The sequence below is a fragment of the Amycolatopsis antarctica genome, assembly GCF_002262875.1.
Lineage (GTDB): Bacteria > Actinomycetota > Actinomycetes > Mycobacteriales > Pseudonocardiaceae > Amycolatopsis > Amycolatopsis antarctica.
The window spans coordinates 333,313-442,441 of the sequence record NZ_NKYE01000003.1 but is presented as its reverse complement, the minus strand read 5'-3'; the positions used below and the strand labels follow the sequence as shown (position 1 = coordinate 442,441).

Sequence of the window (109,129 nt, the reverse complement as noted above, 5' to 3'; positions counted from 1 at the left end):
CGCACCAAACCCCACACCGCACCACCACCCACATCAACCCCAGAACCCACCACCGGACCCACCGCACCCCGAGTCACCAACACCAAACACGAACCCGCAAAACGCCCATCCCCCAACCACTCCCGCAGCACTGCCAGCACCCGCGAGGCCTCTCCGGCGGAGTCCGCGGGATCAGCACCACCCACCGGCAGGCACACGAAGTCCGGAACCTCGCCTGCGGGCAGCGACGCGCCCGGTTCCAGCAGCACCGAGGAGCCGACCGGCGTCTCGGGGCGCGAGGTGGTCTGTACCACCGGCCAGTCCACCGTGAGCAGCGTGTCGCGCACGTCCTGGCCGGTGGAACCCGGCGACTGGGTGGGGGCGCGCAGCGCGAGGGACTCCACCGAGATCACCGGGTCACCGGCCGGGTCCACCGCCCGCAGCCGCAGGCCGGTCGGGTGCTGGCTCCACCGCACCCGCAGTACCGAGGCGCCGCCCGCGTGCAGGCTGACCCCGCGCCAGGAGAACGGCATCAGGTTGCGGCCCTCGTTGGCCGGAACGAACGCGCTCGCCTGGAGCGCGGCGTCCAGGAGCGCGGGGTGCAGGCCGAATTCGCCGGCTTCGGGGCTGCGGCCGTCCAGCCGCTCGGGGAGCGCCACCTCCGCGCAGATGTCCTCGCCGACCCGCCAGACCGTGCGCAGACCGCGGAACACCGGGCCGTAGACGAGCCCACTGTCCGCCAGGGAGTCGTAGTGCCCGGCCACGTCCAGCTCGACAGCCCCGGCCGGCGGCCACTGCTCGGTGTCCATTTCGGACACTCGCTCGCCGACTCGGATCGTACCGTCCGCGTGCCGGGTCCAGCCGTCCTCGGGACGGCGGACGGAGCGGGAATGCACGCGGACCTCGCGCACTCCGGCGTCGTCCGGCTCACCGATCCAGACCTGGACGGCGACGCCGTCCCGCGCGTCCAGCACCAGCGGCGCGGACAGGGTCAGCTCCTCCACCCGGTCGCAACCGACCTGGTCGGCGGCGCGCAGGACCAGCTCCAGGAAACCCGTGCCGGGGAAGACCGCCACGTCGCCGAGCACGTGGTCGGCCAGCCACGGCTGGGCGGCCACGGACAGACGACCGGCCACGATCGTCGCGCCACGTTCGGCCGGTTCGGCCGCCGCGCCCAGCAGCGGGTGGTCCAGCGGAACCAGCCCGAGTCCGGCGGCATCGCCGGAGCCGCCGGCGCCGGCCACCGGCCAGAACCGCTCCCGCTGGAACGGATAGGTCGGCAGGTCCACCGGCGCCGAGGCGGTCCCGGCGAAGAACGCCGTCCAGTCCACCGGCACCCCGGCCGCGTGCAGTTCGGCGATCGCGCGGACCAGCGCCGCCCGCTCGTCCCGGCCGCCGCGCAGGGTCGGGACAACCACCGGGTCCGGCCCGGATTCGGGGGTGGAGGCGGGGTCGGCCAGTGCGCCGGGAACCATCGCGGCCAGCGAGCCGCCGGGACCGATCTCCACGAACCTGGTCACCCCGGCCGCGGCAAGTGCCCGCACCCCGTCGGCGAAGCGGACCGGGGCGCGGACGTGCTCGACCCAGTGCTCCACGTCGGTCAGCTTCGCGTCGACCGGGGCCCCGACGCGACAGGACACCACGGGGATCTGCTGGCCGTCGGACTCCAGTTCGCCCAGCGCGGCACGGAACTCGTCGAGCATCGGCTCCATCAGCGGCGAGTGGAATGCGTGGCTGACCACCAGTCGCCGGACCCGCCGGCCACGGCCGGCCAGGTCGTCCAGCAGCGCGGCCACCTGGTCGGTCGCGCCGGAGACGACCACCGACTCCGGCCCGTTGACCGCGGCGATCGCCACGTCGGGACCGAGCAGCGGAACGATCTCGGCCTCACCGGCGGCGACCGCGGCCATCGCTCCGCCGGTGGGCAGGGCGCCCATCAGCCGAGCCCGGATGGCCACCACCGCGCACGCCGACCGCAGCGACAGCGCACCGCTGACGTGCGCGGCGGCCAGCTCGCCGACCGAGTGCCCGAGCACGTGGTCCGGCCGCACCCCCCAGGACTCCAGCAGCCGGAACAGGGCCACCTCCACCGCGAACAAGGCAGGCTGGGTCCACCGGGTCTCGTCCAGCGGCCCAGGCTCCATACCCCACATCACTTCCCGCAGCGGAAAGTCGAGGTGGCGGTTCAGTTCGGCCTCGACGGCATCGAACGCCTCGGCGAAGATCGGATACCCGGCGTGCAGCGCGCGGCCCATGCCCAGTCGCTGGGCGCCCTGGCCGGAGAACAGGAACGCGGTCCGCCCGGCGGGTGCCTCGGCGGCGGCGCCGACCACACCTCGGATCACCTCGGCGGGTCGCTCGCCCGCGGCGAGCGCGGCCAGTGCTCGGCGCGCGGTTTCCCGGTCGCCGGCCACCACGGCCGCGCGGTGATCGAACGCCGTGCGCGTGGTCGCCAGCGCCCGGCCGACCACGGCCGGTTCGGGGCACGAGTCGGAGTCCAGGGCGGCCGCCAGGTCCGCGGCGCGCTCACGCAGCGCCGCCGGTGTGTGGGCGGAGAGCACCCATGGCACGAACTGCGCGGGCATCCGGCTGGGTTCGCCGGGCCCGGCAGGCTCGGGGTCGGCGTCCTGCTCGACGATCACGTGGGTGTTGGTTCCGCTGGCCCCGAAGGAGGACACCGCCGCCCGGCGGGCTCGCTCGACGGCCGGCCAGTCGGTGGGCTCGGTCAGCAGCGACACCCGCCCGGACGACCAGTCCACGTGCGTGGACGGAGTCTCCGCGTGCAGCGTTCGGGGCAACACGCCGTTGCGCATGGCCTGCACGACCTTGATCACCCCGGCCACGCCGGCGGCGGACTGGGTGTGTCCGATGTTGGACTTGACCGAGCCGAGCAGCAGGGGCTCGTCCCGATCCTGGCCGTAGGTCGCCAGCAGGGACCGGGCCTCGATCGGATCGCCGAGCGCGGTGCCGGTGCCGTGCGCCTCGACCACGTCGACGTCGGCGGGGCGGAGCCGGGCGTCGGCCAGCGCGGCTCGGATGACCCGCTGCTGGGCCGGGCCGCTCGGCGCGGTCAGACCGTTGGAGGCGCCGTCGGAGTTGACCGCGCTACCACGGATCAGCGCCAGCACCGGGTGTCCGTGCCGACGCGCGTCGGACAGCCGTTCCAGCACCAGCAGCCCGGCGCCCTCGGCCCAACCGGTGCCGTCGGCGGAGTCGGCGAACGCCCGGCATCGCCCGTCCCGGGACAGCGCGCCTTGCAGGGCGAACTCCAGGAAACCGGCCGGGGAGGACATCACGGTCACGCCGCCGGCCAGGGCGAGGCCGCACTCCCCCGCGCGCAGCGCCCGCACGGCCAGGTGCAGGGCCACCAGCGAGGACGAGCAGCCGGTGTCCACCGACAAGGTGGGCCCCTGGAGGCCGAAGGTGTAGGCGAGCCGGCCGGACAGCAGACTGCCCGACTGCGCGGACCGCCAGTCCACGCCCAGCAGCGGAACCCGGTAGTCGCCGGTGCCGCCGCCGACGAACACGCCGGTGTCCGTGCCGCGAAGCGACGTCGGGTCGAACCCGGACCGCTCCAGCCCCTCCCAGGCGACCTCCAGCAGCAGCCGCTGCTGGGGGTCCATCACCAGCGCGTCGCGCGGCGCGATCCGGAAGAAGGCCGGGTCGAACCCGGCGACGTCGTCGAGGAAGCCGCCGTGGCGAGGCACGGTCTGGGCGAAGGCGTCCAACGCGGCGAAGTCCCAGCCGCGATCGTCCGGCATGTCACCGATCGCGTCCACACCCCCGTCCACCAGCCGCCACAGGTCCTCCGGTGAGCGAACGCCGCCGGGATAGCGGCAGGCCATACCCACGATCGCCACCGGTTCGGTGGCCGCGGCCACCAGTCGCTGGTTCTGCCGGCGCAAGGTGTCGGCCTGCTTCACCGCGGAGCGCAGCGCGTCGAGCACCTTTTCTGGGGAGGAGGTCATGGTCGAACCCTTCAGTCGGTCGACTGGTCGGCGTCGCCGTCGAACGCGGTCCGGATCAGATCGTCGAGGTCCATCTCGTCGATCGGATCCGCGGCGCCCGCCTCGGCCGCCCCGGCTCCGCCGCGGCCGACCAGCTCCAGCAGCGGGTCCAGCACGCCGATGGAGCGCAGGGTGGTCAACGGCACGGTGGCCAGCAGTGCGCGCAACTCCGCGTCCTGCCCGGTCTGCTCCGCCTGTTCGGGCACCAACCGGCCGAGCAGATGGCCGACCAGTGCGGCGGGGGTGGGATGGTCGAACACGAGAGTGGTCGGCAGCTCCAGCCCGGTCACGTCGCCGAGTTGGTTGCGCAGTTCCACCGCGGCCAGCGAATCGAACCCGAGATCCTTGAACGCGAGGTCGGCGGCGAGCTCGGCGGAGCCATCGTGTCCGAGCACCGTGGCCACCCGGTCCAACACGATCGCCAGCATCCGTTCGGCGCGGTCGGCCGGGGGCAGCGCGGCCAGGCCCTCGCGCAGCTCCGCAACGGCGTCCCGGCGGTCGCGCTCGGCGGCCTCTGCAGCCTCGGCCGCGGCACGGGCCTCGGCAACCCCGGACAACAGCGGGCTGGGCCGGTCCGCCGTGAACGCCGGGACAAACCGGTCCCATGCCACATTGGCGACGACCGTGCCGGCCTGGCCTGCGGCCAACCGGCCCAGCACGGCGAGCGCCAGGTCGGGGTCCATCCCGGGAAGGCCGGACAGTCGCAGATGGTTGGCCTGCGCTTCGCCGTCCCAGGCGCCCCAGGCCACCGCGCTGGCCTGCCGGCCCCTGGCTCGCCTAGCCGATGCCAGCGCCTCCAGCCGGGCGCCGGCACACGCCTCGTCGGCACGGCCAACGGCGCCCCAGACCCCGGCGATGGAGCCGCTGACCACGAAAGCGTCCAGATCCCGGTCAGCGAGCAGGGCCTCCAGCCGGGTCGCGGTGGCGGTCGGGTCGGTCGGGTCGGCGTCCGGTGCGACCACCACGGCGGTCAGCTCCGGGTCGGCCGCGGCGGCGACCAGCTGGTCCTCGTCGGGCTCGGCGAGCACCAGCGGCCGGGCACCGGTGGCGGCGACCCATCGGGTCAGCGGCTCGAGCGCCGGGCCGAGCGCCCCGGCGAGCAGCACCGTTCCGGCAGGTGTCCACGTCCCGGCATCCGGGTCCGCCTCGGTCCGGATCAGTCGACGGGTCCACAGTCCGGCGGGCCGGACCGCGAGCTGGTCCTCGCCGGACCGGGTCAGCGCGGCGGTCAGGTCGACGGCGGGGTCGAACGAGCCCGGGTCCGCCGGCAGGTCCACCAGACCGCCCCAGCGGTCCGGGAGCTCCCGCGCGCGGACGATACCGACGCCCCAGACGCCGGCCTGGTCGAGGTCCGGAGCCGCCTGGGCCGGTTGACCGTCGCGCCGGTCGGCCGGGACGGAGACCGCACCGCGAGTCCCCCACCACAGCGGAGCGTCCACCCCGGTGGCGGCCAGCGCAGCCAGAACCGCGTCCGGATCCGCCGCGGGCAGGAGCGTCAGCACGCCTGCCAACCGCGGCACGCGGTCGGCGGGCAGGTCCAGCTCCGGCGTCGCCTGGTCGGCCAGCTCGACGGTCACCACGTCCCCGCGCAGGCCGTTGGCCGCGGCGCGGGCCCATTCGGCATCGGGTGATCCGCCGGGCACCAGGACCAGCCAGGTCCCGGCCAGCTCGGTGGGCTCGGGCGGGCCGGTCAGCGCGACCCAGGTCGTTCGGTAACACCAGGTGTCGGCGACCGCGCGCTCCCGTCGGCTCCGCCGCCAGGCCGACAACGCCGGCAGCACGCCGGCCAGCGTCGAGCCCTCGACGTCCAGCTCCGCCGACAGGGCGGCCAGGTCGCCCTCCTCGACGGCGGACCAGAACTCGATGTCGGTGCCGCCGTCGGCCGACGCGCGGGTCGCCACGGTGGGCACGTCCGGCCAGTGCCGGACGCGCTGGAAGGCGTAGGTGGGCAGACCGGTGGCCGGGGTGACACCGGCGAAGTACGCGTGCCAGTCCACCGCGACTCCCCGGGTGTGCAGCTCACCGAGTGCCGTGACCAGGGTGGTCTCCTCGTCGCGGCCGGCCCGCATGGTCGGCACGACGCCGGTACCGGCGGGCAGGTTGTGCCGGGCCATTCCGCACAGCACGGCGTCCGGGCCGATCTCGACGAACTCGTGCACACCGGCCTCGGTCAGGCCGACGACGCCGTCGGCGAACCGGACGGTCTCCCTGGCCTGGGCGGCCCAGTAGTCCGGCGAGCCCAGCTGCTCGGTCGTGGCGGGCGCACCGGTGACGTCGGAGATGACCGGGATCGTCGGTGTCCGGTAGGTCAGGCCGGCCGCGACCGCGCGCAACTCGTCGAGCACAGGGTCCACCAGCGGGGAATGGAAGGCATGGCTGACTCGCAGCCGGGTGGTGCGCCGGCCGAGGGCGGCGAACCGGTCGGCGACCGGTCGCACCGCCGCCTCGGGGCCGGCGAGCACGACCGAGTCCGGCCCGTTCACCGCCGCGATCGAGACGCGCTCGTCGAGCAGCGGTAGCACCTCCGGCTCGCTCGCCCGGACAGCGACCATCACCCCACCGGAGGGCAGCGACTGCATCAGCCGTGCCCTGGCCGAGACGAGCGTGCAGGCGTCGGTGGCCGAGAACACCCCGGCGACATGCGCCGCGGCCAGCTCGCCGACCGAGTGGCCGAGCACCGCGTCCGGCCGGACACCCCAGGACTCCAGCAGCCGGAACAGGGCCACCTCCACCGCGAACAACGCCTGCTGAGCGACGCCGGTCCGCTCCAGCGCGGCCGGGTCCTCGCCCCACATCACCTCTCGCAGACCGGGATCCAGCAAGGTCAACAGCTCGTCCAGGGCTTCGGCGAACACCGGATAGCGGCGGTGCAGGTCGCGTCCCATGCCCAGCCGCTGGGAACCCTGGCCGGAGAACAGGAAGGCGCACTCCACGTCCGCCCTGGCCACGCCGCGGGCGACCATGGCAGGCCCGTCCTGGCCGGGCAGCAGCACGGCGCGGCAGCGCAGCGCGGCGCGGCCGGTGGCCAACGCGGCTCCGATCCCGGCGGAATCGTCCGCGGGGTTCGCGGCGGCGTGCGCGGCGAGTCGGTCGAGCTGGGCGTCCAGGGCAGTTTCGCCCCGGCCGGAGACCAGCCAGGGCACCACCGCCAGGTCGGCCCGCCGCGGTCGTTCGGCGGCCGGGGGCGCCTGCTCCAGGATGACGTGGGCATTGGTGCCGCTGATCCCGAACGCCGAGATCCCGGCCCGGCTGGGTCGGTCTCGCTCGGGCCAGCCGGTCGGCTCGGTGAGCAGCCGGACCGCGCCGGCCGACCAGTCCACTTCGCCGGAGGGGGTAGCCACGTGCAGGGTGGCCGGCAGGGTCCTGTGCCGCAGAGCGAGCACTGTCTTGATCAGTCCGGCGACGCCGGCAGCGGCCTGCGTATGCCCCAGATTCGACTTCACCGACCCCAACAACAACGGCACATCCCGACCCTGCCCATACGTCGCCAACAACGCCTGCACCTCAGTCGGATCACCCAACGCCGTCCCCGTCCCATGCCCCTCCACCGCATCCACCTCAACCGAAGACACACCAGCATCAGCCAACGCCGCCCGAATCACCCGCTGCTGCGACCGACCACTCGGCGCCGTCAACCCATTCGACGCACCATCCGAATTCACCGCCGAACCCCGCACCACCGCCAACACCTCATGCCCATTGGCCACCGCATCCGACAACCGCTCCACCACCACCACACCCACACCCTCAGACCACGCAGTGCCATCCGCACCCTCCGCATACGCCTTACACCGACCATCAGGCGCAAGCCCGCCCTGCCGGGAGAACTCGACGAAGGCGTCCGGGGTGGACATCACCGACACTCCGCCGACCAGTGCCAGCGAGCACTCGCCGGCACGCAGTGACCTGGCCGCCCAGTGCAGGGCCACCAGTGAGGCCGAGCAGGCGGTGTCCACGGTGACCGCGGGGCCCTCCAGGCCCAGGGCATAGGCGACCCGCCCGGACATCACGCTGGCCGTGGTGCCGGTCGCCACGTAGCCACCGACTCCCTCGGCGTCGGGGTCGGCCACCGCCGCCGCGGCGGCGCGCAGCACGGTGGCGTAGTCCTGTCCGTTGGTGCCGACGAACACGCCGGTGTCACTGCCGCGCAGCGCGACGGCGTCCAAGCCGGCCCGCTCCAAGGCCTCCCATGAGGTCTCCAGCAGCAGCCGCTGCTGGGGATCCATGGCCAGCGCCTCGCGCGGGGAGATGCCGAAGAACTCGGCGTCGAACTCGGCGACGTCGGCAAGGAACCCACCCCGGCCGGTGGCAGAGCGCCGGGCCAGCGCCGCGAGGTCCCAGCCGCGATCGGCGGGGAACCCGGTGATCCCTTCCCCACCTCCGGCCAGCAGCTCCCACAACTGCTCGGGCGAGGACACCCCGCCGGGCAGGCGGCAGCCCATCCCGACGATCGCGATCGGCTCCGCAGGATCGACCGCCGCGCCGGCGGCAGGCGGTGCTGTGGACAGCGAGCCGAACAGCTCGGCAACGAGGAAGTCGGCCAGCGCGCGCGGTGTGGGATGGTCGAACACCAGTGAAACGGGCAGCCGCAGGCCGGTGGTGACGCCCAGGCTGTTGCGCAGCTCCACGGTGGTCAATGAGTCGAAGCCCAGGTCGCGGAAGGGCAGATCGGCATCCACGGTGGCCGGGTCGGTGTGCCCGAGCACGGCGGCCACCTGGGCGCGCAGCAGGTCGAGCACGTGCCGCTCCCGCCGCTGCGGGGCCAGATCGGCGAGCTGTTCGCGCAGGCCGTCGCCGTCGGTCGCCGAACCGGCCGGGACCGCGGTGACGCCGGGCAGCTCGGCCAGCAGCGGGGCGGGCCGGGACGCTGCCAGCGCCGGGGCGAACGTGGCCCAGTCCACGTCGGCCACCACGATCTCGGCGTCGCCGTACTCGATCGCGTCCAGCATGGCGGCCAGCGCCCGCTCCGCCGGCAGCGGGGTGAGCCCGCCCCGACGCATCCGGTCGGCGACCTCGTCGACGTCGGCGGCCATCCCGGCGCCGGCCCACGGTCCCCAGGCCACCGAGGTGGCCGGCAGGCCCCGGGCGCGACGCACCCGAGCCAGGGCGTCCAGGCTGGCGTTGGCCGCAGCGTAGCCACCCTGCCCGGCCGAGCCGAGGACTCCGGCGACGGAGGAGAACAGCACGAACGCGGCCAGGTCGACGTCCGCGGTCAGCTCGTGCAGCACCCGCGCCGAGTCCACCTTGGACCGCAGCACGCGGTCCACTGCCTCCGGTGTGACGCCGGTCAGCACGCCGTCCTCGACCACGCCGGCGGCGTGGAACACGGCGGTCAGCGGCTCGTCGGCCGGCAGGTCGGCCACCGCGGCGGCCAGCGCGGCGCGGTCGGCGACGTCGCAGGCGAGCACCGTGACCCGAGCGCCCAGCTCGGCCAGCTCGGCGGCCAGCTCGGCGGAACCGGGCGCCTCGGTGCCCCGGCGGCTGACCAGCAGCAGGTGCTTGGCGCCGTGCCGGGCGAGCCAACGCGCGACCTGCCCGCCCAGCGCACCGGTCCCCCCGGTGACCAGGACCGAGCCGGCGGGATGGTAGCTCCGGCGGGACCGGGTGGCGCCGAGCGGATCGGCGGTCAGGCGGCGGCCGAAGACCCCCGTCGCGCGCAGTGCGACCTGGTCCTCTCCGTCTCGCGCGGTGAGCACGGCGGCCAACCGGGCCAGCGCGAGGTCGTCGAGATCGTGGTCGTCCAACTCGTTGATACCGCCGGTCCCGGCGGGGAGGTCGACCAGTCCGCCCCAGGTGCCGGGCAGCTCCAGGGCCGCGGTGCGGCCCAGGCCCCACACCGCGGCCTGTGCCGGTTCGGGCACCTCGTCGGAACTCACGGCGACCGCGCCGCGGGTCAGGCACCACAGCGGGACCAGGTTCCCCACGTCGTCCATGGCCTGCGCGGCGGCCAGAAGCCCGGCCAGCGCCGAGCGCTCGTCCCGCGCGCCCAGCGCCACCGTGCACAGCACGCCGGCCAGACGCTCTCCGGAGGCCGCGGCGTGCTCGGCGAGCCGGTCGGCGAGCCCTGCTCGGTCCGGCTCGGCGACCACCAGCCGGTCCGCCTCGACGGCCATCGCGTCGAGCAGGCCGGGGAGCCAGCGCGGCTCGGGTCCGGCACCCAGCAGGACCAGCCACCGGCCGGTCGGAGTGTCCGGCCGGGACGGGGCCAGCGGCCGCCAGCCGACCCGGTAACGCAGGTCCCGGGCGTCCGCGGCGGACTCCCGGCCCGCCGCCGGAGCGGTGACCGTCGGCCAGAACCGGGATCGCTGGAACGGGTAGGTGGGCAGCTCGACCGGGCGAGCTCCGCTGCCGGTGAACAACGCCGACCAGTTCACCTCGACCCCATGGGTGTGCAGATCGGTCAGCGCGCCGAGCAGGGTCGCCTGCTCCGGACGCTCCCTGCGCAGCGCCGGGACCGCCAGCGGCCGATCCGCGTCGTCGGCGTCGGCCTGCTGATCGAGGGTCTCCCTGGCCGACGCGGTCAGCGCGCCGTCCGGCCCGATCTCCAGGAAGTCGGTCACCCCACGATCGGCCAGCCAGGCGATGCCGTCGGCGAACCGGACCGGCTCACGCACCTGGGCTACCCAGTGCTCCGGGGAGCACAGCGACTCGGCGCCGGCCAACTCGCCGGTCACCGTGGACACCACCGCGAGCGCGGGCGGATGGTAGGTCAGGCCACGGGCGACGGTGGCGAACTCGTCGAGCATCGCGTCCATGTGCGCGGAGTGGAAGGCGTGGCTGACCCGCAGCCGTCGGGTCTCGTAGCCGGCGTGGCCCAGCTGCTCGGCCAGGTCGGCCAGCAGGTTCTCGTCGCCGGAGAGCACCACCGAGGACGGGCCGTTGAGCGAGGCCAGCGAGACACGGTGGCGCTGGTCGCCGAGGTGACGGTCGAGCAGTTCGGCGGCCCGGGAGGCGGAGGCACGCAGCGCGACCATCGCTCCCCCGGCGGGAAGATCCTGCATCAACCCGGCCCTCGCGGCGACCAGGGTCGCCGCGTCGGGTAGGTCGAGCACCCCGGCGACATGCGCGGCGGCCAACTCGCCGATCGAGTGCCCGATCAGGTAGTCGGGTTCCACTCCCCAGGATTCGACCAGCCGGTACAACGCCACCTCCACCGCGAACAGCGCGGGCTGGGTGTGGCCGGTGCGATCCAGCAGGTCGGCGTCCGAACCCCACATCACCTCGCGCAGCGGGCGCTCCAGCAGGGGGTCCAGACAGGCTGACGTCTCGTCCAGGGCGGTGGCGAAGACCGGGAACCGCTCGGCCAGCTCCCGGCCCATGCCGAGCCGCTGACTGCCCTGGCCGCTGAACAGGAACGCGGTCCGGCCGCGCCGGGCACGGACGACGGGAGCGGTGCCGCCGCTCAGTTCGGCCAGCCAGCGGAGCAGCTCGGCGCGGTCGGCGGCGACCAGCCCTGCGCGCCGCTCGAAGGTGGAGCGGGTGGTGGCCAGGGCAGCGGCCAGGTCGACCAGGCCGGCCTCCGGGTGATCCTGGGCGAAGGCCGACAGCCGACCGGCGCCGGCCCGCACGGCGGCCTCGTCGCGGGCGGAGAACAGGACCGGGACCGGGCCGAGATCGGTGGGCGGCTCGGCCGCCGGAAGGGCCGGCGGGGCCTGCTCCAGGATGACGTGGGCGTTGGTACCGCTCAGACCGAACGAGGACACACCGGCCCGGCGCGGCCGCCCTCGCGCGGGCCAGTCGGCGCGCTCGGTGAGCAGTTCGACCGAGCCCGAGTCCCAGTCCACGTGCGAGGTGGGCGTCCCCGCGTGCAAGGTGGGCGGCAGCACGCCGTGCCGCAGCGCCTGCACCATCTTGATCACCCCGGCCACGCCGGCGGCCATCTGGGTGTGCCCGATGTTGGACTTGACCGAACCGAGTAACAAGGGCTCGGTCCGGTCCCGGCCGTAGGTCGCCAGCAGCGCCTGTGCCTCGATCGGGTCACCCAGCGCGGTCCCGGTTCCGTGCCCCTCCACCGCGTCCACGTCGGCCGCGCCGAGCCCGCAGGCGGCCAGCGCGTCAGTGATGACCCGCTGCTGGGACGGTCCGTTGGGGGCAGTCAGCCCGTTGGACGCACCGTCGGAGTTGATCGCCGAGCCGCGCAGCACGGCCAGCACCTGGTGACCGTTGGCCAGCGCGTCGGACATCCGCTCCAGCAGCACCACTCCCACGCCCTCGGCGAGACTCATCCCGTCCGCACCCTCGGCGTAGGCCTTGCACCGGCCGTCGGCGGCCAGTGCGCGCTGACGGCTGAAGCCGACGAACGCGTTCGGGGTGGCCATCACGCTCACCCCGCCGGCCAGTGCCAGGTCGCTTTCCCCGGTCGCCAGCGACCTTGCCGCGAGGTGCATCGCCACCAGCGACGACGAACAGGCGGTGTCCAGAGTGAGCGCGGGACCCTCCAGGCCGAAAAGATAGGCCAGCCGTCCGGACAGCACGCTGGGCAGGGATCCGGTGATCTGGTGGCCCTCGGAGTTCTCCGCCGCCGCGGCAACGATGCCGTAGTCCTGGTAGCTCGCCCCGATGAAGGCGCCGGTGCGGCTGCCACGCAGGGTGTGCGGGTCGATGCCGGCCCGTTCGAACGTCTCCCAGGAGGTCTCCAGGAGCAACCGCTGCTGGGGATCCATGGCCAGTGCCTCGCGCGGGGAGATGCCGAAGAAGCCGGGGTCGAAGTCGGCGGCGTCGTGCAGGAAGCCGCCGCGCACCGAGTAGGTCCTGCCGGCGCTGTCCGGGTCGGGGTCGTAGAGCGCCTCGGCCGGCCAGGCACGGTCTGGGGGAAACCCGGAGGTGGCGTCCACACCGTCGTGGACCAGTTGCCACAGCTGCTCCGGGGTGTGCACACCGCCGGGGTACCGGCAGCTCATGCCGACGATCGCGATCGGCTCGTCGGTGGTCAGCAGCCCGGCGGGCCGGACACTCGCCGGGGCCCTTCCACCGGCCAGCTCGGCGAGCAGGAAGGCGGCCAGCGCGGCCGGGGTGGGGTGGTCGAACACCATCGTGGCCGGCAGGGTGAGGCCGGTCCCGTGGGCGATCCGGTTGCGTAGGTCCACCGCGGTCACCGAGTCGAACCCGACCTCGCGGAACGCGCGGTGCTCGACGAGCACGTCGGGCGAATCGTGGCCGAGCACAGCGGCGGCCTCGGCGCGGACCAGCTCCAGCAGCTCGCGTTCCCGCTCGGGGCCGGGCAGCGCCAGCAGCCTGCCGGCGAACTCGCCCTGAGGCCGATCGGGAACCCGTTCGACGGAGTCGAGCAGCCGGACCGCCGGCACGTCGTCGAACAGCCGGGTGGGCCGGGCGGCGGTGTAGACCGCGTGGTAAGTCGACCAGTCCACGTCGGCCAGCGCGACTGTGGTCTCACCGGCGTCGAGCACCCGGCCGAGACCGGCCAGCGCACGGGCAGGGTCCATGAACCGCAGGCCACTGCGGCGGATGTGGCCGGGGTCCACCCGGCCCAGCTCCAGATCGTCGGCCCAGATGCCCCAGCACAGCGCCGTGGCCGGTAACCCGTTGGCGGCCCGGTGCTCGGCCAGCGCGGTGAGGTATGCGTTGCCGGCGACGTATGCCGCGTGTTGCCCGGTGCCCCACATGCCGGCCACCGAGGCGAACAACAGGAAGACGTCCAGGTCGTCCTCGCCCGGCCACACCTCGTGCAGAGCACGCGCACCGGCGACCTTGGCGTCGAGCACTCTGGCCAGGTCGTCCGGTCCGGTATCGGCGAGCGCGGCCAGCTCGATCACGGCGGCGGCGTGGACGACCGCGCGTACCGGCCTGCCTTCGGCGCGAAGCCGATCGCGCACCGCGGCCAGTGCGGTGGAGTCCGTCACGTCGCAAGCCAGTGCCTCGGCCGTGGACCCCAGCTCAGTGAGTTCGGTGACCAGATCGACGGCCCGCGGCGCGTCCGGGCCGCGGCGACTGAGCAGAACGAGGTGCTCGGCTCCGCGGCCGGCCAGCCAGCGGGCAACGTGCGGACCGAGCGTGCCGGTACCGCCGGTGATCAAGGTGGTCCCGCGCGGCGTCCAACGGCGCCCCAGTGCGGGCGCGGGAGCCGGGACCACCCGCCGGGCCAGCAACGCACCGGGGCGCACCGCGAACTGGTCCTCACCTGTGGTCCCGGCCAGCGCCGTGACCAGCCGGTGTGCCGCGGCTTCGTCGAGAGTGGCGGGCAGGTCCACCACGCCGCCCCAGCGACGTGGGTGCTCCAGCGCGGCGGTCCAGCCGAGGCCGTGCGTCATCGCCTGGGCCGGATCGGTCACCCGGTCGGTCCGCTCGGCGGACACCGCGCCCCGGGTCAGCGACCACAGCGGCGCCTCGACTCCGGCATCACCCAGCGCCTGGACCAAGCCGACACCCAGCGCCATACCCAGCGGCAGGGCCGGACGCGCCGGGTCGGGCCGGTCGTCCGCGGCAAGCAGCGACACCACGCCGCACAGCTGTCCGAGGTCGGACCCGGACAGCCGGGCGGACAGCGTGGCACGGTCCTCCGACCCGTCGAGGGTGAACCGCCGCGGAGTGGCCCCGTGCGCGGACAGCGCGTCGGCCACCTCGTCGGCCCAGTGGTCCGCCGCGGCGGACGGGCCGGCCACGAGCAGCCAATCGCCGGCCAGCGCGGCCGTGCCGGCGGCCGCGACCGGGCTCCACCGGACCCGGTACCGCCACGACTCCACCGCGGACTCGTGTGCCCGGTTCCGCCGCCAGGCCGACAGCGCGGGCAGCACCGCGCTCAACGCGTCCTGATCCACTCGCAGGTCCGCCGCGAGCGTGGCCGGGTCGGCGTCCTCGAGCGCGGCCCAGACCTCGCTGTCCCCGTCGTCGGCGGTCTCCGGACGAGGCAGCGGCACCCAGTAGGACTCGTGCTGGAAGGCGTAGGTGGGCAGGTCGACCCGGCGTCCGCCGGCCAGCTCCGGCCACTCGACGGACACCCCGCGGACGGCGGCCTCGGCCACCGAGGTGAGGACCCGGTCCAGCCCACCATGATCGCGGCGCAGGGTGCCGGTGGCGACGACCCGCTCACCGGCGGCCTCGGCGGTCTCCTGCACCGCGAAGGTCAGCACCGGATGCGGACTGATCTCGACGAACGCCCGGTGACCGGCGGCCAGCGCGGTGCGCAGGGCCGACTCGAACCGGACCGTCTCGCGCAGGTTGCGGTACCAGTAGCCGGCATCCAACCCGGTGGTGTCCAGCCAGTCGCCGGTCAGCGTCGAGCAGAACGGAATCCGCGCCGCCGTCGGCCGGACCGGGGCGAGATCCTCGGCCAGACCCGCGACCAGGTCCTCGACCTGGATCGAGTGCGACGCGTAGTCCACCGGTATCCGGCGCACCCGAACCTCGCGGGCGGACAGCTCGGCGTGCAGGGCGTCCAAGCCGGTGAGCGCGCCGGAGACCACGACCGAGCGAGGACCGTTGACCGCGGCGACCGACACCCCGTCGGGCAGCTCCAGTTCGTCGGCCGGCAGCGCGACCGACAACATCCCGCCGGAGCCGGCCAACCGCCGCGCGATCGCCCGGCTGCGCAGGGCGACCACACGCGCGCCGTCGGCCAGGGTCAGCGCGCCGGCAACCACCGCGGCGGCGATCTCGCCCTGGGAGTGGCCGACCACGGCGTCGGCGACGACGCCACGGGAGCGCCACAGGGCGGCCAACGACACCATCATCGCCCAGGACGCCGGTTGCACCACGTCCACCCGGTCCAGGCTCGGTGCGTCGGCGGCACCGGCCAGCACGTCGACCAGGGACCAGTCCACGAACGGTTCCAGCGCGGCGGCGCACTCCGCGACCCGCTCGGCGAACACCGGCGACTCGGCCAGCAGCGCCGCGCCCATCCCGAGCCACTGCGCGCCCTGGCCGGGGAAGACGAACACCACGCCACCGTCCGGCCCGGCCGTTCCCTCGACCACCTCGGGCGCGGGCCGGCCCGACGCAAGCGCGTCCAGACCGGCGAGCAGCTCGGCCCGGTCCCGGCCGAGCACGACGGCCCGGTGCTCGAACGCGGCGCGGGTGGTGACCAGCGAGTGCCCGACGTCCACCGGATCGGCCGTCGCGGCCGGCGAGCGCAGCCGGGCGGCCTGGGCGCGCAGCGCCGCCGGGGTCCGCCCGGACAGCGGCCAGGGCGTCATCGCGGGGGCGACCGGGGACGGTCCGGTCGGCTCGGTTCGCTCGGCGACGGGCGCTTCCTCCAGGACGATATGGGCGTTGGTGCCGCTGATCCCGAACGAGGACACCGCGCACCGGCGCGGTACCGAGCCGGCCGGCCACTCCACGGCGCGAGTCAGCGGAGCGACCGTGGTGGCCGCCCAGTCCACGTGGCTGGACGGCTGGTCGGCGTGCAGGGTGGCCGGCAACAGGCCGGCCCGCAGCGCCTGGACCATCTTGATCACGCTGGCCACACCGGCCGCGGACTGGGTGTGGCCGATGTTGGACTTCACCGAGCCCAGCCACAGCGGGCGCTCCCGGTCGGGACCGTAGGTCGCCTGGAGTGCGCGGACCTCGATCGGGTCGCCCAGCGCGGTGCCGGTGCCGTGCGCCTCCACGGCGTCGATGTCGCCCGGGTCCAGCTGGGCGTTGGCCAGCGCCTGACGGATGACCCTCTGCTGGGCCAGGCCGTTGGGCGCGGTCAGTCCGTTGGACGCCCCGTCGGAGTTGGTCGCCGAGCCGCGCACGACGGCCAGCACGGGGTGGCCGTGGGCACGCGCGTCGGACAACCGCTCCAGCAGCACCATGCCGACACCCTCGGCCAGCGCCATCCCGTCGGCGCCCTCGCCGAACGCCTTGGAACGACCGTCCGCCGCCAGCGCGCGCTGCCGGCTGAACGCCACGAAAGGGGACGGGGTGGTCATCACGGTGACGCCGCCCGCCAGGGCGAGCGAGGTCTCGTTCTCGCGCAGCGACCGGGCCGCGAGGTCCAGCGCCACCAGCGAGGACGAGCAGGCGGTGTCCACGGTGACCGCAGGGCCTTCCAGACCGAACACGTAGGCGAGCCGGCCGGAGAGCACGCTGGGGATGGTTCCGGTGACGACATGCCCCTCGATGTCGTCGCCGGCCCCGCCGTACTGGGCGTAGCTGGAGCCGATGTAGGTCCCGGTACGGCTGCCGCGCAGGGAGGTGGGGTCGATCCCGGCCCGCTCGACGCACTCCCAGGTGGTCTCCAGCAGCAACCTCTGCTGGGGGTCCATGCCCAGCGCCTCACGCGGCGAGATGCCGAAGAACCCGGGATCGAACCGGTCGGCCTCGTGCAGGAACCCGCCCTGGTCGGCGTAGCTGGCGCCGGGTGTGTCCGGGTCGGGATCGTGGACGATCGCGCCCTCCCAGCCGCGGCCGCCCGGAAAACCGGTGATGGCGTCTCCGCCGGCGGCCAGCAGATCCCAGAACTGCTCGGGGTCGCCGACTTCGCCGGGGAGGCGGCAGCTCATGGCGACGATGACGATCGGGTCGTCGGCCACGAAGGTGGCGGCCGCCGGCCCGGTCGGGATCCGCGCCGAACCGAGCAGCTCAGCGCTCAGGTGACGGGCCAGTGCCAGCGGGCTCGGGTGGTCGAAGACCAGCGTGCTCGGCAGCGCGCGGCCGATCCTGGCGCTGAGCCGGGAACGCAGCTCGACCGCGGTCAGCGAGTCGAACCCGATCTCCCGGAAGGCGCGTCGCTCGGGAACGCCGTCCGGATGGTCGTGACCCAGGACGGCGGCGGCCTCGGCGCGGATCAGCCCCACCAGCAGTCGTACCTGCTCCGGCTCGGTCAGGCCGGTCAGTCTCGCGGTCAGCTCGGCGTCCGCCGCGCCGCCGCCGGGCTCGTCGGCCGCAGCCGCCTCGGACAGCTCGGACAGCAGTGGGCTGGGCCGCGCGGCGGTGAACACCGGTACGTAGCGCGCCCAGTCCACGTCGGCGACGGTGACTGTGGCCGCACCGGTGGCGACGGCGTCACGCAGGGCGGCCAACGCCGGCGCGGCGGGCAAAGCGACGAGCCCGCGCCGGGTGAACTGGTCGGCGACGTCGCCGCGGGCGGCCAGACCGGACTCGGCCCACGGCCCCCAGGCCACCGAGGTGGCGGCCAGTCCCCGGGCGCGACGACGCTCGGCGAGAGCGTCCAGGTAGGCGTTGGCGGCGCAGTAACCGGCTTGGGCGCCGCTACCCAGCACCCCGGCGATCGAACCGAACAGCACGAACAGGTCCAGGTCGCGGTCACCGAGCAGGGCGTCCAGGTTGGCCGCGCCGACGGCCTTGGCCGCCATGGCCTCCGCCAGGTCGCCCGGCGTGGTCTCGGCCAGCGGCCGAACCTCGCTGGTCCCGGCGGTGTGCACCACACCGGTCAACTCCGTCTCCGGGATGCCGTCGAGGACGGCGGCCAGCGCGGACCGATCCGCGACGTCACAGGCGACCACCTCCACTGCCGCGCCGAGCGCGACCAGCTCGGCGAGCAACTCGGACGCGCCGGGCGCGTCCTGGCCGCGCCGGCTGGTCAGCACCAGCCGGGTCGTCCCGGCCGCGGCCAGCCAGCGGGCCGTCTCGGCCCCCAGCTCACCCGTGCCACCGGTGACCAGCACGGTTCCACGAGGAGTCGGCTCCGGCCCGGTGGCCGCCGGACGACGGGCCAACCGGCGGCCCAGCGTTCCGCCGGCGCGGAGTGCGACTTGATCCTCACCGGTGCGGCCGGCCAACACGGCGACGAGTACGCCGGCGGCAGCGGGGTCGAGCCTCGGTGGCAGGTCGACCAAACCACCCCACCACCGCGGATGCTCCAGCGCGGCGGCTCGGCCGAGACCCCAGACCGCAGCCTGCTCCGGGCTGGGCGGCAGGTCGTCGGTCCCGGTGAACACCGCACCCCGAGTCGCCGTCCACACCGGAGGTCCGTCGGCGGCGGCCACGGCGCGCACCAGCGCCAGGGTGGCCGCCAGGCCGGCGGTCAGTCCAGGTTGGCCGGGGACGGGCCGCTCGTCCGCGGCGGCCACGGAAAGCACACCGGAGAGCGCGTCCCATGGCTGCTCGCCGAGCAGTTGGTGGTCGGAATCGGCCCCGGTGAGCACGACCCGACGTACCTCGGCGCCGTGTTCGGTCAGCACCGCGGCAAGGTGGTCGGTGTCGATTCCGGCCTCGACGTCGCGGTCGGTGTCGGCCAGCAGCCAGACCCCGCTCAACCGGGCCGGGGTGACACTCAGCGGGCGCCAACTCACCTGGTAGCGCCACGAGTCCACGCGGACGCGCTCGTGCCGGCCGCGCCGCCACGAGGACAACGCCGGCAGCAGGGCCCCCAGCTCCGCCTCCCCGACGCCGAGCACCGCGGCCAGTTCGGCCGGATCGTCCCGGTCGACCGCCGCCCACAGCCGATCGTCGGCCGGGTCGTCGGCGGGGCGCGCGACCGGGGCCGACGGCCAGTAGTGCTCACGTTGGAAGGCGTAGGTGGGCAACGGGGCCGGGCGGGCTCCGCGACCGGCGAAGAAGGCTTCCCAGTCCACCGCGACGCCGCGCAGGTGCAGCCTGGCCAGCGCGCCGATCAGGGCAGCCTCCTCGTCGACGTCGGCACGCTGGGCGGCGACCACGACGGAGGAGTCGGCCGTGCCCTCGGCGGAGCCGGCCAGACTCTCGGCGACCATCGCGGACAGCGCCCCGTCCGGACCCACCTCCAGGAAGGTGTCCGCACCGAGGCCGGCGAGCGTGCCGATCGCGTCGGCGAACCGCACGGTACGGCGAGTGTGCTCGACCCAGTGGTCCGCCGAGCACAGCTCCTCGGCGGTCAGTTCGCCGGTCAGCGTGGACACGATCGGGATGCGTGGCGGAGAGTAGGCCAGACCGGCCGCGACCGTGCGGAACTCGGCCAGCATGGGGTCCATCCGCGCGGAGTGGAAGGCGTGGCTGACCGCGAGCCGGCGGGTCCGTACGCCCCGGCCTGCGAACCGCTCGGCGAGAGCCAGTACCGGGTCCTCGTCACCGGAGACCACGAGCGCGCCGGGGCCGTTCACCGCGGCCACCTCGACACCCTCGGTCAGCTCGGCGCGGACCTGTTCCTCGGTGGCGGCCACAGCCACCATCGCGCCTCCTGCGGGCAGCGCGCGCATGAGCCGTGCCCGGGCTGCCACCAGCGCCGCCGCGTCGGGCAGAGTCAGCACCCCGGCGACGTGGGCGGCGGCCAGTTCGCCCACCGAGTGGCCTGCCAAGTGGTCCGGCGTCACGCCCCAGGCCGTGAGCTGCCGGAACAGCGCGACCTCCAGCGCGAACAACGCGGGCTGGGTCCAGCCGGTGTCCGCCAGCCGGTCGTCCTCGGCGAACATGACCTCCAGCACCGAGCCGTCCAGGTGTTCGTCCAGCGCGGCGGCCACGGCCTCCAGCTCCGCGCGAAACACCGGCAGCCGGGCGTGCAGCTCGCGGCCCATGCCCAGCCGCTGACTGCCCTGTCCGGCGAACAGCACCGCCAGCCGTCCGCCCGGGGCGGCACGGTCGGTGGCCAGCGCCGGGTCGGGGCGGTCGGTGGCCAGCGCATCCAGCGCGCGGCTCAGCTCGGCCGGATCGGTGGTGGTCACCGCGGCCCGGTACTCGAACGCGCTGCGCCGGGTCAGCAGGGACAACGCCAGGTCGGCCGGAGCGACGTCGGCGGCGACCGGCAACAGGCGAACAGCCTGCTCGCGCAGCGCCGCGCGGGTCCGGCCGGACAACACCACCGGTACGACGCCGGGCGCGGCGCTCGGTCCGGTGTCCGGCTCGACCTCCGGCCCGACGTGCGGCGGCTGCTCCAGGACGACGTGCGCGTTGGCCCCGCTGAACCCGAACGAGGACACCCCGGCCCGGCGCGGCCGGCCACGGTCGGGCCACGCGGTGTGCTCGGCGACCAGGTCCACCGCGCCCGCCGTCCAGTCGACCTGGTCGGAGGGCGCGGCGGCGTGCAGCGAGGGCGGCACGAGGCCGTGGCGCATCGCCAGCACCATCTTGATCACCCCGGCCACCCCGGCGGCGGCCTGGGTGTGCCCGAGGTTGGACTTCACCGACCCCAGCAACAACGGCTCGTCCCGGTCCTGGCCGTAGGTGGCCAACAGCGCCTGTGCCTCGATCGGGTCGCCCAGGGTGGTTCCCGTGCCGTGGCCCTCGACCACGTCCACCTCGTCCGGCGCCAGACCCGCCGACGCCAGCGCGGCGCGGATCACCCGTTGCTGGGCCAGTCCGTTGGGGGCGGTCAGACCGTTGGACGCGCCGTCGGAGTTCACCGCCGAACCCCGCATCACGGCCAGCACCTCGTGCCCGTTGGCGACCGCGTCGGACAACCGCTCCAACACCAGCACTCCGACGCCCTCGGACCAGCCGACCCCGTCGGCCCCGGTGGCGTAGGACTTGCACCGGCCGTCCGCCGAGAGCCCACCCTGGCTGGAGAACTCGACGAACGCACTGGGGGTGGACATCACGGTGACGCCGCCGACCAGGGCCAGCGAACACTCCCCTGCGCGCAGCGACTGCGCCGCCCAGTGCATGGCCACCAGCGACGACGAGCACGCGGTGTCCACGGTGACCGTCGGCCCCTCCAGACCGAACACGTAGGACACCCGGCCGGACACGACACTGGACGAGCTGCCGGTACCGATGTGGCCGTCGAAATCGCCACCGGTCAGCACCGCGCCGTAGTCGCCGTACATCACCCCGGCGAACACACCGGCGCGACTGCCGCGCAGGCTCCTCGGGTCCATCCCTGCGCTTTCCACGGCCTCCCAGGCCGCCTCCAGCAGCAGCCGCTGCTGGGCGTCGGTGGCCACCGCCTCCCGCGGGCTCATCCCGAAGAACTCGGCGTCGAACTCCCCCGCGTCGTGCAGGAACCCGCCGGAACGGGTGTAGGAGGTGCCGGAATGCTCGGGATCGGGGTGATAGAGCTTGTCAAGGTCCCAGCCGCGATTGGTCGGGAACCCGGAGATCGCGTCCCTGCCCTCGTCGACCAGCCGCCACAGGTCCTCCGGGCCGCGCACCCCGCCGGGGTAGCGGCAGCTCATCCCCACCACCACGATCGGGTCCGTCGCGTCCACCGCGGGCCCGGCGTCGGCCGGACCGCCGCCGGCAGGCGCGCCGAACAGTTCGTCGTGCACGTGCGCGGCGAGCGCGACCACGGACGGGTGGTCGTAGACCAGGGTGACCGGCAGGCGCAGGCCGGTGCTGGCGGTCAGCCTGTTGCGCAGTTCGACCGCGGTCAGCGAGTCGAACCCCAGCTCGACCATCGGACGTCCCGGGTCGATGGCGCCCGGGTCCTGGTGCCCGAGCACGGCCGCGACCAGCTCGGCGACCAGCTCGACGACCGCCTCGCGGCGCCGGGCGCCGGTCAGCCGCCCCAGCCGGGCAGTCAGGCCGGCCGCGGCGGGCGCTGCCGAACCGGCGGCGCGGCGGGTGGCCCCGGGGAGCAGCCCACGCAACACCGGCGGCGGTGTGCCCGACGCGCGCAGCGCGGCCAGATCCAGCCGCACCGGCGCGAGCACCGGGTCACCGGCGCGCAGTGCCGCGTCGAAGAGAGCGACACCGACGGCGGCGGGCAGCGCGGGCAGGCCGAGCGAGCGCAGCCGGCGCTCCTCACGTCCGCCCAGCTCACCGGTCATGCCGGCCGAGGACTCCCACGGACCCCAGGCCAGGGATACCGCGGGCAGGCCCCGTGCCCGGCGGAACCCGGCCAGCGCGTCGAGGAAGGCGTTGCCGGCCGCGTAGTTGGCCTGGCCGGCGGAGCCGGTCAGGCCGGCGATCGACGAGAACAGCACGAAGGCCGCCAGGTCGGTCCCGGCGGTCAGTTCGTGCAGGTTCCAGGCCCCGTCCACCTTGGCCGCCAACACGGTGTCCAGCGCCTGTGGGGTGAGCGAGGTGACCACGCCGTCGGCGAGCACTCCCGCGGCGTGTATCACGGCGGTCACCGGGTGCCGCGCAGGTACGTCGGCCAGCACTCGCGCCAGCGCGGTCCGGTCGGCGGCGTCACAGGCCACGACCGTGGCCAGGGCACCGAGGCCCGTCAGGTCGTCGATCAGCGCGGCGGCGGCCGGGTCGGTCGCACCGCGGCGGCTGAGCAGCAGCAGTCGACGGACGCCGTGGTCGGCGACCAGGTGGTGAGCCAGCGTCGCGCCGAGGCCGCCGACGCCGCCGGTGATCACCACCGTGCCTTCGGGATCCCAGCCGAGCGGACTGTCGGGCGCTGCCGAGGGCGCGACCCGCGCGAGCCGGGCGGCCAGCGCGGCACCGTCACGCACCGCGAGTTGGGGTTCGTCCGAACCGGACACCGCGAGCAGCGCCGGATCCATTCCGTCCGCGTCGTCCAGATCCAGCAGGACGAACCGGCCGGGATGCTCGGCCTGAGCGGAGCGGAGCAGGCCGCCCACCGCGGCGGCGGCCGGGTCGCCCGGCTCGGCCGCGACAGTCGCCCCGCCCCGGGTCAACACCACCAGGCGGGTGTCGGCGAACCGGCCGTCGGCCAGCCAGGTCTGAACCAGTTCCAGCGCCTCGCCGGTGAGCCGGCGGGCGGCAGTGGCCGGGTCGAGGCCCGGCTCCGGCACCAACGGTCGCAGTGCCAGTGCCGGTGCCGGGCCGGCGGCCAGTTCGTCGAGATCGGCGTGGCGCGGGATGTCGGCCAACGCGGCGGTCAGCCCGGCCGGGTCCGGTCCCAGGACGGCTACCGGCTGGGGCCGGGCGTCCGACACCGCCACGGGCACCCACTCCAGGCGGAACAGCGAGCGGTCGGCCGTGGGGCCGACGTTGTCCCCACCGGTCTCGGCCGCCCGGAACAGTAGTGACTCGACCGTGGCGACCGGCACGCCATCCGGTCCGGACAACTCGACCGACACCGCGTCGCCGGTGCGCGCCAGCCTGGCCCGCACCATCCCGGCGCCTGAGGCGTGCAGCCGAACCCCGGTCCAGGAGAACGGCAGCTCGCCTCCGGCGCCGCCGGAGAAGCCGGTCAACGTGGCGGCGTGCAGTGCGGCGTCGAGCAGCGCGGGGTGCAGGCCGAACGCCTCGGCACCCTCGGCCACGGCGGCGGTCGGCTCGATCTCGGCGAACACCTCGTCGTCGCGGCGCCAGGCAGCGTTCAGACCACGGAACGCGGCCCCGTACTCCAGGCCCTGCTCGGCCAGGCTGTCGTAGAACCCGTCCAGGTCGACCGGCTCCGCACCGGCCGGCGGCCACTCGTCGTCGGCCGGATCAGCAGGTGTCGGCCGGTCGGCGGGACCGAGAACGCCGGTGGCGTTGCGGGTCCACGGATGCTCGTCCGGGTCGTCCGCGTGGTCAGGGCGGGAGTAGACGTCCAGCGTTCGCTCACCCGCGGCGTCCGCCCCGCCGATCCACAGCTGTACCTGCGTTCCACCATGCGCGGACAGCGGGAGCGGGGCGGTCACGGTCAGCTCGGCCACCCGGTCGCAGCCGACCTCGTCACCGGCCCGGATCGCCAGCTCGACCAGTGCCGCGCCGGGCAGCAGCGTCGTGCCGGCCACCACGTGGTCGGCCAGCCACGGTTGGGCGGCGATCGAGAGCCGGCCGGTGAGCAGGGTCCCGTCCGCGCCGGCCAGCGACACCGTGGCCGACAGCAGCGGGTGGCCGGCCGCGCCGAGACCGGCCGCCGGAAGGTCCGTCGCGCCGGAGAACCCCTCTCTCGGCCAGAACCGCCTGCGCTGGAACGGATAGGTCGGAAGGTCCACTGTGGACGAGCCAGAGCCCGCGAAGTAGTCCGTCCAACGGACCGGGACTCCGCCGACGTGCAGCGTGGCGACCGCGGCCGCGACGCTTTCCAACTCGTCACGGTCACCGCGCAACGTCGGAACGACCACGGCGGCGGGACGCGAGGCGAGCACGTCGTCGTCCAGGCAGGCACGGGTCGCGCCGGACAGAGCGGCGTCCGGCCCCAACTCGAGAAAGGCACCGACCCTGTGGTCACGCAACCAGCCGACCGCGTCGGCGAACCGGACCGTGCCCCGGACGTGCTGCACCCAGTGGTCGACGGAGGCCAACTCCGCCGCCGATGCCACCCGGCCGGTGTAGGTGGAGACGACCGGGATCAGCGGCTCGCCAGTGGTGAGCCCGGCCGCCACCGCGCGGAACTCGTCGAGCACCGGGTCCATCAGTGGTGAGTGGAAGGCGTGCGAGACCCGCAGCCGGCGGGTCCGGCGGCCCTGCTCGGCCAACCGCCCGGCCAGGTCGGCGACCACATCCTCGGTGCCGGAGAGCACCACCGAGCGGGGGCCGTTGACCGCGGCCAGCGACACGTGATCCTGGTGTCCGGCCAGCAGTGCGGCCACCTCGTCCTCGGCCGCCTCGACCGCGACCATCGCGCCGCCCGCCGGCAGCGCCTGCATCAGCCGGCCGCGGGCGGCGACCAGCTCGGCGGCGTCAGCGAGGGTGAACACGCCGGCGGCGTGCGCGGCGGCGATCTCGCCGACCGAGTGGCCGACCAGGAACTCCGGGATGATGCCCCACGACTCGACGAGCCGGTACAACGCGGTCGACACGGCGAACAGCGCCGGCTGGGCGAACTCGGTGCGGGCGAGCACGTCGGCGTCCGAGCCCCACAGAATCGGCCGCAGCGGACGGGTCAGGTGCCGGTCGAGCTCGTCGACCGCGGCGTTCAGCGCCTCGGCGAACACCGGGAAACGCCGGTGCAGCGCGCGGCCGAGACCGACGCGCTGACTGCCCTGCCCGGCGAACATCACGGCCAGCGGGGGCCGGCCACGGACCAGGCCCTCGACCAGCTCGGCGGCGGGGTGGCCCTCGGCCAACGCGGTCAGCCCGGCCTTGGCCCCTTCCAGGTCGGCCGCGACGACCGCGGCGCGGTGGTCGAGCCGGGCGCGGGAGGTGGCGAGCGAGCCGGCCACGTCCAGCGGGGACAGCTCCGGACTCCGCGTCCAGGCGGAGAGCAGCCGTGCTGCCTGCTCGCGCAGCGCGGTCTGGTCGCGGGCCGAGAGCAGCAGCGGAACCGGCCCAGCGACCGGTTCGGGACGCTCGGTCGGCTCGTCGTCCGCCGGAGCCTGCTCGACGATGACGTGGGCGTTGGTTCCGCTGAGCCCGAACGAGGACACCCCGGCCCGGCGAGGCTCGCCGGTCTCCGGCCAGCTCCGGCTCTCGGTCAGCAGTTGGACCGAGCCGGCGCTCCAGTCCACATGGGTGGTCGGCCGGTCCACGTGCAGGGTGGCCGGCAGCAGGTCATGCCGCATCGCCATGACCATCTTGATCACCCCGGCCACCCCGGCCGCGGCCTGGGTGTGCCCGAGGTTGGACTTCACCGACCCCAGCAACAACGGCCGGTCGGGGGCGCGGCCACGACCGTAGGTCGCCAGTAGCGCCTCGGCCTCGACCGGGTCGCCCAGCGTCGTGCCGGTGCCGTGTGCGTCCACGGCGTCCACCTGTTCGGTGGAGAGCCGGGCGTCGGCAAGGGCACGTTCGATCACTCGTTCCTGGGAAGGTCCGTTGGGTGCGGTCAGTCCGTTGGACGCGCCGTCGGAGTTCACCGCCGACCCGCGCAACACGGCCAGCACCTGGTGGCCGTGCCGGCGCGCCTGGGACAGTCGTTCCAGCACCAGCACACCGACGCCCTCGGCCCAGCCGGTGCCGTTGGCCGAGTCGGCGAACGAGCGGCAGTGCCCGTCGGCGGCGAGCCCGCCCTGCTTGCTGAACTCCACGAAGGTCAACGGGGTCGGCAGCACCGTGACCCCACCGGCCAGCGCCAGCGAACACTCCCCGGCGCGCAGCGCGCGCATCGCCAGGTGGATCGCCACCAGCGACGAGGAGCACGCGGTGTCCACGGTCAACGCCGGGCCGACCAGACCGAGAACGTAGGCCAACCGTCCGGAAAGGACACTGCTGGTGGTTCCGGTCAGGCCGAAGCCCTCGACGTTGTCCGGGGGGCCGACCCGGTAGTCCTGCGGGATCGCGCCGACGAACACACCCGTCCGGCTTCCCTTGAGCGACAACGGATCGATCCGCGCCCGTTCCACCGCTTCCCAGCTCGACTCCAGCAGCACACGCTGCTGGGGATCCATCGCGAGCGCCTCCCTCGGGGAGATGCCGAAGAAGTCCGCGTCGAAGGTCGTGGCGTCGTGCAGGAAGCCACCGGACAGAGTGGCCGAGCCGGTCAGCGCGTCCAGCGTCCAGCCGCGATCGTCGGGCAGGCCGGTGATGCCGTGCCCGCCGGCCGCCACCATCCGCCACAGGTCCTCGGGGTTGGCGTTGCCGCCGGGATAACGACAGCTCATCCCGACGATCGCCACCGGCTCGTGCGCCGCGGCCTCCAGCTCGTTCAACCGCGAGCGGGTACGCCGCAGGTCGGCGCTGGCCCGTTTGAGGTAGTCCCGGAGCCGCTGCTCGTTGTCCAGGTCAGTCATCGCCCGCTACCAGGTGACCGGAAGCCAGGCCAGTGACGAGGACAGGCGTTCCTTGAGCTTCTCCGGGTCGCCGAGCTGGTCGGGCGACACCGCCAGGGACAGGGTCGGCATTCGGCTCAACAGCGCGGAATACACCGTCGCCAGCTCCATCCGGGCCAGGGGTGCGCCGACGCAGTGCCAGGCACCGTGGGCGAAGGCGAGGTGTTGGTTGGGCGAGCGGTGGAAGTCCACCACCCGCGGATCGGCGAACTGCCGCGGATCGTGGTTGGCCATCGCGAAGTCCAGCAGCACCAGCTCGCCGGTACGAATGTGCTCGCCGCCGACCTCGAGGTCCTCGAACGCGTAGTGCGGCTGCCAGGCCCCGCCGACGGTGGCCGTGCGCAACAACTCCTCGACCGCGCCGGGCAGCAGGCCGGGATCGTCGACCAGCGCCGAACGCAGGTCCGGCCGGGTCAGCAGCCGGGCGATTCCCGTCCCGATGTGCGAGGAGACGCTCTCGTGCCCAGCGACGAACAGCATGTACATCACCGTTGCCACCATTACGTCCTCGTCGGCCACGGCAGCCACCGTCGAGATCACGTCGTCGGCGGGGTTCTGGCGTTTCCACGCGGCCAGGTCGATCAGGTGCCCGAACAGCTCGGTCTGCCCACTGGACTGCTCGTCGTCCCGGTAAGCCCGGCTGAGCAGTTCACCCAGCGATTCCCGTTCCTCCTCCGGTACCCCCATCACCTCGCACAGCGCCCGCAGCGGTACCGGCAGCACGAACGTCGGCAGCAGATCCACCGGCTGCGGTTGGCCGAGCACGTGGTCGATCGCGTCGTGCACGATCGACTCGATCCGGGGACGCAGCGCCGTCATGCGCTTCTGGGTGAAGAACGGGATCAGCAGCGAACGCATCTGCGTGTGCACGGTGTGCGGGTCGTCCCCGCCCATGCTGGCGACCATCTCGAAAACCGGGTTGTCGGTGAGCCTGCTCGCGTCCGTGGGACTCGGGTGCGAACGGACCAGCCGACGGTCGAGCATCAGCTCCCGGATCTCGGCCGCCCCGAGGACCAGCCAGCTCTCCTCGCCGGTGTGGGTCCGCACTCGCCAGATCGGCTTCTCGGCCAGCATCGCCCGCAGGGTGGGATTATCCCCGAGCACGGGTGACCACAACGTCTCCAGGGCCGGCAACTCCTTCGGCACGGTCATGCCCGTCCTTTCGTCTCGCTCGCGTCGAGTCTGGACGCGCAGATCTCGGCAAACCCCCAGACGTGCAAGGAAATCCGCGCTCAGTGCGGCTTCTCGGCGACCGCGACCACGTAGTCCAGCAGGCTCAGCTCACGGCGGATCAGTTCGGTGTCCGCCCACTCCCGCTCGACGGTGCGCGCGATCTCCGGGGCCACGGCGGCGCGCGCCCGGTCGTCGTTGGCCAGCGTGCTCCAGTACCGGTACCAGGGTTCCCAGGTGTGCTCGCGGATCGAGGTGACCACCCCGTCGACGAAACCGGCTTCGGCCAGCCGCCGGGCGTAGCTCTCCCGGTCGTACCAGTTCTCGTCCGGGACACCGACTCGGTAAAGGCTGAACCGCGGGCTGCGAAAGACCTTGCGGGGGGTGGACTCGTCCAGCGGAATGGTGTCCACGGTGGCCAGCACGCCGCCGGGGCGCAGCACCCGCAGTGCCTCGCGGAAGAAGTCCGCCCGGGTGTTGAAGTGCAGCGCGGCGTCCAGTGCGACGACCCGGTCGAACGAGTCGTCGGGGAAACGCAGCTCGGTCGCCGTACCGACGGTGAAGCGCAGCCGCTCGGCCACGCCCTCGGCGGCCGCCCTCGCCTTGGCCGCCTCGATCTGGTGCGGGGTCACGTCGAGCGCGTGGATGACCTCAGGCTCCTTCTCCTGCAGCCACAGGAAGTCCTGGTCGCCGTAGCCGCAGCCGACGTCCAGGACTCGCTGTCCCGGCTCGAATCGGGCCGAGTCGGCGAGCAGCCCGGCGATCGCGTTCCCCGCCTCGTCCACTGTGGTCCGATCGGAGGCCCAGTAGCCGATGTTGATGTACCGCGTGGCCCGGTCGGCGAACTGACTGCGCGGGTCGGGCAGCTCGTAGAACCGCCGCACCCGCTGATCGGGGTTCCTGGTGGTAACCGCACGGACGATCTTGCCGATATTCCTCACCCTGGTCAGCATGTTCACCGACGTTAGGTTCTGCGAACTAGGTGTTCACCGAGTGCCATGGGGTTCTACTGGTTCCAGGCGGGCTCGCGCCGTTCCACGACCACTCGGAGAGCCGATGACCCGGACCGAGCAGACCAACACTGTTCGAGACCAAGTACCCGCTTCGCTGCCACCGTTCGCCCGGTGGCCGGTGTTCGGCCTCGCCGGCGGGCTGGCCGTGCTGCTTCTGATCACCGCGTCCCGGTACGGCTACATCGGCGACGAGCTGTACTTCCGGGTGATCGGCGGGCATCTGGACTGGAGTTTCCCGGATCAGCCACCGCTGGTTCCGCTGCTGGCCGGCGCGATGGACAGCGCTTTCCCCGGCTCGATCCTGGCGCTGCGGCTGCCGGCGATCCTGTGCACCGCCGCCGGAGTGGTGGTGTGTGCCCTGTTGGCCCGCGAACTCGGCGGCTCCACCAAGGCTCAGGTTCTCGCCGCGGGCGCGTTCCTGTGCTCTCCGTTCATGGTCCTGTTCGGCCGCTACCTGCTGACCTCGACGCTGGACGTCACGCTGAGCGCGGTGCTGACGCTGCTGCTGGTCCGATGGCTGCGTACCCGCGCGGACCGGCTGTTGCTGTTCGCCGCCCTGGTCTGCGCGGTGGCCCTGCAGGCGAAGATGATGATCGTGATCGTGACGGCTGCGTTGATCGTGGCGTTGGCGGTCTGCGGTCCCCGGGCGCTACTGACTCGCCGCCCGCTGTGGATCGGCGCGGGAATCGCGGCGCTGACCGCCGTTCCGATGCTGGTCTGGCAGGCCGGCCACGGCTGGCCGCAGTTGCGGATGGGCGACGTGCTGGATGGGGCGGCGGAGGACAAGGCGTTCGGTTCCGGACCGCTCGGCTTCTTCCTCGATGCGGCGATGATGTGCGGGGTGGCCGGCACCTTGCTGCTCGGCTACGGGTTGGTCCGGATTTTCCGGGACCGGGAACGACGGTTCCTCGCGGTCGCGTTCGGCCTGCTGGTCGCCTTGTTCGCGGTACTGGGCTGGAGCGGGTACTACATCGCCGCGCTGTTCCCGGTGTTGTGGGCCGCCGGGGCGGTCGGCCTTGAGGGAGTTCGGGAGCGGTGGGCCTCCATGGTGGTGTGGTTGACGCTCGTGGTGTCGCTGGTGATTCAGGTGGTCAACCTGCCGGTGCGCCCGCTGGCCGACGTGGTGGATTCCGACTTCCGGTTCGACGTGTCCGCGACCGCAGGCTGGCCGGAACTGGTCGCCGACGTCGCCGAGGACTACCAGCTCCTGCCGGCGCGGACCCGCGAGCGCACAGCGATCGTGTCCGGTACCTACGAGCTGGCCAGCGCCATCGACCGGTACGGCCCTGACCACGACCTGCCCCGGACCTACAGCCCCTACCTTGGTCTGTGGTATGTGGCGACCCCACCGGAGAGCGCCGAGACGGTGCTGCACATCGGCGATCCGTCGCCGACGTTGCGCGCCGCGTTCGGCTCCGCCGAGCAGGTCGGCAGTACCGACAACGGGCTCGGCGTGGAGAACTCCTTCCAGGGGCTCCCGGTCTGGGTGCTGAGCGACCGGAAGACCTCCTGGTCCCAGCTGTGGCCACAGCTGCGCGTCCCCTGAGGCAGCAGCTGAGGAACCGGAGAACAATGCTTGTGGCCGGGCCACGTTCACGAACCGCGCCTGCCAAGACGGTGCGCGTTCTCCGGCACGCACTGGCAAGGAACCGGCGCGCTCCGGCCCCGTCAGGCGAGCGTCGTCCTGTCGGGAAAGAGTTGCGCGGCGTGCAGCCTGGCATACCGCCCGCAGAGGTCGAGCAGTTCGTCGTGGGTCCCGCGCTCGACGATCCGGCCGTCCTCCATGACCAGGATCAGGTCGGCATCGCGCACCGTGGACAGCCGGTGGGCGATCACCAGACTCGTCCGCCCGGCGCGCACGGCGGCCATCGCCCGCGCGACGAGCAGCTCGCTGCGGGTGTCCACCGAACTGGTCGCCTCGTCCAGCAGCAGGATCGCCGGATCGGCCAGCAGCGCCCTGGCCAGGTTGATCAACTGACGCTCTCCGGCGCTGATCCCGGCCGACTCACCGAGCACGGTGTCGTACCCGTGGGGCAACGTCCGCGCGAACCGGTCGACACCGGTAGCCCTTGCCGCCGCGAGCACCTCCGCGCGAGTGGCCCCGGCCCGGCCGTAGGCGATGTTCTCGGCCACCGTGCCGTGGAACAGCCAGGGCTCCTGCGGTACCAGACCCGTAAACGCCCGCACGTCTTCGCGGTGCATCGCGGCGATGTCCGCTCCGTCCACGGTGATCCGGCCGGAGTCCACCTCGTAGAAGCGAGTCAACAGGCCGGCCAGGGTGGTCTTGCCACCGCCGGTCGAACCGACCAGGGCGACGGTCTGGCCGGGCTCGATGGTCAGCGACTGATCCTCGATCAGCGGGGTCGCCGGGTCGTAGCGGAAGGAGACCCGCTCGAAATGGACCCGGCCACTCCCGCGCCCCCGGGACCGACGACGCGGTGGGTCCGGGCTCTGCTCCGGCGCGTCCAGCAGAGCGAAGATCCGCTTGGCCGACGCCAGGCCGGACTGCACGTCACCGACCAGCGCGGCCAGCATCCCGGCGTCGTTGCCGAACCTGCCGCAGTAGAGAACGAACGCCTGGATCTGGCCGACGGTCAGCGCCCCGCTGATCACCCTCGCCGCACCGACGGTGGCGATCAGCACGTAGATCAGGTTGGTGACCAGGAACGTCACCGGTTCGATGGATCGGGCGTCGGTCTCGCCCCGCGTTCCCGCCTCGAACACGGCGGTGTTGCGCTCGGCGAAGGCGCGTTCGACCTGCTCGCGCCGGCCGAACGTGGCGACCAGCGAGTGCGCGGCGTAGGTCTCGTCGACCTGGCTGGCGAGCGCGCCCAGCGCGGCGCGTTGCCGGACGAAGTCAGTCTGCGCGCGCCGGGCGATCCGCGCGGTGAGCACACCGGCCATCGGCATGACGCACAGCACGATCACGGCGAGCAGCGGGGAGACGACGAACATCATCGTCACACCGCCCAGGACCGCGAACCACCGCACCGCGAGTTGTTCGATCACCTGCTGCAGTCCCTGTTGGAGCAGGTCCATGTCGTTGGTGAGCCGGCTGACCAGGTCGCCGCGGGAATGCCGGTCGAAGTGGCTCAGCGGCAGCCGGGCGAGTTTGGCCGAGGTCCGTTCCCGCAGGTCGAACACCACCCGCCGGACAACGTGCGCCGCGATCCTGGCCTGCGCCCCGGCCAGCACGGCCCCCACCACGTAGAGCCCGGCCAGCGACAGCAAGGTCCGGCCGAGCGCGGCGAAATCCACCCCGTTTCCCCGGACTCCGGTCAGCACCAGGTCGGTCGCCCCGCCCAGGACCATCGGTGCCACCAGCGCGATCAGGGTCGTCCCCGCCATACCGGCCACCACCAGCGCGACGATCCGGCCACGGTAGGGCGCCAGCTCGCCGAGTAGCCGCCGAACCGCCCCCGACTTGCCGCTCATCGGGCCACCGGCCCGATGAGCTGAGAGCCGACGATGTCCCGATACGTCTCACACCCGGCCAGCAACTCGGCATGTGCGCCGCAGCCCACGACCCGGCCGGCGTCCAGCACGACGATCCGGTCAGCGTCCTGAATGGTGCTCACCCGCTGGGCCACCACGAGTACCGCCGCGTCCCCGGTGCGCGCACGCAGGCCGGTCCGCACGCCGGCTTCGATCACCGGGTCCAGTGCGGAGAAGCAGTCGTCGAACAGGTAGACCCGGGGCCGGCGCAACAGCGTCCGCGCGATGGTCAGCCGCTGGCGCTGCCCGCCGGAGAGGTTCCCGCCACCGTGGGTGATCTCGGCATCCAACCCACCTGGCAGGCCTTCCACCACCGCCCGTGCGTGTGCGGCCTCCAGCGCGTCCCACAGCTGGCCGTCGGTGGCCGCCGGCTCGCCGAAACGCAGGTTGTCCGCGACGGTGCCGTCGAACAGCCGGGTGTGTTGCGGCACCACCCCGAGCGTGTCCGTCAACTCGCCGACGTCCAACTCCCGCACGTCCACCCCGTTTACCAGCACCGAGCCCGCGGTGGGGTCGACGCGCCGACAGATCAGGTTGACCAGGGTCGTCTTGCCGCTGCCGGTGCCGCCGACCACCGCGACGCGCTCACCCGGCCGCATCGACAGGTCGACTCCGGTCAGCGCCGGCAACTCGGCCCCGGGATAGCGGAACTCCACACCGCGCAACTCCACCGTCCCGGCCGGCCCTGCCGAACATGCCGGCGAGGCCGGTTCGGGCAGCTCCGACTCCGTGCGCAGAACCTCACCGATCCGCCCGGCGGAGACCTCCGCCCGCGGAACCGCCAGGAACACGAACGTGGTCATGGTGATCGACCAGGTGATGAAGACCAGATACTCGACGAACGCGTTGACCGTGCCGATGCCCACCGCCCCGTCCTCCAACCGGCTCGCGCCGAGCCACACCACCCCGGCGGTGGCCAGGTTGGAGATCAGGGCGATGGTCGGGAACATGGTCGCCATCAGGCGACCGGCACGCAACGAGTAGGCGAACAGGTCGGTGTTGGTCGCGGTGAAGCGATCGCGTTCGTGGTTGTCCCGGCTGAACGCGCGCACCACCCGCACTCCGGACAGCCGCTCGCCGACGATCCGGTTCAGTCTGTCCACATCAGACTGAAGACGGCCGTACATCACGGACAACCTGGACCGGACGAACCAGATGACGACCGCGATGACCGGAATCAGCGCGGCCAGCGCGGCGCCGAGCTGGAGGTCCTGCCGTAGACCGAGCACGACGCTGGCCAGACAGATGAACACCGCGGAAGCCAGTGTGGTCAGCCCGGCGAGTACGACGCCCTCGACCTGCTGGACATCGTTGACGCTACGGGTCGACAGCGAGGCGGGGCCGAAGGTGTCGACCTGGCGGCCGGAGAGGGTCAACACCCGGGAGAACAGCGCCGCCCGCAGGTCCCGGCCAAGACCCATCGCGGCCCTGGCCGCGAACCGGATCGAGGCGACTCCTGCCACCATGGCCAACCCCGCGACCAGCACCATCAACCCGCCGACCAGCACGATGTACCGGTGGTCGCCGCCGATCACGCCGCGGTCGATGATGCTGGCGTTGAGTGTGGGCAGCAGCAACAGCGTCACCACCTCCACCAGTTGCAGGGCCGCCGCCGCCGCGACCGCACGCCGATGCGGCGGCAGGTGCCCGCGCAGCAAACCGGTCAGCACGTGGCCGCCCCAGCGTGGTCCGGGACCTCGAAGCTGAGCTTCATGGCTCTCTTGATCCCACGGCTGGGCCAGGAAAACCCCCAGTCTCCCGAACACCGAGCGCGTGCGATCGCGGACTAGGCATTCACCCACCGAATACTTCCTAGGCTGTGGGCCGGATCGGTTCGCAGCCCGACGAGAGGCAGACGTATGCGCGCGCTGTTCGTGGTGTCGTCCTGGGCGGGGCACTACTACCCGCTCGTTCCTCTGGCGTGGGCGATGCGCGCCGCCGGCCACGAGATCCAGGTGATGTGCACCGAGGTCGACGCCGCCCACCTGACCCGCGCCGGGCTGCACCCGGTCCCCGTGCTGTCCGGCATCGACATGCTCAAGCAGGGCCGGATATCCAATGTGCTCGCCGCCTACACCGGCAACTGGCCATACCAGGAACCACCGCCACATCCCGAAACCTGCGAGCCGATCGACAAGGAGACCTTCGATCTGGAGCAGGTGTGGCAGACGATCCAGCAGTCCATGTCGGACAGCGCCGAACGCAGTTGCGAGGCGGCCCGGGACTACGTCGCGGCCTGGCGACCGAATCTGGTGGTGCACGACCTGCTCAGCTGCGAGGGACCGCTCGCCGCGCATGCGTCCGGCGTTCCCAGCGTGCTTCACCTGTGGGGTCCGACCGGCACCGAGGACACCCTGGAGTCCATCGGCGGATTCGGCTCCAACGAGATGTTCGCCAACATGACGGCCTCGGCGGTGTTCGCCGCCACCCTCGGCGAGGAAACCGTGGCGACGGTGGATCAGCAACTGGGCCACGTGCTGGACCCGTGCCCGCCGCAGCTGAGCCCGAACACCAAGGGCATCCGCGCACCCATCAGGTACGTGCCGTACAACGGCGCCGGTGCCGTGCCACACGAACTTCTCGACCAGAACGAGCGCAAGCGGGTCTGTGTGGTCTGGGGCCGCTCGGCGACCGCGGTGTTCGGGCAGACGGTGAACAAGATCCGGGAGGCGGTGACCGCCGCGGTCGACCTCGGCGCCGAGGTGCTCCTGCTCGCCTCGGCCGACGACGCCGGTTCGGTCGACCTGCCGGCTGGGGTGCGGACGCTGGTCGAGACGCCGTTGCACCTGGTCCTGCCGCACTGCGACGCGGTCGTGCACTACGTCGGAGCCGGGGTGATGATGACCGCGGCGGCGATCGGCACACCCCAGCTGATGCTGCCGCTGTGCGAGCAGGCCGAGCAGCGACTGTCCTCACGAATCGCCGACACCGGGAGCGGGCTGTCCATCCGCAACTACGAGGCGGACGTCGGGTCCATTCGGGACGGACTGGCCAGGCTCCTCGGCGAGCCGTCGTTCGCCGAGTCCGCGCGCGCGCTGGCTGCCGAGATCGAGCGGATGCCGGCACCCAGTGCCGTCGTACCGCAGTTGACCGAACTCGCCGAGAGCTGAGCCGCCCGGCGAGCGAATCCGGGGCGTCCGGCCACTTACGCGCGAGGTCGGCCCTGCCGGGCCCACTGTGCGTCGATCCTCGCTAGGCACGTCCGACGATGTCGGGGTCGCGGTACTCGCGCCGAGACGATTGCCGATGGCGTTGGTGGAGAGCCCGAGTACGACACCGCCTGCGAGGACTTCCCGCCGCCTTGCCGGCAACCGCCTCGGTCACGAATCCCCATCGACCGAGAATTGTCGGACGCGCCTAAGAGGGTGTGACCGCGGAGCTCACCCGGTCGCCCTGACGGGCGATCCGGCCGATGAGTTCACACAGCTGATCCACTTGTTCAGGTCGCACGCCGGTGCCGGTGGGCAGCGAAATGACCCGTTCGCCGAGCGCCTCCGACCGCGGCAACGGCAACGGCGTGTGTTTGGCGGGATCTCGTACGTACGGCTCCGTGCGGTGGCAACCGGGATGGAAGTGCGTGCGTACCAACACGTTCTCCGCCCGTAACGCGGCCGCCAGCTCGTCCCGGCTGACTCCGGCGACGTCCTGGTCCACCTCCACCACGATGTACTGGTGGTTGACCGAGTCGAACGGCCGCGGTTCGCGCAGCGTCAGCCCGGGCACGTCACGCAGACCGGCACGGTAGCGCTCGTGACGGGCGATGTTGACCGCGATGAGTTCGGACATGTTCTCCAGCGAGGTCAGCCCCATCGCGGCGCACACTTCGGTCATCTTGGCGTTGGTGCCGAGATAGGCGACGTCCTCCCCTTTGCCGCGACCGTAGTTGTGCACCCGTCGCACCCGGTCCGCGAGATCGCCGTCGTCGGTGAGCACGGCTCCTCCCTCGAACGCGTTGACGAACTTGGTGGCGTGGAAGCTGAAAACCTCGGCGGAGCCGAACCCGCCGACCGGCCGGCCGTGGTGCTGGGAGCCGATCGCGTGCGCGCTGTCGAACAGCAGGGGAACATCGTGTTCGGCGGCGAGTTCGGTGAGCTGCTCGACCGGAGCCGGATGCCCCCACAGGTGCACCGCGACGATCGCCGCCGTCCGATCGGTCACCAGACGGCGGGCGTGTTCGGGATCGATGTTGCCGGTCCGCTCGTCGATGTCGGCGAACACCGGAACCAGTCCCTCCCACAACGCCGTGTGCGCCGTGGCGATGAAGGTGAACGAGGGCATGACGACCTCGCCGGTCAGTCCGGCCGAGCGCAGCAGGACCTGCATGGCGACGGAGGCGTTGCAGGTGGCGACGCAGTGCGCGACACCGGCGAGATCGGCGAGTCGTTGTTCGAACTCCGCCACCAACGGCCCGAACGCGGTCAGCCATTTGCGGTCAAGGGCGCCGCGCACCCGATCGAGAAAGGCGTCCTGGTCGAGCACATTGGGCCTGCCGACGTGCAACGCCTCGGTGAACGTCGGTGCGCCGCCGAGCACGGCCAGCTCCGGGTGCCGGATCGTCATCTCAGGACGCTCCCGCCACGAACTCGCGGATGCTGGTCGCCATGTAGTCCACCATCTCGTCGGTGATTCCGGGGTAGACCCCGACCCAGAACGTTCGTTCGGTGACCACGTCGCTGTTGTCCAGCGTTTCCGAGATCCGGTACGGCTGGCGCAGGTACGCCGGGTGCCGGGTGAGGTTGCCCGCGAAGAGCAACCGGGTGCCGATCTTGCGATTCTCCAGAAAATGCACCAGTTCGGAACGGGCGAAGGGCGCGTCCGCCTCCACGGTGACCGCGAAGCCGAACCAGCTTGGGTCGCTGTTCGGGGTCGCGACCGGAAGCAGCAGGTGTGGCACGTCGTCCAGCGCCGCCCGCAACCGGTGCCAGTTGCGCCGGCGCGTCGCGCCGAACGAGTCCAGTTTGGCGAGCTGGCTCAACGCCAGCGACGCCTGGAGGTCGGTGCCCTTCAGGTTGTAGCCGACCTCGGAGAAGATGTACTTGTGGTCGTATCCCATGGGCAGCTCGCCCATCTGGTAGCCGAACCGCTTGCGGCAGGTGTCGTTCTCCCCCGGTTCGCACCAGCAGTCCCGGCCCCAGTCACGCAGGGACTCCACGATCCGCGCCAGCGCCAGGTTGGCGGTCAGCACGCACCCGCCCTCCCCCGTGGTTATGTGATGGGCCGGATAGAAGCTGACCGTGCTCAGGTCACCGAAACCGCCGGTGGTGGCGCCGTTGTAGGTGGAGCCGACTCCGTCGCAGTTGTCCTCCACGAAGTACAGGCCGTGCTGGTTCGCAATCTGGGCGATCTCCTCGGCCTGGAAGGGATTGCCCAGCGCGTGCGCGATCATGACCGCTCTGGTGCGTGGCCCGATCGCGGCCTCCACCCGTTCCGGTGTGGTGTTGTAGGTCCCCAGCTCGACATCGACGAACACCGGGACCAGGCCTAGCTGGACGATGGGGTTGACCGTGGTCGGAAACCCCGCGGCGACCGTGACGACCTCGTCGCCCGGGCGGAGCTGCTGGCCGTCCAGCGACGGCGAGCACAGGGCGGCGAGCGCCAACAGGTTCGCCGAGGACCCGGAGTTGGTCAGATGCGCCTTGCGCAGACCCAGCTTGCGCGCGAACTTCCGTTCGAACTGCCGCGACAGGACCCCGGCGGCGATGCGCATCTCCAACGCCGCCCCCACCAGCGCCACCCGGTCGTCGTCGTCCAACACCGCGCCGGAGGTCAGGATCGGCGTGACGCCCGGGCGAAACTCCCGCGCCGCGGCGGTGTCCTGCCCGAACTTCCGGGTCAACGCCATGATTGTCGACTTGATGTCCGGTTCGTCCACCGAAGCCGGGTCGGCTGCGCCCCCGCGCTGTCCCGCACCCGCGGTCTCCTGCACGCGCGGCTCCGACTGGAAGAAATTGGTCCCGCTCATCGACACCTCCTGATCATCGGCGGTAACGAGTGACCCGCTGTTCGAGTGCGGGGACGACCTCGTGCGGCGCGGGCTGGCACTCGATCTCCTTCTGGAAGGCCCCTGCGCCGGCGGCGAACCGCGGTTCGCCGAGCACTCGGGAGACCGCGTCGGCCAGCGCGTCGCCGGTGGCGGAGTCGGGCGGCACGACCAGCCCGGCACCCTGGTCGGCGATGTGCTCGGCCACCCGCTCCTCGCACCAGAGCGGCACCGGCGCGACCACCTGGGGGACACCGTGGACGCCCGCGGCGAGCGCCGTCCCGTCGCCGCCATGGTGGATGACCGCGGAACAGGAAGGCAGCACCTGGGTGAGCGGCACATACTCCACGACCCGGACGTTGGCCGGCGGTTCACCAGCGACGTCGTCCGCCGCCATGGTGACGACCAGCTCGATGTCCAGTTCGGACAGCCGGCCCACGATCTCGTTCCACGAACGGCCGCTCCGCTCGGACAACTGGCGACCGCGCCCCCCGACACCGAGCGAAAGGAGAACCCGCGGTCTGCTCGGTGGTTGACGTACCCAGTCCTCGACGTGACCGCCGCCGTTGAAGGGCACCCACCGCATCGGCAGCCGGTCGAACGAGGTCGGCGCGCGCCACCGGTCCGGTCGTGGGTCCACCGTCCACTGCCCGGTCATCAGCTCCGGCTCGAACTCCAGTCCCCGCCCCTCCAGCATCGGCGCGAACAACCAGTCCACCGTGCCCGCCACGGCCTCAGGGGTGGTCCGCGGATCGCGTTCCACGAAACGTTCCCACATCCAGCCGATGTTGTCCTGACCCCACAGCAACCGGGCGTGCGCGGCACCGCAGACCCTGGCGGCGACCGGCGCCGAGGCGAACAGCGGGTCCCACAGCACCAGGTCGGGCTCCCACTGCCGGCAGCACTCGATCAGCCCGTCCAGCGCCGGAACGGAGGCGCTGAGGGTGGCGATCACCCCGAGCCACTGGTCGTGCCACGGCTCACCAGGCACACACCGCAACGACAGACTGTTGATCAGCTCAGTCAGTTCCCTGACCTTGTCAGGGTCGGTGTTGAGCTGGCTCGCCCACCGCATCTCCTCGGTGTCACCGAAGGGAAGCGCGGTGAGCCCGGTGCGCGCGATCGTGTCGTTCATCTCCGGGTGCGCGGCGATCCGGACCTCGTGGCCCTGGTTCTGCAATGCCCAGGCGAGCGGCACAACCGGATAAAGGTGTGCCCTGTTGGGAAAGATCGAGAAGAGAACGCGCACGGGATCTCCTTCGCGTTCGGCCGCCTGGGGCGGGGTTGGCCGGGGCTGTGGGGCGTCGAGGCTGGTCCGGTGGTCTCGTCATCTCCTCGTGATGGTCCCCGTCACGCCGTGCGGGGAATCCACGTGGTCCAGCAGGCGCTCCAGGTAGGCCGGACCGAAGTCCAGCTCGGCGAACTCGGGCACCAACCGGCGCAACTTGGCGGTGTCCACCACTACCGGATCGAGATCCTGGGTGACATAACGACACTCCGGACTCGTCCCGAGCCGGCGGTACAGCGCGGCCAGTAGCTCCTCGATGCCGAGCGGAGCGCCGGTGGCGACGTTGACGACCTCGTCGGCCACTCCGATCGTGAGCAGTCGGTCCAGCACGAGCATCAGGTACCGCACGTCCAGCAGATCCCGCGCCGCACCCCGGAAGACCGTGACCAGACCGGAGCGGACCTGGCGGGCCAACGCGGGCAGCAGTTGGTCGAGTGGAGCGCCGGCGCCAACCACGTAACCAAGCCGCAGCACCAGGTAGCGCGCGCCGGACAGCGCGCAGACCCGTTCCAGGCCGAGCTTGTGCCGGCCGTAGGGCGTGCGAGGGAAAACCGGTCCCTCTTCGGATCCGGGGCACTCCCGGCCGGCGTACATTCCGGTGGAGGCGGTGGAGAAGAAGACCACCGTGCGGCCCTGTTCGCGACAGCGACGCAGCACCTGGTAGACCAGCTTGGCCTCCCGGTCGAAGGCCGCGCCCTCGGTGGAGCCGGCACTGGACACCCCCGCCGCGATGACGGTGACCTCGGGATGGCGGTCACCGAAGTACGGACGCAGATGACTCGCGAGGAAACCGGTTCCGACGATGTCCATCAGGCCGCGCCCGCCTCCCCCGGCAAGATCGTTGCCACCGCCCGAATCTCCTCGGCCAGCCGCGCTGTCTCCCGCGCCCCGCTGAGCCAGGGCCGTTCGGTCTCGGGCGCGTACCCCCCCAGCGCAGCGTCGACGAAGGAGTCGATCGAGCGTTCGAACTGGTGGACCGCGGGCATCATCAGCCGCTCGCTGTGGTCCTGCTCCTCGATGTCGAGGGGGCAGCGATGCGCGGGGGGCGGAGTGAAGGCGTGGTCCAGACACATCGCCGCGGAGCTGCCCCACAGCTGGTAGCGGGAGCGATAGGTGTGCTGGAAACCGAACTCCAGACTGGTCAGCACTCCGCGCGGGGTGGCCAGCAGCGCCTGGCCGCCGACATCCACGCCGAGTCGCCGATCCACCCGCAGCGCGGCGCCGAGCACCGAGAGTCCGTCGCCGAACAACGACCAGGCCAGTCGGATCGGGTAGACGCCGGCGTCAAGCAGCGCGCCGCCGCCCAGCGAGGCGGTGTAGCGGATGTCGGTCTCGGGAAGCGGCGGGAAGCCGAAGGACGCGGTGAGTGTCCGTAGCTCGCCGAACCGGCCCTCGGCCACCAACTCGCGCACTCGTTCGTGCTGGGGATGGTGCAGGAACGCGAAGTTCTCGCGCAGCACCAGGCGGCGCGTCACGGCCAGCTCGGTCAGGTTCTTGGCCTGGGTCGCGTCGCCGGTCAGCGGCTTCTCACACAGCACGTGCTTGCCCGCCTCCAGCGCCCGGCGAGTCCACTCGTCGTGCAACACGTTCGGCAGACATATGTAGACCGCGTCCACATCGGACCGTTCGATCACTTCGTCGTAACCTGCCGGCGTGCAGCCGAACTCGGTGGCGTACTCCGCGGCTCGCTCGGCCGAGCGACTGGCCACAGCGGCGATCCGCACCCGGTCGAGGCCCAGCATCACCGGCAGGGTCCGTCTGCGGGCGATCGCAGAACAACCGAGCACGCCGATCGACAGCCGACGGCTCATCGCAGCCCCCGCAGGCAGGCCACCAGCGTTCTGGCCTGGACATTGATGTAGTTGCTGTGCCCGAGCAGGCTGTTGAGCTGGTGCACGGTCAGCCAGTGGAAGTCCGGCCGCCCGTCGTCCGGGAAGTCGTCGGCCACTTCGATGATCCGGTAGCGGTTCCGCGCATGATGGAAGCGCCCGCCCTCCTCGGACAGTTCGGTGTCGAAGACGACGGAGCCGTCCCGGCCGTAGTCGAGCACGAAGTCCAGGAACGGGGGCCGGTCGCTCGGCGCGACCGCGGTGTAGTTGTCCGGCGTGCACTGGAGGGTCGGGGCGAGTTCGACGCTGCCAAGGTAGCCGGGCTCGGCACGGGCGTTGATCAACGCGTGCAGCACCCCACCCACCCGCTTGATCAGCAGCGCGATCTGACCCACACCGCACGGTTCGAGCAGCGGCTGGGTCCAGCTGCCGACCTCCCGGCTGTTTGCCCGCACCGACACCGCGACCACCCGGAAGAACTGGCGCCCGGCATGGTGGATCTCGTCGGCTGTGCGCTGCCAGTCCGTCACCTTGTCCAGCCCGATCAACTCGGTGCGCACCGTCTGCGCCGACTCGCAGGCGGTGATCCAGCTCATCGTCTCCACCTGCGTGTGCAGGCCACCGTGGGCTGGATCGCAGGACCGGGCCAGCGCCGTGCCGAGGCTGTCCTCGGCGAGGTCGGTCTGACTGACCTCGATACCGTCCGGCATGCAGGACAGCACCGTCCGGGCGTCCATGTTGAGCATGTTGTCCTCGCCCAGCAGCACGTTCAGCTGGCCGATCGTCATCCAGCAGAAGTCGTCCAGCGCCTCGACGTCCTCGTCCACCTCGACGATCATGTTGCGATTGCGCTTGCGGTAGAACCAGGCGCCCTGTTCGGACTGGAGCACGTCGGCGAGCACTCGGTGGTCGCCGAGTTCGCGGAAGTAGGACAGGTAGGGAACCGGCGCCCCCTCGTGGACCCGCAGGTAGTTGCTGCGGGTGGCCTGCACTGTCGGCGATACCTGCACGCCGTTGACGTTGCCCGGCTCGGACTTGGCCTGCATCAGGCAGTGCGGCACTCCGCCGAAGTCGCGAACCAGTATTCCGAGGATCCCGATCTCCGGCTGGTTGATGATCGGCTGAGTCCAGGTTGGGACCGGCCCGGAGTCGGAGTGGACCCGCAGACCCTGGATCCGGAAGAACTTCCCGCTGTCATGTCGCAGATCACCGGTGTCCTGGTCGAACCGCCAGGCGCGGAGCTCGTCGAACGGAACGCGGTCGACCTGGTGGAGCTGGGCGGCGCCGCGTTCGGTGATCCAGGCCCGGATGTCCTGCAGCGAATTCAACTCACTGTCCACGGTGCACGCGGAAATAGCCAGCCGTCGGCTCAGGGTGTCATCCGGCGTGCGCAGCACCGACTTTCCCACGGTGGTCATGGAGCCTCCTCTCGCCGCTCGGACAATTAGTAGCGGACAAGGTTCAGGAAATACCCCAGTCTGTGCGGCCGCTCGGCGCTCCTCTGAGCGGCCGGTCCGGCCGTCGAACAGCACTCCGTTCGGCCATCGGCCGGTCGTGCACGACGATCCGTAGCCGTCCGGCCGCGGACCGGCCAAGCCCATCATCACGTGAAGTCGTCCGTCCCGGGGCGAACGGGAAGGCGATGCCGGCGTCGGTCGGGGAGGAGCCGGCGCGAGCCCTGCGGCCGGGCGCCGAGTGCCGCTCAGACGAGCGCAATGACACCACAGAGGCACTAAATTCGCTCATACGAGCAGCAGGGGCGGGTTCGGCCGGTCCGACCGACCCGCCGCCGAGCGCCACAGATGCCCGCCGTAGGTGAATCGAGGAGGCGTTGAGGCCGAGGCCCCGGCACGACACGCTGGCCCTGGCGTGGCCCGACGCGGCGAGCCGGCCGATCGCCCAACCTCTGACGATCAATCGCGAAGAAAGGTTTGACCAGCGCATATTGCATGCCTACCGATTGCGGGCTGGGCGATTTCACCCAGCGCCGCGCAGACCCCCACCGCGGAACGGCCGAGCAGGGCAAGACCGAACAGATATGACCTGCGTCACTTGTCATGCCCACCTGTGCGCGCGACCCTGGAACGACAATCACGAGATTCAGGCGCTCATATGTGAACCATAGGTTGACAGTGGTCCGTGATCTTCATACCGTTGAGTGAAGTGATAATGATCACTATGTGTCGTGGTTCATTTTCGTCAACAGGAGTTCCGGATGCCGAATATTTCCACGCTAACGCCGACAAATCACTCGTTAATGGTGTCCTTGGACCGTTCTTTGCGAGTCACCGCGGCCAATCAGGAGATGTTCGAGTTGTTCTACGGACTCGACGACGATATCTGTGGCACCGCGCTCTGCGATCTCATCGATCCGAGCATCCGCACAAAGGTCCGCAGCCGGCTCGAGCGACTGCTCGAGGGGCAGCAGACGCGTTTCGACGAACGCGCGGTCGACCTGATCGCACCGGACGGCGCCGTCCCCGCCGACCTGATCGGCACCTCGGTGAGCAGGGGAACAAACCAGGTGGTCGGCGTCGTGGTCTTCGGTCACCTGCTGGACGAGACCACCCATGCGGCGAAACAGCGCGCGTCCCGTCGGCAGCTGTCCGAGATGGACGCCGCCATTCTGGAGCGCATCGCCGCGGGCACCTCGACCGTGCAGATGGCCGCGTCTCTGTTTCTGAGTCGGGGCGGGGTCGAATACCACATGACCGCATTGCTGCGAAAAATGCACGCGAAGAACCGGACCGCACTGATTTCCAAGGCCTACTCGCTCGGCTATTTCGAAGTCAGCTCCTGGCCGCCCCGAGTCGTCCCCGAACGAATCCAGTAAGTGGGCCATGATCGGCCGCGAATACCCGCTCATATGAGCATGCATCAGGTGATTCCGATGCTTGGTGAATCCCCAACCCAGAGCCCTCGACATCTGCAATTCGACTGAAATCCCCCTCAGCGACGGAGGCCACCGACATGCGACATCCCGGCACCGGTTCGGCAGAGCGCGGGCCCGTCCTGTTCGTCAGTCTGCCCGAGAGCGGGTTGCTCAACACAATGCTCGTGCTGGCCCGCGAACTGGCAAGCCGGGGAGTTCCCGACCTGTGGTTCGCGACCGACGACCACCGGCGCGCGGACATCGAGGCGATCGACCGGAGTAACCCGGTGCGGTTCGTCCCGCTCGGCGAGGTGGTGTCCGAGATGTCGGCGACCGGCTACGACGAGGAGACCTATCGCAAGGTCACCCAGCCCTCGCGGTTCAAGTCGCATCGAGCGGCCATCGAGCACACCTTCGATCCCAACCTCCAGGTCCCGAAGTACCGGGCCCTGTCCGCGGCGGTGGACCGGATCGAACCTGCGCTGCTGGTCATCGACGTGATCTGCACCTACGCCGTCGACCTGGCCATCACCCGCGGCATCCCGTACGTGCTGAGCAACCCGTTCCTGCCGAGCATGTGGCTCTCGGCGCACGTTCCCTTCGCCACCTCACACACCCCGTCGTCCTTCCCCACACCGCACACTGGTTTCTCCCAGCGGATGAGCCCGCGTCAGCGGATCGAGAACCGGCTGTTCCGCTGGCGCACGCTGGCGATCTTCCTCAGCCCTCGCATGTCCCGCGCACTGCGCGCGGAGGGCCAGATTCGCCGGCAGTTGGGGATCGACCCTCGAGCCCGGCGCTCCATGGCCAGGGTGAACCTCGCTGAGCTGGTCCTGTGCTACTCGCTGGCCGAGTTGGACTACCCGTTCCCGCTGCCGGCGAACCTGGCTTTGACCGGCGCGCTGACCCCGCCACTGCCCGAGGCCCCGGAAGATCGGGACGACCCGGACGGCGTCGCGTGCTGGTTGGACTCCCATGAGTCCGTGGTCTACATCGGACTGGGCACGCTGACCCGGCTGCGCGCCGACGAACTGGCCGCGGTGGTGGCCGCCGCACGACGTCTCAGCGGGCGGCATGCGGTGCTGTGGAAGCTGTCCGCCGAACAACAACGCCTGCTGCCTCCACGCGACGAGTGGCCGGACACCCTGCGGATCGAGGATTGGGTGCCGTCCCAGCTCGACGTCCTGGCTCACTCGAACGTCGTCGCGTTCGTCACCCACGCCGGCAGCAACGGCTTCCACGAAGGCATCTACTTCGGCACACCTCTGGTAATGCGCCCGCTCTGGGTGGACTGCTGGGACGAGGCTGTTCGCGGCGAGGATCTCGGCGTCGGAGTGACCCTGGACCACCCGCACACGGTGGATGCCGACGACCTGGTGGACAAGGTCACCCGGGTCACGTCCGACCCTGCCTATCGTCGCAGGGCCACCGAACTGGGCGTGGCCCAGCGCGCCGCGGGTGGGCGGGTCGCGGCGGCCGACCGGCTGCTCGCGTTGCCCGCCCTCACCGGCTCCGTCCGACCAGAGACGCCGGCCACGTCCCGTCCCCAGGAGTCCCGATGAGCTTTCGCTACCCGGTGTCTCGTCCCGCCCTGGAGGGCCGGGAGCTGGAATACGTCACCGATGCCGTCGAAGGTGGGTGGATCTCGTCGCAGGGCGGCTACGTGGCGCGCTTCGAGGAGGCGTTCGCCCGGCGCCATGGCCGTGCCCACGGCGTGGCGTGCTCCTCGGGCACCGCGGCGCTGACCTTGGCGCTGCGGGCGCTGGGGATCGGGCCGGGCGACGAGGTCATCGTGCCGGAGTTCACCATGATCGCCTCCGCGTGGGCGGTGACCTACGTCGGCGCGACCCCGGTGTTCGCCGACTGCACGGCGAACCTGACGGTCGATCCGGCCGCGGTCGAGGCGGCGATCACTCCGCGCACCAAGGCGATCATGCCGGTGCACGTCTACGGCCGGCGCTGCGACATGACGGTGCTGATGGAGCTGGCGCACGACTTCAACCTGCGCGTGGTGGAGGACTCCGCCGAGGCGCACGGGGTCGAGCCGGTCGGCGACATCGCCTGCTTCTCTCTCTATGCCAACAAGATCATCACCTCGGGTGAGGGCGGCGTGTGTGTCACCGACGACCGGCGGCTGGCAGACCAGATGACCCACCTACGTGGGATGGCGTTCTCCGCGGATCACTCGTTCCTGCACCGCAAGCTCGCCTACAACTTCCGGATGACCAACATGCAGGCCGCTGTCGCACTCGCGCAGGTCGAGCGGATGGACGAGATCCTGGCCGCCCGCCGGGAGATCGAGCGGACCTACGACGCCGCGCTCGCCGACCTGGCCGGGGTCACCCTGATGCCCACGCGGGACGTGCTGTGGATGTACGACCTGCTGACCGAGCGCCGCGACGAACTGCGGGCACACCTGACCGGGCACGGCATCGAGACCAGGGTGTTCTTCAAACCGATGAGCCGCCAGCCCGGCTACCTCGATCCGGTGTGGCCGACCCTGGCCGCGAACCGGTTCGCGGAGGTCGGCCTCTATCTGCCTACCTTCGTCGGCCTGACCAAGGAGGACGTGCACGAGATCGCCGGCCGGATCAAGGAGTTCTACGGCGCCTGAGCCGGCCCAGCCATCGACGACCCGTGGAGGACCACCATGCGTGTCACCGTCGACCCGACCCGCTGCGTCGGAGCCGGCCAGTGCGTGCTGACCAGTCCGGAGTTGTTCGACCAGGACGACGACGGCGTTGTCGTCCTGGTCGATCCGGACGGCACGACGGACGATCGAAGGTCGGCGACCCTGGCCGCCGACCTGTGCCCGTCGGGCGCGATCAGCCTCGCCGAGGACACGCCAGGGCCCGGTTGAGCCGTTCCGGCCCTTCGGGCGGGTCGCGCATCCCGCAGCGGCGGGACAACCCCCGGGCATCACACCCGGGTCACCAACTCCCCGCGGTCAGCACCCCGGCGTAGTCCCGCTCCCGCGCGGCCTGCTCGAGGTCGGACTCGACCATCATCCGCATCAGTTCCTCGAACCGCACCGTCGGCGTCCATCCGAGCACGTCGCGAGCCCGTGACCAGTCTGCGCACAGCGTCTCGACCTCAGCCGGACGGACCAGCACCGGGTCGATCTCAACGTGGTCGGCCCAGTTCAGCCCGACGCACTCGAAGGCGATACGCACGGCGTCGCGCACCGTGTGCATTCGCCCGGTGCCGATCACGAAGTCCATCGGCTCGTCGCACTGCAACATGAGGTGCATGGCCCGCACGTAGTCTCCGGCGAAACCCCAGTCCCGGACCGCGTCGAGGTTGCCAAGGCGAAGCTTGTCCTGCATCCCGAGCTTGATGTGGGCCACCGCCAGGGAGATCTTGCGGGTGACGAACTCAGCGCCGCGCCGGGGCGATTCGTGGTTGAACAGCATCCCCGAGACCCCGTACATCCCGTAGGACTCGCGGTAGTTGCACGTGATGTAGTGGCCGTAGGTCTTGGCCACGCCATAAGGGCTGCGCGGATAGAACACCGTGGTCTCGCACTGCGGGGTCGTGGTGACCTTGCCGAACATTTCCGAGGACGACGCCTGGTAAAAGCGGATCTGGTTGCCGAAGTCACGGCTCCCACGGCCGATTCCGCTCACCATGCGGATCGCCTCCAACATTCGCAGCACGCCGGACCCGTTGATCTCGGTGACCAACTCCGGCTGCTGCCAGGACATCGGGACGAAGGACACCGCGCCGAGGTTGTAGACCTCGTCGGGCTGCACCAGATCCACGGCCGACACCAGGCTCGCCTGGTCCATCAGATCACCCTCGACGAAGTTCAGTTCCGAGGCGAGCCTGCTGATCCGGAGCTTGCGCGGGTTGGCCTGGCCTCGGATCAGGCCCCACACTTGGTACCCCTCGGCGATCAGGTGTTCGGCCAGATATGAGCCGTCCTGCCCGGTGACCCCGGTGATCAGTGCGCGCTTGCTCATGACGTACCCCGAATCGCTGAGGGATCGTGGTTGGAGCCGAGCACCCAGGCCACGATGTGCGCCAACCACCGGTCGATGTCCTCGGCCACCTGGTCGGCCTGCTCGACGAGGAAGAAGTGGCCGCCCGGGTACACCTCGACGGTGCACTCGGCCGTGGTGTGACGACGCCACAACACCGCTTCGTCCACAGTGGTCAGTGGGTCCTGCCGTCCGATCAGGACGTGGATCGGACAATGAAGCGTGTCCCTTTCACCGGCCCGGTAGGACTCCGCCACCACGCAGTCCGCCCGCACCGAGGGCAGCAACAGCCTGAGCAGATTCTCGTCCAGCTGTCGCAGATCCGGCCCACCGAGCAGAGCCAGCTGACGCAGCAGACCTTCGTCGTCGTAGCGGTGCACGCTCTGTGGGGGCCGCAGCGACGGCGCGCGGTGCCCGGAGGCGAGCAGAGCGCGCGGCGCGGTCGGCGATTCGCGTCTCTCCAGTCGCCGCGCGGTCTCGAACGCGACGACCGCTCCCATACTGTGCCCGAAGAAGACCGTCGGCAACGGAGTCAGCGACCCCAGCGCGGCGACCACGTGTTCGGCGATCTCGCCGGCGTCTTCCAGACACGGTTCCCGGTAGCGGTCCTGCCTGCCGGGATACTGCAGGGCGATGACGTCGACGCTGGGCGCGAGCTGAGCCGAGAGCGGCCGGAAGAAGCTGGCCGACCCACCTGCGTGCACGAAACACACCAGTCTCGTCGTCGCCTCGGTGGTGGGGTGGTAGCGGCGTACCCAGTCTGCGGTCACGGTGTCAACGAGACTCACGGGGCTCGCCCTCCCTTTTTGTTCACCTGCGGCGACCAATGCCAGACAACCGTGTTCGGACTGTGCGATCCCCTAGACCGCCATCTCCGGCGAAGGCGACCGCGCCGCCTCATCACATTCGGTGATCTGGGAATCCTCGTGTTCGGCCATCCGCCACCGGCTGTGCGGATTGCGCGACGCCGCGCTCAGCTCGTCGGTCAGCGAAATGCGTCGCCCGCCATCCCGCCGCGGGGATCGAGTCCGTGTCGTCGGCGTGCGGTGCGGACTCTTGTGGACCGGGTGCTCGTTCCACGAGGGTTCCGGCAGCCGAAACCGCACCCTCACGGGCAGTACGGCCAGGACCTTTCCCATGCGGCCGATCGGCATCTGCGATCGCCGGTGCGCCTGGTCACGGCGCCGCGGGACGGTCGCCCTGTGGGCAACCGGGTCCCCGTGGCTGCGACACCTCCTGCCGCCGGGCCATCAGGCCGAGGGTGAGCAGCAGCCGGTCCCGGGGGTCACCGATCCGGCGGCCGGTCACCGACTCGATGCGCTGCATCCGGTAGATGACGGTGTTGCGGTGGCAGTACAGCCGCTCCGCCGCGTGAGTGGGTGATCCTCCGCTGTCGAGCATCGCGGCCAGTGTGTCGAGCATCGTCCGCTGCTCGGCCTCGGGCAGCGCCAGCAGTCCGCCGAACGCCGTGCGTTCCAGCCGCGGCAACAGGTGCGGGCTGCCGACCAGCAGGGCCTCGGGCAACCGGTCGTCGAGCGCCGCGATCCCGGGTGCGGACAGCGTGCGCGCCGCCGTCCTCGCCAGTGCGTAGGCGTCCCGGATCCCGGCGAGCGTGTGGATCACCGGGGAGGCCCCCACCTTGCCCGCGACAGCGGGAGCGAGCGCGTCGAGTACCGCGCCCGGTGTCCGATCGCCGAGCGCCACCAGGCCGACGATGTTCGCCGGACGTACGTGCCACGAGGAGACGATCCCTTGTGCGGCAAGGACATCACGCGGCGAGCGCAGGGGATCGTCCTGCGGGGTGTCCACCGGTGCCACCACGCACAGCATCGGCCCGCCGGGAGGCAGGCCCAGTGCCGCGGTCGCGTCCGCCGCCAGCACCGGATCGGAACCGCGACCGTCGAGCAGTGCGTTGAGGAAGGCGTGCCTGCGGCTGAGTTCCTGACTGCGCAGTTGCGACTCCTCCAGCCGGTACGCGTCGACCAGCGCCGCCGAACTGGAGTCGATCACCCGCCAGACGTAGCCCGCCGCGTCGAGCAGAGCGTGGTCGTAGCGCCCGCCGAAGTGCACCCGGGAGGCCGCGAGCAACCCCTGCCAGATCACCCGCCCGCCCAGCCGGTACGCCCGCAGCACCGCCTCCAGCGGAACACCCTGCCGGGCCCGCTGCCTGCCCGTCTCCCGGGACGTGTCCTGCGGATCCTCCCCCTCCGGCACCTCAGCGCCGAGCGACTGGATGCCGCGTTCCAGGTTGCCGCGCAGGCTCCGCCGGAGCTCCTCCGGCCCGGAGAGGCCGAGCTGCGCGTAGAAGGGTTCCCGGTGCAGCACCATGGCCATGAGCTGGTCGGCGAGCCCGTCCAGCCGCCCGAGCAGGTGCCTGCTCAGCGTGTGCAGGGCGTCCTTGACCGGCTCGGAGAGCTGCGGTCCACCCGCCCCCGCGGTCGCTGGCATGCGGCGACGATTGCACGGAGCGCAGTGTCCGGTCCACACAAACCGGGCGCTGAGCCCAGAAATCATCCGGAACTTTGGGCGCTGCGCCTATGGCCGGGATTGGGCGCCGCGCACCAGTCTTGAGGATCTCGACCGGCCGGAGCACACCGGCCCCCAACGGCGGGAGGCGAGACGACGATGCCGTCCACCCGGCCCGGTTCGCCACTGTTCGAGATCACCGGTGTCACGGTCCGCTTCGGCGGCCTGACCGCCGTCGACGACGTCTCCCTCACCGCGTTCCCGGCCGAGGTGCACGGCGTCATCGGGCCGAACGGAGCGGGCAAGACGACGCTGTTCAACGTCTGCTGCGGATTCGTCCGGCCGTCGTCAGGCCGGCTGAGCTGGCGCGGGGACGACGTCGGCGAGCTGCGACCGCACCGGCTGGCCGGCATGGGCATCGCCCGCACCCTGCAGAGCGTCGACCTCTTCCGCGGGCTGACGGTCGTCGAGAACGTGATGGTGGGCGCGGATCGCTTCCGCCGCAGCGGTTTCCTGTCCTCGCTGTTCGCGCTGCCACGCTCGGCGGCCGACGAACGGCGGCTGCGCGAGGCGGCGATGGCGGCGATGGCCGAGACCGGGGTGGCCGGGTACGCCGACCGGCTGCCCGGCAGCCTGCCGTACCCGGTGCAGAAGCGGGTGGCGCTGGCGAGAGCACTCGCCGCCGAACCGGACCTGCTGCTGCTCGACGAACCGGCCAGCGGTCTCGGTCACGACGAGATCCTCGAACTCGGCGAGTTCGTCCGGACGCTCACCACGCGCACCTCGGTCATCCTCGTCGACCACCACATGGACCTGGTGATGTCGGTCTGCGACCGGATCACCGTGCTCGACTTCGGCCGCACCGTCGCCGCGGGCAGCCCCGAGGAGGTCCGGGACACGCCCGCGGTGATCGACGCGTATCTGGGCGAGGAAGCCAGGCGGGGTGGCGGCGATGACTGAGCGTGCCGAACTCGAGGTCCGCGGGCTCACCGCCCGGTACGGCGCCGTCACCGCACTGGACGGGGTCGACATCATCGCCCGGCCCGGCAGCATCACCGCCGTCCTCGGCGCGAACGGGGCGGGCAAGACCACCTTGCTGCGCACCATTTCCGGGCTCGTCCCGGACGCGGAGGGCAGCGTGCTGCTCGGCGGCAGGGAACTCGGCCGGACCGCTGCGGAGACGATCGCGCGGGCCGGGATCGCGCACGTCCCCGAGGGACGGGGCGTCATCACCGAGCTCACCGTCGAGGAGAACCTGCGCCTCGGCGAACTGCTCGGCACGGCCCGCCGCGGTTTCCGGCACCGGCTCGACGAGGTCTACGACATGTTCCCGGCGCTGGCCGAACGCCGCCGCCGGGAGGCGAACTCCCTGTCCGGTGGCGAACGGCAGATGCTGGTGATCGGCCGCGCCCTGCTCACCGCGCCCGAGGTGCTGCTGCTGGACGAGCCGTCCCTCGGGCTGGCCCCGCGCATCGTCGCGCGGATCTTCGAACTGCTGCGCGAGCTGGTGGACACCCGCGGGCTGACCGTCCTGCTCGTCGAACAGAACGCGCGCAGTGCCCTCTCCATCGCCGACACCGGCTTCGTGCTCAACCTCGGCCGGGTGGTGGCGGCGGACGACGCCGCCTCGCTCGCGGCCGACGACGAACTCCGGCACGCCTACCTCGGCTTCTAGCCCGCACACCAGGGAGGACACGGCAGACGATGCAACAGTTCCTGAACGTCACCCTCAGCGGCCTCAGCCAGGGCGCGATCTACGCCGCGTTCGCCCTGGCGCTGGTACTGATCTGGCGGGCCACCCGGATCATCAACTTCGCGCAGGGCGCGATGGCCATGTTCACCACCTACATCGCGCTCGCCCTGATCCAGGGCGGCCAGTCGTACTGGGTCGGGTTCGCCGCGGCGCTGATCGGCGGGCTGCTGCTCGGCGCGGTGATCGAACGGCTGGTGATCCGGCCGGTGGAGGGCGGGCCGGAACTCAACGCCGTGATCGTGACCCTCGGGCTCTTCGTTGCACTGCAGGCGCTGGCCGCGATCCTGTTCGGCGGTTCGTTCGAATCCTTCCCGGCGCCGTTCGGGCTGCGCGGCTTCACCATCGGCGAGGTCAACATCGCCGTCACCCCGTTCAGCCTGTTCGTGATCGGCTCGGTGCTGGTGGTGATGCTCGCCCTCGTCGCGCTGTTCCGCTTCACCGACATCGGCCTGCGGATGCGGGCGTCCGCGTTCAACCAGGAGGTCTCCCGGCTGCTCGGGGTGCGGGTCGGCCGGATGCTCACGCTCGGCTGGGCGCTCGCCGCGATGGTCGGCTCGCTCGCCGGACTGCTCATCGCGGGCGGCAACCTGGTGTTCCCCGCCTACATGGACGCGGTCATCGTCTACGGCTTCGTCGCTGCGGTACTCGGCGGGCTGGAGAGCCCGGTCGGCGCGGTGGTCGGCGGGCTGATCATCGGCCTCGCGCTCTCGTACGTCAGCGGGTACCTCGGCGGCGAACTGGTCACCCTGGCCGCATTGGCCATCCTGGTGGCGGTGCTGCTGGTGCGACCGCGCGGACTGTTCGGCCCGGCCGCGGCGAGGCGGGTATGAGGGCCCCGGCCGCACTGCGGCGGCTGCTGCCCGCGTCCGTGCTCGGCCGGAACCTGCTGGTGCTGCTCGGCGGGCTGGTCGCCGTCGTGCTGGTGCTGGAACTGACCAGCCCGTTCCGCAACTCGCAGCTCGCCACCATGTCGTACTACGCGATCGCCGCGACCGGGCTCACCGTGCTCACCGGGCTGAACGGGCAGATCTCGCTCGGCCACGGCGCACTGATGGCGATCGGCGCCTACACGACCGGCCTGCTGCTGGAGGCCGGGGTCCCGTTCCCGCCCGCGATGCTGGCGGCCACCGCGGTCACGGCCGTGGCCGGCGTGGTCGTCGGTGCCGCGGCGGCCCGGTTGCACGGTCCATACCTGGCGGGCGCCACGCTCGCGCTGGCCGTCGGTGTGCCCGGGCTCGCGCTCTACTTCGACGGCCTGCTGGGCGGCGAACAGGGCCTGCCCATCGAGTCGCCGCAACCTCCCGGCTGGTTCGCCGACGGCATCTACTTCCTGTCCGCCAACGACGTCGGCAGCGCGAAGTACCTCGCCTACATCGGCTGGGGGACCCTGCTGCTCGTCATGCTGCTGCTGTCGAACCTGATCGCGGGCCGGTACGGGCGGATCTGGCGGGCGGTGCGCGACCACGAGGTGGCCGCCGAACTGGCCGGAGTGCGACTGGGCCGGATGCGGATCCTCGCCTTCGTGGTGAGCGCGGCGTGCGCGGGCCTCGGCGGATCGGTGCTGGGCATGGTGGTGCGGCTGGCCGCGCCGAGCGGGTTCACCATCGTGCTGTCGCTGTCGCTGCTCACGGCCGTCGTGGTCGGTGGTCTCGGCAGCCTCGGCGGGGCGCTGCTCGGCAGCGCGCTGCTGGTGTTCCTGCCACCCGCCGTCACCGGCCTCGGCACCGAGGCGGGGCTGTCCGGCGTGCAGTCCGCGCAGCTCGCCCCGCTGGTCTACGGCGTGGTGCTGGTGGTCGTGATGCTCCTCGCCCCCGGTGGCGCCATGGGAATCGCCCGAAGGATCTGGCGGGGGCGGCCACGCCGTCAACCGCGGCCGGAGTCCGAGCACGTCGATGCGAGCGAGTCAGGAGGACGAGAATGAGCGAGCGAAGCAAACGACGTCAGGGGTACCTCGGTGTGCTGGCGGCCGTCGTGGTGCTGGTGGCCGCCTCGTGCGGAGCGGGCGGACGGCCGGAGGGCGACCAGGGCCAGGCACCCTCGCCGGGGGTGACCGCGGAGTCGGTGAAGGTCGGCGGGCACTTCCCGCTGACCGGTGTCGCGGCGCCGGGTTACAGCGAGATCCCCACCGGCGCGAAGGCGTACTTCGACTACGTCAACGCCAACGGCGGGGTGAACGGCCGCACGATCGACTACGTGTTCAAGGACGACGCCTACAACCCCACCAACACCAGCCAGGTCGTCAACGAACTCGTGCTGCAGGACGAGGTCTTCGCGATGGTCGGCGGTCTCGGCACGGCGACACACAGCGCGGTACTCGACTCGCTGAACAGCCAGGGCGTGCCGGACCTTTTCGTCTCCTCCGGATCTCTGCTGTGGGACCAGCCGCAGAAGAACCGGCAGACGTTCGGCTGGCAGCCCGACTACGAGGTCGAGGGCAAGATCATCGGTCAGTACGTCCAGCAGAACTTCCCGGGCGCCAAGGTCGGTCTTTTCGCCCAGGACGACGATTTCGGCGAGGACGGCGAGAAGGGCGTGCGGACCTACATCGACAAGCAGATCGTGGCGGTCGAGCGGTACGTCCCGGGCAACACCGACGTCGCCCCGCAGATCTCCGCCCTGCAGGCCTCCGGTGCCGACCTGGTCATCGGCTTCAACGTGCCCTCGTACACCGCGCTCAGCCAGCTCACCTCACTGCGGCTGAACTACGACCCGCAGTGGATCTACAGCAATGTCGGCTCGGATCCCGCACTCGTGGGTTCGCTGCTGAGCCAGTTCTCCAAGGGGCAGGTCAACGACGCGAGCCTGCTCGACTCCGCCATCACCACCGAGTACCTGCCGGGCGTGGACGAGGTGGACAACCCGTGGACCCGGTTGTGGCAGCAGGTGTGGGAGGCGCACGGGGACGGTGCCGGGCTGACCAATTTCCGCATCTACGGGATGTCCCAGGCGTACACGTTCGTCCAGGCTCTGCAGGCGGCGGGACCGGAGCCCACCCGCGAGGGCATGGTCCAGGCGCTGGAGAAGGTGGGTGGGCAGTTCGCCGGGCCGGGGATGGCACCGTTCCGCTACTCGGCCGAATCGCATGCCGGGATCGCCGGAGTCAAGGTCGTCCGGTTGCGGGGCGTCACGGCCGAGGACCTGACCCCGGTGCTGGTCACCGACAACGGCGACGCCCCCATCACCGAGAAGCCGGGCGAGCACGCGCCACCGCCGCCGAACGGCATCCCGCAGGTGCCCCCGGCGGGCTGATCCGGCAGCGGCAGATCGAGGCGGGCCCCGATCCCTATCGGTGGGGCCCGCCTCGGTCTGCGGAGAACGAGACTTGCCGTGCGACCGTTTGCGATATATCGTGAACGTATCGGAAACGATCGCGAAAGGACGGCAAGAGATGAGACCACCATTCATCGACGACGAACACCCCCACGGCCCCGGCCGCCGAGGCAGGGGCCCGCACGGCGAGCACCCGTTCGGCCCGGGACACCGCGAACGCCACGGATTCGGCGGGATGCCCCCCGGCTGGGGACCCCCCGGGCCACGTGGACGCAGACACGGCGGACCGGGCGGACGCCGGCGTGGCGACGTACGTGCCGCGATGCTCGCCCTGCTCGCCGAGAAACCCCGGCACGGCTACGAGATCATCAGCGAGATCAGTGAGCGCAGCGGCGGCTTCTGGCGACCCAGCCCCGGCTCGGTGTACCCGACCCTGCAACTGCTCGCCGACGAGGGACTCGTGCGCAGCAGCGAGGAGAGCGGCAAGAAGCTGTTCGAACTCACCGACGCGGGCAGGACGGCCGCCGCCGACCGGCCCGGGCCTCCCCCGTGGGAACAGGCCGCCGGCGACGCCGATCCCGCCGAAGTGGACCTGCGGACGGCGGGCGCCACACTGATGGCCGCCGCGGTGCAGGTCTCGCAGGCCGGCAGCGCCAAGCAGAAAGCCAGGGCGGTGGACGTGCTCAACGACGCCCGCCGCCGGATCTACGGGATTCTCGGCGAGGTGCCCGAACCCGGCGACACCGCCGACCGCGACTGAGCTCGTGCGGGCACCAGGCCCGCGGGCTTGTCCCGGGAGAGCACCCGGTACGTCACCGGGAACTCCACCCCGCGGTCGCCGGGCGCGCGCGCTCGCACCGTCTCCGCGAGCGCGCGTTCGGCTACCCGGGCGCTGAACTCGATACGCAGCACGGATTCCAGCGCCGCCGCACTGGCGAATCGCCAGCGTGTCACCACCCGCTCGCAGCGGAAGCCCTGGCGCGCGAAGAACGAATCCACCTCCGCAGGGTCGTAGTCCGGGAGGTCGGCGCGCATCCAGCGTCCGTACGGATCGGCGGTCACGTCCAGGTCGACGACGGCGAGCGTGCCGCCCGGCCGCAGTACCCGTTCCACCTCGGCGAGTCCCGGTTCACATCCGGGCCCGAAGAAGTACGCGGTACGGGCGTGCACGAGATCGACCTCGGCGTCCGGCAGCGGAATCCGCTGGGCGGCACCGTGGCGCACCCGGACCCCCGGCAGGCCCGCCACCCGGGCCCGAGCGGCGGCGACCAGCGGCGGGTGTGGCTCGACCCCGGTCACCGAGCGGGCGGCACCGGCGAAGCGGGACAGGTGGAAGCCGTCGCCACAGCCCAGGTCCAGCACGTCCCGGCCGGTCCAGTCGCAGCGGGAACGCAGCACCCGCCAGATCTCCCCGTCGACGTCCTGCGCCTCGTTCTCACACTCGTAGACATCCCGGTGGTACCAGATGTTCGGGCTGGGCAGGACATCGACGGGCCGGCGGCGCCACCGCGAGGGGAGATGATCGGCCACCCTGCCGAGACTTTTCACGTCCCCGAGTCTAGGCCCGGTCCTGCGAACGGCATGGTCGCGCTGTTCGCGCCGAGGCGGTGGCCGGCGGCGTTGGCGGAAAGCCCGAGCACGAATTCCATCGACCGAGAATCGCCGGACAGGGACCAGGGCGCGCGGGACCGTCTCCCGAATTGTCGGAAAGGTTCCACTTCAGAATCGGGCTTTCGTTGCAAGCCGGACATCGACACGGTCTTGGTCGTGGAATCGTCGTAAGATCACGGCGAACCGATAGGGGGAGATCATCATGTCGGTCGCCGAGGCAGCCGGTGAACCCGTGATGTCCGCGGGAACACCGTGCTGGATCGAACTCGCCGCCACCGACGAGGCGAGCGCCGCGCGTTTCTACACCGAACTGTTCGGCTGGAACTTCACCTTCCGGCCGGACCCCGCGACACCGAGCGGCCAGTACGCGATCGCTTCCCGGAGCGGTATCTCCACCGCCGGGCTCTACCAGGTCGGCGCGGGCAGGCCCCCCGGCTGGATCCCGCACCTCGCCGTGCCGAACACCGTCACCGCCGCCGAGTGGGTCGCGCATCTCGGCGGGCGCAACACCGTCGGCCCGGTGGACCTGCCCGGCCGCGGCAGCATCCTGCACTCCCTGGACCCCACCGGCGCCCCGGTGGTCTTCTGGCGGCCGACCGACTCCTGGGAGTTCGCCTCCGGGGCGACGTGGACGTTCGCGGGCGCCGACCTGAACACGCACGACGGGCGGGCCGCCGACCAGTTCTACTGCCGGCTGTTCAACTTCACGAGTCAGCAGATAGGCGACTACCAGACCATCGACTACGCGGAATGGCGGCTGGAGCACCGCTCGATGCTGTACCGCTACGTGATGGGCCCCGAGTACCGGCCCGACACTCCGCCGCACTGGATGGTCTACTTCGCCGTCGACCCCGCCCGAGGTGCCGACGGTGTGGCCGGGCACGCGCTGATGCTGGGCGGGACCGTACTGACGCAGCCGTTCGACACGCCCTTCGGCCGCACGGCGATCCTGGCCGACCCCGGTGGCGCGGTGTTCTCCATCATCGATCACTCGCGGGCCATCGAGGGCACCGGCCAGGCCGAGGTGGACGACCCGTACGTCGACTGAGAACCCGGCGGCTCAGCCCGGCAGGAACGCCGAGAGCAGCAGCCAGGACACCACGGCCGAGGGCAGCAGCGAATCGAGCCGGTCCATCAGCCCGCCGTGCCCGGGCAACAGGTCGCCCATGTCCTTGATGCCGAGGTCGCGCTTGATCAGCGACTCCACCAGGTCGCCCAGAGTGGCCGTCAGCACGATCGCGGCGCCGAAGATCATCCCCTGCCAGGCCTGGCCGTCGAGCAGCAGGCTGAGGGTGAGCGCACCGGCGACGATCCCGGCGACCATCGACCCGGCGAAGCCCTCCCAGGACTTCTTCGGACTGATCTTCGGGGCCATCGGGTGCTTTCCGCGCAGCACGCCCGCCGCGTAACCCCCGGTATCGGACGCGACGACGCCGATCATGAACGCCAGCACCCTGCCCACCCCGTCGGCGGGGACGACGAGCATCGCGGCGAAGGCACCGAACAGCGGGATGTAGGCGACCGCGAACACCGAGGCACCGGCGTCACGCAGGTAACCGTCCGCTCCACCGCGCAGTCGCCACAGCATGCAGGCGAGCACGGTCAGCACGAACGCCGTCAGCGCGCCCTCCCTGCCGAACGGCCAGGAGAGCCAGATGATCGCCTGACCACCGACCAGCACCGGCACCAGGGCGATCCGGATGCCCGCCGCCGAACGCGCGGCCCTGGCCAGCTCGATCGTCCCCACCGCCATGGCGACGGCGACGATGCCGATGAACAGGTGGCGCACGGTGAACAGGGCGGTCAGGATCGCGGCACCGAGCAGCACCCCGACAGCGATCGCGGCCGGGAGGTTCCGCCCGGCCCTGGAACCGGACTTGGGTGTGGGCGTCTGCGCGTCCGGCGAGGACGCGGGCGACGCGGCGGCCCCGTCCGGAGCGGTAGCGGGCGACTCAGCCGTGCCCTCGGTTTCCTCGCTCACACGCGCTCCCACCACCGGCTCAGACCTCGAGCAGTTCGGTCTCTTTGTTCTTGACCAGCTCTTCGACCTGGGTCACGTAGCTGTCGGTGAGGTTCTGCAGTTCCTTCTCCGCGCGAGCCACATCGTCCTCGCCCGCCTCGCCGTCCTTCTGGATGCGGTCGAGTTCTTCCTTGGCCTTGCGGCGCACGGAGCGGATGGAGACCTTCGCGTCCTCGCCCTTGCTCTTGGCGACCTTCACCATCTCCTTGCGCCGCTCCTCGGTGAGCTGCGGGATGACGATGCGCACGATCTGGCCGTCGTTGCTGGGGTTGACGCCCAGGTCCGACTCGCGGATCGCCTTCTCGATGGCACCCAGTTGCGTCTGGTCGTACGGCTTGATGACCGCCATCCGCGCTTCCGGAATGTTGACGCTGGCGAGCTGGTTCAGCGGGGTCATGGCGCCGTAGTACTCGACGACGATGCGGGAGAACATCGACGGCGTCGCACGGCCGGTCCGTACCGAGGTCAGGTCGTCCTTGGCGACCGACACCGCTTTCTCCATCTTTTCCTCGGCATCGAGGAGGGTCTCGTCGATCACGGCTACTCCTTGCTCGTGTAACGCCGTCGTGCTGCGGTCTGGTGTGACGCTGTCACGTGCGTACGGCTGCGTGTGTTACGGGTAACAATCCCAGCAGGTCTACCCGGAGTGCCCACCGGCGGGGGTGCTCACCCGGGTGCCGATCCTCTCACCACTCACCGCACGGGCGATGTTCCCCTCGGTGAGGAGGTTGAACACGAGGATGGGCATGTTGTTGTCCATGCAGAGGCTGAACGCGGTGGTGTCGGCGACCTTCAGATCGCGCTCGAGTACCTCGCGGTGGGTGATCTGGTCGAACATCTTCGCGTTCGGCTCGACGCGCGGGTCGGCGTCGTAGACCCCGTCCACCGCCTTGGCCATGAGCACGGCCTCGCAACTGATCTCCAGTGCCCGCTGCGCCGCGGCCGTGTCGGTGGAGAAGTACGGCATCCCGACCCCGGCGGCGAAGATGACCACCCGCCCTTTCTCCAGGTGCCGCTCGGCGCGGCGCGGGATGTACGGCTCGGCGACCTGGCCCATGGTGATGGCGCTCTGCACGCGGGTGGGGACGTTCTCCTTCTCCAGGAAGTCCTGCAGCGCCAAGCAGTTCATCACGGTGCCGAGCATCGCCATGTAGTCGGCGCGGTCCCGGTCCATGCCACGCTGCGAGAGTTCCGCGCCACGGAAGTAGTTGCCGCCACCGATGACGACGGCGATCTGCACCCCGGTGCGGACGACGTCGGCGATCTGCTGCGCGACGGAATGCACGACATCGGGATCCACGCCGACGGCACCGCCGCCGAACATCTCACCGCCGAGTTTCAACAGCACTCGCTTGTAGCCGCCGCCGAGCCCATCCGCGCTCATGCCGCCTCCTCGTGTCCCACGGAACTTGCCATTCACCTGGTGTCTCACAACTGTGCCCCGCCCCCGGAACTGAACGGAGACGGGGCACAGCCGTGTGACGTGCGAGCCTACTGCTGGCCGACCTCGAACCTGGCGAACCGGGTCACGGTGACGCCGGCAGCGTCGAGCAGGGCCTTCACGGACTTCTTGTTGTCGGTCACCGAGGGCTGCTCGAGCAGCACGGTGTCCTTGTAGAAGGCGTTGACCTTGCCCTCGATGATCTTGGTCATCGCCTGCTCCGGCTTGCCTTCTTCGCGAGCCGTCTCCTCGGCGATGCGCTTCTCACTCTCGACGAGCTCGGCCGGGACCTCGTCACGGGTGAGGTACTTCGGCTTGAGCGCGGCGACCTGGAGGGCCGCGGCCCTGGCGGCCTCGGCGTCGTCACCGGAGTACTCGATGAGCACGCCGACGGCGGGCGGCAGGCCGGCACCGCGACGGTGCAGGTAGGTCTCGACGTTGCCCTCGAAGGCGGCGACGCGGCGCAGTTCGAGCTTCTCGCCGATCTTCGCGGCCAGGCCCTGAACCGCTTCGTCGACCGTCTGGCCACCGAGGTCGGTGGCCTTGAGGACCTCGACGTCGTTCGTCTTGGCGGACTTGGCTGCCTCGACGACCTTGGCGGCGAGCTGCTGGAACTCCTCGTTCTTCGCGACGAAGTCGGTCTCGGAGTTGATCTCCACGAGGACGCCGCCGTCGCCGGCGACAAGCCCCTCGGCGGTGGCACGCTCGGCGCGCTTGCCGACGTCCTTGGCACCCTTGATGCGCAAGAACTCGACGGCCTTGTCGAAGTCGCCGTCGTTCTCCTCGAGCGCCTTCTTGCAGTCCATCATGCCGGAGCCGGTGAGCTCACGGAGCCGCTTGACGTCAGCGGCGGTGTAGTTCCCCATCGTGCGTTTTCCGTTCCTTTTCGGGGTACGCGCGGAATCTGTGGTCGCGGTCTTCCGTGCGGCCGGCCGAAGCCGGCCGCACGGAAGGACGGATCAGGAGGAGGTCGTCTGCTCGGTGGCGGCCTCGACCTTGTCGGCGGCCTTCTCGCCATCGGCGGCGGCGGTCTCGGAACCGGACAGCAGTTCCTTCTCCCACTCGGCCAGCGGCTCTTCGGCGGCGACGCCCGGTTCCGGCTTGTCCTGACCCTCGGCGGCCGAACCGTTGCGCGCACCCGAGCGGGCGATCAGCCCGGCGGCGGCGGCCTCGGCCACGACCTTGGTCAGCAGCGCGGCGGACCGGATCGCGTCGTCGTTACCCGGAATCGGGTAGTCGACCTCGTCCGGGTCGCAGTTGGTGTCCAGGATCGCGACGACCGGGATGTTCAGCTTGCGCGCCTCGCCGACGGCGATGTGCTCCTTCTTGGTGTCCACGATCCAGACGGCGCTGGGCACCTTGGACATGTCGCGGATACCGCCGAGGGTCTTCTCGAGCTTGTCCTTCTCGCGGGTCAGCGTGAGGATCTCGCGCTTGTTCAGGCCGACGAAACCGCCGGTCTGCTCCATCGACTCGAGCTCCTTGAGGCGCTGGAGGCGCTTGTGGACGGTCTGGAAGTTGGTCAGCATGCCGCCCAGCCAGCGCTGGTTGACGAAGGGCATGCCCACGCGCAGCGCCTCGGCAGCGATCGCTTCCTGGGCCTGCTTCTTCGTACCGACGAACATGATCGTGCCGCCGTGCGCGACCGTTTCCTTGATGAACTCGAAGGCGCGGTCGATGTAGGTCAGCGTCTGCTGGAGGTCGATGATGTAGATGCCGTTGCGCTCGGTGAAGATGTAGCGCTTCATCTTCGGGTTCCAGCGGCGGGTCTGGTGCCCGAAGTGCACGCCGGAATCGAGCAACTGCTTCATGGTGACGACGGCCATGGCCTGGTTCGCACCTCTTCTACTCTGAGCACGCCACGAGCCGACGCTCGCATGCGCACTGTGCCGGTTTTGTCGCGGCTGCCCGGGTGGACCGCCGCCCTGGTGCCGTGCCGGCGCCCGGACCCCACGAGGAGAATCGCGGGGACCGCCGAGCGCCGTGTCTCCCGGGACGAACCCGGGATGCGCACGTGCACGCGAAGTCAGCCTGTGCGAACACAGACCGCAGCAGCAGTGTACGCCGGAGCCGCGTCGCCGTCGTCACCGGCAGTGGCTATCCGGCCGAGTTGTCCCACGCCCGCCGAGTTGTCCACAGATTCCGCTCCGGGCACCCGGCCGCGCCCGCCCCCGGGCAGTGTCGAGGGGGTGACCGCAGACCTCCGCACGACCCCGGAACCGGCCGGCCGCAGGCGGATCCGGCTCGCCGCGTGCGCCGTGCTCGGGCTCATCCTGGTGCCGGTCCTCTCGTCCCCGTCGCCGGCCGCCCGCGCCCAGGGCGATGCCGGCCCCGCGCGGTTCTCCTGGCCACTCTCCCCCGACCCACCGGTGGTCCGGGCCTTCGAGGCGCCGGAGGACCCGTTCGGGCCGGGCCACCGCGGCGTCGATCTCGGAACCGCGCCCGGAGCGTCCGTGCTCGCGGCGGCCGAGGGGGTCGTGGTCTACGCCGGGGTCCTCGCCGGCCGCGGGGTGGTCTCGGTAGACCACGACGGCGGTCTGCGGACCACGTACGAGCCACTCCAGACAGGCGTCACGGCGGGTGACCGGGTTCGTCGCGGGCAGGAACTCGGGACGGTCGCCGCCGGGCATCCGGAGTGCGCGGCGCAGGCCTGCCTGCACTGGGGTGTCCGGCGTGGCGAGGAGTATCTGGACCCGTTGCCACTGGTCCGGACGGAGACGGAGCTGCGGCTCAAACCCTGGGAAGGGTGAAGGGCAGGCACCCGCATCTCACCTGCGCGGTACGCCCAACTGGTCTGCCTGCCTGTCTGCTTGGCTGGTCCCTGCCTGCCCGGTATGCGTGTCTGGTCCGCCAGCCTGCCTGGCCCCGGTGCGGTCGCGGGCGTCACGGTGGTTCGAGACGCGCAAAGGTTAGCCGTGGATGGGCTGCTGGAGACACGTTCGGTTTCGCGGGACGCACCGTGGGGACGGGTCGGTCGCTGCCAGGCCGGTAGGCGCCACGCCGGTTGATGCCGGGGTGCCGGGCCGGTTGATGCCGGGCCGGTGGGCGCCACGCCGATGGATGCCGGGCGGTGTGGTGCCGTTCCCCGGTTGCCGGGTGGGATGGGTGCCGGGCCGATGGCCGGCGCGTCGACGACCGTGGACTGTCTGGTGCGCCTCGGCAAGCCTGGGATCGGTGCCGTCCCGGAGGATGCCGCGGCGGTGGATGCGGGCCGAGGTGCCTGGCGGTGCGAAACCACCCAAAGAGTCGAGGACACCGAATGTCGTCGAGGTGGATCAGACGGGTGCTTGCTGCTCCACGAGTTTCGCCCGCAGACGCAGGACGGCCCGCGTGTGAAGCTGGCTCACCCTCGACTCCGTGACTCCGAGGACCTTGCCGATCTCGGCGAGCGTCAGGCTTTCGAAGTAGTAGAGGCTGACCACCACCCGGTCCCGTTCGGCGAGCTGGGCGATGGCCTCGGCGAGCTGCCTGCGGTTGTCCTGGTCGACCAGCACGGCGACCGGATCTACCGCACCGTCGTCGGGCAGGGTGTCGACCAGCGAGCCGCTGTCCTTGCCGGCCGCGACCAGGTCTTCGAGCGCCACGACGCTGGTGAGCTGAAGCTGGCCGTAGAGGTCCCGCAGATCGTCGACGCTGATGTCGAGCTCGGTGGCCAGTTCGGAGTCGGTCGGCGTGCGCCGCAGCCGCGCCCCGAGTCGTTCGAGGGCCCGTTCGGCCTCCCGCGCCCGCGCCCGCACCACGCGCGGTACCCAGTCCTGTGAGCGCAGGTCGTCCAGGATGGCCCCACGAATCCGCTGCATCGCGTAGGTCTCGAAGCGCAGACCCCGCTCCGGCTCAAACTTCTCGATCGCGTCGACCAGGCCGAAGATGCCCGACTGGATCAGGTCACCGACGTCGATGTGGGTCGGCAGTCCGGTGCCCACCCGGCCGGCGACGTACTTGACCAACGGCGAGTAGTGCAGCACCAGCCGGTCGCGGATCCGCTGCTGTGGGGTGGCGCGAAACTGACGCCACAGCGCTCGGATGGCGATCTCCGAATCGGGGCCGGCGCCCGGTTCGGCGGGACCCGGGTTCACCGGTTCTCCGGCCGGATGGGACCGCTGCCCGGCGAGCTCGCGGGTGTCGTGTCTACGCGGTACCTCGTCGGCGTCATCCGCGCACGGCGAGGCCGCCCCCGGGGGTTCGGGAGCCCGCCCGGGTTCATCGGGCACGCGGATGCGTTCGGTCATGGATCGCCTTCAGCCGCTCGACGGTCACGTGGGTGTAGAGCTGCGTCGTGGCAAGCGTAGCGTGACCGAGTAGTTCCTGAACGCTGCGAAGGTCAGCTCCCCCTTCGAGCAGATGTGTGGCCGCGGAGTGCCGCAGGCCGTGCGGGCCCATGTCCGCCGCACCGGGTACCGAGCTCACCGCGTCGTGTACCACTCGCCGCACGCTGCGCTGGTCGAGCCTGCCGCCGCGCACCCCCAGGAACAGCGCCTCCCCGCCGGCACGGCGCTCCGCACGCGTGATCACCGGACCGCGCCCCTCGGCAAGCCAGGCCCGGACGGCGTCGGCGGCGGGCACCCCGAAGGGCACCATCCGCTCCTTGCCGCCCTTGCCGAGCACCCGCACCAGGCGGCGCTCGAAGTCGACGTCAGCCACGTCGAGGCCGCACAGCTCCGCGACCCGGACCCCGGTGGCGTAGAGCAACTCCAGCACGGCCAGATCGCGCAGCGCGATCGGACTGTTCTCGGCGGCACCCGAGGCCGAGGCGCGCAGCAGCTCGCCTGCCTGGTCCGGGCGCAGTACTCCCGGCAGCGTGCGGTGTGCCCGCGGCGCGACCAGCCGGGTCGCCGGGTCGTGGTCGATCGCGCCCGCCTTGTGGGCCCAGGTGCTGAACGCCCGTGCGGCCGCCGCACGCCGCGCGAGGGTGGTACGACTCGCACCGTCGGCCCGCTGGCGCGCGAGCCAGGCGCGCAGTACGCCGATGTCCAGCCCCTCGAACGCCCTGGCCAGGTTCTCGGTCCCGCCCTCGGGAGGCCGAAGGTCCTCAGGTCCCGTCTCTGCCTGCCCGGCGCCGGAACCACCGGTCCCGCCGACCGCCCCGGGCGGTGCGGCCCAGGGCTGAGCGGTCCCAGGCTCGGCCTCCTCGTTCTCGGGGGCCTCGTGGTCGGTGCTGTGGTCGGTGCCGTGCAGGAATCCGGCGAGCGACACGACGTCGCCCAGGTAGGCGCGCACGGTGTGCGCCGAGAGTCCGCGCTCGAGTTCGAGGTGCCGTTCGTAGGCGGCGATCAACTCCGCGGTGGGCCCCGGCAAGCGGCTGCGCACGCGGCGTAGGTCGACCCGGGCGGCCGACGCCCCGGTGCGGGATCTCTGGGACGACATGTCTCGTGACGCTGCGCCAGTGCGCCCCGATGGTCAAGCATCGCCACACCCCTGCCGCGACGAGCACGGCGATCCTCGCGCCCGGCGGTCATCGAGCCGCCCGCGCCCGGCGCCAGCCGCTGTCGCACCGTTCGACCAGTCCGTCCAGTTCAAGCGCGGGGAGTAGTGCGCGCACCCGGTGCGCGGGTACGCCCGACTCGGCCACCACGTGTTCGACCGATCGGCCTGCGCGCAGACCCAGCGCCTCGTGGACGCGCAACGCCTGCCCGGTCAGCCCGTCGGTCGTCCGCGTGTGCCCGTTGCCGTTGCCGCTCTCCGCCGGTGCACCGATCGGTCCGGCGGCGTCCAGCACCTCGGCGACCGAGGTGACCAGAGTGGCGTCCGAGGACCGGATCATGTCGTGGCAACCCGCGGACATCGCCGACCCGACGGGACCGGGCACGGCCATCACCATCTTGCCGAGGGTTCCCGCCGTGGTCGCCGTGTTGCGGGCCCCGCTTCGCCTGCCCGCCTCGACGACGAGTGTGCCGCTCGTCAGCGCGGCCAGCAGCCGGTTGCGGATCAGGAAGCGATGCCGGGCGGGTGGTGCTCCGGGCGGGTACTCGCTGATCACCGCGCCTTCTTCGGCGATCCTGCCCAGCAGGGCGACGTGCCCGGCCGGGTATCCGGCGTCGAGGCCGCAGCCCAGCACCGCGACCGTCCGGCCGGGAGCGGCGAGCGCCCCGCGGTGGGCCGCACCGTCGATTCCGTAGGCGGCACCGGAGAAGACCGTGACGTCCCGTCCGGCGAGTCCGTGCGCGAGTTCGGCGGCCAGGTGCTCCCCGTACGCGGTCGAGGCGCGCGCGCCGACGACGGCGAGCGCCCTGCCGGTCGCCTCGTCGAGGCGTGCGGAGCCCCGCACCCAGAGGCCCAGCGGTGTCCCGGCCTCCCGAATCCCGCGTCCGGCGGCCACTTCGAGCGACAGCAGCGGCCAGGCTGGCCACTCCTCGTCCTCGGGCACCACGAGCCGCGCTCCGATCCGCTCGGCGTCGGCGAGATCCCGCTCCGGCACACAGGTCTCGCGCCGCGCGGCCGTCTCACCGGCGACGGCGGCCGGGACCTCGCCCCGCCGGACCCGTTCGGCCGCCTCCACGGCGCCGTGAGTGCTGACGAGTGCGGCGAGACGCGGGGCAGGGGGTTCGGCGACCCGCAGCAGGTACGCCCGCGCCAGCCGCAGCTCGGGCTCGGCCCGAGCGCCACCGGCCGTGCTCACGCCGCCCGCCGATCGCGGAACTCCAGTGCGGCGGCCACGTGGTCGGCGTCCGGCCGGTCCGCTTTCGCGAGGTCGCTCAGCGTCCACGCGATGCGCAGGCAACGGTCGGCTCCACGTGCGGTCACCGCGCCCACGTCGAGTCCGCGATCCAGCACCGCCGTCGCGCTTGCGGGCAGGCCGAACTCCCGCCGGAGCACCGGGCCCGGAACCTCCGCGTTGGTACGCCAGCCACGGCCCGCCCAGCGTTCCCCGGCCCGGGTGCGCGCCTCGAGGACGCGGGCACGGACCTGCGCGGTGGACTCGGACTCACCCACCTCGTGGGCGCTCATCGCGGTGATCGGGCGCATCCGTACTCGCAGATCGACCCGGTCGAGCAACGGTCCGGAGAGGCGGCCGAGGTAACGCCTGCGTGCGGACGGCGAACACGAGCAGTCCGCCTCCCGGGGCGGGGCGCACGGGCAGGGATTCGTCGCCAGTGCGAGCTGGAAACGCGCGGGATAGCGCACCGAGCCTCGCTGGCGGGCGATCCGGATCTCGCCCTCCTCCAGCGCCGTGCGCAGCGATTCCAGCCGCTGCTGACCGAATTCGCACGCCTCGTCGAGAAAGAGCACTCCCCGGTGGGCACGGCTGATCGCGCCCGGAGTGGCGAGACCGGATCCCCCTCCGACGAGGGCGGCGACGGAGATCGAGTGGTGCGGCGCGACGAACGGCGGTACCCGCACCATGGGCGTGCTCGGTGACAACGAGCCGTCGACCGAATGGACAGCCGTGACCTCGAGCGAATCCTCGTCCGAGAGCCGGGGCAGCAGGCCGGGAAGTCTCTTGGCGAGCATCGTCTTGCCCACTCCTGGCGGTCCGGTGAGCAGGAGGTGGTGCCCGCCGGCGGCGGCCACCTCCAGTGCCCAGCGAGCCTCGGGCTGGCCGATGACATCAGCCAGTTCCGGCACCTGCGCCTCGGCCTGTTCTCCCGGGGCCACCGGCGCGGTCAAGGTTTCCTCACCCTTGAGCCAGGCCACCACGTCCGCCAGCCGGGCCGCCCCCGAGACTCGCAGGTCCGGTACCAGAGCGGCCTCGAACAGCGATCCGGCGGGAACGACGGCACATTGGTATCCGGCTCGCCGCGCGGCCAGCAGACCCGGCAGCACACCGCGGACCGGCCGGATCCGGCCGTCGAGTGCCAGTTCCCCGATGAGCACGGTCCCCGGAAGCTTCGTCGCGGGCACGCAGCCGGACGCGGCGAGAACGGCGACGGCGATGCCGAGGTCGTATCCGGACCCGACCTTGGGCAGGTTCGCCGGGGACAGCCCCAGCGTGATGCGGCCTTCCGGCCAGGTCTGCATGCTGTTGCGAATCGCCGCGCGTACCCGGTCCTTGGCTTCTCGCAGTCCGGCGTCCGGCAGGCCGAGGAGCTTGGTCTCCACCAGCCCCGAGCGGATATCGGCCTCGATCTCGACAAGCCTGCCGTCGATGCCGAGCAGGGCGACCGCCCAGGTGCGTGCGAGCGCCATCAGAACGCTCCCGGGATGTGCTGCACGCTGGGCGCTCCGCCGTGCGGCCAGTCGATGGCGACCACATCGAACCGGACCGGGCACCAGCGGACGTGGTGGGCGCTCATCCACCGGCAGGCGATCCGCCGGATCCGGGCGACCTTCTCCGGCGTCACGGCTTCGGCAGGATGGCCGAACGCCCGGCCGGACCGGGTCTTCACCTCGCAGACGACCAGCGTGCGCCCGTCGGTGACAATCAGGTCCAGTTCGCCCTCGCGGCATCGCCAGTTGCGGGAAAGCAGAACCAGGCCGAGCCCGTGCAGGTACTCGGCCGCCAGATCCTCTCCCCTGCGCCCGAGTTCCTGACTGCCCGTTGTTCGCCCACCCCGCGCTGACGACGCCTCCGCCACCGTGCACACCGCCTACCCCCAGCTCGCCGATTCGTCCTTGCGATATCGACGCTGCCAGGAGCGGAGGTGCCGGGACCAGCACTGAATCGGCAGCCTGTGGACAACTGGGGCCCTGTGGACAACTGGGTGGCACAGGCCGGGGCAGGCCAGTCGCGGGTCAGCCGGAGAACGGGCCTTCCTCGGGCAACCGCAGCTCGGGCTTGTCCAGTTCCTCGACGTTCACATCCTTGAAGGTGATCACCCGGACGTGCTTGACGAACCTGGCCGGGCGGTACATGTCCCATACCCAGGCATCGGACATCCGCACCTCGAAGTACACCTCTCCGCCGCCGTCGCGCACCTGCACGTCCACGGCGTTGGCGAGGTAGAACCGCCGCTCGGTCTCCACGACGTACGAGAACTGCCCGACGATGTCCCGGTACTCCCGGTACAGCGACAGCTCCATCTCGGTCTCGTACTTCTCGAGATCCTCTGCGCTCATGTAATCCGCGCCCCTCCTCGCGTGGTCGACTGCCGTCCACCGGCGAAACGTTCATTCTGGCCCACGCCGTCCTCCAGAGCACCTTCCGGCACCGTTCTGCCGCTGAGCGCGGCGGCGGTGAGCATCACCCGCCACGGCGGTCGCCTGCCGTGGGCGATCCCGGCAAGCGCGACATTGGCATACGACCACCGGTGTACCGCGCTGGGCCCGTGCGCGGTGAGCGCCGCGCCGTGTTCGGTCGTGCTGTATCCCTTGTGCACGTCGAACCCGTAGACCGGATGTTCCACGTGCAGGCCCTCCATGATGCGGTCCCTGGTCACCTTGGCCAGCACCGAGGCCGCCGCCACGCAGGCGGCGACCCGGTCGCCCTTGATCACCGGGACGCTCGGCGCGGGCAACCCCGGCACCCGGAAGCCGTCGGTGAGGACGTAACCGGGCCGAGTGGTCAGGCCCGCCACCGCGCGGCGCATGCCCTCGACGTTGGTGACGTGGATGCCGAGAGCGTCCACCTCGGCCGGCGGCACGATGATCACGGTGTGGTCCACGGCGCGCGCCAGCACCCGGTCGTAGACACGGTCGCGAGCGGCGGCGGTGAGCAGTTTGGAGTCGGTGAGTTCGGGGTGCCGAGCGGCGTCTCCGGGACGCAGCACGCAGGCGGCGATCACCAGCGGGCCGGCACAGGCCCCGCGACCGGCCTCGTCCACCCCGGCGACCGGTCCGAGTCCTTTGCGATCCAGCGCGGACTGCAGCGCCCACGGATTGTCCCCGCGCACGAGGGCACGTGGAGGCCGTAACGAGCCGAGTCGCCCGTTACCGCGAGACGAACTCACCGGCCCCACTACCGTCCTCGTGACACCACTTTGCGCACCCCACCGGCGACCCGGCGGCCCAGGACGACGGTCGGCCACGCCGCGGCGGCCCCGATCCCGGCGGGCAGCCCCTGTTGCCAGGCTGGTGCGCTCATGGCCACGGCTTCCTGCGGATCGTGGTCGGACACGCCGCCCCAGCGCGACGGCGGCAGGACGATCAGCCTGGCCTTGCCGATGATGTTGTCCTCCGGCACGGTCCCGCGTACGCCGCCGCCTCCCTGATACCGGGAGTCGCTGGACTGGTTGCGGTTGTCGCCCATCACCCAGTACGAGCCCTCGGGCACCTTCACCGGCTCGAACTCCACCTGCTCCTCGCCGGGGACCTCGTAGTGGATGTACGGCTCGTCCAGCGGCTTGCCGTCGACGAGAACCCGGTTCTGGTCGTCACAGCACTCGACGGTCTGGCCACCGACGGCGATGATCCGCTTCACGAAGTCGCGCTCGTCCGGCGGAGCCAGCCCGAAGACCGAGCCGACGCTCTGGAAGAACCCGGCGATGGCGTTGCTGGACTCCGGCTGGGTGGGTGAGTCGTTCTCCGTCCACGGCTGCGGACCCTTGAAGACGATCACCTCGCCCGACTCCGGATCGGAGAAGTCGTAGGTGAGCTTGTCGACCAGGATCCGGTCGCCGGTGCAGCCGGGGCAGCCGTGCAGCGTGGTCTCCATCGAACCCGAGGGGATCATGTAGACGCGTGCCAGGAACTGCTGGATCAGGAACGTCAGCAACAACGCCACGACGATGAGGATCGGCAGTTCCTTCCAGAACGGCCTGCTCTTCTTCTTTTCGCGACGGCGGCGACGACCCGATACGGACTCGCCGGAATCCTCGCCTCCGGGGGTCGAGGACCCCTCGTCGTCTCGCCGATCCGGCTCGTCCTCAGCGGCGTGTGAAGGCAAAGGTTCGACCACTCAGCCAGGCTACGCGTTACCGGCTGTCAGCTCAGGAAGCGGACGGGGTGTCGCGGCGCTCCTTGATCTTGGCCGCCTTGCCGCGCAGGTCGCGCAGGTAGTAGAGCTTCGCGCGGCGGACGTCGCCACGCTTGAAGACCTCGATCTGCGCGATGTTGGGCGAGTGCACCGGGAAGGTGCGCTCCACGCCGACACCGAAGGACACCTTGCGGACGGTGAACGTCTCGCCGATGCCACCGCCCTGACGGCGGATGACGGCACCCTGGAACACCTGCAGGCGCTCCCGGTTGCCCTCGATGACGCGGACGTGCACCTTGAGGGTGTCGCCCGGGCGGAAGGCCGGGATGTCGGAACGCAGCGACTGAGCGTCCAGGGCGTCCAGGGTGTTCATCGGTGGTCCGTCCTCGTCGTTGATCGGCCGTGCTGTCTGGCCTACGTACATCCGGGCGCGCTCACGTGGCGAACAGCTTTCCCGGGGGAATTCGGTGAGCGAGCGAAGCGAGTCCACTCAGCCCAATAGCTTGCGTCCTGCGGCGAGCTACAGGCAAGTATTACAGACGCGGGTGCCCGCCCGTCACGGGGTCGGCTCAGGCCCGGCCCGCAGGCGCTCCAGCACCGCGTGGTCGGCGGCGTCGAGGCTGCCTTCCGGCAGCGCGCCGAGCAGCTCGGGACGACGGCGCGCGGTCCGCTCCAGTGCCTGATCGCGCCGCCAGCGTTCGACGAGCGCGTGGTTGCCGGAGCGGAGCACGTCCGGTACGGCGAGGTCGCGCCAGACTTCGGGGCGGGTGTAGCTGGGTCCTTCGAGCAGGCCGTCGGAGAACGAGTCCTGCTCGGCCGAGACCGGATTGCCCAGCACCCCGGGCAGCAACCGGACGACGGCCTCGGCGATGACCAGTACCGCGGCCTCGCCGCCGACCAGGACGTAGTCGCCGATCGATACCTCGTCGACCGGCATCCGGCGCGCCGCGTCCTCGATGACGCGCTGGTCGATGCCCTCGTAGCGGCCGCAGGCGAAGACCAGGTTCTCCTCCGCCGCGTAGGCGTGCGCGAGTTCCTGGGTGAACGGCCTGCCCGCGGGCGTCGGCACTACGAGTCGTGCGCCCGCCGGACACACCTCGTCCAGCGCCGCGCCCCAGATCTGCGGTTTCATCACCATTCCGGGCCCGCCGCCGTACGGCGCGTCGTCGACGGCGCGGTGCACGTCGTGGGTCCAGTCCCGCAGATCGTGTACGCCCACCTCGAGCAGGCCGCGGTCGACGGCGCGGCCGAGCAGCGCCGCGCGCAGCGGTTCGAGGTAGTCGGGGAAGATCGTGACGACGTCAATGCGCACGGGAATGCCTCACCAGTTGCGGTAGCGGGGTGGCGCCGGCGGCGCACGGATGCCGGCGCTGCCCGGACGAAGCGAACGCACGCCGAGTCCGTCGGCGAACAATGCCGACGAGCAGCCTATTCGCCGTCGAGCAGGCCGTCCGGCGGGGTGAGGACCACCCGCCCGCCCGCGATGTCCACCTCGGGCACGATCGCCCGGACGAACGGGACGAGCACCGTCACGCCCTCGCGGTCGATCGAGAGCAGTTCGGCGCCCGGGGAGTGGACCATCTCGATGACGATGCCGACGACGGTGCCATCGGCCAGCTCGGCGCGCAGGCCCTCGAGCTCGTGGTCGTAGAACTCGTCCGGGTCACCGGTGGGCGGCAAGTCCGCGGTGTCGGCCAGAAGCAGGGCACCGCGCAGCGTCTCGGCGACGTCCCGGGTGAGTACCTGCTCGAAACGCACCAGCAGCCGCCCGCTGTGTGAGCGGGCGGCTGCCACGGTGAGTTCCCGATCGCTGCCGTCCCGGAGCCGGGTGCGCAGTGTGGAGCCGAGGGCGAACCGCAATTCCGGGGAGTCCGTGCGGATGTCGACGGCGAGCTCGCCACCGACGCCGTGCGCCTTGGCGATCCGGCCGACGACGACCTCCGTGCCCTGCGTGTCCGCCACCGTGCCGTACGCGGGCGTCAGCGGTCGGTGTCGACTACGTCGACCCGGACGCCGCGGCCGCCGATCCCGCCCATGACGGTGCGCAGGGCGGTCGCGGTCCGGCCACCACGGCCGATCACCTTGCCAAGATCATCCGGGTGGACGTGCACCTCGAGGGTGCGCCCACGCCGGGTGGTGATCAGCTCGACGCGGACCTCGTCGGGGTTGTCGACGATGCCACGCACCAGGTGTTCGAGCGAGTCGGCGAGAAAGCTCACGCCTCGGCCTTCTCAGCGGAGTCGCTCTCGTCCGCCTTCGCCTCGTCCGCCTTCGGCTCTGCCTTCTCGGCGTCGGCCTTCTTCGCGGTGTCCTTCTTCTTCTTGGGCGTGGTGGCCTCGGTGGTGGGCTCCTCGCCGGCCGCGGCGAGCGCCGCGTTGAAGAGGTCCTGCTTCGACGGCTTCGGCTCCTTGACCTTCAGGGTGCCCTCGGCGCCCGGGAGGCCCTTGAAGGTCTGCCAGTCACCGGTGACCTCGAGGATGCGCTGCACCGGCTCGGTGGGCTGGGCGCCGACCTTCAGCCAGTGCTGGGCGCGCTCGGAGTCGACCTCGATGAAGCTCGGCTCTTCCTTCGGGTGGTACTTGCCGATCGTCTCGATGGCCTTGCCATCGCGGCGGGTGCGCGCGTCGGCGACGACGATGCGGTAGTACGGCGCACGGATCTTGCCGAGACGCTGCAGCTTGATCTTGACGGCCACGGGTGTGGGTACTCCTTGTGTTCTCTCGAGCTCGAATTCGGGACTCGATCCGAGTGGGGAACGGATGCGGGCGCCCGCAGGTCAGTTTTCGTGCTCCGGCGCGGTGAGAGGGTCCGGCCGGAGCAGGCAAGCGGATATTCTGCCAGAGGCGCCCCCGCGCATTCGCGGCAGTACCGGTTTATCCGCTCGGCGCCCGTCAGCTCACCACGCCGAGCGCCGTGAGCAGGATGGCGAGCGCGGGCAGGAAGTTGTTCATCTGGTGCGCGACGATGCTGCCGAGCAGCCTGCCGGTGAAAAGCCTGGCCAGGCCGATCGGGACGGCGATGACGAGCAGCAGCGTCGTGCGCAGCGGTTCGAGGTGGCTCGCCGCGAACACCGCCGTCGACAGCAGGAACGCCGCGATGCGGGCCCACTTCTCGCTGCCCCAGGAGAGCCGCTCGACCGCCCCCCAGCACACGCCCCGGTAGATGATCTCCTCGCAGATGGGCCCGAGCAACCACAGGTACAGGAACATGGTGACGGCCGCGGAGACCGACATCGGCTGGTCCTCCACCAGCGCGGCGATGGCGGAGCTCGCGTTCTCGTCGCCGACGAGCTGGGTCCAGACGACGGCACCCACGGTGGTGCAGACCAGTCCGATCAGACCGAGCCGCAGGCCCAGGCGGACATCGTCCCAGCGCCAGCTCAGCCGCAGATCGGCCAACGGGCCGTTGCCGCGCACCCGGGTGATCAGCAACGCGACCGCGGTCGCGATGACGGTGGGCGTGATGGTGCCGATCAGCACGTCGCGGACCGGCAGCGGACCGCCGCCGGGAACCGGGCCGAGTACCGCGCTGACGAACGCCGCGGAAGCCAGCAGCACCGCTTCCACCAGCAGGAACGCCCCGAAACCCCAGCGATGCGCGGCGTGCCGGACGACCTCGGGGGCCTGCGCCGCGGGATCGGTTCCGGAACCGGATGCGCCGAGGTCGCCAGCCGGTTCGCTCGACTGCGCTGACGTCACTGGTTCCTCCGGTTCGCGTACGGCGTGAAATTCCACCCTAACCGGATGGCACGTCACGGTGACGCGAAGAGCAGCAGAGCAGGGGGCAGATTGTTCGCGGCGTGAGCCACCAGGCTGGCACCGACGCGGCCGGTGATCAGCCGCGCCGAGCCGATCACCAGGCCCTGGCCGATCAGGGCGAGCGTCCTGGCCGGCTCGCTGTGTATGTAGGCGAAGACGAGCGCCGTCAGCACCAGGATCACCCACGGCGGTACGCGGTGACGTTCCAGTCCGTTCCAGAGCGCGCCGCGGACGAGGATCTCCTCGGTCAGCGGGGCTGCCAGCACGACCACCAGTGCGGCCAGCACCAGCCAGCCCGCGTTGTCCCCGATTCCACCGGCCAGCTCGGTGAGCGGGTTCTGCTCCATCCGCTCGGTGCCGTAGACGCCGAGCAGCACCAGGTTGAGCAGGTAGCCGACGAGCAGGGCGAAGCCGCCGCAGGCGAGACCGATCTTCAGGTCCCGCAGGTCCGGCAGGATCCCGAAGTCCGCGCGCAGCCCGTTGCCCCAGATCCGGGAACCGGCCACCGGGGCGAGGCCCAGCAGCACGTTCGGCAGGAACGCCAGCAGGATCACCGGCCCGAGTTCGGGTAGTTCGAGCGGATCGAACTCGTCCACCCGGCCCGATACCAGCACGGTCAGCAGCAGGCCGGCGAGGTGGTAGCCGCCGAGTCCGGCGAAGAACGTCAGGAAACCCCAGTGCGCGCCGAACACCAGCCCGTCACGTGCCGCGGCCGGTTCCCCGGACGGCTCCTCGGCCTGTCCCCCGTGCACCACACCTCCACTCGTCGACGTGCCGGGGCAACGCTAGGCCACCCGCGCCCCGGACCTGCCGGGCCGTCAGCGCACCACCGTGCCGCGCAGCACGATGTGCCGGGGGTGGCGCAGCACGGCGAGGTCGGCGCGCGGATCGGTGTCGTAGACGAGCAGGTCGGCGGGCGCGCCGTCGGCGATGCCCTGGTGGCCGAGCCAGTCGCGGGCCGCCCAGGACGCCGCCCCGATCGCCTGCTCCGGCGACATGCCGACGCGGTGCAGCGCCTCGATCTCGTCGACCAGCCTGCCGTGCTCGACCATGCCGCCGGCATCGCTGCCCGCGTACACGGCGACGCCGGCCTCCAGAGCCGAGGCGACGGTACGGCCGACGCCGGCGTGCAGGGCACGCATGTGGGCGGCGTACGCCGGATACCGGATGGCCTGCGCAGCGATACCCGGAAAGTTCTCGATGTTGATCAGGGTCGGTACCAGCGCGATGCCGCGTCGCGCGACCTCGCCGATGAGTTCGTCGGACAGGCCGGTGCCGTGTTCGAGGCAGTCGATGCCCGCGCCGATCAGCCCCGGCAGCGCCTCCTCACCGAAGACGTGTGCGGTCACTCTCGCGCCCGCGTTGTGCGCCACCTCGATCGCCTCGGCCAGCACGTCCTCCGGCCACAACGGCGCGAGGTCGCCCTTCGACCGATCGATCCAGTCACCGACGAGCTTCACCCAGCCGTCGCCCGCCGCGGCCTGCGCGGCCACGGCCCCGGGCAGCTCGGCCGGGTCGTCGAGTTCCACGCCCAGCCCCGGGATGTAGCGCTTGCGCAGCGCCAGGTGCTGCCCGGCGTGCACGATCCGGGGCAGGTCGTCGCGGCGCAACGGCCCGATGTCGATCGGTACGCCGCAGTCGCGGATCAGCAGGGTGCCCGCGTCCCGATCGGCGAGGGCCTGCTCGACGGCCTCGTCCTGGGAGACCGGGCCGCCGACGCCGATGCCGGGGTGACAGTGGGCGTCCACCAGACCCGGCAGGACGAAGCCGTCGGTGACCAGGGTGTCCGCGGCGGCGACGGGCCCGGTGCGCAACCGCCCGCCGTCGATCCACAGGTCGCGCCGCTCGCCGCCGGGCAGGACGGTGCCGCGCAGGTGCAGGGCGGTCACGGGTACCTCCGTCGAGGCCGCGCGGGGCGGGCTACTTGTTCTTCGGCAGCTTGATCTTGGACGGGTCGAAGCCGGGCGGCAGGTCGTTCATGCCGCCGCCGAGCTGGGAGAGGTCGGGCATGCCCTGGCCGCCGCCGCCCATGGCACCGGGCGGAAGCATCGGCATGCCGCCGGGGAAACCGCCCTTGACCTTGGGCTGGGTGGGACCGCGCCCCTTGACCTTCTTGCCCTTCTTGCCCTTGCGGTTCTTCTTGCCGCCACCGGCAGCGCCGCCACCGCCGAAGCCGAAGCGGCCCGCCATCTGCTGCATCATCTTCTTGGCGTCGTAGAAGCGGTTCACCAGGTCGTTGACCTCGCGGACGGCCACGCCGGAGCCCTTGGCGATGCGCTGCCTGCGGGAGGCGTTGATGATCTTGGGGTTGTCCCGCTCGGCGGGCGTCATGCCACGGATGATCGCCTGCAGCCGGTCGAGGTGGGAGTCGTCGACCTGGGAGAGCTGGTCCTTCATCTGGCCGGCACCGGGCAGCATTCCCAGCAGGTTGCCGATCGGGCCCATCTTGCGCACGGCCAGCATCTGCTCCAGGAAGTCCTCCAGCGTCATCTCGCCGCTGCCGAGCTTCGCCGCGGCCTTCTCGGCCTGGTCCTGGTCGAACGCCTCCTCGGCCTGCTCGATCAGGGTGAGCATGTCGCCCATGCCGAGGATGCGGCTGGCCATGCGGTCGGGGTGGAAGGTGTCGAAGTCCTCGAGCTTCTCGCCGTTGGACGCGAAGAGGATCGGCTGCCCGGTGACCTCCCGGACGGACAGCGCCGCACCACCGCGGGCGTCACCGTCGAGCTTGGTGAGCACCACACCGGTGAAGCCGACGCCGTCCCGGAAGGCCTCGGCGGTGGAGACGGCGTCCTGACCGATCATGGCGTCGACGACGAACAGCGTCTCGTCGGGCGAGACGGCGTCGCGGATGTCGGCCGCCTGCCGCATCAGCTCCTCGTCCACACCGAGACGGCCCGCGGTGTCGACCACGACCACGTCGTGCTGGGCGCGCCCGGCCTCCTCGATCGCACGCCGGGCGACGTCCACCGGGTCGCCGACACCGTTGCCCGGCTCCGGGGCGAAGGTGCCGACGCCCGCGCGCTCGCCGACGACCTGGAGCTGCTGCACAGCGTTCGGGCGCTGCAGGTCGCAGGCGACCAGCAGTGGGGCGTGCCCCTGCTTCTTGAGCCAGAGCGCGAGCTTCCCGGCCAGGGTCGTCTTACCGGCACCCTGCAGGCCCGCCAGCATGATGACGGTGGGCGGGTTCTTCGCGAGGTTCAGCCGCCGGGTCTCCCCGCCGAGGATGCCGACGAGCTCCTCGTTGACGATCTTGATGACCTGCTGGGCGGGGTTGAGCGCCTCGGAGACCTCGGCGCCCTTGGCGCGTTCCTTGATCTGCGCGATGAACTGGCGGACCACCGGCAGCGCGACGTCCGCCTCGAGCAGCGCGATGCGGATCTCGCGCGCGGTGGCGTCGATGTCGGCGTCGGAGAGCTTCCCCTTGCCACGCAGGTTCTGCAGGACCGACGTGAGCCGGTCGGAAAGGGTGTCGAACACGGGCGTGCACGCTCCAGCTGGTCGTCGTTGCTCGGCCGGTCGAGCCACCGGCATCCCCCGAGGGTAGTCGTCCCCCGCCGATGGTGGCCGCGCCGCTCCGTTCTCCGCACCGGCCCGGCCGGTCCGTCTCCCTCCCACGGACCGGCCGGGCGGCATGCGGGCCGGTCCCTTCCGGCCCGGCCGGGTGGCAGGTGCCGCCAGACCCCCAGTACCAGGCGAACCCGCCACCCACGACCATCGCGTGCTGCGATGCTTGTGAGCCTGCCGGTCACGCCTGGCGCGGGTGAGCGTGAACGCACCCAAACCCGGCCGGGTAGAACTACTCATTCCGGACGCGGGCGATCGCGCACAACCGGTGCGCCCGCCGCGGCCAGCAGCGCGGCCCGTTCGACCCGGCCACGCCATTCACCATCCGGGAGGCCCGAGCCGGGCGCGATCGCGAAGGAGTCGACCACGGTGCCGCCCAGGGTGACCGCCTTCGCCCAGCGCACCTCGGCGCCCGCCTCGCGCAGCGCCCCGGCCACCCGGTGCAGCAGCCCGAGCCGGTCCGGTGCGCGCAGTTCCAGTACCACGGTGTCCGCACCGTCCGCCTCGTCGTCGAACCAGAGCGCCCGCGGGACGGCGGTGGAGGCCGCGGCACCGTAGTCGCGTTCCTTGGCCGCGAGCTGGGCGGCGAGCGCCCTGCCTCCGGCCACCGCGCGGGCGAACTGCTCACGCAGCAGCGTCTGGTCGGGCAGGGAGCCGAACTTCGGGGAGGCGGTGAAGACGCCGATCCGGCCACCGTCGTGCGCCCCGAGGGAGGCGGCGTGCACTTCGAGCGAGTTCAGCGCGAGTACCCCGGCCGCGGGCGTGAGCAGCTCCGCGGCGGCGGGAACGGCGAGCAGCACCGTCGCGACCTCGCCCTCGGCGGTGATCCGTACCTGGCCGAGACCCGAGCGGACGGCCTCCGCGATCAGTTCGCGGTGCGCGGGCTCGATGGGTTCCTGGGCGGGCGGGGTCCCGCGCATGTCCGCGGTGCACCGGGAGACGAGTTCACCCAGCAGGCCCGCCTTCCAGCCGGTCCAGACGCCGGGTCCGGTCGCCCTGGCGTCGGCGATCGCCAGTGCGTGCAGCAGTTCGAGTACCACCACGTCGCCGTCCAGTGTGGTGGCCACCCGGTGCACGGTAGCCGGCTCGGCGATGTCGCGGCGGGTGGCGGTATGCGGCAGCAGCAGGTGGTGGCGCACCACCGCGGACACCCTTCCCGCGTCCACTTCGGACAGTCCGATCCGGTGGGCGACCTGTGCCGCGATGGCGGCGCCGAGCTCGGAATGGTCGGTGCCGCGTCCCTTGCCGATGTCGTGCAGCAACGCGGCGAGCAGCAGCAGGTCCGGACGTGAAACGGTGCCCGCGAGCCCGGCCGCCTCGACACAGGCGCGGACGAGATGCCGGTCGACGGTCCAGGCGTGCGTCGGCTCCCTCGGCGGCAGGTCGCGGACCGCACCCCACTCGGGGAACAGACGTGCCCACAGGCCGCTCCGGTCGAGAGCCTCGACCGCGTCGACGAGTCCCTCGCCGGCGCCGAGCAGTTCGGTCAGCGCGTCGCGGGCAGGCTTGGGCCACGGCGTGCGCAGTTCCGGCGCTGCCGCGGCGAGGGTGCGCAGGGTGCCCTGCGCGATCGGCTTCCCGGAGCGCGCGGAGGAGGCGGCCACGCGCAGCAGCAGGGCCGGCTCCTTGGCCGGGACGGCGTCGCGGGCGAGTGCGACCTGTTCGCCGTGCAGCACCACCCCGTCGTCGAGCGGAGTGCGCACCGGCCGCCTGCCGAACAGCCGGGGGGTGTCCACTGTGGACCGGAGTGCGAGGTCCAGCGCGTAGGCGACGGTCCGCCCCGCACCGGAGAGGGCTCTGGCGAGGGCGAACCGGTCGGCGAAGCCGAGTTCGGCGGCGACCGGTCCGGCGTCGGCCGCGGCGAGCACGTCCCGGCCGCGGCGGAGTTCGCGGCGCAACTCGGTGCGAACGTCCAGCAGCAGCGCCCGCGCCGCCCGTACCTCCTCCCCCGGCCGGTCGACGAGCTGCGCGACGGAGAGCGAGTCCAGCAGCGCGAGGTCGCGCAGCCCGCCCCGGCCGTGCTTGAGGTCGGGCTCCGCCGACTGCGCCACCTCCCCGGTACGTTCCCAGCGTTCACGGGCGGCCCCGGCCAGTTCGGGCAGGCGCTTGCGGGCGGTGCGGCGCCACTGCTCCCGCGCCGAGCCCGCCAACCGCGACGCCAGTTCGGGGTCGCCCGCGATGTGCCGGACGTCGAGCAGGCCGAGCGCGGTACGCAGATCCTCGGCGGCCACCGACAGCGCCTCGCCGGGGGTCCGCACCGCGTGGTCGAGCCCGACGCCGGCGTCCCACAGCGGATACCAGAGCGCCTCGGCGAGTTCGCCGACGCCCCGGTGACCGTTGTGCAGCAGGACGAGGTCCAGATCGGCGAAGGGCACCAGTTCCCTGCGGCCGAGCCCGCCGACGGCGACCAGCGCGACGCGGGGATCGCCCGCGTCCGCACCGGCCGCCGTCGCCGCCCTGCCCAGCCAGAACTCGTACAGGTCGACCAGCGCGGCCCGCAGTGCCGCCGCGCCGAGCCGTCCGTGCCTGCCCTCCAGCAGCCTGGAGGCCGCCTCCCGCAGCCCCACTCCCCCGGTGCCGGCCACCGGCTACAGCGCGTCCGTGCCGCGCTCGCCCGTGCGGACCCTGACCACCGTGTCCACCGGGGTGACCCACACCTTGCCGTCGCCGATCTTGCCGGTGTGCGCGGAGTCGACGATCGCGTCGATCACCTTGTCCACGTTGGCATCGTCGGTGACCACCTCGACGCGCAGCTTGGCCACGAAGTCCACCGCGTACTCGGCGCCGCGGTAGACCTCGGTGTGGCCCTTCTGCCGTCCGTAACCCTGCACCTCGCTCACCGTCATGCCGAGCACGCCGAGCTGTTCGAGTGCCGTGCGGATGTCGTCCAGCGTGAACGGTTTGACGATCGCCGTGATCAGCTTCATGCCTTGCTCCCCTCGAACTTCTTCGCGGTACCCGCGACCCCGCTGCCCGCCGCGGCGGGACGACCGCCGCGGTTGCCACCGAGTTCGTACCCGGACTCGGCGTGCTCCGCCTCGTCGATGCCGGTGACCTCGTCCTCCCGGTCGAGGCGGAAACCGAGCGTGTACTTGATGATCAGCGCGATGACCGCGGTGACCACGAAGGAGTAGCCCAGCACGGCGACCGCGCCGACGGCCTGCTTGCCCAGCAACCCGAGGCCGCCGCCGTAGAAGAGCCCGTCCCCGCCGTCGGCGTTGACGCCCGTGGTGCCGACGAAGCCGATCAGCAAGGTGCCGACCAGACCGCCGACGAGGTGCACGCCGACGACGTCGAGCGAGTCGTCGAAGCCCAGCTTGTACTTGAGGCCGACCGCCAGTGCGCAGAGGATGCCCGCGATGGCGCCGATGGCCAGCGCTCCCCAGGTGTCGACGAACGCGCACGCCGGGGTGATGGCGACCAGGCCGGCGACCACGCCGGAGGCTGCGCCCAGACTGGTGGCGTGCTTGTCCCGCAGCCGCTCGATCAACAACCAGCCGAGCAGCGCCGCCGAGGTGGCGGTGAGGGTGTTGATGAACGCGACGCCCGCGGTGTTGTTCGCCTCCAGTGCCGAACCCGCGTTGAACCCGAACCAGCCGAACCAGAGCAGGCCCGCACCGAGCATGACGAACGGGAGGTTGTGCGGCTTCATCGGCTCCCGCGGCCAGCCGACTCGTTTGCCGATGACGAGCACGAGGGCTAGCGCCGCGGCACCCGCGTTGATGTGCACGGCGGTACCGCCCGCGAAGTCGAGCGCTCCGAGCTGGTTGGCGATCCAGCCGCCGAGCTTGCCGGTCTCCTCGTCGTCGAACGCGAACACCCAGTGCGCCACCGGGAAGTAGACGACGGTCGCCCAGACGGCGGCGAACAGCAGCCAGGAGCCGAACCGGATCCGGTCCGCCACGGCACCGGAGATCAGCGCGACGGTGAGAATCGCGAACATCGCCTGGAACGCCGCGAATCCGGTGTTCGACAGGGTGTCAGCGCCCATCAATCCGGAAAGGCCGAGCGCCTCGGTCGGATCGCCGAGCAGACCGCCACCGAGGTCGTTTCCGAAGGTCGCCGAGTAGCCGAAGACCACCCAGAGCACTCCGACGATTCCCAGCGAACCGAAACTCATCATCAACATGTTCAGCACACTCTTGGAGCGCACCATCCCACCATAGAAAAAGGCCAGCCCCGGCACCATGAGCAGTACCAGCGCGGCACTGGTGAGCAGCCAGGCCGTATTCCCTTCCACGCTTCCTCCTTCGAGCTGGATCGGGCGATCTGCGGTTGGTGAGGAATCATGGAAAAGCGTTGTTGCGCCGGATGGCGTCTGTCGTTTCCTGACTGTGAACCACGCCCCCGGATTTGTTACGCGCACGTTTCCGGCACGACGTGGATGCTTGTCCGTTCACGAAACGTGTTCGTCGCCCGGCACCCGTCGCCGGGGTCTCGGGCGGATCGCGGCGGGTGCGGCGTGGTCGAATGGGGACATGCACGCCGACGGCCGTCCACCCCTGCCTGACCGGGTGGTCCGCGCCCTGCGCTGCTCCGTCTGCGCGGCCGGTCTGGATCTGCTGGAGCGAACGCTGCGCTGCCCGTCCGGGCACACCTTCGACCTCGCACGGCAGGGTTACGTGAACCTGCTGCATGCGAAGATCCCGGCCGGAACGGCGGACACCACCGATATGGTCGCCGCCCGGGTGGAGTTCCTCGGCGCTGGCCACTACGCGCCGTTGACCGAACTGGTGGCCGAACGGGCCGCGGCGCTCACCGGCGACCACGGCCTGACCGTGGACGCGGGCGCGGGCACCGGGCACTACCTGGCGCACGTGCTGGACGCCACCGGTACCGACGGCCTGGCGCTGGACGTGTCGGCGGCGGCCCTGCGGCGCGCGGCGCGGGCGCACCCCCGGATCGGGGCGGCGGTCTGGAACCTGTGGGAACCCTGGCCGGTGGCCTCCGGGGTGGCCGGCCTGGTGCTGAACGTGTTCGCCCCGCGCAACGGCCCCGAGTTCCACCGGGTACTCGCCCCCGGCGGGGCACTGCTGGTCGTCTCCCCCGGCCCCGGCCACCTTGCCGAGCTGGCGGGGCTGGTGGACCTGCTGGAGGTGGACGGGGACAAGCAGCGGCGGCTGGACGCGACCCTCGGCGAGGGATTCGCCCGGACCGGTCACGCGGAACGGGAGTTCACCATGACGCTGACGCCCGCCGATGTGCGCCGTGCGATCGGTATGGGGCCGAACGCCCATCACCTGCACCGCGGCGAACGGCTGGCCCGGCTGGACGAGGTGCGCGAACCGATCGAGGTGACGGCCGCGTTCCGTGTCTCGGAATACCGCGCCGTGGAGCCGGGACGATGACGGCGGGGGTCGGTGCCGCGCAGGTGTACCGGGTGCTGGCCGCGCGGATGCCGTACCACGCGGGCAGCCAGGGGGCGGGCACCTCGCCGCTGCCGGCGACCGCGCTGGCCGACCGTTCGTGGTGGCGGGAACAGCTCGCGGTCTCGCGCGCGCTGCACGGAACCGCCCCGGCACGGGTGCTGGGGACGATCCGCTGGTACTCGGCGTCCTCGGTGCTGCTGGCGCCGGTGACGGAGTCGCTGGCGGCGACCGGGATCGCACTGGACCCGGCGTTGCGCTCGACCCGGCTGCACGAACTGCCGGACGGCCGGTTCCCGGGGGCCAGTGCGGACCGGGTGCTCGGCACCGATCCCGTGGCTGCGGGCCGGGCGGTCGGCGAGGCGCTGGCCGAGGTGGTGGACGCGCTGTCCCCGGCGATCGACGCCCCACCGCCCGCGCTGTGGGCGATCGCCACCGACTCGCTGGCGAACCGGCTGCTCTGGGCGGGCATGGCCACCGGCGCGCCCGAGCACGCGGAGGCGCTCGCCGGGACGCTGGCCGAGGCCGCGGGTGAGCGTCTGCCGCCGCCGCGCTACGTCGACGTGGGCCGGTCACGGGTGGTGCGCAGGGCGTCCTGCTGCCTGGTCTACGAGGCGACCGATGAGGACAAGTGCACGAGCTGTCCCCGGCAGACCCCCGAGGACCGGGATCGCCGGATCCGCATGCTGATGGGCTGAGCGGTGGCGGGCCGGGGCCTCGCGGGGTCAGGCCAGCGCGGAGAGCGCGTCGAACTCGGCGTCGGTCAGTTCGATGTCCGCCGCGGCGATGTTCTCCTCGACGTGCGCCACCGAGGAGGTGCCGGGGATCGGCAGCACCACCGGCGAGCGGCGCAACAGCCAGGCGAGCGCGAGCTGCGCGGGAGAACGGCCGTGTTCGGTCGCCGCGTCCTCCAGGACGCTGCCCGCCCTGGCGAGTTCACCGGTGGCCATCGGGAACCACGGAATGAAGGCGATGTTCTCCTTCTCCGCGTAGTCGAGCACGGCCTCGTGGTGGCGATCGGCAAGGTTGAACAGGTTCTGTACCGAGACGATGGGCGCGGTCCGCCCCGCCTCCTCGATCTGCTCGGCGTCCACTTCGGACAACCCGATGTGCCGGATCTTGCCCTCCTCGCGCAGTTTCGCCAGCTCGCCGACCTGGTCGGCGATCGGGATCTCCGGGTCGACGCGGTGGAGCTGGTAGAGGTCGATCCGGTCGGTGCCGAGCCTGCGCAGGCTCATCTCCACCTCTTGGCGCAGGTACGCGGGCCTGCCGACGGGGATCCACTGGTCCGGCCCGGTGCGCACCAGGCCGCCCTTCGTCGCGATGACCAGGTCCTCCCGGTACGGGCGCAGGGCCTCGCGGATGAGGTCCTCGCTGACGTACGGACCGTACGAATCAGCGGTGTCGATGAAGTTCACGCCGAGCTCGACGGCACGCCGGAGGACGTCGATCGCCTGTCCCCGGTCGGACGGCTCACCCCAGACCCCCTTGCCGGTGAGCTGCATGGCGCCATAACCGAGGCGGTGCACCGGCAGGTCACCGCCGAGCTGGAAGACCCCGCCCGGCGCGGTGGTGGCTCGCGTGTCCGTCACGTCGCACTCCTTTGTCTGCCAGGTGCCGCGCACAGAGCGGCACTCGTGCGGATTCACCTGGTGTCAACACGATCCACCGCTCGCGTGTTCCCCGCGTCGCGTCAGGACGCGGTTACGCTGGCCGGTAGGAGGAGGCGATCGATGACCGCACAACCGCCCGCCGAGGCCGTCACGCTGGACGACCCGGCCGCGTTCACCTGGACACCGCCCGGCGACGACCGGGTGCGCGAGCTGCTCCGGCGCACCCGGTCGGTGACCGTCGTCGGGGCCTCGGCCAACCCGGCCAGGGCGAGCAACGAGATCTCCCGCTACCTGATCACCGGCACCGAATACGACGTCCACTTCGTGAACCCCCGGCTGGAGGAACTGCTCGGCAGGCCCGTCTACGACTCGGTCGCCGAGGTGCCGGGCGGGCCGGACCTGGTCACCGCGTTCCGCCGCGTCGACACGATCGGTGCGGCGGCGGCGGAGATCGTCGACGCGGGCGCACGCACGCTGTGGCTGCAACTCGGGCTCTGGCACGAGCCGGCCGCGAGCCTGGCGCTCGAAGCAGGGCTGGACGTGGTGATGGACCGGTGCGTGATGGTCGAGCACCGCAGGCTGCTGGGTCCCGGCTGAGCCCGGCGCCGGGGAGGATCAGCCGATCTCGGCCGCGTGCGCGCGGGGCAGCGTCTCGTGGAACCGGTCGGTGAGTTCGTCGCGTCCCCGCTCGGTGAGGGCACCGTGCAGCCGGAAACGCGCCATGCCGCCGTCCGGGTAGATGTCCAGCCGCACGTGGGTGAGCCTGCGTGCGCCGTCGACGAGCAGCCGGTGCCGGGTGTCGGGCTGCAGCCGGGTGCGGGACAGAATCTCGAACCAGGCGGCCGGATCGTCCACATCGGACTTCGTCGCGTCACAGCCGCTGAGCGAGGCCCAGCCGGGGGCGTTGCCCTTGAAGTGGCTGGTGTCCAGCTCGGCCAGCCAGGGCACGGCGGGCCCGGCCAGTTTGACCGACACCCAGTCGTTGCCCTGGTCGCGGCGTCGGGCGGTCTCCCAGCCCTCACCCATCACCGTGGCCGGTCCTGGCGAGATCAGGTTGGCGGGTGCGGAGTAGAACATGTTGCTGCACCCGGCGATCTCGGCCCCGTTCTCCAGCGCGGCGAGGTCCATGGCCGCGGGGTTCAGGTAGCGCGGGTCGGCGACCGGGGTGCCGAACACGCGCAGCCGGGCGACCCCGCCGTCGGGGTAGATCGTCAACCGGACGTGGGTGAAACGGTGGTCGCTCGCCACGGCGAAGAAGTTCTCGCTGTCGCCGTTCAGCGGCGATTTGGGCACCACGGTCTGCCAGTCGGCGGCGGACAACTCGGCTGGGCTCGGGTACCCCTCCACCCCGCACGCCTCGATGGAGGCGAACGGCGGATAGTTGCCGGTGAAGAAGGCGGTGTCGACGACGACACCGGCGAGCACGCCGGGCAGGCCGAGCCGGACCACGGCCTGGTCGAACCCGTCCTCGCGGCGCCTGCGGGTCTCCCAGCCGTCATAGACCTGTCCTTTGTGGCCGAAGCTCCACGGCTGGAACTCCGCGGCCTGCGGACGGATCAGGTTCTCCCGCTCGGCGAACAGTTCGTCGTTCGCCCACAGCACCGAACCGCCCACCCGGCGCGAGGCCAGATCCGGTTTGCTCGTCCACAGTGGACGTTCCTGCTCCGCCATGTTCATCCTTCCCTGATCAGCATTGTTCCGGCGGCGGTCACACCGTCCACCTCGGTACCGCGCAGCCAGGTGCCGCGCACCACGCCACGCAGGGTCCGTCCGTCGTAGGCACTCACCGGGTTGCGGTGCCGCAGTCGCTCGGCCCGCACCAGGAACTCCTCCTCCGGGGCGAACACGGCGAGGTCGGCGTCGCGGCCGACCTCGATCGCCCCTTTGCGCCGCAATCCGGCCTGCGCGGCGGGGGCGGCCGACATCCACCGGACGACGTCGGCGAGGGCGTGTCCTCGTTCCCGGGCCTGCGTCCACACGGCGGCCAGGCCGAGCTGGAGACCGGAGATACCGCCCCAGGCGAGGCCGAAATCGCCGGTGTCGAGGCGTTTCAGCTCAGGGGTGCACGGCGAGTGGTCGGTCACGACGCAGTCGATCAGGCCGTCGGCAAGCCCCTCCCACAACCGGTCCCGGTTGCCCGCCTCCCGGATCGGGGGGCAGCACTTGAACTGGGTCGCCCCGTCGGCGATCTGCTCGCCGGTGAACGTCAGGTAGTGCGGGCAGGTCTCCACCGTCACCTCGACGCCGTCGGCTCTGGCGCGGGCGATTCTGGCCAGTGAGTCCGAAGAGGACAGATGCAGGATGTGCACCCGGGCGCCGGTGCGCGCGGCGGTGTCGAGCACGCGCTCGATCGCGCGGTCCTCCGCCTCCGGCGGGCGGGAACGCAGGAAGTCGCCGTAGTGGACGCCGTGCGCGTCCGGCGCCGCCTCGATCGTCCCCGCGTCCTCCGCGTGCACGATGAGCTGCGCGCCGAGCGATCGCACCGTGCGCATCGCGTGTTCGAGTCCGTCCGGCTCCAGTGGCGGGAACTCGTCGACGCCGGAGTGCAGCAGGAAGCACTTGAAGCCGAAGACACCGGCGCCGTGCAGTTCGGCGAGTTCGCCCAGGTTGCCGGGGATCGCGCCGCCCCAGAAACCGACATCGACGTGGATCCGCCCGTTCGCCGCGGCCCGTTTGGCTGCCAGGGAAGGCACGTCGACCGTGGGCGGCAGGCTGTTCAGCGGCATGTCGATGATGGTGGTGACGCCGCCCGCGGCCGCCGCCAGGGTGGCCGTCTCGAAGCCCTCCCACTCGTCCCGGCCGGGATCGTTGACGTGCACGTGGGTGTCGACCAGGCCGGGCAGGAGTACGGCCTGGTCGCCGAACTCCACCGTCCGGGTGCCGCCGAGCCCGGCGCCCAGCGGTTCGACGGCGGCGATCCGGCCGCCGAGCACACCGACCTCGCAGGCCCGCTCACCATCCGTGGTGATCGCCCGCGACGCCCGGAACACCGTGTCGTAGCCGGACATCCGTTCCCCTCTCCTGACGGTCACCGTCGGTCCTGTCTCCGGCACTGCCGGTTCACCACTAGAACAGATACCGTGCCGTTCATGGAACTGGAAGCCGAGTTCACCAGCGAGCCGTTCCGCGGCGAGGGCGAGCCACCGGCGCACGCGATCCGCGCCAGGGAAGCCGCGGACGGCGCCGGACTCGGCACGGATTTCGGGCCGCTGGGCACGACCGCGCACGGGGACGCGGACGCTGTGCTCGCCGCCCTGCCCGCCATCGCCAGGGCCGCCATGGACGCGGGCGCGACCCGGTTCACCGTCCAGATCCGCCGTCCGGGCGAAGGCTGAACGATGGGCACCGAGCATCCACTCGTCGAGGCGGTCATCCCTCTGCTGGAGCGGATCGGGGCGGAGCTGGTCCCGGTGGCGCAGCGGCGGGCGGGTGACGTGCCGCTGGTGTGGGATGGCGTCGAGGTGGCTGCCGTCCGGCTGCCCGGGCCGGATCTCACCACCGCGCTGGAGCGGCTGATCCTGGAGATCGAGGGCGAACTCGGCGGCAGCCTGGACTCGCTGGACCGGCCGGCGAAACAACGGGCGGTGCGGATGCTGGAGGAACGGGGCGCGTTCACCCTGCGCGGCGCCGTCGAGGGCGTGGCCGCGGCACTCGGCGTCACCAGGTTCACGGTGTACAACTACCTCAATCGCGACACCGGGTGACAGGCTCCGGCCGATTGTGAGTTGGTTTCAACACTTTGTTGACGCGCGGGCGCGGCGGTCGTAGCGTCTGCTGGCATCGTCACGCGTTCGCATACGTCGTCGCCACGTCGTCGTCACGCCGAGGAGCCGCTCATGCCAGCCAGTTCCGGTGCGGTGGCCGAACTCGGCCTGGCCGAGTTCAACGCCGCGGGCGTGGCGCGGGTGCGGCCACTGTTGCTGACGTGCCTGGCGGTGCCGCGCTGGGCGGATGCCGTTCTCGCGGGCCGTCCTTACGCCGATCGCGCGGAGTTGCTCGCCGCGGCGCGGCGGGCCGCGGATCCGCTGGTGCCGGACGAGGTGCGTGCCGCGATCGCGGATCATCCGCGGATCGGTGAGCGGCCGGTGCGGTCGAGTCCGTCGGCGGGATGGTCGCGTTCGGAGCAGTCCGGTGTGGACGATGCCGCGGTGGCGGAGTTCCGGGCGGCGAACGCCGAGTACGAGCGACGATTCGGCCAGGTGTATCTGGTGTGCGCGAACGGGCGTTCCGGTGGGGAGCTGCTTGCGGATCTGCGTTCGCGGATGGGCAACGATCCGGAGACCGAGCTGCGCGTCGCCGGCCGGGAGCTGGCCGCGATCGCGTTGCTGCGCCTGGAGAAGGCGGTACCGGCATGAGCCCCGCCGACACACTCTCTCCCGTGGAGGCGGCATGGGCACTGTGACGACGCATGTGCTGGATACGGCGCTGGGCCGTCCAGCGGCGGGTGTTCCGGTGCGGCTGGAGGATTCGGCGGGAGCGGAGGTCGGGTCGGGACGTACCGATGTGGATGGCCGGGTGCGTGATCTCGGCCCGAAGGAGCTTTCGGCGGGGGTGTACCGGCTGGTCTTCGGCACCGGTGAGTATCTGGGCCCCGATGCGTTCTTCCCGGAGGTGACGGTGTGTTTCCGGATCGCCGATCCGGTGTCGCATCACCATGTTCCGCTGCTGCTGAGCCCGTTCTCCTACTCGACCTACCGCGGGAGCTGATCCGACGATGGGTGTTCGTCTCGGTCCGAACCAGTACGGCAAGGCGGAGATCCGCATGGTGACCGTGGGCCGGGACGGCCCGGTGCATCGTCTGCGTGATCTGACGGTGTCGACGGCTTTGCGCGGCAGGCTGGAGGCGACGCACCTGTCCGGCGACAACGCCGATGTGGTGGCCACGGACACGCAGAAGAACACGGTGTACGCGTTCGCGAAGCAGCACGGGGTGCATGAGCTGGAGGATTTCGCGCTGCGCGTGGGCAGGCATTTCGTGGACGGGTTCGAGCACATCACGGGTGCGCGGATTCTGGTCGAGGAGCATCCGTGGGACCGGATCACGGTGGACGGTTCGCCGCACGATCACGCGTTCTCCCGGGGTGGTGAGGAGCGGCGGACGACGGCGGTGACGATCGACGGGGATTCCTCGTGGGTGGTGTCCGGGCTGTCGGGTCTGGTGGTGCTGAAGTCGACCGGTTCGGAGTTCCACGGTTTCCCGCGCGACGAGTACACGACGCTGCCGGAGACGGAGGATCGGATCCTGGCGACGGCGGTCACGGCGCGCTGGCGGTACCGGGACGGGGCGGCGGCGGACTGGTCGGCGTGTTTCGCCGCGGTGCGCCGGGCGCTGCTGGAGACGTTCGCGAACAAGCACAGCCTGTCGTTGCAGCAGACCTTGTACGCGATGGGTGAGGCGGCGCTGGCCGCCAGGGACGAGCTGGCCGAGATCCGGTTGTCTCTGCCCAACCGGCACCATTTCCTGGTCGACCTGTCCTCGTTCGGCCTGGACAATCCGAACGAGGTCTTCTTCGCGGCCGACCGGCCGTACGGGCTCATCGAGGGGACCGTGACGCGGGACGACGCCGGGGATCCCGGTCTCGCCTGGCACACGCTCGAAGCGTTCTGAGCGACACCCTGGAGGCATCATGCCGCCGCACACCGAAACGCATCCGGTGGATCGGATTCCACCGGTCCCGCAACTACTTCTGGGCGGCCTGCAGCATGTGGCCGCGATGTACGCGGGAGTGGTGGCACCGCCGCTGATCATCGGCGCGGCGGTGGGCCTTTCCGGTGGGCAGCTCAGTCTGCTGATCAGTGCGAGCCTGTTCACGGCGGGCTTGGCGACCTTGTTGCAGACACTCGGGGTGTGGCGGTTCGGGGCGCGGTTGCCACTGGTGAACGGGGTGACGTTCGCGACGGTGGCCCCGGTGCTGGCGATCGCGGAGCAGCACAGTCCGGGCGAGGCGCTGGGTTTCGTCTACGGGGCGACGCTGATAGGCGGGGCGTTCGTGGTGCTGGCGGCCCCGTTCTTCGCGTCGCTGACGCGGTTCTTCCCGCCGGTGGTGACGGGCACGGTGATCACTCTGATCGGGGTGTCGCTGTTGCCGGTGGCGATCAGGTGGGTGTCGGATCAGCAGGACCGGGTGGAGCCGAAAGGGTTGCTGCTGGCCGGGGTCACGCTGATTCTGGTGCTGGGGTTGAACCGGTTCCTGTCCGGGTTCTGGAGCCGGGTGGCGCTGTTGCTGGGGCTGGTGGCGGGCACGCTGGTGGCGTGGCCGCTGGGAATGGTGGACGGGTCGACGCTGCGGGACGCCCCCGCGTTCGGGATCGTGTCGCCGTTTCACTTCGGTGCGCCGGGTTTCGATGTCGCCGCGGTGCTGTCGATGATCGTGGTGATGCTGGTGGTGATGGCGGAGAGCACCGCGGACATCCTGGCGCTGGGCGAGATCGTGGATCGTCCGGCGACGGAGCGCACGCTGGCGGACGGTCTGCGGGCGGACGGTCTGGCGACCTCGGTCAGCACGGTGTTCGGTGGTTTCGCCTGTACGGCCTTCGCGCAGAACGTCGGCCTGGTGTCGTTGACACGGATATCGAGCCGCTACGTGGTGGCGGTCAGCGGTGGGATCCTGGTGCTGCTGGGCGCTTTCCCGGTGGCGGGCGGCATCGTTGCGCTGGTGCCACAGCCGGTGCTGGGCGGTGCGGGGCTGGTGTTGTTCGGCAGCGTGGCGGTGAGCGGTATCCGGGCGTTGGCGAAGGCCTCGTTCGACCGTCCGGCGAACGTGACGATCGTGGCGGCGTCGCTGGGGATCGGCATCATTCCGATCGCCGCGCCGGACTTCTACGCCGGTTTCCCGCCCGGCGTGCAGACGGTCCTGGGCTCGGGCATCAGCGCGGGTTGTATCGCGGCCGTTCTGCTCAACCTCGTCTTCGGTGAGCGGGCGCACCGTGATCCGTCTGCTCCGGACGCTCCGGGTGACACGGATACGCCGCTGCGCCGGGAGTCCTGATCGGTGTCTCGGCGACGAACCGGGAAAGGATCCCGGCGAGCCGTGTGGGCTGGTCGATCGGGATGAGGGTGTAGCTGTCCGCGATCTCAATCAGGCGGGCGTCGGGGAAGAGGGCGGCGAGCCGGTGGGCGTGCTCGATGGGCATGATCTTGTCCTCGGTGGCCCAGGCGATGAGAACGGGCCGGGTGAAGGTGCGCATTCGCTCGGCCCATTCGAGCAGGGTCTGCCTTGACGGGATGGACAGTGCGTAGCGTCGCAGGTCGCCGCGGATCTGGGGGTCGTCGGTGGCGGGGGCGAACCAGCGGTCCATGAGCGCGTGCGGCATGGGGCCTTTCATCAGCCAGGACCAGGACGCGGGGGCTCGGCGTACCGCTCGCAGGCGCAGCGTCCGCAGCATCAGCGCGAGACCGCCGGGCAGGCGTGCGGCGATGCCGATGACTTTGCCGGGGATGCCGGGCGGGTAGTTGTCGAAGGCCTCGCAGGAGGTGAGGACGAGGCGTGCGACGCGCTCGGCGCGCTGTTCGGCGAGCAGGATCTGCGCGCCGCCCCAGTCGTTCAGCACGAGCGTCACCTCGTGCAGGTCGAGGCGTTCGAGGAACTCGCCGGTGAGCAGGGCGATGCCGCGCAGGGTCAGGTCGGCGCCGGGGCGCATCGGGATGCGATGCCCGCCCAGCGGGAGGGTCGGCCGGACGCAGCGGAAGCTGCCGCCGAACTCGGCCACCACCTCGTCCCACAGCGAGCCGTCCATGGTCAGCCCGTGGAGCAGGACGAGTACCGGGCCGTCGCCTCCGGTGTCGGTGTACTCGATGGTCCCGGCGGACAGTTCGACCTGCGGCATGGTCACTCCCCTGTGAGCTCCGTGACGAACGTTGCGCGTGACGGGCCGGCGGTCTGCCGGGCGGTGTTGGACCGCGAAACGCCAACTTGATAGATCGCTCTAGTCAGAAGCTACCGTATGCTGTGAGGGCATCGCAACGACACCGAAGGGGTACGCCGGTGGCCGGCACCAAGAACCGCATCATGGACGCCAGCGCGGAACTGTTCCGCCGCAACGGCTACACCGGCACGGGCCTGAAACAGATCGTCGCCGCGGCCAGCGCGCCGTTCGGCTCGATCTACCACTTCTTCCCGGGGGGCAAGGTTCAGCTCGGCGAGGAGGTCATCCGCTCGTCCGGGGCGATGTACGAACTGCTCTTCCAGGCGATCCTCGACCCGGCCCCGGATCTGATCACCGGCGTCGAGACGATCTTCAGCAGTGCGGCGGAAACCCTGCGCGAGACCGACTACGCGGATGCCTGCCCGATCGCGACCATCGCACTGGAGGTCGCCAGCACCAACGAGGCGCTGCGGCGCGCCACGGCCGACGTGTTCGACAGTTGGATCGCCACCGGTGCCGAACGTTTCCGCGAGTGGGGGCTCGACGAGGCGACCTCACGCAGGCTCACCATCGCGTTGCTCACCAGCCTGGAGGGTGCGTTCGTGCTCAGCAGGGCGCAGCGGAACACCGAGGCGCTCGAGGTCGCGGGCGCCACCATCGTCGAGGCCGTCCGCGCCGCCGTTGACGCGGGCGGTGGGTCCGGGAACGGTTCCGGCGACGCTGCCGGGGGGTAGGCGGCCGACCGGGGGGTGGGCCTCGCAGAGCAAGCCGGGGGTCAGGCGCGGCAGGGTATCGGGCGTCGCGGAGTGAGGGGACAAGGCGTCGCGGGGCAGGCCGGGGCGGCAGGCGGTCTTGAGCCAGTGGGGTACTCCGGGGGCATGATTCGGTTTCGGGCACGCCTTCGGCGGGCCGTGTGAAACTGTCGCTCCTCGGGTCATTTTGCGTTGTTGTCGCCAGCGACAGTTCCCCACGGGACGGGTTTCTCGGTTTCGTTTTTCTCGGTGCGGGTTGGTTGTCGCGTTCGGATTGACGTCGCGGTTGGTTCGTTCCCCTGCTGCGACGTCCGGTTCTCTTCGGCAATTGACTTGGCGGTACGGCTGGCTCCGGGCGGCATTGCTATCTGGTTCCTGGCCGGACGGGGGTTTCCGGTGTCGGGCTGCACGGGACGGGTGCGCTGCGCTATGTCGCAGGGGGCATTGCGGTACGTGTACGGCATGCGGCCTCACCGCACTGTGGCGTCGACTCGGCATTGCCTTTCAGAGGCGGGGTATTGCCCTCACTGACGGTCGGTACGGCGGCGCATACCACCATTTGTCCGCGATCCCTACTATCTATAGGAACGGTTCCCATCGCATCCCACATCGTTCGACTGTCGAAGTTCGTACGAATGGCACATTCGTATGTGTGGGGCACCTGATGGTGTGATGGGAATAGTGTCCGGGAGTCGGTAGAATGAGAGCTATGATCGATAGGGGATCTGTTGAGGTTCGGTTGGCTGCGATTCTGGATATGGATTCGCGGGAAACGGTGCGGGTTGATCATGGGGGTCTGGCTGGTGTTCGACTGTCCTCGTTGTCTCCGCGTGGGCTTCTTCGGGTGATGCGGGATGCCGAGGTCGCCCGGTCACGTGCTGAGGCTGTGCAGGTGCGGGCGATGGCACGGTTCGCTGCGCTGTCGGAGGATCCGCGTGGGGTGGCGGCGGAAGTCGCGTTGACTTTGGCAGCCACCGAGCATCGTGCGCAGCGGATGGTGGCGATGGCGCAGGCGTTGACCACACGGCTACCTGCGACGTTGACGGCGATGGAGACCGGCACCATCGATGCCTACAAGGCCTCCAAGATCGTCGATGCCACCGACCCGCTATCGGATGAACATGCTGCTGCCGTGGACGCGGCCATGGCCGATCGGCTTGATGGTCGGAATCCGTCCAGCATCCGCCGTGCCGCTGTCCGGCAGGTCGCGGCCGTCGACCCCGACGGGCACGCGGAGCGGGCGCGGAAACGGCGTCTGGAACGCAGCGTGCAACTGGTGCACCAGGACGACGCCATGACCACCCTGATCGCCGATCTGCCGACCGAGACCGCCACGGCGATCTACGCCCGTGTGGACCGGATCGCGAAGACCCTGCGCGGTGGTGGTGGTGAGACCCGCACCCTGGAACAGTTACGTGCCGATGTGTTCGCCGAACTCTGCCTCGGTCACCGCACGGCAGAAGCCCGCACGGAGGTGTTCGTGCACGTCGCCGCGACCACCCTCGCCGGTGCCGACGACCATCCTGCCGAGTTGTCTGGTCACGGGCCGATACCCGCCTGGCTGGCCCGGGATCTCGCGGCCCGCCCGGATTCGGTGTTACGCAAGGTGGTCACCGACCCGGTCACCGGCACGGTCCTCGACGTCGGGCGTACCCGCTACCGGCCGCCGGTGGCGTTGGCGGAGTGGGTGAAGGTGCGGGACCGGGAATGCCGCATGCCGGGCTGCCACCGGCCCTCACACGCATCCGATATCGACCACACCCGGGACTGGGCACGAGGGGGCAGTACCAGCGCCGACAATCTGACCGGACTCTGCCGACGACACCACCGCCTCAAGGACCTCCCCGGCTGGCACCTCGCCACCGACGACGCTGGCACCCTCCACATCAGGACCCCCACCGGCCAGCACCACCACAGCCGACCCGAGCCCCTCCACCCCGCTCCACCCTTCTGACCCACCGGGCCCCGGGCGGACCGTGCTTACGAATCCCGCGTATGCCGGCCGGCCGGCGGGCGGTCATGGTCATCGGGAGGTGCCGAGCCTCGTCGACTTGTCGCCCGAACGCGCCGCCGGACCGGTACGAGCACCTTGCCGAGCCCCCCAGGGCACCGTTCACGACGACTACGGGCTCGGAGCCGCTCTCCGCGAGGCGGACGGGCGTCTACCGGCAAGGCAAGTGGGCCCGTCAGGTTTCGGTGATGTGCTCGGGACGGACGGGGACGCGGGTAAGGGCCTGCCCAGTCGCCGCACGGATCGCGGCGACGATCGCGGGGGTGGACGAGATGGTGGGCGGCTCGCCGACGCCGCGAAGGCCGTACGGGGCGTGCGGATCGGCGAGTTCCAGGACGTCCACCCGCATCGGCGGCATGTCCAGCACCGTCGGGATCAGGTAGTCGGTGAACGAGGGATTGCGGATCTTGCCGCCCTCGATCTGGATCTCCTCCATCACCGCCAGCCCGAGCCCCTGCGCCGACCCGCCGTGGATCTGCCCCAGCACAGCCTGCGGATTCAGCGCCTTGCCGACGTCCTGCGCGCAGTCGAGCGCGACCACCTTCACCAGTCCCAGTTCCGTGTCGACGTCCACCACCGCGCGATGCGCCGCGAAGCCGTACTGCACGTGAGCGAAACCGGCACCGGTCTCCGGATCGAGCTCCCGGGTCGGCCGGTGCCGCCACTCCACCGTCTCGTCGATGTGCCCGGAACCCAGCACCGAAGCCAGATCCGCCAGTACACCGTCCTGTGTGGACACCAGCTTGCCGCCGGACACCGTCAGCTCGTCCTGGTGCCCGAACTGCGCACCCGCCAGCCGGAACAGCTCGGCCCGCACCGCCACGCACGCCGCGCGGACGGCCCCACCGGTGACGTAGGTCTGCCGGGACGCCGAGGTCGAACCCGCGTTGCCGATGGTGGTGTCCATCGGCTGCATGGTGACGCGCTCGATGCCCAGCTCGGTGCGCACGATCTGCGCCATCACCGTCACCAGGCCCTGACCGACCTCGCAGGCCGCGGTCTGCACCGTCGCCGCGGGCTCGCCACCCAGCACCTCCAGGCGCACCCTGGCCGTGGAGTAGTCGTCGAAACCCTCCGAGAAGCAGATGTTCTTGATCCCCACCGCGTACCCGACGCCACGCACCACCCCCTCGCCGTGCGTCGTGTTCGACACCCCGCCCGGCAACGTCCGCAGGTCGGTGTCCTCGGGACGTTCAGCGGGCAGCGGCCGGTCGCGGATCAGGCCCAGCAGCTCGGCGACGGGTGCGGCCGAGTCCACGATCTGCCCGGTCGGCATGGCCGCGCCCTCCCGCATCGCGTTGCGCAGCCGCACCTCCACCGGATCGAGGCCGCACGCCTCCGCCAGACGGTCCATCTGCGACTCGTAGGCGAAACCCGCCTGCACCGCACCGAATCCGCGCATCGCTCCACACGGCGGGTTGTTCGTGTAGGTGCCCCAGCAGTCGATCTCCACGTTCGGCACCTCGTACGGCCCGACACCAAGCGTCGCCGCGTTCGCCACCACCGCGCCGGTGGACGAGGCGTACGCCCCGCCGTCCAGGTACAGCTTCGCCTTGACGTAGCGCAGCCTGCCGTCGCGATCGGCACCGTGTTCGTAGTGCAGGGTCGCCGGATGGCGGTGCACGTGGCCGTAGAAGGACTCCTCGCGGTTGTAGACCATCTTCACCGGCTTGCCGGTGTGCAGCGCGAGCAGGCAGGCGTGCACCTGGATCGACAGGTCCTCGCGCCCGCCGAACGCCCCGCCGACCCCGCCCAGAGTCAGCCGCACCTTCTCCACCGGCAGCCCCAGCGCCGCGACGATCTGCTGCTGATCGACGTGCAACCACTGCGTGGCAACGAAAAGATCGATCCCGCCGTCCTCGGCGGGTATCGCCATACCCGACTCGGGGCCGAGAAACGCCTGGTCCTGCATCCCGACCTGGTAGCTGCCGCGCACGACCACCTCGGCGGCCTCGGCGACCGTGCCGCGGCGGATCGGCACGTGCCGCACCACATTGCCGCCGGGATGCAGCTCGGGGCCCTCACCGCGCGCCGCGCACTCGGCATCGGTCACCGGTTCCAGCACCGCGTACTCGACGCGGATCCGGTCCATCGCCCGCCGTGCCGTCTCGGGATGGTCCGCGGCGACGATCGCCACCGGTTCACCTTGGTAGCGAACGACATCCCCGGCGAGCACCGGCTGGTCGGCGTGCTCGAGGCCGTACCGGTTGAGGCCCGGCACGTCGGCGTGCGTGAGCACCGCGTACACGCCGGGCACCTTCAGCGCCTCGCCGATCGCGATCGACTCGATGCGCGCGTACGGGTGCGGGCTGCGCAGGGTCGCGCCCCACAACATGTCCTCGTGCCACAGGTCCGAGGAGTAGGCGAACTCACCGCGTACCTTCCCGTTGCCGTCCGGCCGGGCGGGGCTGCCGCCGATACCCGAACTGACCGCCGTGTCAGTGGCCGTGGCCGTGCCGGCAGCGGTGTCGGTGCTCATCGTGCCTCCCGGATGCGGGCGCTGACGGTGCGCAGCTCGTCGGCGATCGCCGTCTCGTCGGCGGTGCGCAGGGAGCCGTCGGAGACGACGGTGCGGCCGCCGACCAGCAGGCGGGCCAGCGGGGGCGTCGTGCCGAGTACGAGCGCGGCCACCGGATCGGTGATGCCCGCGTAGGCCAGCCCGTCGAGCCGCCACACCGCCAGGTCGGCGAGCTTCCCCTGCTCGATGGAGCCCAGCTCGTCCTGCCTGCCCAGGCAGCGGGCGCCGCCCATCGTTCCCAGCCACAGCGCCTCGCGCACCGTGAGCGCGGTGGGCCCGCCGCGCTGCCGGGCCTGCAGCAGCGACTGGTGCAGTTCCTCGCCGAGCCCGCCGGACTCGTTCGAGGCCGCACCGTCCACACCGAGGCCGACGGGAGCGCCCGCGTCGAGCAGATCCCGGACGGGTGCGATCCCGGTGCCGAGCCTGCCGTTGGACGTCGGGCAATGGGCCGAGCCGGTGCCGGTCGCGCCGAGCCTGCGGATGGCCTCCGGGGAGAGGTGCACGGTGTGCGCGAACCAGACGTCCTCACCGAGCCAGCCGAGTTTCTCGGCGTACTCCGCGGGCGTCAGGCCGGTCTCGGCGAGGCACTGCTCCTGTTCGTCGAGAGTCTCCGCGAGGTGCGTGTGCAGCCGGACTCCCCTGCGCCGCGCCAGTTCCGCGGCCCCGGTCATCAGCTCCTCGCTCACCGTGAACGGCGAGCACGGCCCGACCGCGATGCGCACCCGCGCGTCCGGCGAGGCGTCGTGGTGGAGATCGATCGCACGTTCGGTGCCCAGCAGGGCGGCCTCGGTGTCCTCGACGAGATTGTCCGGCGGCAGCCCGCCCGCCGACTCCCCCCGGTCCATCGAGCCCCGCACGATGTGCCCGCGCACACCGATCCTGTCCACAGCGGACACCAGTGCGTCGAGCTGGTCGCCGCCCTCGGCCGGGAAGACGTAGTGGTGGTCGGCGACGGTGGTGCATCCGGTGAGCGCGAGGCGCGCCAGTCCCGCCGTCGCCGCCGCGTGCGTGATGCCCGCGTCGAGCCCGCCCCAGATCGGGTACAGGTGCACGAGCCACTGGAACAGCGTCGAGTCGGCGGCGAGACCCCGGGTGGCCCACTGGTACAGGTGGTGATGGGTGTTGACCAGTCCCGGGGTGATCAGGCAGCCACTCGCGTCCACACGCTCACCGGAGAACCCGGACGGGGCGGCACCCTCGCCGACCGCCACGATCCGGCCGGAGTCCACGACCACATGGCCCCGGGCGTACTCGGTACCCACTGCGTCCACAGTGGACACTGCGGCGTTCTCGAGGACAGTCACGCTCATCGGGTCGCCGCCCTGCGGTCGGCCGCGAGCTTGACGGCGTCGAGGATCTTCTCGTAACCGGTGCAACGGCACAGGTTCCCGGCCAGCGCCTCGCGGATCTCCGCGTCCGCGGGCTCAGGTACCCGCTCCAGCAGATCGTGCGCGGCGACCACGAGGCCGGGCGTGCAGAAACCGCACTGCACCGCTCCGGCATCCACAAAGGACTGCTGTACCGGGTCCAGCCGGTCACCGTCGGCGAGGCCCTCGACGGTACGTACCTCGCGATCGCGGACCTGACCGGCCGCGACCAGGCAGGCGCACACCGGCACCTCGTCCAGGTACACCGTGCAGGATCCGCACTCGCCCTGTTCGCAGGCGTTCTTCGAGCCCGGCAGACCAAGACGCTCGCGCAGCACATAGAGCAGGCTCTCGCCCTCCCAGACGTCGTCGGCCTGCCTGCGCTCGCCGTTGACCGTGACGTTCACGCGCATGATCGCGTCCTCCCCTGGTAGTCCTGCCACGCCCAGCCGAGCGTGCGCCTGGCCAGCACCGACAGTGCGTGCCGCCGGTACGCGGCGCTGCCGCGGACGTCGTCGATCGGGTCGGCCGCCTCCGCGACCAGGTCGCCGAACCTGCGCCGCACGGAGTCGCGCATCGCGGCGCGGTTGTCCCACAGCCCGGTGTCGGCGAGTTCGGCGGCGAGAAAGGACTCGGCCTCGGTGGCTTTGCGCGGGGTCGGGGCGGCGGAGCCGATGGCCGCGCCGACACCCTGGCCGTCCGGGCGCAGAGCCACGGCGAACGAGCAGACGGCGATCACCATGGCGTTGCGGGTGCCGACCTTCGCGAACTGTTGCGGCCCCGCGTCCGCGGGCAGATGCACGGCGGTGATCAGTTCGTCCGGTTCGAGCGCACTGCGCTTCACGCCGAGGTAGAACTCCTCGGCCGGGATCAGCCGCTGCCCGCGCACCGAGGCCACCTCGATCCGCGCGCCCGCGGCGAGCAGGACGGGGTGCGTGTCGCCGGCCGGGGACGCGGACGCGAGGTTGCCGCCGACCGTCCCGCGATTGCGGATCTGCGGCGAGCCCACCGTCCGGGACGCCTGCGCCAACGCGGGCAGACGACCGCCCAGTTCAGTGATGACCCTGCTGTACGGCACGGTCGCGCCGATACGCACCGTGCCATCCGCGACCGAGTGCTCCGCCAGTTCCGGAACCCGCATCAGGTCCAGCAGCGTGTCCGGGCGCCGGTGGTCGAAGTTCAGCTCCACCATGACGTCGGTGCCGCCCGCGATCGGCACGGCGCCGGGCTGCTCGGCCTTGACGGCGAGCGCCTCGGACAGGGTCGTCGGACTCAGGAAATCCACACGGGCTCCTTCTGGCGGATGCGGGAGTTCAGTACACACAGCCGGGCCGCCCTCGGCAACGGTGGCCGAACACGAAACTCGTCCCCGCAACCCGGTCCGGTTTGTGCTTTCCTACAAGGACCATGACCTCCGTACGTGACCTGCTGGAGATTCCCGAGTTGCGGCTGCGGGTCCGGACCGGTGAGGACCTGCTCGACCGTGGCCTGACCCGGATCTACGGCACCGAGCTGCCCGACCCGAGCCGGTACCTCTCGGCCGGGGAACTGGTGCTCAGCGGGCTGCTGTGGTGGCGGGGACCAGAGGACGCCGAACCGTTCGTGGCGGCGCTCGCCGAGGCCGGTTCGGCCGCGCTCGCCGCGTCCGCCGCCGACACCGGGCGGATCCCGGCCGCGCTGGTGGAAGCCTGCGGGCGGTACGGCATCCCGCTGCTGGAGGTACCGGCCGACCTCTCGTTCGCCGTCGTAACCGAACGGGTGGTCCTCGCACTGGCGGGCGCCTCGGCCGGACGGTCCCGGCTGCGCACCGCCGCCGCGGGCGACGCCTCGCTCACCGCTCTGCTCGAACACGCGCGTGCCGAACTCGGCGCCCCGTGCTGGGTGCTGTCGGCGACCGGCCGGATGGTGGCAGGCAGCGGCGTCGAACTCGTGGACACACAGGGGATCGCGCGGGCGTTCGTGCGCGGCGGGTGCCGGGCACGGGTGACGAACGGGTACACGCTGCTGCCGGTGGGCGAGCGGGCGACCGTGCCGTGGGCGCTGGCGATCGAGGGCGACCGGGCCCGCTGGACCGGTGCCACCGGATCGCTGGCGGCCGAACTCGCCGCACTCGTCGACCTGGACCGCTCGCGCAGCGAACAGGTGCGCCGGGTGGCCGACCGGGTCGCGGCGCCGCTGCTCCGGCTGGCCGCCGGGGACTCGCTGACCGACACCGACTTCACCACCGGTCTGGCCGCCGCCGGACTGCCCGGCCACAGCACGATCCGGGTGGTGCTGGCACGCACCGGCACCGGTACGCCCAGCCTCGGCGTCGCGCTGCTGACCGAACTGCTCGCCGGCTATCCCGCGCGCACCCTCGTCGGCGAGGCCGGGGAGGACGCCTGCGCGCTGGTGGTCGGCGACCTGTGGCCGCCGGACTGGGCGGGAAAGGCCGTGGCCGCTCTGTCCACGGTGGACTCGCTGATCCCCGCTTCCCGGGTGCTGCTCGGGATCGGCGGGCCCGCGGCGGTCACCGAACTGCGCGGGGCCAGCGAGCAGGCGCGGCACGCGGTGGCCGTCGCCGAGGGACGGCCAGGACGCATCGGCGTCGTCTCCGGCGACCAGTTGCGCGCGCACCAGTTGCTCGTCGCCGCCGCCGACGCCGATCTGCGGCGGTCGCTGCGGGCCCGCACCCTCGGTCCGCTGCTCGCCTACGACCAGGCGCAGAACGCCGACCTGGTGCGCACCGTGCGGGTGTTCCTCGACTGCGACGCCTCCCCCACCGCGGCGGCGAAAGCGTTGCACGTACACGTCAACACCCTGCGGTACCGGATAACCCGGGCCGGTGAACTACTCGGGATGGACCTGACCGACTTCGGCAACCAGGTGGACGTCTACCTGGCGCTTCGGATGTCGCCCTGAGCGGCGAAGCCCCCTTCCGCCACGGCATGTCACCCTCGCGCCACCTCAGGCCGCGCCGGCGAACGAACGCACGGTGACGCCCGCGTCGCGCAGCCCCTCCCGCACCCGGCGGGCGATCTCGACCGCGCCCGGGGTGTCGCCGTGCACGCACACCGACCGGGCGGTGACCGGGAGCAGAGTGCCGTCCACCGCCTCCACCACGCCCTCGGTGGCCATCCGCACGCTGCGGGCGACCACGGTGCCCACCTCGTGCAGCACGGCGCCCGGTTCGCGGCGGGACACCAGCCTGCCCTCGGCTGTGTAGGCACGGTCGGCGAAGACCTCGGGCACCGCCGTCAGCCCCGCGGATTCCGCCTGCCGCAAGGCTTCCGAGCCCGGCAGGCCCAGCAGCGGTAACCCGGGGTCGTACCGCCGGACCGCCTCGACGACAGCGGCCGCCTGTTCCGCGTGGTGCACGATCGCGTTGTACAACGCGCCGTGCGGCTTCACGTAGGAGACCCGGGTGCCCGCGATGCGGGCGAATCCGTCCAGTGCGGCGATCTGGTAGACGACGTCGTTGACCAGTTCGGCCGGATCGACGTCGATGAAGCGCCTGCCGAAACCGGGCAGGTCCCGATAACCGACCTGCGCGCCGACCGCGACTCCGCGCTCGGCCGCGCGCTCGGTGACCCGGCGCAGCACCGAGGGGTCACCGGCGTGGAAACCACAGGCCACGTTGGCGCTGGAGACGAGGTCGAGCAGCGCGTCGTCGTCGCCGAGGGACCAGTGGCCGAAGCCCTCCCCCACGTCGCTGTTCAGGTCGATCTCGGTCACCGTTCGCTCCCTTCCGCCGCGCGCAGACCGTGCATCCCGCCGTACGCCGCCCGTCCCGGCGGCGTCCAGCCTGCCAGCGCCCCGGGCTCCGGGCGGTACACCTCGACCCCGATCGGATGGCACACGTCGATCGGGTCACGGGCGTCCGGCCCCCACAACGGCACCGACAGGTCACCGCCCGGGCACGTCGAGAGCGCGCACAACAGGTCGACTTCGGCGAAGAACTCCAGGAAGTCACCGGGCCGCGCCGGACTGGCCTTCATGAAGTAGCGGTCCTCGTCGTTCAGGCCGGTGCACTGGAAGACGTTCAGCACGTCGTGCACGTCGAACTCGGTCAGACCGTGCGGAAGCACCGCGCGAACCAGGTTCGAGTGGCAGTGGTGGTCGGCGTCCTCGCCGGTGAGCATCCGGTTCACGTACGGATCGCAGCGGGTCCCGAGCAGATCGTGCACCCGGCCGCCGTCCGCGTCGGATCCGTATCTGGCGAGGGTGTCGACGGTGATCGTCAGCAGCGGGCGAAGGAACGGCAGCGTCGACCAGAGCCGGTCGAAGGTACTCACGTGCGCGCGCTGGAGCTGCCGGGTCCGTGCGGCCCACAGGCGTTCCCGGGGGTCGGCCGCGTTCCACACGTTCAGATCGCCGACCTGCGGACCGTCCACGGTGAGCAACCGGCACAGGTGACCACGCGGCACCGTCCACGCCCGGCCGGAACGGATCGGGATCTCGAAGGCGTCCACCCGCACGCGATCCGCCTCGGTCAGGCGTGCGTAGAACGTCCGGTCGACCTCGAGCGCCCCGCCCGCGTTCGCCCGGTACGCCGGTTCCGGCGATCCCATGCCGACCTCCCTGCGCGCCGATCTCACGGCCGGTTCCCGCCATCCGGCTACCGCGGAACCGTGCCACGGCGGGGGAATCCGCGCCAGCGGGTCACGGCAGCACGCGGGTCGCGAAGGCGTGCAACACGTCCCGGCCGAACGGCAAGTCCCGACCGTCCAGCGCTCCGCAGTCGACACCACGCAACAGGAACGTGGCCAGCGCCTGCGCCGTGGCTGGTTCGTCCAGCACGCCCCCTGCCGACCGGTCGGCGTAGGCGCGCAACCGCTGCGCGGCCGCGGGCAGCCCCTCCCGGAAGAAGGCGTACGTCGCGGCGAACCGCGTCGGCAACTGGTGCGGATGCAGGTCCCAGCCCTGGTAGAAGCCGCGTTCCAGGGAACGCCGGACCAGGCGCAGGTGCTCCCGCCACGCGGCGACGACCGCGTCCCGATCACCCAGGGGCAGGCGATTCGTCGAGCCGTCGGAAAGGCGGACACCGGTCCCGGCGGCCGCCACCTGCATGAACGACTTCGCGAAGTCCGCCGCCGGATGGTCCATGCTCTGGTACTCCGCCGCGATGCCGAGCCCGGCGCTGTAGTCGTAGGTGCCGTAGTGCAGACCGTCGCAGCGCGGCCCCGCCTCGGCGAGGATCCGGGAGACCGCGACCGTGCCGTCCGGACCGGTGATCGACTGTGCCGTCTCGATCTGCACCTCGAACCGCAATACCTCCCGCGCCAGCCCGTGCACCGACTCCAGCCGCTCCAGCACGGCCGCCGCGGCCCCGGCCTGCTCCGGCGCGGTGACCTTCGGCAGCGTCACCGTGAAGCCGAGGGGCAGTGGGCCGGTGTCGAGCAGCGCGGCGAGGAACACGTCCAGCGTCCGGATCCCCCGCCTGCGCGTCGCCCGCTCCAGACTCTTGAACCGGATGCCACAGAACGGGGGCGCGGTGCCCACGCTCAGCGAGTGCCCCAGCGTCCTGGCGGCCCGCTCCGCCTCGGCGTCCTCCGCCGCGTCGCCGGGAGCGCCGTACCCGTCCTCGAAGTCGATGCGCAGATCCTCGATCGGCTCGGTGGCGAGCTTCGCCCGTACCCGCGCGGCCACCTCGGCGTCGATACCGAGACGGGAGCCGTGCTCGGCGAACACCGCGGCCGCGCGGTCCCCCCACTCGGTGACGATCGCACCGTCGTAGCTGCCGGCGGGCACGTAGACGGTGTGCACGGGCTGCCTGCCCGGCGAGTCCCCCGGATAGCGGGCCTCGACCCGGGCGTCGGCCGCCGCGAGCCGGTCGTCGATCTCGGTGTAGAGGTCCTCCGGCAGGCGGGCGGACACCGGTTACCTGATCCGCTCGTAGGCGGGCAGCGTGAGGAAGTCCGCGAACTCCTCGGCGAGTGCCACCTGTTCGAACAGCTCCACCGCGGTGTCGAGCTGCTCGGCGGGCAGCACCGGTGCGAGTTCCTCGCGAACCTGCGCGAGGGTCGCGCGGACCAGGTCCCTGGTGACGGTGCTGCCGTCGTCCAGCGTGGTGCCGTTGCGCACCCACTGCCAGATCTGCGAACGCGAGATCTCCGCGGTAGCGGCGTCCTCCATCATGTTGTGGATGCCCGCCGCGCCGTTGCCGCCGAGCCAGGAGGCGATGTAGCGGACGCCGACGTCCACCGCGCCGCGCAGGCCGGCGACCGTGGCGGAGCCGGGAGTCGAGGCGACGTCGAGGAGCTGGTCCGCGGTCACCGAGACCTCGTCACGGGTGCGTCCGAGCTGGTTCGGCTGGTCGCCGAGCACCTTGTCGAACTCCTCCTTGCACAGGTCCACCATGCCGGGGTGCGCGACCCAGGAACCGTCGAAGCCGTCGCCCGCCTCGCGGGACTTGTCCTCGCGGACCTTCGCGATCGCCTTCTCGGTGACCTCGGGATCCTTGCGGTTCGGGATGAACGCGGCCATACCGCCGATCGCGAACGCGCCGCGCTTGTGGCAGGTGCGCACCAGCAGTTCGGTGTACGCGCGCATGAACGGCGCGGTCATGGTGACGCTGTTGCGGTCCGGGAGCACGAACTTCTCGCCCGCGTCGCGGAAGTACTTGATCACGCTGAACAGGTAGTCCCAGCGGCCCGCGTTGAGGCCGGAGGCGTGCTCGCGCAGTTCGTAGAGGATCTCCTCCATCTCGAACGCGGCCGGGATGGTCTCGATGAGCACCGTGGCGCGGATGGTGCCGTGCGCGATGCCGAGCTGCTGTTCCGCGTGGGTGAAGACCTCGTTCCACAACCGCGCCTCGAGGTGACTCTCCATCTTCGGCAGGTAGAAGTACGGGCCCTTGTCCCCGGCCAGCAGGGCCCGGACGTTGTGGAAGAAGTAGAGGCCGAAGTCCACCAGCGCGCCGACGGCCTGCCTGCCGTCGAACTCCAGCCCTCGTTCGTCGAGGTGCCAGCCGCGCGGGCGAACCACGATGGTGGCGTGCTCGACGTCGTCGCGCAGCGTGTAGTGCTTGCCCTCGGGGGAGGTGAGCTCGACCGTCTTGCGCACCGCGTCGTACAGGTTGACCTGGCCGGAGACCACGTTCGCCCAGTGCGGGGTGTTGGCGTCCTCCAGGTCGGCGAGCCACACCTTGGCGCCGGAGTTCAGCGCGTTGATCGTCATCTTCCGGTCGGTCGGGCCGGTGATCTCCACCCGGCGGTCGCGCAGCGCGGGCGGCGCCTCGGCGACCTGCCATTCGGACTCGCGCACCTCGCGCGTCTCCGGGAGGAAGTCGAGCCTGCCGGTGGTCCTGGCCTCGTCCCGGCGCGCCGACCGCGCCGCGAGCAGTTCGTCGCGGCGGGCCGCGAACCCGGCGTGCAGACCGCCGAGGAAGTCGAGCGCCTCCGGCGTGAGGATCTCGTCCCCACGCTCGACGGAATCACCGAGAACACGAACTTCCACCATGCGAACACCCCGCTCATACGTCTTTGATTTCTATATCGCGGACTATAGTTTCTGCATAGCGGAAGCTCAACCCGGCCGACAGCCGCGTGAACCGCGACGAGAGGAGTCAGCCGTGACACCGCCCAGCACGGTGCCGGACAAGGGGCCGAACAACGGGAACGACGGCACGCCGCCCCGCCGCGACACCGGTGGCGTCCAGTCCCTGCGCCGAGCGTTCGAACTGGTGGAATGCCTGGCGGACGCGGGCGGCGAGGCGGGTCTGTCCGAACTCGCCGCCGCCTCGGGCCTGCCGATGCCGACCATCCACCGGCTGGTCCGCACCCTGGTCGGGCTCGGGTACGTGCGGCAGAACAGCAACCGCCGCTACGCGCTGGGCACGCGGCTGATCCGGCTGGGCGAGCACGCGAGCCTGCAGTTCGGCACCTGGGCACGTCCGCTGCTGGCCGAACTGGTCGACGAACTCGGCGAGACGGCGAACCTCGCGGTGCTGGAACGCGACGAGGTCGTCTACGTGGCGCAGGTACCTTCCCGGCACTCGA

At 71.3% G+C, this 109,129-nt stretch carries 79 protein-coding genes and 1 pseudogene (1 of these 80 cut by a window edge); 27 read left to right on the top strand and 53 right to left on the bottom strand.

Annotated elements, in window-relative coordinates; translation table 11 throughout:
• The 4 genes and pseudogenes from CFN78_RS29080 to CFN78_RS07885 form a co-directional block, all read right to left on the bottom strand.
• A pseudogene (locus CFN78_RS29080) lies at positions 1-3,926 on the bottom strand (type I polyketide synthase); the annotation flags it as partial.
• 32 nt (positions 3,927-3,958) lie between these two features.
• Entirely contained in the window at positions 3,959-27,310 is a 23,352-nt protein-coding gene (locus tag CFN78_RS07895; RefSeq protein WP_094861986.1) for a type I polyketide synthase, read from the bottom strand.
• Positions 27,311-27,325: 15 nt separating this feature from the next.
• Positions 27,326-28,510, bottom strand: coding sequence for a cytochrome P450 (locus tag CFN78_RS07890; RefSeq protein ID WP_094861920.1), 1,185 nt, complete (start codon positions 28,508-28,510; stop codon positions 27,326-27,328).
• An 80-nt stretch (positions 28,511-28,590) separates the two neighbouring features.
• On the bottom strand, positions 28,591-29,481 hold the full coding sequence (locus CFN78_RS07885) for an SAM-dependent methyltransferase (protein ID WP_094861919.1): 891 nt from the start codon (positions 29,479-29,481) through the stop codon (positions 28,591-28,593).
• 103 nt (positions 29,482-29,584) lie between these two features.
• Between CFN78_RS07885 and CFN78_RS07880 the strand changes: the two genes are divergently transcribed.
• On the top strand, positions 29,585-31,087 hold the full coding sequence (locus CFN78_RS07880) for an ArnT family glycosyltransferase (protein WP_165777477.1): 1,503 nt from the start codon (positions 29,585-29,587) through the stop codon (positions 31,085-31,087).
• A gap of 122 nt (positions 31,088-31,209) precedes the next feature.
• Here CFN78_RS07880 and CFN78_RS07875 read toward each other — a convergent pair whose 3' ends face one another.
• A complete protein-coding gene (locus CFN78_RS07875) occupies positions 31,210-32,976 on the bottom strand; it encodes an ABC transporter ATP-binding protein (protein WP_094861917.1) in 1,767 nt (588 codons plus the stop codon).
• The gene (locus tag CFN78_RS07870) at positions 32,973-34,706 is read right to left on the bottom strand and encodes an ABC transporter ATP-binding protein (RefSeq protein WP_094861916.1); all 1,734 of its coding nucleotides are present in this window, start codon (positions 34,704-34,706) and stop codon (positions 32,973-32,975) included. Before CFN78_RS07870 ends, CFN78_RS07875 begins: the two co-directional genes overlap by 4 nt.
• A 189-nt stretch (positions 34,707-34,895) precedes the next feature.
• Between CFN78_RS07870 and CFN78_RS07865 the strand changes: the two genes are divergently transcribed.
• Positions 34,896-36,146, top strand: coding sequence for a nucleotide disphospho-sugar-binding domain-containing protein (locus CFN78_RS07865; protein WP_094861915.1), 1,251 nt, complete (start codon positions 34,896-34,898; stop codon positions 36,144-36,146).
• A 247-nt stretch (positions 36,147-36,393) separates the two neighbouring features.
• On the opposite strand, the gene CFN78_RS07860 is transcribed toward CFN78_RS07865, so the two are convergent.
• From CFN78_RS07860 to CFN78_RS07835, 6 genes are all read right to left on the bottom strand, one after another.
• Complete coding sequence (locus CFN78_RS07860) at positions 36,394-37,596, bottom strand: DegT/DnrJ/EryC1/StrS family aminotransferase (RefSeq protein ID WP_094861914.1); 1,203 nt, start codon at positions 37,594-37,596, stop codon at positions 36,394-36,396.
• A 1-nt stretch (position 37,597) separates the two neighbouring features.
• On the bottom strand, positions 37,598-38,998 hold the full coding sequence (rfbH, locus tag CFN78_RS07855) for a lipopolysaccharide biosynthesis protein RfbH (RefSeq protein WP_094861913.1): 1,401 nt from the start codon (positions 38,996-38,998) through the stop codon (positions 37,598-37,600).
• 13 nt (positions 38,999-39,011) lie between these two features.
• Positions 39,012-40,265, bottom strand: a complete 1,254-nt coding sequence (locus tag CFN78_RS07850) for a nucleotide disphospho-sugar-binding domain-containing protein (protein ID WP_094861912.1) — start codon at positions 40,263-40,265, stop codon at positions 39,012-39,014.
• Between the two features lie 78 nt (positions 40,266-40,343).
• Entirely contained in the window at positions 40,344-41,114 is a 771-nt protein-coding gene (locus CFN78_RS07845) for an NAD-dependent epimerase/dehydratase family protein (RefSeq protein ID WP_094861911.1), read from the bottom strand.
• The gene (locus CFN78_RS07840) at positions 41,114-42,115 is read right to left on the bottom strand and encodes a Gfo/Idh/MocA family protein (RefSeq protein WP_094861910.1); all 1,002 of its coding nucleotides are present in this window, start codon (positions 42,113-42,115) and stop codon (positions 41,114-41,116) included. The genes CFN78_RS07845 and CFN78_RS07840 overlap by 1 nt, the downstream gene beginning before the upstream one ends.
• Positions 42,112-43,551: an NDP-hexose 2,3-dehydratase family protein gene (locus CFN78_RS07835; RefSeq protein ID WP_094861909.1), complete on the bottom strand. Its 1,440-nt coding sequence runs from the start codon at positions 43,549-43,551 to the stop codon at positions 42,112-42,114. Before CFN78_RS07835 ends, CFN78_RS07840 begins: the two co-directional genes overlap by 4 nt.
• Positions 43,552-44,348: 797 nt before the next feature.
• Between CFN78_RS07835 and CFN78_RS07830 the strand changes: the two genes are divergently transcribed.
• From CFN78_RS07830 to CFN78_RS07815, 4 genes are all read left to right on the top strand, one after another.
• Positions 44,349-44,966 (top strand): LuxR family transcriptional regulator, encoded by a 618-nt coding sequence (locus tag CFN78_RS07830; protein ID WP_094861908.1) that lies wholly within the window; start codon positions 44,349-44,351, stop codon positions 44,964-44,966.
• A 137-nt stretch (positions 44,967-45,103) separates the two neighbouring features.
• Positions 45,104-46,567, top strand: a complete 1,464-nt coding sequence (locus CFN78_RS07825) for a glycosyltransferase (protein WP_094861907.1) — start codon at positions 45,104-45,106, stop codon at positions 46,565-46,567.
• Positions 46,564-47,619, top strand: coding sequence for a DegT/DnrJ/EryC1/StrS family aminotransferase (locus CFN78_RS07820; protein ID WP_094861906.1), 1,056 nt, complete (start codon positions 46,564-46,566; stop codon positions 47,617-47,619). Before CFN78_RS07825 ends, CFN78_RS07820 begins: the two co-directional genes overlap by 4 nt.
• A gap of 36 nt (positions 47,620-47,655) precedes the next feature.
• The gene (locus CFN78_RS07815; protein ID WP_094861905.1) at positions 47,656-47,865 is read left to right on the top strand and encodes a ferredoxin; all 210 of its coding nucleotides are present in this window, start codon (positions 47,656-47,658) and stop codon (positions 47,863-47,865) included.
• A gap of 70 nt (positions 47,866-47,935) precedes the next feature.
• Here the strand turns inward: CFN78_RS07815 and CFN78_RS07810 are convergent, their stop codons facing one another.
• The 3 genes from CFN78_RS07810 to CFN78_RS07795 all read right to left on the bottom strand — a co-directional run bounded on the left by CFN78_RS07810 (position 47,936) and on the right by CFN78_RS07795 (position 51,433).
• A complete protein-coding gene (locus tag CFN78_RS07810; protein WP_094861904.1) occupies positions 47,936-48,967 on the bottom strand; it encodes a GDP-mannose 4,6-dehydratase in 1,032 nt (343 codons plus the stop codon).
• Complete coding sequence (locus tag CFN78_RS07805) at positions 48,964-49,773, bottom strand: thioesterase II family protein (protein WP_094861903.1); 810 nt, start codon at positions 49,771-49,773, stop codon at positions 48,964-48,966. Before CFN78_RS07805 ends, CFN78_RS07810 begins: the two co-directional genes overlap by 4 nt.
• A gap of 388 nt (positions 49,774-50,161) precedes the next feature.
• The gene (locus tag CFN78_RS07795) at positions 50,162-51,433 is read right to left on the bottom strand and encodes a PucR family transcriptional regulator (protein WP_094861901.1); all 1,272 of its coding nucleotides are present in this window, start codon (positions 51,431-51,433) and stop codon (positions 50,162-50,164) included.
• Between the two features lie 177 nt (positions 51,434-51,610).
• On the opposite strand from CFN78_RS07795, the gene CFN78_RS07790 reads away from it, so the two are divergent.
• The 6 genes from CFN78_RS07790 (at position 51,611) to CFN78_RS07765 (ending at position 57,234) form a co-directional block, all read left to right on the top strand.
• Complete coding sequence (locus CFN78_RS07790) at positions 51,611-52,411, top strand: ABC transporter ATP-binding protein (RefSeq protein ID WP_094861900.1); 801 nt, start codon at positions 51,611-51,613, stop codon at positions 52,409-52,411.
• On the top strand, positions 52,404-53,126 hold the full coding sequence (locus CFN78_RS07785) for an ABC transporter ATP-binding protein (protein ID WP_094861985.1): 723 nt from the start codon (positions 52,404-52,406) through the stop codon (positions 53,124-53,126). Before CFN78_RS07790 ends, CFN78_RS07785 begins: the two co-directional genes overlap by 8 nt.
• Positions 53,127-53,155: 29 nt before the next feature.
• Positions 53,156-54,034 (top strand): branched-chain amino acid ABC transporter permease, encoded by an 879-nt coding sequence (locus CFN78_RS07780; RefSeq protein ID WP_094861899.1) that lies wholly within the window; start codon positions 53,156-53,158, stop codon positions 54,032-54,034.
• Positions 54,031-55,125, top strand: a complete 1,095-nt coding sequence (locus tag CFN78_RS07775; protein ID WP_094861898.1) for a branched-chain amino acid ABC transporter permease — start codon at positions 54,031-54,033, stop codon at positions 55,123-55,125. The genes CFN78_RS07780 and CFN78_RS07775 overlap by 4 nt, the downstream gene beginning before the upstream one ends.
• Complete coding sequence (locus CFN78_RS07770; protein WP_094861897.1) at positions 55,122-56,453, top strand: ABC transporter substrate-binding protein; 1,332 nt, start codon at positions 55,122-55,124, stop codon at positions 56,451-56,453. Before CFN78_RS07775 ends, CFN78_RS07770 begins: the two co-directional genes overlap by 4 nt.
• Positions 56,454-56,592: 139 nt before the next feature.
• Positions 56,593-57,234, top strand: a complete 642-nt coding sequence (locus CFN78_RS07765; protein WP_420807858.1) for a PadR family transcriptional regulator — start codon at positions 56,593-56,595, stop codon at positions 57,232-57,234.
• Here the strand turns inward: CFN78_RS07765 and CFN78_RS07760 are convergent.
• On the bottom strand, positions 57,180-58,022 hold the full coding sequence (locus CFN78_RS07760; RefSeq protein WP_240519326.1) for a class I SAM-dependent methyltransferase: 843 nt from the start codon (positions 58,020-58,022) through the stop codon (positions 57,180-57,182). The two genes, CFN78_RS07765 and CFN78_RS07760, sit on opposite strands and share 55 nt — an antisense overlap.
• A 265-nt stretch (positions 58,023-58,287) precedes the next feature.
• Here CFN78_RS07760 and CFN78_RS07755 point away from each other — a divergent pair, with 265 nt between their 5' ends.
• Entirely contained in the window at positions 58,288-59,133 is an 846-nt protein-coding gene (locus tag CFN78_RS07755; RefSeq protein ID WP_094861895.1) for a VOC family protein, read from the top strand.
• Between the two features lie 12 nt (positions 59,134-59,145).
• Here CFN78_RS07755 and CFN78_RS07750 read toward each other — a convergent pair whose 3' ends face one another.
• From CFN78_RS07750 to rpsB, 5 genes are all read right to left on the bottom strand, one after another.
• Entirely contained in the window at positions 59,146-60,066 is a 921-nt protein-coding gene (locus tag CFN78_RS07750; RefSeq protein WP_240519325.1) for a phosphatidate cytidylyltransferase, read from the bottom strand.
• A 19-nt stretch (positions 60,067-60,085) separates the two neighbouring features.
• A complete protein-coding gene (gene frr / locus CFN78_RS07745; protein ID WP_094861894.1) occupies positions 60,086-60,643 on the bottom strand; it encodes a ribosome recycling factor in 558 nt (185 codons plus the stop codon).
• Between the two features lie 99 nt (positions 60,644-60,742).
• Positions 60,743-61,489 carry a UMP kinase gene (gene pyrH, locus CFN78_RS07740; RefSeq protein WP_094861893.1) on the bottom strand — a complete coding sequence of 249 codons (747 nt, stop codon included), beginning with the start codon at positions 61,487-61,489 and terminating at the stop codon, positions 60,743-60,745.
• A 107-nt stretch (positions 61,490-61,596) separates the two neighbouring features.
• Positions 61,597-62,412 (bottom strand): translation elongation factor Ts, encoded by an 816-nt coding sequence (gene tsf, locus CFN78_RS07735; RefSeq protein WP_094861892.1) that lies wholly within the window; start codon positions 62,410-62,412, stop codon positions 61,597-61,599.
• A gap of 93 nt (positions 62,413-62,505) precedes the next feature.
• Complete coding sequence (rpsB, locus tag CFN78_RS07730; protein WP_094861891.1) at positions 62,506-63,372, bottom strand: 30S ribosomal protein S2; 867 nt, start codon at positions 63,370-63,372, stop codon at positions 62,506-62,508.
• A 450-nt stretch (positions 63,373-63,822) separates the two neighbouring features.
• On the opposite strand from rpsB, the gene CFN78_RS07725 reads away from it, so the two are divergent.
• Positions 63,823-64,296, top strand: coding sequence for a murein hydrolase activator EnvC family protein (locus CFN78_RS07725; protein WP_420807862.1), 474 nt, complete (start codon positions 63,823-63,825; stop codon positions 64,294-64,296).
• A gap of 525 nt (positions 64,297-64,821) precedes the next feature.
• Here the strand turns inward: CFN78_RS07725 and CFN78_RS07720 are convergent.
• The 20 genes from CFN78_RS07720 to CFN78_RS07625 all read right to left on the bottom strand — a co-directional run bounded on the left by CFN78_RS07720 (position 64,822) and on the right by CFN78_RS07625 (position 83,897).
• Positions 64,822-65,775 (bottom strand): FliA/WhiG family RNA polymerase sigma factor, encoded by a 954-nt coding sequence (locus tag CFN78_RS07720; RefSeq protein ID WP_240519323.1) that lies wholly within the window; start codon positions 65,773-65,775, stop codon positions 64,822-64,824.
• Complete coding sequence (locus tag CFN78_RS07715) at positions 65,747-66,910, bottom strand: tyrosine recombinase XerC (RefSeq protein ID WP_094861889.1); 1,164 nt, start codon at positions 66,908-66,910, stop codon at positions 65,747-65,749. Before CFN78_RS07715 ends, CFN78_RS07720 begins: the two co-directional genes overlap by 29 nt.
• 88 nt (positions 66,911-66,998) lie before the next feature.
• Positions 66,999-68,162 carry a DNA-processing protein DprA gene (gene dprA / locus CFN78_RS07710; RefSeq protein WP_094861888.1) on the bottom strand — a complete coding sequence of 388 codons (1,164 nt, stop codon included), beginning with the start codon at positions 68,160-68,162 and terminating at the stop codon, positions 66,999-67,001.
• Positions 68,159-69,670: a YifB family Mg chelatase-like AAA ATPase gene (locus tag CFN78_RS07705; protein ID WP_094861887.1), complete on the bottom strand. Its 1,512-nt coding sequence runs from the start codon at positions 69,668-69,670 to the stop codon at positions 68,159-68,161. The genes dprA and CFN78_RS07705 overlap by 4 nt, the downstream gene beginning before the upstream one ends.
• Complete coding sequence (locus CFN78_RS07700) at positions 69,670-70,059, bottom strand: YraN family protein (protein ID WP_094861981.1); 390 nt, start codon at positions 70,057-70,059, stop codon at positions 69,670-69,672. The genes CFN78_RS07705 and CFN78_RS07700 overlap by 1 nt, the downstream gene beginning before the upstream one ends.
• A 157-nt stretch (positions 70,060-70,216) precedes the next feature.
• On the bottom strand, positions 70,217-70,540 hold the full coding sequence (locus CFN78_RS07695; protein WP_094861886.1) for a DUF2469 domain-containing protein: 324 nt from the start codon (positions 70,538-70,540) through the stop codon (positions 70,217-70,219).
• Complete coding sequence (locus CFN78_RS07690; RefSeq protein ID WP_240519322.1) at positions 70,537-71,313, bottom strand: ribonuclease HII; 777 nt, start codon at positions 71,311-71,313, stop codon at positions 70,537-70,539. The genes CFN78_RS07695 and CFN78_RS07690 overlap by 4 nt, the downstream gene beginning before the upstream one ends.
• Positions 71,314-71,378: 65 nt before the next feature.
• Entirely contained in the window at positions 71,379-72,305 is a 927-nt protein-coding gene (gene lepB, locus CFN78_RS07685) for a signal peptidase I (protein WP_094861979.1), read from the bottom strand.
• Between the two features lie 43 nt (positions 72,306-72,348).
• Complete coding sequence (gene rplS / locus CFN78_RS07680) at positions 72,349-72,708, bottom strand: 50S ribosomal protein L19 (protein ID WP_094861978.1); 360 nt, start codon at positions 72,706-72,708, stop codon at positions 72,349-72,351.
• A 183-nt stretch (positions 72,709-72,891) separates the two neighbouring features.
• Positions 72,892-73,647 carry a tRNA (guanosine(37)-N1)-methyltransferase TrmD gene (gene trmD / locus CFN78_RS07675; protein WP_094861885.1) on the bottom strand — a complete coding sequence of 252 codons (756 nt, stop codon included), beginning with the start codon at positions 73,645-73,647 and terminating at the stop codon, positions 72,892-72,894.
• Positions 73,648-73,763: 116 nt separating this feature from the next.
• Positions 73,764-74,297 carry a ribosome maturation factor RimM gene (rimM, locus tag CFN78_RS07670; protein ID WP_094861884.1) on the bottom strand — a complete coding sequence of 178 codons (534 nt, stop codon included), beginning with the start codon at positions 74,295-74,297 and terminating at the stop codon, positions 73,764-73,766.
• A 17-nt stretch (positions 74,298-74,314) separates the two neighbouring features.
• Positions 74,315-74,554 carry an RNA-binding protein gene (locus tag CFN78_RS07665; RefSeq protein WP_094861883.1) on the bottom strand — a complete coding sequence of 80 codons (240 nt, stop codon included), beginning with the start codon at positions 74,552-74,554 and terminating at the stop codon, positions 74,315-74,317.
• Positions 74,551-75,030, bottom strand: coding sequence for a 30S ribosomal protein S16 (gene rpsP / locus CFN78_RS07660; protein ID WP_094861882.1), 480 nt, complete (start codon positions 75,028-75,030; stop codon positions 74,551-74,553). Before rpsP ends, CFN78_RS07665 begins: the two co-directional genes overlap by 4 nt.
• 196 nt (positions 75,031-75,226) lie before the next feature.
• Complete coding sequence (locus CFN78_RS07655) at positions 75,227-76,033, bottom strand: CPBP family intramembrane glutamic endopeptidase (protein ID WP_094861881.1); 807 nt, start codon at positions 76,031-76,033, stop codon at positions 75,227-75,229.
• A 53-nt stretch (positions 76,034-76,086) separates the two neighbouring features.
• Positions 76,087-76,845, bottom strand: a complete 759-nt coding sequence (locus tag CFN78_RS07650; protein WP_094861977.1) for a CPBP family intramembrane glutamic endopeptidase — start codon at positions 76,843-76,845, stop codon at positions 76,087-76,089.
• A 66-nt stretch (positions 76,846-76,911) separates the two neighbouring features.
• Positions 76,912-77,982 carry an amidohydrolase family protein gene (locus CFN78_RS07645; RefSeq protein ID WP_165777476.1) on the bottom strand — a complete coding sequence of 357 codons (1,071 nt, stop codon included), beginning with the start codon at positions 77,980-77,982 and terminating at the stop codon, positions 76,912-76,914.
• A gap of 31 nt (positions 77,983-78,013) precedes the next feature.
• Positions 78,014-79,570 carry a signal recognition particle protein gene (gene ffh / locus CFN78_RS07640; RefSeq protein ID WP_094861880.1) on the bottom strand — a complete coding sequence of 519 codons (1,557 nt, stop codon included), beginning with the start codon at positions 79,568-79,570 and terminating at the stop codon, positions 78,014-78,016.
• A 323-nt stretch (positions 79,571-79,893) separates the two neighbouring features.
• Positions 79,894-82,242, bottom strand: a complete 2,349-nt coding sequence (locus tag CFN78_RS07635; protein ID WP_240519321.1) for a [protein-PII] uridylyltransferase — start codon at positions 82,240-82,242, stop codon at positions 79,894-79,896.
• 3 nt (positions 82,243-82,245) lie between these two features.
• Positions 82,246-82,584: a P-II family nitrogen regulator gene (locus tag CFN78_RS07630; RefSeq protein WP_094861879.1), complete on the bottom strand. Its 339-nt coding sequence runs from the start codon at positions 82,582-82,584 to the stop codon at positions 82,246-82,248.
• A complete protein-coding gene (locus CFN78_RS07625; RefSeq protein WP_094861878.1) occupies positions 82,581-83,897 on the bottom strand; it encodes an ammonium transporter in 1,317 nt (438 codons plus the stop codon). The genes CFN78_RS07630 and CFN78_RS07625 overlap by 4 nt, the downstream gene beginning before the upstream one ends.
• 238 nt (positions 83,898-84,135) lie before the next feature.
• Here CFN78_RS07625 and CFN78_RS07620 point away from each other — a divergent pair, with 238 nt between their 5' ends.
• Together CFN78_RS07620 and CFN78_RS07615 are read left to right on the top strand one after the other, a co-directional pair.
• Positions 84,136-85,005 (top strand): putative RNA methyltransferase, encoded by an 870-nt coding sequence (locus CFN78_RS07620; protein WP_094861877.1) that lies wholly within the window; start codon positions 84,136-84,138, stop codon positions 85,003-85,005.
• Positions 85,002-85,721, top strand: a complete 720-nt coding sequence (locus tag CFN78_RS07615; protein WP_240519320.1) for a (2Fe-2S)-binding protein — start codon at positions 85,002-85,004, stop codon at positions 85,719-85,721. Before CFN78_RS07620 ends, CFN78_RS07615 begins: the two co-directional genes overlap by 4 nt.
• 27 nt (positions 85,722-85,748) lie before the next feature.
• On the opposite strand, the gene CFN78_RS07610 is transcribed toward CFN78_RS07615, so the two are convergent.
• Entirely contained in the window at positions 85,749-86,615 is an 867-nt protein-coding gene (locus tag CFN78_RS07610) for an aldo/keto reductase (protein ID WP_094861876.1), read from the bottom strand.
• Between the two features lie 141 nt (positions 86,616-86,756).
• Between CFN78_RS07610 and CFN78_RS07605 the strand changes: the two genes are divergently transcribed.
• Positions 86,757-87,233: a CoA-binding protein gene (locus CFN78_RS07605; RefSeq protein WP_094861875.1), complete on the top strand. Its 477-nt coding sequence runs from the start codon at positions 86,757-86,759 to the stop codon at positions 87,231-87,233.
• 18 nt (positions 87,234-87,251) lie between these two features.
• Here CFN78_RS07605 and alc read toward each other — a convergent pair whose 3' ends face one another.
• Together alc and allB are read right to left on the bottom strand one after the other, a co-directional pair.
• Positions 87,252-88,313 (bottom strand): allantoicase, encoded by a 1,062-nt coding sequence (gene alc, locus CFN78_RS07600; RefSeq protein WP_165777475.1) that lies wholly within the window; start codon positions 88,311-88,313, stop codon positions 87,252-87,254.
• Positions 88,310-89,644: an allantoinase AllB gene (gene allB, locus CFN78_RS07595; protein ID WP_094861873.1), complete on the bottom strand. Its 1,335-nt coding sequence runs from the start codon at positions 89,642-89,644 to the stop codon at positions 88,310-88,312. The genes alc and allB overlap by 4 nt, the downstream gene beginning before the upstream one ends.
• An 81-nt stretch (positions 89,645-89,725) precedes the next feature.
• On the opposite strand from allB, the gene CFN78_RS07590 reads away from it, so the two are divergent.
• The 6 genes from CFN78_RS07590 (at position 89,726) to CFN78_RS07565 (ending at position 93,625) form a co-directional block, all read left to right on the top strand.
• Positions 89,726-89,971, top strand: coding sequence for a hypothetical protein (locus CFN78_RS07590; RefSeq protein ID WP_094861872.1), 246 nt, complete (start codon positions 89,726-89,728; stop codon positions 89,969-89,971).
• Positions 89,972-89,974: 3 nt separating this feature from the next.
• On the top strand, positions 89,975-90,340 hold the full coding sequence (locus CFN78_RS07585) for a helix-turn-helix domain-containing protein (RefSeq protein ID WP_094861871.1): 366 nt from the start codon (positions 89,975-89,977) through the stop codon (positions 90,338-90,340).
• A 132-nt stretch (positions 90,341-90,472) separates the two neighbouring features.
• The gene (uraD, locus tag CFN78_RS07580; protein WP_094861870.1) at positions 90,473-90,991 is read left to right on the top strand and encodes a 2-oxo-4-hydroxy-4-carboxy-5-ureidoimidazoline decarboxylase; all 519 of its coding nucleotides are present in this window, start codon (positions 90,473-90,475) and stop codon (positions 90,989-90,991) included.
• A gap of 34 nt (positions 90,992-91,025) precedes the next feature.
• The gene (gene uraH, locus CFN78_RS07575; RefSeq protein ID WP_094861869.1) at positions 91,026-91,343 is read left to right on the top strand and encodes a hydroxyisourate hydrolase; all 318 of its coding nucleotides are present in this window, start codon (positions 91,026-91,028) and stop codon (positions 91,341-91,343) included.
• A 7-nt stretch (positions 91,344-91,350) separates the two neighbouring features.
• On the top strand, positions 91,351-92,244 hold the full coding sequence (gene pucL / locus CFN78_RS07570) for a factor-independent urate hydroxylase (RefSeq protein ID WP_094861868.1): 894 nt from the start codon (positions 91,351-91,353) through the stop codon (positions 92,242-92,244).
• A gap of 19 nt (positions 92,245-92,263) precedes the next feature.
• On the top strand, positions 92,264-93,625 hold the full coding sequence (locus tag CFN78_RS07565; protein ID WP_094861867.1) for a nucleobase:cation symporter-2 family protein: 1,362 nt from the start codon (positions 92,264-92,266) through the stop codon (positions 93,623-93,625).
• Here the strand turns inward: CFN78_RS07565 and CFN78_RS07560 are convergent.
• A complete protein-coding gene (locus tag CFN78_RS07560) occupies positions 93,534-94,463 on the bottom strand; it encodes an alpha/beta fold hydrolase (protein WP_094861973.1) in 930 nt (309 codons plus the stop codon). The two genes, CFN78_RS07565 and CFN78_RS07560, sit on opposite strands and share 92 nt — an antisense overlap.
• Before the next feature lie 158 nt (positions 94,464-94,621).
• Between CFN78_RS07560 and CFN78_RS07555 the strand changes: the two genes are divergently transcribed.
• Positions 94,622-95,236: a TetR/AcrR family transcriptional regulator gene (locus tag CFN78_RS07555; protein ID WP_094861866.1), complete on the top strand. Its 615-nt coding sequence runs from the start codon at positions 94,622-94,624 to the stop codon at positions 95,234-95,236.
• Positions 95,237-96,011: 775 nt separating this feature from the next.
• On the top strand, positions 96,012-97,208 hold the full coding sequence (locus CFN78_RS07550) for an HNH endonuclease signature motif containing protein (RefSeq protein WP_420807857.1): 1,197 nt from the start codon (positions 96,012-96,014) through the stop codon (positions 97,206-97,208).
• 232 nt (positions 97,209-97,440) lie between these two features.
• Here the strand turns inward: CFN78_RS07550 and pucD are convergent, their stop codons facing one another.
• Genes pucD through CFN78_RS07530 form a run of 4 tightly spaced genes read right to left on the bottom strand, consistent with a single transcriptional unit; the run spans position 97,441 to position 102,435 of the window.
• A complete protein-coding gene (gene pucD, locus CFN78_RS07545) occupies positions 97,441-99,744 on the bottom strand; it encodes a xanthine dehydrogenase subunit D (protein WP_094861864.1) in 2,304 nt (767 codons plus the stop codon).
• On the bottom strand, positions 99,741-101,093 hold the full coding sequence (locus CFN78_RS07540) for an 8-oxoguanine deaminase (RefSeq protein WP_094861863.1): 1,353 nt from the start codon (positions 101,091-101,093) through the stop codon (positions 99,741-99,743). Before CFN78_RS07540 ends, pucD begins: the two co-directional genes overlap by 4 nt.
• Entirely contained in the window at positions 101,090-101,563 is a 474-nt protein-coding gene (locus CFN78_RS07535; RefSeq protein ID WP_094861862.1) for a (2Fe-2S)-binding protein, read from the bottom strand. Before CFN78_RS07535 ends, CFN78_RS07540 begins: the two co-directional genes overlap by 4 nt.
• The gene (locus CFN78_RS07530) at positions 101,554-102,435 is read right to left on the bottom strand and encodes an FAD binding domain-containing protein (protein ID WP_094861861.1); all 882 of its coding nucleotides are present in this window, start codon (positions 102,433-102,435) and stop codon (positions 101,554-101,556) included. The genes CFN78_RS07535 and CFN78_RS07530 overlap by 10 nt, the downstream gene beginning before the upstream one ends.
• Before the next feature lie 122 nt (positions 102,436-102,557).
• Between CFN78_RS07530 and CFN78_RS07525 the strand changes: the two genes are divergently transcribed.
• Positions 102,558-104,051 carry a PucR family transcriptional regulator gene (locus CFN78_RS07525; protein WP_094861860.1) on the top strand — a complete coding sequence of 498 codons (1,494 nt, stop codon included), beginning with the start codon at positions 102,558-102,560 and terminating at the stop codon, positions 104,049-104,051.
• A 45-nt stretch (positions 104,052-104,096) separates the two neighbouring features.
• Here the strand turns inward: CFN78_RS07525 and CFN78_RS07520 are convergent, their stop codons facing one another.
• The 4 genes from CFN78_RS07520 to aceB all read right to left on the bottom strand — a co-directional run bounded on the left by CFN78_RS07520 (position 104,097) and on the right by aceB (position 108,590).
• A complete protein-coding gene (locus CFN78_RS07520; RefSeq protein WP_094861859.1) occupies positions 104,097-104,864 on the bottom strand; it encodes a LamB/YcsF family protein in 768 nt (255 codons plus the stop codon).
• Positions 104,861-105,700, bottom strand: a complete 840-nt coding sequence (locus CFN78_RS07515) for an urea carboxylase-associated family protein (RefSeq protein ID WP_094861858.1) — start codon at positions 105,698-105,700, stop codon at positions 104,861-104,863. Before CFN78_RS07515 ends, CFN78_RS07520 begins: the two co-directional genes overlap by 4 nt.
• Before the next feature lie 91 nt (positions 105,701-105,791).
• Positions 105,792-107,006 carry a DUF6986 family protein gene (locus CFN78_RS07510; RefSeq protein ID WP_094861857.1) on the bottom strand — a complete coding sequence of 405 codons (1,215 nt, stop codon included), beginning with the start codon at positions 107,004-107,006 and terminating at the stop codon, positions 105,792-105,794.
• Between the two features lie 3 nt (positions 107,007-107,009).
• The gene (gene aceB / locus CFN78_RS07505; protein ID WP_094861856.1) at positions 107,010-108,590 is read right to left on the bottom strand and encodes a malate synthase A; all 1,581 of its coding nucleotides are present in this window, start codon (positions 108,588-108,590) and stop codon (positions 107,010-107,012) included.
• Positions 108,591-108,720: 130 nt separating this feature from the next.
• Here aceB and CFN78_RS07500 point away from each other — a divergent pair, with 130 nt between their 5' ends.
• Positions 108,721-109,129, top strand: the 5' portion of a protein-coding gene (locus tag CFN78_RS07500) for an IclR family transcriptional regulator (RefSeq protein WP_094861972.1). The gene runs 392 nt beyond the window's last position; the window shows 409 of its 801 coding nt (coding positions 1-409); the start codon lies at positions 108,721-108,723; the stop codon falls past the right edge of the window.

Excerpts from the sequence above, each read along its gene's own strand:
- CFN78_RS07820 (WP_094861906.1), top strand. The coding sequence starts at position 46,564 with ATGAGCTTTCGCTACCCGGTGTCTCGTCCCGCCCTGGAGGGCCGGGAG.
- CFN78_RS07535 (WP_094861862.1), bottom strand. The coding sequence starts at position 101,563 with ATGCGCGTGAACGTCACGGTCAACGGCGAGCGCAGGCAGGCCGACGAC.
- CFN78_RS07695 (WP_094861886.1), bottom strand. The coding sequence starts at position 70,540 with ATGAGCGCAGAGGATCTCGAGAAGTACGAGACCGAGATGGAGCTGTCG.
- aceB (WP_094861856.1), bottom strand. The coding sequence starts at position 108,590 with ATGGTGGAAGTTCGTGTTCTCGGTGATTCCGTCGAGCGTGGGGACGAG.
- CFN78_RS07835 (WP_094861909.1), bottom strand. The coding sequence starts at position 43,551 with ATGACCACCGTGGGAAAGTCGGTGCTGCGCACGCCGGATGACACCCTG.
- CFN78_RS07630 (WP_094861879.1), bottom strand. The coding sequence starts at position 82,584 with ATGAAGCTGATCACGGCGATCGTCAAACCGTTCACGCTGGACGACATC.
- CFN78_RS07590 (WP_094861872.1), top strand. The coding sequence starts at position 89,726 with ATGGAACTGGAAGCCGAGTTCACCAGCGAGCCGTTCCGCGGCGAGGGC.
- CFN78_RS07765 (WP_420807858.1), top strand. The coding sequence starts at position 56,593 with ATGAGACCACCATTCATCGACGACGAACACCCCCACGGCCCCGGCCGC.
- CFN78_RS07715 (WP_094861889.1), bottom strand. The coding sequence starts at position 66,910 with ATGTCGTCCCAGAGATCCCGCACCGGGGCGTCGGCCGCCCGGGTCGAC.
- CFN78_RS07705 (WP_094861887.1), bottom strand. The coding sequence starts at position 69,670 with ATGGCGCTCGCACGCACCTGGGCGGTCGCCCTGCTCGGCATCGACGGC.
- CFN78_RS07540 (WP_094861863.1), bottom strand. The coding sequence starts at position 101,093 with ATGAGCGTGACTGTCCTCGAGAACGCCGCAGTGTCCACTGTGGACGCA.
- uraD (WP_094861870.1), top strand. The coding sequence starts at position 90,473 with ATGCCAGCCAGTTCCGGTGCGGTGGCCGAACTCGGCCTGGCCGAGTTC.
- CFN78_RS07770 (WP_094861897.1), top strand. The coding sequence starts at position 55,122 with ATGAGCGAGCGAAGCAAACGACGTCAGGGGTACCTCGGTGTGCTGGCG.
- CFN78_RS07865 (WP_094861915.1), top strand. The coding sequence starts at position 34,896 with ATGCGCGCGCTGTTCGTGGTGTCGTCCTGGGCGGGGCACTACTACCCG.
- CFN78_RS07620 (WP_094861877.1), top strand. The coding sequence starts at position 84,136 with ATGCACGCCGACGGCCGTCCACCCCTGCCTGACCGGGTGGTCCGCGCC.
- CFN78_RS07785 (WP_094861985.1), top strand. The coding sequence starts at position 52,404 with ATGACTGAGCGTGCCGAACTCGAGGTCCGCGGGCTCACCGCCCGGTAC.
- CFN78_RS07605 (WP_094861875.1), top strand. The coding sequence starts at position 86,757 with ATGACCGCACAACCGCCCGCCGAGGCCGTCACGCTGGACGACCCGGCC.
- pyrH (WP_094861893.1), bottom strand. The coding sequence starts at position 61,489 with ATGAGCGCGGATGGGCTCGGCGGCGGCTACAAGCGAGTGCTGTTGAAA.
- uraH (WP_094861869.1), top strand. The coding sequence starts at position 91,026 with ATGGGCACTGTGACGACGCATGTGCTGGATACGGCGCTGGGCCGTCCA.
- CFN78_RS07830 (WP_094861908.1), top strand. The coding sequence starts at position 44,349 with ATGCCGAATATTTCCACGCTAACGCCGACAAATCACTCGTTAATGGTG.
- CFN78_RS07815 (WP_094861905.1), top strand. The coding sequence starts at position 47,656 with ATGCGTGTCACCGTCGACCCGACCCGCTGCGTCGGAGCCGGCCAGTGC.
- CFN78_RS07780 (WP_094861899.1), top strand. The coding sequence starts at position 53,156 with ATGCAACAGTTCCTGAACGTCACCCTCAGCGGCCTCAGCCAGGGCGCG.
- alc (WP_165777475.1), bottom strand. The coding sequence starts at position 88,313 with ATGAACATGGCGGAGCAGGAACGTCCACTGTGGACGAGCAAACCGGAT.
- CFN78_RS07615 (WP_240519320.1), top strand. The coding sequence starts at position 85,002 with ATGACGGCGGGGGTCGGTGCCGCGCAGGTGTACCGGGTGCTGGCCGCG.
- CFN78_RS07755 (WP_094861895.1), top strand. The coding sequence starts at position 58,288 with ATGTCGGTCGCCGAGGCAGCCGGTGAACCCGTGATGTCCGCGGGAACA.
- CFN78_RS07560 (WP_094861973.1), bottom strand. The coding sequence starts at position 94,463 with ATGCCGCAGGTCGAACTGTCCGCCGGGACCATCGAGTACACCGACACC.
- CFN78_RS07840 (WP_094861910.1), bottom strand. The coding sequence starts at position 42,115 with ATGAGCCGTCGGCTGTCGATCGGCGTGCTCGGTTGTTCTGCGATCGCC.
- CFN78_RS07585 (WP_094861871.1), top strand. The coding sequence starts at position 89,975 with ATGGGCACCGAGCATCCACTCGTCGAGGCGGTCATCCCTCTGCTGGAG.
- tsf (WP_094861892.1), bottom strand. The coding sequence starts at position 62,412 with ATGGGGAACTACACCGCCGCTGACGTCAAGCGGCTCCGTGAGCTCACC.
- CFN78_RS07565 (WP_094861867.1), top strand. The coding sequence starts at position 92,264 with ATGCCGCCGCACACCGAAACGCATCCGGTGGATCGGATTCCACCGGTC.
- CFN78_RS07515 (WP_094861858.1), bottom strand. The coding sequence starts at position 105,700 with ATGGGATCGCCGGAACCGGCGTACCGGGCGAACGCGGGCGGGGCGCTC.
- pucL (WP_094861868.1), top strand. The coding sequence starts at position 91,351 with ATGGGTGTTCGTCTCGGTCCGAACCAGTACGGCAAGGCGGAGATCCGC.
- rfbH (WP_094861913.1), bottom strand. The coding sequence starts at position 38,998 with ATGAGCGGGACCAATTTCTTCCAGTCGGAGCCGCGCGTGCAGGAGACC.
- CFN78_RS07890 (WP_094861920.1), bottom strand. The coding sequence starts at position 28,510 with ATGACCGTGCCGAAGGAGTTGCCGGCCCTGGAGACGTTGTGGTCACCC.
- CFN78_RS07775 (WP_094861898.1), top strand. The coding sequence starts at position 54,031 with ATGAGGGCCCCGGCCGCACTGCGGCGGCTGCTGCCCGCGTCCGTGCTC.
- allB (WP_094861873.1), bottom strand. The coding sequence starts at position 89,644 with ATGTCCGGCTACGACACGGTGTTCCGGGCGTCGCGGGCGATCACCACG.
- rplS (WP_094861978.1), bottom strand. The coding sequence starts at position 72,708 with ATGAACACCCTGGACGCCCTGGACGCTCAGTCGCTGCGTTCCGACATC.
- CFN78_RS07525 (WP_094861860.1), top strand. The coding sequence starts at position 102,558 with ATGACCTCCGTACGTGACCTGCTGGAGATTCCCGAGTTGCGGCTGCGG.
- CFN78_RS07825 (WP_094861907.1), top strand. The coding sequence starts at position 45,104 with ATGCGACATCCCGGCACCGGTTCGGCAGAGCGCGGGCCCGTCCTGTTC.
- rpsB (WP_094861891.1), bottom strand. The coding sequence starts at position 63,372 with ATGGCCGTCGTCACCATGAAGCAGTTGCTCGATTCCGGCGTGCACTTC.
- CFN78_RS07810 (WP_094861904.1), bottom strand. The coding sequence starts at position 48,967 with ATGAGCAAGCGCGCACTGATCACCGGGGTCACCGGGCAGGACGGCTCA.
- CFN78_RS07860 (WP_094861914.1), bottom strand. The coding sequence starts at position 37,596 with ATGACGATCCGGCACCCGGAGCTGGCCGTGCTCGGCGGCGCACCGACG.
- CFN78_RS07885 (WP_094861919.1), bottom strand. The coding sequence starts at position 29,481 with ATGCTGACCAGGGTGAGGAATATCGGCAAGATCGTCCGTGCGGTTACC.
- CFN78_RS07550 (WP_420807857.1), top strand. The coding sequence starts at position 96,012 with ATGGATTCGCGGGAAACGGTGCGGGTTGATCATGGGGGTCTGGCTGGT.
- CFN78_RS07845 (WP_094861911.1), bottom strand. The coding sequence starts at position 41,114 with ATGGACATCGTCGGAACCGGTTTCCTCGCGAGTCATCTGCGTCCGTAC.
- pucD (WP_094861864.1), bottom strand. The coding sequence starts at position 99,744 with ATGAGCACCGACACCGCTGCCGGCACGGCCACGGCCACTGACACGGCG.
- CFN78_RS07795 (WP_094861901.1), bottom strand. The coding sequence starts at position 51,433 with ATGCCAGCGACCGCGGGGGCGGGTGGACCGCAGCTCTCCGAGCCGGTC.
- CFN78_RS07720 (WP_240519323.1), bottom strand. The coding sequence starts at position 65,775 with ATGACCGAACGCATCCGCGTGCCCGATGAACCCGGGCGGGCTCCCGAA.
- CFN78_RS07790 (WP_094861900.1), top strand. The coding sequence starts at position 51,611 with ATGCCGTCCACCCGGCCCGGTTCGCCACTGTTCGAGATCACCGGTGTC.
- CFN78_RS07880 (WP_165777477.1), top strand. The coding sequence starts at position 29,585 with ATGACCCGGACCGAGCAGACCAACACTGTTCGAGACCAAGTACCCGCT.
- CFN78_RS07875 (WP_094861917.1), bottom strand. The coding sequence starts at position 32,976 with ATGAGCGGCAAGTCGGGGGCGGTTCGGCGGCTACTCGGCGAGCTGGCG.